The following is a 115,343-nucleotide window of genomic DNA, read 5'->3' as shown; positions in this document are numbered from 1 at the left end:
TCAGCGTAATGCTTTAGGGGGTAGCGACAATGATTGGCTTCGCTCAAACAACAGGATCTGAAACGTTAAAGCGATACTTCCAACGTGGGAAAGATATTGCGAATAAACATATCGAAGTGTTTGGTTCTATTTTGCGTGAAAATGATTTACCTGTCGTGATGACGTGGGATACGGAAGTAACGGATCAAACGTCATTTGTCTTTTCGGATAAACTAATGCTTTATCAAATGCTGGCGTTAAATCGATTAGGTTTGAGTTATTACGGTTTAAGTATGTCGAATAGTCCGAGACACGATTTAGGGGTTCATTATACATGGTTAATGGCTGAAATAGCGCAATTTACTGAGGATGGAATTGAGATCATGATTGATCATGGTTGGTTAGAGCAACCTCCGCAAGCAGCTGATCGTGGACAATTAATGAACGAGTAATAACGCGATGAAAAAGGATAAACGAATTGAAGCGATTGTATGGAGTATTGCTCTGCCAGGATTTGCTCAGTTACTTAACCATTATTATGTTAAAGGTATTTTATTTATTTTGTTAGAGATAGGGATTAATGTGCAGGCACGGTTTAACTATATTATTATTCCGAGTTTTCATGGGGATATTGAACAAGCGATTGAAACGACGAATTATCAATGGATTATGTTTTACCCGTGTTTATATATGTTTGCGATGTGGGATGCTTATAAATCAGCAGGTGGGGGTGATAAACCGTACGCCTATGTTCCGTTTGCATTAGCTGCATTTGTCGGGACAGTTGGCGTGATTGTATCACCCATTTTCCACATTGCTGGGGTTTATTTCGGCCCGATTTGGTTAGGGATTATATTTCACATCGTAGGGTTTATTGGCGGTGTCCTCATCATGAAATGGTTGAGACGACAATTACCGTTAACTGAGGAAACAGTCGAGTTATGATTCGCTCGACTGTTTCTTTTTACGTTGTCTTAACCAAATGATGACGCCGATGATGAGTAACGGGATTGAAATCGGTGACATGCCGGCAACAAACACGACAAGATAAGAGCCGAATTGCATGAGGGCATTAATCGTATTCATAAACAGTTGCTGTGTCCGCTCGATCGTGTTGAGCGATTCTTCATTTTCAATGTCGGGAATATTAATGCGACGTTCTTCGATGTTAACCGTAACCGTTGCATAAGCGCTGTGATTCTCTAAGTATTGCATGCGGCCTTTAATTTGTTCGATTTCTTCCTGGACTTGAGCCAGATCATTTGATACTTGAAGGGCCGCTTCTGTATCTTCCGCTTCATCTAGAAATGTTAACAACCGTTCTTCAACAGCTTCTTTTGATGTTAATCGCGATTCTAAGTCGACATATTCTTCGGTGACGTCTTCGCCTTGTGTTGATTTCTCAACAATCTTTACATTTTTGCTGTCTAGATGATTCATGAAATTGGTGAATTCAGCTTGTGGGATACGGGCACTTATATGACCTGAACGACGATTGTCTTCGATTTCACGTGTTGTTGATTCGACGATGTAGCCACCTGTGTTTTCGATTTTGTCGGTGATTTGATTTTGAGCTTCATCGTAATCTGGAACGTGAATGGCGAGTCTGCCGGTGTAAATGACCATTCGTTCACTTGAAGGTTCATTTGCACCATCAGTCGCTGTTTCGGATTCTTCATTCGCTGCGTCATCTGCTGCTGAGCTTGATTGTTCTGCTGTCGTGCCTGCTTCTTGATCGACGTTTTGCGCTTTATCGCCGCTAGATTCATAATTAGCGCTGCCCTCTTGGCTAGAACAAGCAGCGATGAACATTAATATTATCATTATGATAATTCCTGTTAATTTGTAGCGCATGATACGGCCTCCTAGAAAATAATGTTTTTAATTAGACGTTCAAGGTTTACAGATGTTACAACAAGTTTAATGATTGAGTTCATACGTTTCCGGGAATAAAATGATAACGATTATAATAAGGGTGAGAGCGTGTGAAACGAGTTTCGTTGTGGAAAATAACGATCGTCGCAATCGTTGTTGTGAGTTTGTTATGGTTAAATTATAACGTCATAAATGTGTCACCGCGCGAAATACGAGCCGTTATTTATGAGACAGGCTGGCTTGCGCCGGTTGTTTACCTTTTATTGTATAGCGTGAGATCACTCGTCTTATTTCCGGCCTCTGTTTTTTCGATTGTTGGCGGGCTAGCTTTCGGTGTCGTATTCGGTAGTGTTTTAGCATTAGCTGGTGCCACGCTAAGTGCCATCGTTGCATTTTTTGCCGCGAAAAAATTCGGTGAACGAGCGATTCAATTAAAACAGCGCGATAAAGTGGAGCAGTATAGACAACGTTTTGAAGAGCGAGGGTTTACGTATATCCTAATGTTAAGGCTTGTCCCTGTGATAAATTTTGATTTCATTAGTTATACAGCCGGGCTTGCGAAGGTTTATAGTTGGGATTTTGTGAAGGCGACAGTTATTGGTATCATTCCTGGTACGATTGTGTATAGCTTCGTTGGATCAAGTATTGTAGACGGTGAAGCGACAACATTATTTGTAGCTGGAACTGTCCTTGCGTTAATGATCGTCATTCCATTAGTTTGGAAGCAGCAGTTGACTCACATGATAGAACGTATGAAGACGAATGGATAACGAGAAGGAGGACTCATCATGAAACAATTAAAATCTTTAATTCAACAAATCGATCACAAAAGTTATAAAGCTTATAAAGATATACAAGGTCATTATTCATTTCAAGATTATCGTATAATGATTGACTATGTTCAAGGCGATCCGTTTGCAACGCCATCCAAAATTCGATTGTTGATAGATGGCGAAACTCAACCCGTACCAAAGACGTGGCTTGAAACGAAGCGACGTCGTATTTATGTCGAAGATTATATCGCACGAACTGTTCATCAAGCCATCATGAATCAACGGATGTCTATAAAGGGAACCGGTAAAAGCGGCATGATCGCGATTGATGCGCCTGATCAAGAAATTCTAGAACGGACGGCTGTTTCGGTTAGCGAGCAAGGGATAACGGTCTGTTTGTCGATTGGTTTACCTGCGAATGGGCGTAAAATTAACGGGAAGGAAGCAGATAAACTCTTTTTCCAAGCGTTACCGCAAATGATGTCATCATCCGTTTTAGCATTAGATTTCGCCCAAATTGATAAAAAACTAGAATTAGCCGACCAGCATGATGCGATCCGAACGAAAATGAAAGAAGAAGGCTGGATTGCGTTCGTTGCGAATGGATCGGTGTTACCACGAGCAAGTGGTATTAGTTCAAAACCGCTTAAGCAAGCTGTCCCATTCGAAAGTCCGAAAGAAAACGAAGTGTCATTTTCGATTCCCCATCGTGATGAGCCGATTTCAGGGATGGCCATTGATGAAGGCATCACCCTTATTGTTGGTGGTGGTTATCACGGTAAGAGTACGTTGCTGGAAGCGTTAGAACTTGGTGTCTATGATCACATAGCGGGTGACGGACGCGAATATGTGCTAACGAATCATGAAGCGGTCAAAATTCGCGCTGAAGACGGGCGAAGTGTAACGAATGTGTCGATCGCACCATTCATTAACAACTTACCGAACGGTGCTGATACGCATCAGTTTTCTAGTGACAATGCGAGTGGTAGTACGTCACAAGCTACGAATGTGATGGAAGCCTTAGAAGCGGGGGCATCAACGTTATTAATTGACGAAGATACGAGTGCGACGAATTTCATGATTCGTGATGAACGAATGCAGCAATTAGTTGCAAACGACCAAGAGCCGATCACGCCGTTTGTTCAAAAAGTGAAACAATTGCGCGATGAACGTAATGTCTCTACCGTACTCGTGATGGGTGGTTCAGGTGATTATTTTGACGTAGCTGATGATGTGATTATGATGGATCATTATCATCCTGTGAATGTAACGGAGCGTGCGCGAGAGATCGCAGCGAATGATCCGCGTGAATATGCTCAATATGACGAATTATTTGGCGTCTGGCACGATCGAACAGTGGACACGAAATCGATTGAAAAACCAATCGGTGGTAAAGGCAAAGTTCAAGCGAAAGGTCGAGATACCGTCATGCTCGGTAAGCAAGCGGTCGATTTAGCCTTAGTAGAACAATTAGTCGATGATTCCCAAACACGAATGATCGCAAATATGTTAAAATATATGGCGTTCAATCAAGATTATTCACAACCGATGACAGTGACAGCTTGGCTCGATACGTTAGAAAACGCTATGGACCGAGATGGGTTAAGCTTTACTCAAGGGAAACGACGCGGGCAGCACCCAGGTGATTTAGCCCGCCCACGCCGTTTTGAAATAGCGGCTGCGATCAACCGTATCCGCCAGCTGCGAACAAGATAAAAGCAAAGGAGGGGTTGTGATGGATATCGCTCAGTTAAAACAAGATTTGCTCGATTTTTGTGATGATATCAACGTCCAAAAAATCGGCTTCGCATCGGCTGATACCTTTGATACGTTAAAACAACGCTTAATCACGCAACAAACATTTGAATACCATTCCGGTTTTGAAAAAGGATCAGTCGAGGAGCGCACAACCCCAACGATGTTACAGCCGAAAGCGCAGTCAATTATTTCGATTGCGCTCGCCTATCCGTCTAAACTAAAAGACGCTCCGAAAAATCAAAAAGGCGAACGTCGCGGTCAATTCGCGCGTGCGTCTTGGGGGCGCGACTATCATGATGTTTTGCGCGATAAATTACGGCAAATCGGTGAGTTTTTAGAAAGTAAGTTAAGTGATGTACATTATACCTCAATGGTTGACACAGGTGAGTTGCACGACCGTGCTGTAGCTGAGCGTGCAGGGATTGGTTTTGTCGGAAAAAATTGCGCGCTTATTACAGAAGAATACGGGTCATATGTGTATTTGGGCGAAATGATTACGAATATACCATTTGAACCCGACGAACCAATTGAAGACGGCTGTGGTGACTGTAACATTTGTGTTGATACATGTCCGACTGGCGCGCTCGTCCAAGGCGGTCAATTAAACGCGAGTCAGTGTATTGCTTATCAAACATTGACGAAAGATTATTTAGGCGATGAATTCCGTAGTAAATTAGGCAATCGGTTGTATGGGTGCGACACGTGCCAAGTTGTTTGCCCGAAAAATAAAGGCGTTGACTTTCACGTGCATCCTGAATTTGAACCAGACCCTGAACGGGTTAAACCGAAATTAGAGCCGTTACTAACCATGTCGAACCGTGAATTTAAAGAGACATTCGGCGAGATGGCAGGGTCTTGGAGAGGTAAAAAACCGATTCAACGGAATGCGATTATTGCGTTAGCGAATTATAAAGAAACGTCAGCTGTCGATACACTTGCATCTGTCATGACGCAAGATCCACGCCCGATGATTCGCGGAACGGCAGGTTGGGCGATCGGTCAAATTGGTCGGTCTGACGGTCAGTCGTTAATCGAAGATGCAATGGAACGTGAAACAGATGAGCGCGCACGTGACGAAATGGAAAAAGGCTTATCAACGTTTTTAGAAAAGGTAGGCGAATAAGATGACGATTTATGTCGCGGAGTATGAATCGCCAGTCGGCCCGTTATATATGGGCGGAACTGAAACTGAATTATATTGGATTAAGTACGGCACGCGTGATCATGTTCACGCTCGCTTTGATCAGTGGCTTAACAAATATTTTGCTAACGTGACATTTTATCATCAGCCTGACCTTTTTTCAGATGTGTTCAGGCAATTCGACGCTTATTTTAATCAAGGCTTAGAGCAATTTGATATGAATTTAACATTGCATGGAACCGATTTTCAGCGAGACGTATGGCAGGCGTTATTGGATATTCCCTACGGTGACACATGGTCGTATTTAGATGTTGCAGAGGCAATCAATCGACCGAAAGCGGTTCGAGCTGTTGGCGGTGCTGTTAATCGTAATCCGTTTACGATTGTCGTACCATGCCATCGCGTCGTCGGCAAGAATGGCTCGCTCGTTGGCTACGGTGGTGGTCTAGATAAGAAGAAGTCGCTCTTGTCCCTTGAGACCGTCTTGCGCTAGAATATCGGTTGATCTATGCTATAATATGGAAGGTTTTGCAGTAAGATAATAGATGAGGTGGAAATAGTGGGTATACATGTTGTGTTATATCAGCCAGAGATCCCAGCTAATACAGGAAATATTGCTCGGACTGCCTTAGCAACACATTCAACGCTACATTTAATTCGTCCGTTAGGGTTTTCGACGGATGATAAAATGCTAAGACGCGCTGGGTTAGATTATTGGCATGATGTCGATATTCGTTATCACGATTCGTTAGATGAGTTGTATGAGGCATTTCCGGAAGGCACGTTTTATTACATAGAAAATTTTGGGACGAAGTATTATACGGATTTTGATTATCGTGACCAAGAGGAAGATATCTTTTTCGTGTTCGGTCGGGAAACAGACGGGATCCCGCTTGAGTTGTTAGAAGGGAAAGAGGACCAGTGTTTACGCGTGCACATGACAGAACACGTCAGGTCGCTCAACTTATCGAACACAGCAGCGATTATCGTTTATGAGGCTCTCAGACAACAAGGATTTCCGTATGTAAACTAAAAAAACACGCATTGGCGGCTTGTCCAATGCGTGTTTTCTCTGTGTAATGACGATTATTTGCGTGGTTCACCTGGTGTTGCATCGTATCCTGCTGCAAAGATCGATACGAGGAATGTCACACAAAGTGTCATAATGATTGCTGTATCCATAGAGATTCCTCCCTTATCAAAGTCACCTTCGTGCTTATTATTATAACTCAAAATACCATATATGTGAATGCCTAAAATCGTTGTTCAAAAATTGTTCGCAATCGTTGAACCGTTTGTATAAACAACCTACCTCGAAGAATATAGTGTATCAAAAACGGTTGGGAGAGATTGTGTGCAAACAGGAACATTAGAAGACTATGTTAAACATATTCAAAACGGCGACATTAAACCATTAACAGCCCATGAACGATTATATCAAGCGTTTCTTTGGGGAGAAAGTCGCGGCGCATTTGACCATTTAGTTGGAATGAATCATGTCCTGAAGCAATTCCATAATTATTTTTTGTTGCCTGCTGCTAAAGGTTATGATGCATCGAAACGGCTATGGTTATTCGTCGGACCTCCAGGTAGTGGTAAATCGTCTCTCGTGCAGGCGTTAAAAGACGTGCTCATCGCTTTTTCTAAAACAGGTCAGGGAGCATTATATCGTTTTAAAGACTGTCCCATGCAAGAAAATCCGTTATGGGCTTTGCCGGAAAATGTGCGTCACGAGTTGCAACAATCAACAGGTATTCATATCGAAGGATCATTATCACCGTACAATCAGTGGCGCTTAGAACACGATTACCATGGTGATTGGCGAGCGTTACCTGTTGAACGTTTTACCTTGTCTGAACAAAAACGCCGAGGTATCGGGTCATTTTTGCCAGGAGACCGTTATACGCAAGATTTATCTGATTTGATTGGCGATATTGATTACGCGGCTGTTACGACATTTGGCTCGTCATCTGATCCACGTGCGTACCGGTATGATGGTGATATTCAAGCATCTAATCAAGGGTTGTTGGAATTGCATGAAGTACTGAAATGTCGTGACGATTTACTTTTTCCATTTTTAACATTAGCAGAACAATCGATGTATAAAGTGTCGCGACAAGCGATGATTCATAGTGATCAAGTATTAATGGGCCATACGAATGAAACAGAATGGAAATCATTTGCGGCTAATTCCGCTAATCAAAGTATAGTGAAGCGGATGATGGTGTTACATGTTCCGTACAACATGGATGTGAATGAAGAAGTGACCCATTATCAATCGTATGTTCAAGCTGATATAGACAAAATATCTCCGAGAACATTAGAGACATTAGCGCAAGCCGTTATTATTTCGAGGCGAGCGGAAGATGATGATCGTCAACTATACCAAGAGGTCGAACAGCTGAAACAAGGTGTCGTTTCTGAACATCATGAACGAGACGGAATGGACGGCATAGATACGCGATCGGTTTATAGAGCGTTGGAACGGTCTGTTTCGACATTGGACCGAGTCACAGCATTTGATGTTTCAAAGGAGTTGGTACACGTCGTGGATCAAGATATGACGCTGACGGTTAAGCAACAAGAATGGTATCGTCATATTATTCATGTTGTGCTTGATGTGTTTGCAGCTGATTTGATGCAACTGATTGAAGAACGCGTTATGGATAGTGAGTCCGTACAAATGAAAGCATTTATCACTGATGTGATGGCATCAGCTGAACAATTGCACGAACAGTTCGGTTTTTCGACAAAAGTGTATGATGATTTATTATCTAGGTGGCATACGTCACAAGATTGGCGTGACTTTTTTTCAGGCCTTCCGTCAGAATATCAATCGGCTTTTCGGCAAAAACTAATGCAACACGTTTTGGAACAGGCTGTTGCAACTCATTCGTTAACAGAGTGGTTAGTGTCTCATTTAAATGACATTGAGGATGGAGGCTATTTGGACTATGTGTCTCAATTGAAATCGCTATTGCGTGAGCGTTATATTGTGAGTGGATAGAGATATTGCGAAAATTGTGTCGAAATCAACGACAATTTTATGCAATTTTTCGTGCACTAACCTTTTCTATTGACGAATTTTCATATATACTAATTGAAGGTATATGATGTTTTGACATTGAACACGACTGTTTAGTTTGTTTTGCCTTTAAATCGGGTATTATAAACGGTAGATGTTCGATAAAACGGCAATAAACTGGAACTAATTTTCTAGAAATCGATGGGGGTAGTAAATAGTGGCAATGCAAGGGTCTAACGACAATGTTTGGCATGCTTTTCACGGTCCCAATATGGGTTATATAGAAGAGCAGTATGAGTTATTTTTAGACGACCCTGATGCAGTTGATGAATCACTGCGTCAAATGTTTGAAGAGCACGGTGCACCAGATTGGATGGACTCAGGTAACGTCCAAACATCAGGTGGAGCTCAGACAAACATTGGTGACTTGAAAAAACTAACAGCAGCGATGAAGCTTGTGGACGCTATTCGACGTCACGGGCATTTAGAAGCGGATATTTTTCCGGTTGGGAAACAAGACGACCGCTCAACGCCGTTAGTTGATCCTCAAACATACGACTTAACAGAAGCGGACCTTAAGCAGATGGACGCCAAGGTGTTAGTCGCGAATGTACCAAGTCATGTGAAGACAGCTTGGGACTTAATCCAGCACTTAAGAACGCGTTATTCTGGTACAGCATCATTTGAGTTCAATCACATCCCAGATGATGATGAGCGTGAATGGTTGTACAATCAAGTCGAAAACGGCACGATTGATGTATCCTTGAGCCAGGATGAAAAGAAAGACTTATTAAAACGTTTGGCAGATGTTGAAGGGTTTGAAAATTTCCTTGGTAAAACATTTGTCGGACAAAAACGTTTCTCGATTGAAGGTTTAGACGTTATGGTACCAATGATTGAACGCATGGTTCGTAACGGGAATCAAGACTCAGTCGAGCATATTTTAATGGGCATGGCTCACCGCGGTCGTTTAAACGTGTTAGCACATGTTCTAGGAAAACCATATGAGTTAATCTTTTCTGAATTCGCGCATTCACCGGATAAAGAATTAGTGCCTTCAGAAGGGTCAACGGGCATTAATTACGGCTGGACAGGCGATGTGAAATATCACTTCGGCGCTGACCGTGAATACGGTGAAGACAACTCAACGAAAGTAACACTCGCTCACAACCCTTCCCACTTAGAGTTCGTCAATCCTGTGGTTGAAGGTTATACGCGTGCGGTTCAAGATAACCGTCATGTTGCGGGTTATGCCGAGCCTGATTTTGATAAAGCATTTACGATTCAAATTCATGGTGACGCAGCATTTATCGGTGAAGGTGTTGTCGCTGAAACGCTTAACATGTCGCAATTAGATGGTTACGAAACGGGTGGTTCGATTCATATTATTGCGAACAACTTGTTAGGGTTTACAACGAATCACAAAGACGGCCGTTCACCGAAGTATGCAAGTGATTTAGCGAAAGGGTTTGAAATGCCGATTGTGCACGTCAATGCGGATGACCCTGAAGCTTGTATGTCAGCGGTTGAATTAGCTTATCAATATCGTAAGAAGTTCCAAAAAGACGTCATTATTGATTTAGTCGGTTACCGTCGCTACGGCCATAACGAAATGGATGAGCCGCGCGGTACGCAACCGAACTTATATCGCGAAATCGATGATCATAAGACGGCTTATGAATTGTACGCTGATAAGTTAACGGCTGAACAAGTTGTCCCAGAAGATGAAGCGACGTCTTATAAAGATAACGTACTTAATAATTTACGTGAAACGTTCAATAGTATGAAAGAAAACGAAGACGTTGAGCATACGATTCCGGATTTACCGGAAGAAGTCGTTAACGGTCTCGATAAGATCGAAACGGCTGTAGATGAGGACACGCTTAAGAAATTAAATGCTGATATGCTTAAACGCCCAGATGATTTCAATGCGTTTAAGAAACTAGAAAAAATCTTACAACGTCGTGAGAAAGCATTTGAAGAAGGCGAAAAAGTCGATTGGGCGTTAGGTGAGGCGCTTGCGTATGCCTCGATTTTAAACGATGGTACACCGATCCGTATGACGGGGCAAGATACGCAACGTGGTACATTTGCGCACCGTCACGCTGTGTTACATGATACTGAAAAACTTGAGACATACAGTCCGTTCCACGGGCTAGAAGGTGTCGAGACAGCATTTAGTATTTATAACAGTCCATTAAACGAAACAGGCGTACTCGGGTTTGAATATGGTTACAGTGTTCAATCGGACGAAACGCTTGTGTTATGGGAAGCACAGTTTGGTGACTTCGCGAATGCGGCGCAAGTCATTTTTGATCAATTTATTGCATCTGGTCGCGCGAAGTGGGGTCAGATTGCTAGTCTTGTCATGCTTCTCCCACACGGGTATGAAGGACAAGGCCCTGAACACTCGAGTGCTCGTCTAGAGCGTTTCTTACAGTTGTCAGCTGAAAATAACTGGACGGTTGCCAACGTGACGTCAGCGTCGCAGTTCTTCCACTTGTTACGTCGTCAGGCAGCGATAGTCGGTACAGAAGCAGCACGTCCACTCGTTGTCATGTCACCGAAGAGTTTATTACGTAACCAACGTGTAGCCGTTGATCATGAAGAGCTGTCGAATGGCAAGTTTAAGCATATTTTAGAACAACATAATACAGGTGAAGACGCTGAAGCTGTTAAACGCCTTGTGTTAGGTAGCGGTAAAGTGATGGTTGAGCTTGAAGAAGAAATGGAAAAGCATGACCCATCTGATGCGATTCATTTCGCTCGTATTGAGCAAATTTATCCGTTCCCAGAAAAAGAATTGCAAGAACTGCTTAAGACGTATAAAAACGTTGAAGAAATCGTTTGGTTACAAGAAGAACCGAAAAACATGGGTAGTTGGGATTTCGTTAAAGAACGAATTCAAGATATTAAAAAAGTTAAACAGAAGCTTCATTATGTCGGACGTCCTCATCGTTCCTCTCCAGCTGTGGGTGATCCGAACATATCGAAAGCCGAGCAAAGCCGGATTTTAAATGAAGCATTGAAGCTAGATTAAAGGAGGAGAATGTCGTGAAGGAAATTATTGTACCAGAGCTAGCCGAGTCGATTACAGAAGGTGAAGTTAGTGAATGGTTAGTCCAAAAAGGTGACCAAGTTGAAAAAGGCGATGCCATCCTTGAATTAGAAACAGACAAAGTCAACGTCGAAGTGAACTCTGATTATGCAGGTGTGATTACAGAGTTACTTGTAGACGAAGGGGATGAAGTTCAAGTCGGTGACGCAATCGCGAAAGTCGATGAGAGCGGTGAAGCACAAGCAAGCTCTGATGACAGCTCTGATGCGGAAACGAAAGAAGAAAGTAAAGCTGAAGAGACGAAAGAAGCTCCGAAAGAGGACACGAAAGTAGAAGCAAGTGAACAGCAACAAGAAGAAACTTCACAACAAGATTCAGACCAACCTGTTGCATCACCTGCGACTCGCAAGCGTGCTCGTGAATTAGGCATTGATTTAAATGATATCAAGCCGAAAGATCCAGTTGGTCGTATTTCGAAAGAAGACGTTGAAGCGGCAGCTAAAGAAAAAGTAGAAGGCAGTAAGAAGCAAGACAGTAAGAAAGACGCGAAAAAAGACGACAAATCAGCTGAGAAGACTGAATTCGATAAACCAGTTGAACGCGTGAAAATGTCTCGTCGTCGTCAAACGATCGCGAAGCGTTTAGTTGAAGCGCAAGAACAATCGGCGATGTTAACGACGTTTAACGAAGTTGACATGACGAACATTATGAACGTCCGTAAAGATCGTAAAGACGACTTCGAACAGAAGCACGGCATCAAGCTTGGTTTCATGTCATTCTTCACAAAAGCGGTTATCGGTGCGCTTAAAGAATTCCCATTACTCAATGCGGAAATCCAAGGTGACGAAATCGTGATGAAGCAGTTCTACGACATCGGTATGGCTGTTTCGACTGAAGAAGGTCTCGTCGTACCTGTCGTCCGCGATGCTGATCGTTTAAGTTTCGCTGGTATCGAAGGTGAAATCATGAACGTCGCGAAGAAAGCGCGTGACGGTCAGCTATCTATGAAAGATTTACAAGGCGGTTCATTTACCATTACTAACGGTGGTATTTTCGGTTCATTACTATCAACACCGATCCTAAACACGCCACAGGTTGGTATTCTAGGTATGCACAAGATCGAAAAACGCCCGAAAGTCATGCCAGATGACAGCATCCAAGTACGCCCTATGATGTATATCGCGCTATCATACGATCACCGTATCGTTGACGGCCGCGAAGCTGTACAGTTCCTAGACCGTGTGAAACAAATGGTTGAAGATCCGTATGACTTATTACTAGAAGGCTAAGGTATATACTGGGAACCCCCTCGCATAATGATAGGCGAGGGGGTTTTTTGTTTTCAAACGAATTTATTTAATAAGTCCGCTTAGTTTTGAAATAATTGGATGAAGTTTTGAAATAAATCAACTGATTTATTTCAAAACTTCAATGATTTATCTAAAAAGTCATGAGGGAGGGGTCATGTGGGGTTTCAGAGTGGTTATTACGTTCATGGTTATGTGCCAAAAATTGAAGAGAAAACGCACGGTGTTAAGCGTAATCGAGGAAAAACGGAATCACGTCGTTTGAAGCTTTTAAGTGACGTCGATTTAAGGAAGTTAATCCAATCATTAACGATATCCGAATCCTGTCTCATTCCTCGAGTGAATCATCGTCAATCTTGGTTGAACCATTTTAGAACGGCTAGATCGCTTGTTGAAAGCCAGGTTAATCAAGTGATCACAGTTCATGAAGAGGAATCCTTGTCGGTGCTGCTTCTCGATTGTTCAACATCCATGCGATCGACACCTATTATCAAATGGTTGCAAACGGTCGATAAGTCACCTTATCATCTTATGTTATGCCATCGTGAACGACTATATCAATATCCTCAAAGATCGATTGAGCAAGCTGATTTAGACGGTGGAACATCTTTCACAACACCTATCTCAACCCTTTGTCGGGCCGCAGAAAAAGAAAAATGTACCATCAATATCACTCATGTGACAGATGGGGAAGGCTTTAGTGGCGAATTAGACCGAGCAAGACAAATCGTAAAAACTTATCGAGGTGTATATCAATCCATAGACCTCTGAGCCCGATGTCGCAATATGCAACGCTCTAGAAGACTAGAAATGATCGAAAAAACTGCCATGATGCAAAAAAACAAAAAATTTTACGAAATTCAGCTTCATATGATTGCGTTTTCATAAACTACTTGATAAAATGCAATAGCATAACTGTTAATCATTTATTTTTATAGGGGGAACAGAAATGGATATAATTTTAGGTTTGATAGCTATTTTAGCTGTCATCGGACTAGCTATGCTAATGTCCAACAATCGTGGTAAGATTCCATTCAAGGGAATCGGAATCATGATTCTATTGCAACTATTAGTTACATGGTTCATGTTCCAGACACAACTCGGTCAAGATATTATTACTCGTATTGCGTCAGTATTCAATAAGTTAATTGAATTTGGTACAGGCGGTGTGAACTTTGTACTTGGTGGTATTCAAGTAGGAGATAATGGCGTTTTCTTCTTTGATGTACTACTAATTATCGTTTTCTTTGCGACAATTTTGTCAGTATTAACGTATCTTAAAATACTACCTTTATTGATCAAATACTTAGGCGGTGCACTTTCATACTTAACAGGTCTACCGAAGATCGAATCATTTACAGCGGTAAACAGTATGTTCTTTGGACAGTCTGAAGCGTTAATCGCAGTTCAATCGCAGTTCCATCGTATTACAGAGAACCGTCTTTATATCGTATCGGCGTCTGCCATGGGCTCTGTATCAGCATCCATTATTGGTGCGTACATGGAAATGCTCCCACCAGAATATGTATTAGTAGCAATTCCGCTTAACATGTTCAGTGCACTGATCGTTGGTTCGATTATTGCACCTCCAGTTGTAGAGGACGAAGATGATGATGTTGATATTAATGATGTTAGTGAAGCTAAGAGCATATTTGAAGCCATGGCGAATGGTGCTTTAGATGGTGGTAAAATTGCCCTTATTGTTGCGACAATGTTAATCGCTTTCCTAGCATCGCTAGAATTAGTGAACTATATTGTTGGTGTAGTAATCCCTGTTGAAGGGGCATCACTAGAAGCAGGTTTAGGTTATCTATTACTACCACTAACATTCCTTATGGGTATTAATCCAAGTGAATTAGTTGATGCTGGTAGTATCATGGGTCTTAAGATTGTGACAAACGAATTCGTAGCAATGGATATGCTATCAGGAATGCAAGATCAGTTCACTGATAAGACAATGGGTATCGTATCTGTATTCCTTACAAGCTTTGCGAACTTCGGTTCAATTGGTATCATTGCCGGTACTGTTGCTGGTATTGATTCTGAAAAAGGTAAGACTGTCTCTCGTTTCGGTCTTAAACTATTAACAGGTGCGACTCTAGCATCAATCCTTTCAGCAACAATCGCTGGTTTATTCCTATAAACCTATCATTATTGAAAAGATCCATCTTCACGTAACGTGAAGATGGATCTTTTTTTGATTGAATTAAAATTGTTAGACATTCTCTCTGGATTGTCTAACAAATCTAAAGGACTATTTAACAGTCTCTGCAGAATGTTTAACAAACTCGAAGGAATGTTTAACAATTTTGATCAAATGTCTAACAATCTCAGAGGATTGTTAGACAATTAAGGTTTTGGAGCTATATTTGTTGTTTTTGGTCGTATCGTCTAATGATATAAAACAAGCGTCCAATTAAAATCATAGCACCGACTGCTAATCCAACAATCAGCCCGACCCAGTAGCCAAATGCATCGAGTGATGTCCATGCAGACATGGCAATTCCAGAAGGCAAACCAATAACCCAAAACGATATAAATGCGATGACTAACGTGACGTTTACATCTTTGTACCCGCGTAAGGCGCCTTGAATAGGTGTGCCAAAGCCATCAGATATTTGGAAAAACACCGCAAACACTAAAAACTGTTGCATTAACGTAATAACTTCAGGATGATCACTATAAAGCTGAGCGACTTCTTCTCGTAAGAAAAAGATAAAAGCACCACTGACAAGGGCAACCGTCAATCCAGAACTAATCCCGATTAAGCTATACTGTTTCGCATCTTGCATCCGTTTCCCGCCGACTTCGAAGCCGACTGCGATCGTTAAAGCCATTGCAATCGCTAATGGTAGCATATAAAAGATCGTCGCGTAATTCATTGCCGCTTGGTGGGCTGCGACGGTATACGTGTCATAACGACTAATCATCAAGGTGACAGCCGCAAAAATACTCGTTTCAAAAAAGATTGTCACGCCAATCGGAAGGCCGATTGTCAATTGTTCTCGCCACGCTTGAAGCGACGGCTTCCCCCACGTATGAAAAATGTAGTAGCGTCGAAAAGGCATGACGCGATGAATAATCATAACCGCGACAATGGACGAGATCATATAGGCTAGCGCTGAGGCGATTCCGGCGCCTATGCCACCTAACTCTGGTGCGCCGAGACGTCCGAATATGAACATGTAATTAAACAACGCATTGAGCGGTAGCGTCATTAATATAATAAGCATAGACGTTTTCGTTTGACCGAGTGCATCGATGAATGAGCGTAACAAATTGAATGAAAACAAGAAAATCATGCCATACCCTAAAGCTACTAAATAATATTTAGCGATATGACGAACATCTGGTTCTAAGGCAAGCAAATTAAGGATCGAATCTAAAAATAAGACACCAGCTATCAAAATCGTCACCGTAATCGCCGCCGCTAAATATAAGCCCTGTTTAACTTTATAAGGAATAAGGTCTTTCTCGCCTGCTCCTAACAATTGTGCTGTAATGGGTGAGATCGCAATGAGAATACCATTCGTCCCCGTTAAAACAGGCACCCATATTGACGAGCCAACAGCCACACCAGCTAAGTCTTCTGCTGATGCTTGACCGGCCATGACGGTATCAAACACATTCATAAAATAAATCCCGACTTGCGTGATTAAAATGGGAATCACAATGCGAATGAACAGTTTAATTTTGTCAGAAATTGATTGCGTCGGATACATTTTTGATCCCTTCCTATATTCGTTAGCGGTTATCTTTGCTAATATGTCATTATAGCGTAGATTGTCTGATATGAATAGAAAGGACGTTTGAACGATGAGTCAAAAGACGATTGTATTTACTGGAGGCGGAACAGCAGGGCATGTCGTCGTCAATTTAGCGATTATGCCTGAATTTATCCGCGAAGGGTTTGATGTTCATTATATTGGATCGTACGAAGGGATTGAACGTGATCTCGTTGATGGCATGGAAGGTGTTACGTATCACGGCATTGCCACAGGTAAATTACGCCGTTACATGTCCGTTGAAAATATGAAGGATCCATTTCGCGTGTTGAAAGGACTTGGCCAAGCGCGCCGTTTACTCAAACAGTTAAAACCTCGCGTCGTATTTTCGAAAGGTGGCTTTGTGTCAACGCCTGTCGTCATGGCGTCCCGTTTAACAGGTGTTCCATCCATTATTCACGAATCGGATTACACGCCAGGGTTAGCGAATAAAATTGCATCCAAATTCGCCCGCCATATTTTAACGACATTCCCAGAGACGAATCAGCATTTACCTGAGAAAAAAGTCGTGAATGTCGGTGCGATTGTACGGGAGGAATTGTTTGCGGGTGACTCAGAGCAAGCGTTAGCTATGACAGGGTTAAGCCGTGATAAACCGACTGTATTAGTGATGGGAGGCAGTGCAGGTGCTGCGAGTATTAATCAAGCCGTTCGTCAAGCACTTCCAGATTTGCTCAAACAGTATCACGTTATTCATTTATGCGGTAAGGAAAAACGCGACGACACCATCAATCAGCCGGGTTATGTCCAATATGAGTATGTTACCGATGAATTAAAAGATTTATTAGCGCTTGCTGATGTAGTCGTATCGCGTGCCGGTGCGAATGCGATCTTTGAATTTTTAGCGTTAAAAAAACCAATGCTCCTCATTCCATTGTCGAAACAAGCAAGTCGTGGTGATCAGTTATTGAATGCAGAATCGTTTAACAAACGCGGCTATGCGGATGTACTAGAAGATGAAGAAGTCGATGCCACATCTTTAACTGATGCGGTGAATCGTCTGTATGAGAATCGTGAAACATATCAGGAGTATATGGCATCCTATCAACCGCAGAAAACGAAAGATGACGTTATTGATATGATTAAACAAACGATGTTATAAACAGCTAGAGCGACCAAACACAAGACGTGATGGTCGCTCTAATGTTATTGCACAATGCCAAACCGTTTAATATCAATCGAAATATCGTAATTGACATCAATATTAGGATACAAGTCTTGCCATTTATCGCGTGTTAATTCTTCGCCACGTGTCTTGTTGTTATATTTCACCCCAAAGCCGAAGACGTCGCTACCTAGTTGCTTGGATTTACTAACAACTTCTATCAGTTCATTTTCCATTTTTTGAATTATTGCTTTCTCTAGTTGTTTTAATGGTTCTGGTTGGTCTAAGTTCATGCGGTGCGATTTTTCAATGATTCGCCCGTTTAATTTGACTGTTACATCATACGTCAACTTCTCAGGGTCACGTAGCTGAATGGATGTGTTACTTTCAAGTTTATCAATGACAACATACATGTTATCGCCACGATTGTCGCGATGATACTCTTGAATATAAGGTTCAAATGGTTCCAAATCAAATTCTAAATCGATACGCCCTGAATTGTACTTATCTCGCAGCAATCGAACGTAAAACACTTCGTCTAGTGAAAAACTACCAACATGCACATCCCCCTGCATAGCACCGATCTTGTCAACCGCTACCTTGTTGTTTTCAACAGACAGAACCGGAATGAGTGGTTCGCGACCAATATTAAAGTAAGACCGCATATATTCGTGAAAGGTACTACTCACTATTTCTTCATTTTGCACAGCTGTTTCGATTAAGCGGTTTAGGTAGACACCGACATTCGGCGCTTCTTCATAGTTCGAAGCAGACAAAATATCTTGGGCAGGAGTTTCTGACATTGTGACGTAAAGCATATCGGAGATCGCTGCGTTGCGTTCAATTGTGTCAAGATAAGGAAAAATCCCTTGTTCAGCAATGCTCGGTCCGAATAAAATCGTTTGTAGTTTTCCGTTTACGATTTTGTATCCTGATTTTTTATTGGCATTGGCTCGTACCATATCGAATGTCTTACCAGTGCTATGAATGATTTGTGATGCGTTTGTAATATCAGGGTTAAACTGATATAACACGGTTGTGCCTTCGAGTTCCTGTTGTTGGTTCAAATCAAACCCATACGCTGTCACAATTCCGAGTTTTTCAATGATGTTTTTGCTTTGTAAGCAACCTGTTAATAACGTTAGGACGATTAAGCACATAACCATCAAATGACGAGCACGTTTATTTTGCATGTTGTTTGGCTCCTTTCCGGCGATGATACATAGCAAACGGAACCATAAGGATTGGAAACACAAAACCGAAGAATAACCCGGCTTTGCCGACACAGTCTGTGAAGAAATTAACATAGTATCGATTATCAAAATGAAATTGACAAATAAATGCAATCAAACAGATGAGATAAAGGTAATATTTATTTTGCCCACCGAATATACGTTTCAAGCTAAAACTCGACATCCAAGCTAGTAAAATGAGGTTAGGTAAGACAATAACCATCCATAAAGCAACCGTAACGATATCGAAGCGTTCGAACATGGGATATGAAACGACTTTAATCATTGATAACAATGGCCAAATTTTTCCTTTTAACTGTTCACTACTATAAAAACCGATCGAAATCATCGTAATAAACATCATCATTAAGATTGTAAAAGCCATCGCCCATTGACTATAACGATGAACGTGTTGACGTCCACGAATAAATGGATATAATACCCAAATTAATTCAAAGCCAATAAGTGAGTACGAAGTCTTTAGTGCACCTTGTAACAGTTCTTGAGGTGATGATTCAAATACAGGAAAATAATTATCAAATTGAATCATCCCGATAGGTTGAATGAGAATGATGAGCATCCAAATGGCACCGAAAAAGAAAACGACACTAGCCCCAACAGCAACGCGTACACCACCTTGAACGGCATATAATACAAGAACAAGGAGGCAAGCCGCGATAAACCATGACGTCATATCAGGAAAAACAAAGACTTGCACAAACTCGACGTAATTAAGCATAATACTTAAAAACATCAACCAGATGTAGGCAATGAATAATAAGGTGAAAAGTTTTCCAAACCATTTTCCGAATGTTTGCGTTAAGATCCCGTGTAAGTCTTCGCTTTGAAAACTATTAAGCACATAAACGCTACAAGCAATAGCTATGTGTAGGGTAGCGGCTGCGATTAATATAGCTATCCAACTATCCCGTCCAACCTCGATAAATACAATACGAGGATATCCTGCGATACCGACGCCGATTTGCATCGTGTGTAAAACGATAACGAGATAGATCGCTTTAAGTTTTTGATGATTGGGCACATTAAGTTTTTCTTGCATAATAGCACCTTTAATCTGTCCTTAATCAATTTCTAACGTTTTGGTTTTGGAAAACGACGAATTTGTTTTGGACGGTTAGAGTAAGCACGTTTCGTACTCCATAAAAACGGAAGTCGAATAAATGAATTGTTGAAATCACGCGGTTGAAACGGGTATATCGGCACGAAATATGGGAAGTTGAGTGAACGTTGTTTCACAAGGTGAATCGCAATAAACGCAAAGCTAAATATGAGACCGATAAATCCCCAGAAACCCGCAAACAACATAAGCGGAAAACGTATAATACGAATCGCTGACCCCATCAAGTAGCTCGGTGTCGTAAAAGAAGCAAGAGCACTTAACGCGACAATGATGATGAGAATATTACTTGTGAACCCAGCTTGTACGACAGCTTGTCCAATGACTATACCGCCCACGATACCCATCGTTTGACCGACTTTCGTTGGCAAACGTGCTCCAGCCTCACGTATAAGTTCAATTAAAAATTCGAGTATGAGGGCTTCGAGTAATGGCGGAAACGGAACCCTCGTCCTCGAATGACCGAGTGATACGAGTAAGGCATCTGGTATAATCTCGTAATGATACGTTAATGCCGCAACATAAGTTGGTGTAAGTGTAATTGATAAGATCATGGCTATAATTCGCATTAAGCGGATAAATGCCCCCATATTCCAACGGGTATAAACATCTTCAGTCGTCTGAAAAAAACTAAAAAATGAAACGGGGGCGATAATCCCGGATGGGCTCTTGTCGACTAATAAGCCTACTCGTCCTTCTTTTAACGAATAACAAAACCGATCAGGTAACTCCGTCACAAGAAATTGCGGAAAAATAGAATACGAATTGTCTTCAATAAACTGTGTTAAAGCTGACGACTCCATGGCGTCATCGATCTTTAGTGAGTTTAAACGTGATCGCATTTCTTGAATCGCTTCATCATTGGCGATATCTGATAAATAGACGAGTCGCACTTCTGAAGGAATCGTATCACCGACAATAAATTTTTCGACTGCAAGCGTTGGCGTATCTAGCCGCTTGTGAATGAAATTCATATTCGTATCGATTGATTCAGAAAAAGAGATACGTGGACCGAATATGAGTGATTCTGTTTCGGCTTTTTCCGGTTTACGTTGATCGATTCTTGGTGCAGGTATTGCTAAACATGTTTGTGATTTTTCGGTATACAGGATAACGTAGCCTTCTAACATGGCAGATCCAATTTCGTTCAAAGTTTTTAGTTCAATAATATCGGTTACAGGGATCGAACTTTTGAGTGTGTCGTAGTCTAATTGTTTGGCTCCTTGTGCTTTCGAGATAATATTTGTTTGAACTTCTTTTTCAAGTACTAGATAATCCATATAAATTATAAGGAGCTTATCATGTTGTGTATTTACCGTTTTGGCAGCTACATCAGGTGACCCATTAAAGAATTGTTTTGTTACGTCTTGCTTTAAGTTGTCTAATTTGCACGGAAAATAAGTTGACTTACGAGTTCGACGTTTCATAATAGGCTCCCTTACGCAGAATTTGTCTTAGTATGTGATGGTTTGGTGAAAATATGTAAAGACTATCGATAAGACAAGTAAGGAGCGTGAATTAGATGGGGATGCAACTGATTGAAGTGTATATTCCGAAAACACAATACGACAATGTGACCCCAGCGTTAGAAGGGTTCAGCCAAGAAAGTGTGTGGAAAGCGTATGAATTAGAGGATCGTGTGTTAGTTCGAATCGTTGTAGAAGATGACGATGTGGAAGATATATTAGATTACTTAGAAGCGGTGTCGTCACTTGCGGATGGGTTTGAGACAATCTTGTTTCCAGTTAATACGTATTTGTCGAGACAAGCGATTCAAGAGCGTGATAATCCGAAAGAACAAGATGAACAGGAAGATGATGATCAAGGTAAATTGTTACGTGCGAGTCGACAAGAGTTGATGCACACGATTGAGAAAAAGAGCAAATTAACGCTCAATTACACGTTGTTGATTATTTTTTCGGCGATGGTGGCAACAGGTGGCTTTATTAATGATAGTGAAGCTGTTGTCATTGGTGCGATGGCGATTGCTCCGTTAATTGGCCCGGCTATTTCGGTGTCATTCGCAGCTGTACTAGGGGATGTGTTTAGGTTGTGGCGCGCTTTCTTAACGTTAGCCATAGGATTTGTCATGATTGTCTCGATTGCGGCGGCGTTTGGGTTTATGTTTGAGGAAGGGACAGAAACGACGCAGTATACGTCACGGACGATGGTGTCGTTTGCGGATATTGTAATTGCCTTAGCATCAGGTTCAGCGGGTGCTTTAGCGTTATTAAACCGCGTGTCGAGTGGGATGGTCGGTGTGATGGTTGCCGTTGCGCTACTGCCACCGACTGTCACGTTTGGTATTTCGATTGGACAGACGTTATGGATCGATACGTATTGGTCATTTCTACTCATCATGACGAATGTGACGTGTATTTTTTTGAGCGGTATTATTATTTTCTTTTTAAGCGGGATTCGTCCGATGAAATGGAAGGAAGAAGTGACGATTAATGTTTCACGGGTATTATCGTTTATTGTCGTTGCCGTTATATTCGTAACACTAGTCATTGTGCTATTATTAAGTATGTAATCATGTTGTAATCGGCTTGTTATACATGTTGTGTCGAATGTTTGGTATAATCCGAAACAGTTAGCCTTGCGTGCGGTCGGGTGACACGATATGCTAACAAGCAATACGCACGGTCAAACGAGGGATAGTATGCGAGACGATGATAAACGACTCGAAACAGAAGATGAAACGGATCTTTATGAAGATTTAGATGAGACAGATGTGAAAGATATTTTAGAAGACAATAAATATACGAAGCAACGTAAGGAGCCTGAAAAACGGAAACGACGTCCTTTTCCGAAGTGGTTGTTTTGGTTAATTGCGTTGTTCATGGTCATTAATGTTTTCGCGACGTTACCTGTTATGGTTTCAATACCTGCTATTGATTTTTTGAAAACGTCAGCGCAGTTGTTAACGGATGATGAAGTACAACAATACCGCGAATCCATTGCAACGATTGATGCAGGCAATAGTCGTGGAACAGGGTTTGCTTTTGCAAACGGCGAGAAAGTGTTAACGAATGATCATGTGATAGAAAACTATGAGCGACTTCATATTTATTTTAAAGAAGATGGGCCTTATGGTGCGACGGTCGATCGGCGTTATCCAGAGCTTGATTTAGCCGTGTTAGATCTACAGGATGAAACACGTCAAGACACACTTCCATTGGCGGATGAAACGACTTATTACGAAGGGGAGCCGTTTTATTTTATCGGTAGCCCACTCGGATTTAGCGGCATTGCCAATGAGGGAGAAATTATCGGCGAAACAACATCAAACAATGTGGAAACAGAAGTGCTAATGCTCGATGCGCCAATTTATAGCGGTAATAGTGGAAGCCCAGTCATCAATACGTCAGGAGAAGTCGTCGCGGTCATTTTTGCGACGAGAGATGATGATGAGCGTGGTCGGATTGGACTGGCGATTCCGATCGATGCGTTTCATGAGGAAAATCGCCAATAATACCCATAAATGAGTTAACTAAAACGAAAATATATAATAGTTGGGGGTGATGAGGGGTGTTACAACGTCTCAAAAAGACAGAAGACGTTCCCCTCGAAGAACAGGTGTTAGCCGTTCAGCAAGGGGATGATGAAACCCGTCATCATCTGTTATCGAGTTATCAACCGTTTATCGCAAAAGCTGTATCGAATGTTTGTAAACGTTATATTAATCCTGAACAAGACGATGAATTTAGTATTGGCCTTATGGCTTTTAACGATGCAATTGATTCGTATTCAAAGGATAAAGGTAGTAGTTTTTTAACATTTGCTAAACTCGTTATTTCGCGAAAAGTGATTGATTACATTCGAAAAGAAGCGGATGATGTAACAACGATGTCTTTGGACCAGTCGGAGGATGAGGACGAACCATCGACAACTGAATGGCGTGTATCGCAAGTGTCTAAAGACGAATACGCCAAAGCACAAGACAATTGGTATCGCCAAATTGAAATCGAGGAGTATAACGACCGATTAAAGGATTTTAAATTATCGTTTGCCGAATTAGCAACCATCTCACCGAAGCACGAAGATGCAAGGCAATCGGCTCAAGACGTCGCGCAATACGTGTATCAAGATGACGCGCTACGTGAATATGTTTTAGATAAGAAGCGTTTACCGATTAAACAGATTGAACCCCATGTCAATGTGAGCAAAAAAACGATCGAGCGAAATCGTAAATACATTTTGGCTGTCTTTGTGCTTTTGGTAGAGGATTTCGAATACTTAAAAGAATACGTTAAGGGGGTGAGTGAATGAAGGGGATTGTCGTAGAACATAAAAAACGTTACGCCGTTGTGATGACAGCTGATGGTGGTTTTTATAAAACGACGATTGACAGAACACATGATATTGGTGAAGAAGTTCAGTTTACACCGCTTGAAGAAAAAGTAGGTTTAATGTCGAAGTTGCGCTCGTTAACGTTATCCCCCCAATGGAAAGTGGCCGCCGCGATTATGCTAAGTTTAGCTATTATTTATCCGTTATTATCGTGGACCAATCAATCACCTGACACTTATGCTTACATCAATGTCGATATTAACCCGAGTGTATCGTTTGAAGTCGATGAATCGTATGACGTTATTAAGGCAAAACCGTTAAATGACGATGGTGAAGCGGTTCTAACTGAATTAGGTGATGTTGAAGGGCAATCACTACAAGAAATATCATCTCAGGTTATTACGACGAGTCGTGATTTAGGCTATTTGGAGTCTGAACGAGATATTTTGTTCGGTGTTAGTTATGCGAATGACATGAGTGGTGAAGACGATTCATATTTACAATCATTTTCCAACGATTTGCAAAATCAATTTCAAGACGAATATGAATTAACACTATTTGAAGTCCCACAAGATATTCGCGAACAGGCGGAAGAAGAGGGAACATCTATGAATGTTCTTTACGCGTCTAATCAAGTGCTTGATCAAAACGAAGCGAATGATCGAGATGATGATAATCGTGACGATGATCAAGAAACAGATAATACTGATTCGACTGACGTGTCTAATCAATCAGAAGACGGGTCGAACGATAGTGATGCGGGAACGAATGATTCAAGTGACGAATCAAACGAATCCAATCGTCAAATAGAACAAGTGTTGTCACGCTTCTTAGAACGAATGGACCGTGACGATTTACCACAGGGACTTCGTGATAAGTTAGATGAAGTTGATATAGAAGATGACCGAGATGAGGATGATGAACGTGAAACAGAACGAGATCGAGATGATCATCCTGTGTTCGGTGAAGACGGACCACCTGGACAGCGTGATGACGATAATGATCAAAGAGAAGACGATCGAGATGATCACCCTGTGTTTGGCGAAGATGGCCCGCCTGGACAGCAAAAAGATGAGAATGATGATGACCAAGATGAAGATGATACCCGTGACGACCGAGATGGTGAACAAGAAGACGATCGAGACGATCACCCTGTCTTTGGTGAAGACGGTCCACCGGGAAAGCAGGAAAACGATGAGCGAGAAGAAGAGGAAAGCGACCAGGATGATGAGCGAAACGACGATCGTGAGCAAGCTGATGAACGTGAACAACGCGAAGAAGACGACCGAGATGATGAAAAAGATGATCATCCGGTCTTTGGCGAAGATGGCCCACCTGGCAAGCAGAAACAAGAAGACAGTTCTGATGAGGACGATGAATCAAATCGAAATCGTCAAAACAATGACGAAGAAGATAGCGATGATCAACCCGAACGTGATGAACGCGATGAAAGAAACGAAGATGACGGAGAACGTGAGCGAGACAACGATTGGGACGAAGATGATGACTAAGCAGTACGCCAATTAGGTGTACTGCTTTTTTTAATGCAAGATATTAATCATCTTAATCTTTCTTATCTTAACGGGTGTCAGAAAACATAGTATAATAAAACCATTCTATTACGTAAGGACGGATGGTTGCCCTATGAAGCAGTGGTTCAATCGGTTAGTTTGGAATCGCGTTTGGAAACGAATCGTCTGGATAATTATCTTGCTTATCATTATATCAGTATCAGCCATAGTCATTTGGGTTAATCAGCATCCACTCACAGATTATATTCAAGCTGAACAAGAAACGATCGATCAAATGCGGGACCATTTGACGATAGAACAACCAGACAAAACATACATCCAAGATCAATTAATATCGGCGCCATCGATTTCTGATTTATCGATTAATGTTGTGGGTCGTAGCGATTCAGACGCATACGATCGGTTGACAAGCGTTTTAATGTCGACTCATTTAAATGCCGAACGGTCAATGAATCCTGAAAAAGCGCATGCATTATATGATTTTAATTTATCAACAGCAAACATTGGTTGGTTGAACGGTCGCTTGTATCAGAACGATGATGAAACGTTGGTCGCCATTCGTGATTGGATGAACGATACGGTTGGTTTTGATCATGAAGAACTGTCCTTTGTGCCGACATTTTATAGCCATAATCGCAGCCGGCAACTTGATCTTGGTGATAATGTATGGCAAACGGCTCAAACATTTTTGAACCATTTACGCGAATTGGACATTGACCGAGAGTCTTTGACTGACACAGAAGACAAGATCACGATTTTAGTTGACCGAGCGCAAGCAAATGAATGGTGGTTAAATATATTAGAGTATTTAAAAACAGAAGAGCTTTTGTCAAACGAACAGGTGATGCACTGGGAAAACATGCATGTTGCAAAAGCAATTAATTATGAAGCGACATATCAAGATTCAGAAGTTCACGAGAGAACGTGGTCAACGACTGTGAGCGATGAGATGTCGTCGTGGGATATTGAACTTAATATGAAGACAGGTGATCGTGAAGATGAACTAACCATGGAAAGTCGATTGTTAGTGACGTCTGATGCGGGTGATACGGTTCTAGATGCTCGTTTCGATAGCGTAGCTCAGAAGTCGCCGACTGAAGATATTGAGACAACACAATCGCTCATTGTGGAATATCCTGACTGGGATTTTGCTGACGGGGTTCGTGTGAATTGGGGAAGGCAAGCAACGGCAACGGAAGATGAGTTCGACTTCGATATCGCAATTGCGAATGAAGCAATCACAAGGCCGTTAAGCGGCACCATTCACGAACGATATAGTTCATCGGAAGGTGAAGCAGCGCATGATACGACCATTGTGTTAAACGTAGAAGATGAGTCGGTATTTGATCTTGATATACCATTAAACGAGTGGGAGGTAACGGTTGAACGTGAGCACGAATTTGATGCTGAAGCCTCAGTGCAACCGATTGAACGTTCAGATGTCGTATGGTATGATTCGTTGCTACTTGAAAAGTGGCAACAGCAACTAGAATCGATTGAGCAAAACCCGAATGACTGGCTTGAAGAGCAATTTGAATGGCCGTTTTAGAAAGGAGGAGGCGTGAATGATCGGACCGTACTATACGTTAGAGTTGAAACGTTTGCTAAGAGCGCCTTTTTTATTGCTTGCGGTTGTATTATTCCCCGTTCTTTTACTATCAATTGTTGGATTAGTCATCTTTCAATCGATGCAGTCTGAACTCGAACATGTGGAACTTGTCGTCATTGATGATGATCAAACGTTTGAAACGAATGCATTGATCGAACAATTAGCAGGCGATGAGACATTGAACGACGTGATCACATTCCAAAAGAAACAAGGGTCAGTCAATGATTATCGAGAACAAGAACAGATTGCAGGTATTATTCATATACCAGACGGTTTTACCGCACAATTGCGGCAAGGTCATAATGAACCCATTGGTGTGTACTTAAACGAATCACAACCATTTGCCTCTCAATTAGCGAGGCTTTTGCTACAAAGTGGACAAGGGTATATTACAGCAGCCCAAAGTGGTGTTAACACAGTCGTTCATTTTCAGGAGGACCAGCTAACAAATGACGAACGATCTCAATTAGTACAAGATATGACGCTTCACTTTACGTGGTTAGCATTAGGGCGTAACCAGTTGTTTGACCAACAATCTTTGACAGATGTCAAGTCGTTATCATGGTTTGAACAAGGTTATGTCGCAGGTGTGTCCTTGTTATTAGTGAGTACTTATTTTTTGTTTATACTATTATTTAAACCTGTTACGCCTCATGGGATAGAGGAACGATTACGGACATTAAAATTTACTCGCTTCAAACAAATTGTCGGAGAAGGTTTATTACATAGTACATTTTTGTTGAGCTACGTCTTCATGATAGCCATTTTATCGATCATTTGGTTAGACGTTCACGTTGTTTCGCTTTTCATTCAGTGGATGTTAGTCGCTGTCATGTTCATCGTGATTAACTTGCTGATGAACAATCTATTTAGGACATTCAGCCTTAAACTTATGTTTACAGCTGTCGTGACGCTTAATTGGCTGTTCGTAAGCGGTGCTCTACTCCCGGTTGCGTTTATTCCAGATTATCTGTCGGTGTCTTGGCTTCAAGCTGTGCAAAGCGGATTCTACGATATAATCCAAGCAAAATCTGTACCGCTTGTTTCGTGGTTGCAAGTGGTCGTTGCCATCATGTTATTAGTCGGCCTGCTTTCACTTATCATTCGGCAAAGGAGTGAATCGTCATGAGCGTGTGGAAGGCGATATTGACGCGGCGGTCGACGGTTATAACAATCCTCATCCTTCCGCTTTTATTAGCTATTATCGTTTTGTTAGCTAAGCAAACGACGGACGATATCGATGTTGCAATTGATATCGTCGACCCGTATGATCAGCCTGTCATAGCGGATTTAGTAGAACGATTAAACGAACGAGCTATTTTCGCTATAGAATTGCGCGATGAACGCGACTTAGAACGATTAGAACGCGGTGAAGTCGAAGCGGTCTTTGTCGCAGCTGATAATGTAAACGAACGGATAGAGCAAGGAGACATAAATAACATTTGGACGTGGTATCAACATGACAACAGTGTCGTGGATGGTTTATTTAAAGAATATATGGCATCAGACATGATGGAAAGGATCACGCGTGCTGAAGCGGCAAATATCGTAACACGTGACACGAATGATACGAATTGGGACGATGTTTACGATTACGGGGAACAATTTTTCGAACCAACACCATTGTTTCAAATGGATTTCGCACAATATACGTCGGGGATGATGAAGCGCGAATCTGCTAGTCAGTGGCCAGTTGTGCTGATGTGGGGATATAGTTGGTTTGTCATTATATTTATGGCGACATGGTTATATGAATGGCGCGACAATGACGTGACTAAACGTTTATCACTTTACCAGTTTGGACTATGGCGGTTGCATTCAGCTTGGTTATCATTAGTTGTCGCATTAGTAACGGTATATTTAATGGGATTTTTGACGATGCAAATAGCGATTGGTGAATCGTTCGAATGGCAAGGTATAAGCTTCATATCGTTAGTGTCTATCATGATTTTATGGCTCTTATCATTTGTCATTCGATCGCGTATGTCGTATGTCGCTGTTACGACGTTGTATGGCTTAACGGCGGTTATGGTGGTCTTGCTGGTTGAATGGCAATGGTTAAGTGATACAGTATGGCATTATATTTGGCTCCCATACTGGTTAATCAATTGAGGTGAAACGATGTTTGATTTAAACAATGTACACTATAAACAGAAGCGCAAGGTGGTTATCCAAAACGTATCTGCTCACGTGAGGCGCGGTGACAGTATTAGCTTGTTTGGACCGAATGGAGCCGGTAAATCAACGCTCATGCAAATCATGGCAGGGCTTAAACAACCGACATCGGGGACGTGCGAACAAAATGAAGCAACCGATCGTGCAGTTGGCTACGTTCCGCAACAGCTTGCCTTATTTGATAATATGACTGTTGGTGAGCATATCACGTTTTATCAAAAGATGACGAAACAACGTGACGATGCCTATATTAACGAGATGTTAGAGGTTTTAGCATTGTCTGACCAATGGCATGTTAAATCACAAGCGTTAAGCGGTGGTATGGCGCGGAAACTAAATTTAGCGATCGGTCTGGTTCACGAACCACATGTCGTTTTGTTAGACGAAGCATTTGTAGGGGTCGATTTAGCAACGAAGCATGATATGTTGCAATGGTTAAAACGACTGAATGACAATGGGACAACGATCGTGTTTATTACACATGATTGGCACGTTATTTATCACTTAGCGACGCAAATGTGGTTGCTTGATCGTGGTCAGCTCATCGATACGTTTTCCTTACGTGACCTTGACCAAAAAGAAGCTGAATGGGCGTCTCAGTCTGATTCTGCTTTAACGAAAATGTTTGCATTGCGCCATTAACAACAAATGGCAATGTCCTGTCGGCATAATATGGGTCTGTCTTTTCCATACTACGGTTGAACGAAATGGAAAGGAGGCTTATGTTATGCAACGATTATTAGTATTAAGTTTTGCGTTACTTGTGCTTGTGTTAGCAGCCTGCCAACCGAATGATGAGAGCGGTATGATGGGGGATAATCCACAAGGTGATTATCAAGAAACGCGACAGGATCAAAACATGAATCGAAATCAAGGTAATGATCCAATGAATGTGAATGACCGTGATAACAACATGACGCGTCAGGCGGAAAATTTGAACCAAAACAACCGTAATCAGGATCAAATGAATCGTCAAAATCAAGAGCAAAACCGTTATGATGTCGCTGGTGAAGCGGCGGATGAAGTCGCGAGACAAGTGGATGACATTGATGAGGCATATGTCATGACGGGTGATAATAATGCATATGTTGCGGTTGTCATGAATAATGATAGTAATACGAACGTAAGTGATGACGTGAAAAAGGAAGTATCACGTGTCGTTCAATCGACGAAGCCAGATTTAGATAATGTGTATGTATCAGCGAACCCTGATTTCTTTGATATGGTAAATTCTTATACTGAACGAGCGAGTGAAGGCGATCCAATTGATGGGTTTTTCGAAGAATTTAATGGCATGTTAGATCGTGTGTTTCCTGACTTAGAGCGTTAAAAGGACAACGAGATGGAGCGATATGTATTGCTCCATCTTTTTTGTGCCTAAAAAAGGAGAGGTGATGAAAACCATTTATCATGAGTTGGTGCAAGGTGCGAGGAATATAGGGTTAAAGCCAGAATCGTTCGGGGTTGAATTAGTATCATTAAAAGTGTTGAAGCAGTTGCAACAACATGGATATCGTAGGCGATTTGTCGAATTTAAGCCTCGAGACATAAATGGTACGGTACTAGAACTATTTGATGTGCTCGATCGAGTCGTCTATATTCGAAACGATGTGCCACGATCATTACAAACGTTTATGATGGCTCACTGTGTTGCTCATGCTGATTTTTTGGTAAGAAATCATGAATTAAAGAGAGCCGTTCACCGATTCCGCCGACAATTCACAGCACTACGATCACAGTACGAATGGGCTAAAAGACAGTCGACTAACCATTTTCAGACATATGTCAGTAAGTTAGAGGAATTATTTTCGAATGTGTTGTTTCGACGATGCGACATGGATTGGCTCATGGATCATGTCATTCGGTCACGGACAGACACTTTGCTTTGGCAAGTCATGCACAATGAGGCGCAATATTTTGAAGCGATAGGCAAGACGTCATTAATGAATGAAGGGTGGGCCATGTGGCAACAAAATCAAATATTAAACAAAAGTGGGCTTATCAGTCAGGCGTTTGGTCGCTGGTCGGAATTGTTATGTGAGCCTACCTCTGCAGGGATTAATGTTTATCGCTTAGGATTACGTTTGTGGACAGAAGCAACAGACCCTTTTTATATCTGTCAAATGTATGATGATCAAACATTTATCGGTAAACTATTTTCGAAGGAGATACATGATGAAGAAGTCATTAGTTTAGTGCATCATCAATCAAGTCAAGTGACTCGTGATTTTGAAACGGTTAAACAGCAGCTACAATACACCGCGGTGTATTCCGGGAAATTACCGATTTATCTAGATACTTCTTTAACGAAACAGACAGGAGACGTGACCTTTCGCTATCCATTTAATCGTTACGAACAAAACAGAGTTAAGAACGTACGGTCATTATTGGAATCGTGTTTAGGTCAACGAGTGATGATCAAGCCGAGTCATTCGCGATTATGAGACTAAAAACACGTATAAAAGGTCACATTTTTAATGAAATTTATGTTGATGATACGTTGCCAAGTCCTTTTGCCTATGCTAATCTAAAATAAGTGTCAAGATGTTTGAAAATTCATCAAACATTGAACTTTAGGACTTATCATATTAGAAAATCGACATAGACACACATAAGGGGGATTAGGCTTTGGGAAAGTGGCAACTATGGCGTTCAAAAATACCGAATCGTAAACGTAATAGTAGCAAGTTGTCTAATGAACGTGAAACAGTACATAACACAAAAGGGTTTAAAAACCTATCGATTGGTAAGAAATACGGAATTGTCTTTTTTATTACCTTATTACTTTTCACCATTGCATCAGGATTAGTGTTTATGCAAGCGTATTTTTCGGATCAAACGATTAACGAGCAAGTTGAATTGAGTGAAGAAGCAATCGAGGTAGGGGAAATGGCTTCGTTATTACGTGGTAAGGACATTCGAATTGGGGATTATGTTTTACTTAAAACGAATGGTTATCTGAACGAATATCGAACGATGAATGAAGAGTTTGTCAGTATCGCGAATGATATAAGAGGGAATTTAACGAGTGAGCAAACAAGCTTGTTAGATAATATCTTAGCGAATAATGAAGAGATTACGACGATTGTGGAAGAAGAAATTGTTTATGCGATCGGCGAGCGTGACGAACAAGACGCGATTTCAGGTCGTTCAAAAGTTGCATCCATTCGCGGTGAGACGACGGAAATGATGGAACAATTGCGCAGTATGGTTGTAGAAGATTTTAATGAATCAGCAGTGGATACGCGATCAGCTATGTTAGAGATCCAAACATATTTAGTCGTCAGTATCATTATTGCGATTGTGCTAGCATCCGCGATGTTATGGTTTATTAGTCGGAATGTTAATAAGAGTATTCATTCTGTTGTCGAAGTGGCAGATCAAATATCTGAAGGAGATTTATCCGTTGACGACGTTCAGTACCAAGGGAAAGATGAGTTAGGCCGATTAGCAACCTCTATTAACACGATGAAAGCGAATTTGCGTCGCATTATATCGAGCGTGTCGTCTGCTTCAGATTCTGTCACGAGTCAAGGTGAGTTAATGAGTGAATCAGCGCGTGAAGTGAATGATGGCAGTCAACAAATCGCCTCTACGATGCAGGAGCTATCATCAGGCACAGAAACACAAGCGCAAAGTGCCTCGTCTTTATCTGAAACGATGGAGCAACTTGTCAATAAAGTGCAAACATCATATGATGGCAGTCAAAATGCAGCACAATCATCTGTAGAAGTATTAGAAATGACGCAAGAAGGTCGCAGCTTAATGAATGATTCAGTAACGCAAATGAATCAAATTCATGCAATTGTCGAAGATGCGGTAGAAAAAGTAAAAGGGTTGGATCGTCAATCGAACGAAATTTCGAAACTTGTCCAAGTGATTCGAGATATTGCCGATCAAACGAACTTACTCGCTTTAAACGCAGCTATTGAAGCGGCTCGGGCGGGTGAGCACGGTAAAGGTTTCGCGGTCGTCGCAGATGAAGTACGGAAACTAGCTGAACAAGTTAGCAATTCCGTCGGCGATATTACAGGGATTGTCGGTTCCATTCAAACCGAATCGAAACAAGTAACACAATCGCTTGAAAATGGATACCATGAAGTTGAACAAGGGTCAGAGCAAATTAAGCATACGGAACAAACGTTTATTCAAATTAATGACGCGATTAACGACGTCGTTGGTAAAATTCAAGAAATAACATCAAACTTAAAAGATGTATTAAATGATAGTCAAGACATGAATAAATCGGTAGAAGAAATTGCGTCGATTTCTGAAGAGTCGGCAGCTGGTGTTGAAGAAGCAGCGTCGTCTGTTGAAGAAACGAACGCATCAATGGAAGAAATCTCACGTGCGGCCGAGGATTTAACGAAACTAGCAGAAGACTTAAATAGTCAAGTACAACAATTCAAGCTATAATAAAAGGAGGGGCTGTTAACAAGCAGCCTCTCCTTTATCACTATCAAAAGAACGATAGATTGGCGAGGTGCTAACATGCGTGTTGTCTCGATTTGTCCTAGCAATACAGAGATTCTAGCTTATTTAGACGCTGTAGATTTATTAGTAGGCGTCGATGATGATAGCGATTGGCCGAAAGAGGTTAATGATTTGCCACGAGTCGGTCGTGATTTGAATATTGACATTGAAGCCGTAGAAGCATTACAACCTGATCTCGTTTTAGCGTCATTAAGTGTTCCGGGAATGGAACGTAATATTGACGCGTTAAATCAGGCAAACATTCCGTATATTATTTTGGATCCTAATTCACTCGATGAAATTGCGCAAGATATCCTCACAGTCGGTGAGCATATCGGAAAAGAGACGAAAGCAGACGACGTTTACCGACAATTTCATGCGACATTAGAGGAATATCGGAACATTTCCCGGGAAATACCACAACCGAAAACCTTATATTGGGAATGGTGGCCTAAGCCCTTATTCACGCCTGGTGGCTGGAATTGGCTATCTTACATAAGTGAGCTTGCGGGTGGTCGTAACGTATTTGCTGACTATGACCAAGCTAGTGTGCAAGTCGAATGGGAAGATGTTTTAGCTAAAAATCCTGATATTATTTGTATGGTGTGGGTAGGGGTTCAAGAGAAAAAGATGAATCCTGAGATTATTAAAAAACGCGAACGGAGCGAATCAATAACAGCTATTGAACAAGATTTAATTTTTGTTTTGGAAGAGTATTTATATTGTAGACCTTCGCCTAGATTGATCGAAGGGTTGCAAAAAATAGCTTATTTACTTCATCCTGATTATTATCCAGAGCCAAAATCATGGCGTTAAGATAGAGAAAGAAGGGACTAATATGGGGGGAACATCAGTAGCAAATGAACAAAGTCAGGGCCAGACACGGTTATTAGCAGTGAAGAGAGGAGCGATGGCTGGCTTTCCGATTTTTCTCGGATATTTACCTATTGCGATTGCTTATGGTGTTTTAGCGCAACAATCGGGTCTGTCGACATTTGAAACGACGATGATGAGTGTATTAGTTTTTGCGGGGGCTGCCCAGTTTATGGCAGCGAATATGTTTGCACAAGGTGCGATTGCCATACAAATTATTGTGGCGACATTTGTCTTAAACTTCCGCCATTTTATTATGAGTATGTCATTTGTGAATAAAATTCGAGAATTTCCAATGCGTTGGAAGTTTGGTTTGACGCTCGGTTTAACAGATGAAACATTTGCTGTATCATCGCTTAATGGTGATGAAGCTAAAAATCAACACAGTAAGTTTTACTTTTTAGCATTAATCTTAGTCGCTTATGTGTCTTGGGTGTTTGGTAGTTTCTTGGGTGCAATATTAGGGGACGCGTTACCTCAGACGTTAAGCGATAGTATGGGCATTGCGTTATATGCAATGTTCATCGGATTACTCGTGCCATCAGTGAAAAAAGAATGGCGTGTCGGTGTGATTGCGATCTCAGCGATGGCTGTGAACTATGTGTTGATGAATGTGATGCAAATGGAAGTCGGCTGGGCTATTGTTGTATCAACGATTTTAGCAAGTTTGCTTGGAATTGTTATCATGAAGGAGGATGAGGCATGATTTTAGCAACGATTATTGGAATGGCGATTGTGACAATGGTGCCTCGTTTTATCCCGGCTTTTATCATGGAAAAAGTGCAGCTAAGACCATGGTTGAATAGGTGGCTTAATGCAATTCCATTTGCAGCATTGGGGGGCTTGATTTTCCCAAGTATATTAACAGTCATACCTGATGAGCCTTGGATCGGGTTGCTTGGCGGTGTCGTCGCTGTGATCATTGCGTTATTTAACGTGAACGTCATTTTTGCAGTGATTGGTGCTATTGCAACAGTGTTTTTATTAACCTTTTAATGAGTAGGTGATAGTGATGAATATAAGACGAGCGACGGTGGAGGATGCAGCGCAAATTGCACAAATCCACGAACAAACGTGGGTTGATACATATCAACCGATTATCGAGCATGATGATTTGCAACAAATTACGTCGTTTGAGCATCGACAAATTATGTGGGAAACGACGCTTCAGACGAACCACCATGTTTTTGTGTTAGAAACATCAGAAGGGAAAATTGTCGGGTTCATAGCTGGTGGTCAGGCACGTGCGGATTATTTAGATGTTGATGGTGAGATTTATAATATTTATGTCTCCCCGCATTACCAATCAGGTGGTCACGGTAGGCGCTTACTCCAGGCGTTTGTCGAAGAATGTGAACAGTTAGGTTTCGAATCACTTCTCGTCTGGATATTAACGGATAACCCGAATGGCGAATTTTACGTTAAATTAGGTGCTCGCCCGATTGAAGCAGAAAATGTCACAATCGGAAAAGGAACGTATGAAGAAACGGCTTATGGCTGGTCGAATATTGACGATTTAAAAGAGAAACTGATGTCGTCACATTCGAAGTCGTAACGGCTACCGTGTGGATATGATTATTGGAAGTACGGCCCTGTTGGTGAACGACCAGCAGGGCTTGATTTTTTAAAGCGGGTGCAACTATGAACGGCATGATCGGGTTTGTCACATTATTTGTACATCGTGAAGAATAATTATCCAAAAAATTTTTTCAAAAACCCCCAACTATTACCCTTTCTATCTCGTAGTGTATAAATAACAAAACATAGAAAGGATGATAACATGAAATTGAAATCACTCGTTTATTCCGTTCCAGCAGCGATGCTTACGGGTGCATTGTTCCTATCACCAATTGGAACGTTTGCGAACGAAAGTGCTGACGACACGGAGGAAACGAACCAAGATCAAGTGACTGAAGAAGATGAACAAAACGAAGAGCAAGTCGAGGAATCTGACGATCAAGAGGCGCAAGAGGAAGCGTCGATTGAAGAGCAATTATTTACTTATTATAAAGACGTGTCCGATCAATTAGCTGAAGCAATTGAAGATGAGGACACAGAGTTAGCCCAAGACATATTAGCTTGGTCTGTTGAAGAATTAGATTCAGCTTATGAAGCGTATCAAGCTGACGATTTAGAATCAGCACAAGCAACGTTAGATGAGGTATTAGCCGTTTTAGAAGAAGCGAAACAGGAAGATGCCTCTGAAGAAGAGGATTCTGAGGAAAGTGACGAAGGATCCGAAGAGTCTGAAGAAGATGAAGCGAAAGAGGAAGACGAAGAGAACGAAGAAGGCGAGAATGAATCAGATGATGAACGTGTCGTTGGACAAAACGTCTTATCTCTAGCAAAAGCAATGGAGGACAAAGGGAATCCTGTAGCGAAAGCAGCGTTAAAACGTAACATTGAACGTTCTTTAGACCGTTTAGAAGCAAAATATGATGAAGACAAGCTAGAGGCACTTCATGAATCATTAAATGACATCACAGATGAATTTAGTGAAGAAGAAAGTGAAGAAGGTTCTAAAGACGAAGAAGAAAGCGATGAAGAAGCAAATCGCGACGATGAAGACGACGATGACAACGAGCAAGACGAGCAAGAAGAAAATCGTGAAGAAGATGACGAACAAGAAGATGACGAGCTCGACGATGACGAACAAGAAGAAGCGCGCGAAGACGACGAACGCGATGAAACGGAAGACGATGTCACACAAAACCAAATGATGGAAGCGGACAATGAACGTGATGAAGAAGACGAAGAAGATGATGACCGTAAAGGACCACCTGAATTTGTGAAAGATAAATTTGACGGCAAAAAAGGCCCAGGTAAATCAAAAGGTAAAGGCAAAGGTGGCCCGAACGGTAAATAATAGTGGATTACTTTGCTAAGCAAAGTTCCTATATAACACCTCTCTCCCAATAAGTTGACCCTCATGCCGTCGTGTGTGAGGGTCTTCTTTTTTTATATAATTCGTCATTAAGTAAACACAAGACAAGAAATTTTGAATAAATTACAATAAAGGTTCAGAAAATTGTTGCAATTATCCTTGAAATTTAGGATAATATAAAAAAGGAGTAAGGGGGAAGGGGCTATGAAAAAACAGGTTACCTCTTATGTGCTCGTGAAGTATCAGTTTCCGAAAGATGTGGCCGTGAAAGCGCGTCGTGACATTCCGTACGAAGTGAAATTAGCATCGCGACTATTTTTGGATGAGTTAGTGTACACATTCAACAAACAGCGATTAGAAGAACAAATTAATCACGCGCTTGATCAAGGCGATGTTGAAACGTTTCTAGGTTTAAGTCAAGAATATGGTAAGTATGTTAAGTGAACTAAGGTGTTAAAGCTGCCTACTATTGAGGCAGCTTTTTTATGTTTATCATGATAAGCCATTGTCCCTAATATCGATGATACGTATTTGGTTTTATCTATTCGTATTATATAATAAAAGAAAAAGCGATAGGGGAATTGGAATTGAAACGACTTATAAGCATCTTAGGTATGGTATGCATCCTTGTAATCATTAGTGCATGTCAAAATGATACAGAAACAAAAATAGGACAAGAGGCATTAAACACAGAGGAATCGTTGGAAGAGAAGTCATCAATAGATGTTCAAGATGACAATGAAAATGAATCGACAGAAAATGATGGTACGGAACCTGATGACTCTAACTCGAATGAATCAGAATCAAATGATCAAGAATCTAATAATACGAGTGAATCAGATGAACAAGGGACGAATGATTCGAATAACTCTAACGAGACAACTAACGAGAATGACGCCGTGGTTGTTGACGACCCAACAGCGATGGACGTAGTCGTTAATAAAGATCGCAAATTGCCGGAAGGTTACGAACCACCTGATTTAACGGTGCCTGATGTCGAATTTCACGTCGTCGCAGAAGAACGTAAATATATGCGCGCGGAGTCAGCTAATGCGCTCGAATCGTTGTTCCAAGCAGCTAGTGAAGCGGGCCATCAGTTAGTCGGAATTTCTGGTTATCGTTCACAACAAACACAGGCGGCTGTCTTTGCCTCCAATGTCGAACGAAACGGCCGTGAACATGCCTTGCAATATTCGGCGCAACCAGGTCATAGTGAGCATCAGACAGGTTTGACGATGGATGTTTCGACAGCTAGCAATGATTATGCGTTAACAGAATCATTCGGGCAGACTCCAGCAGGTCAGTGGGTTGCTGATCATGCTCATGAACATGGCTTTGTCATTCGTTATCCAAAAGGGAAAAGTCATATTACAGGTTATGGCTATGAACCTTGGCATTTACGCTATTTCGGCGAATCGATTGCAACAGAAATTTATGAAGCAGGTTTAACTGTCGAAGAATATTACGGTTTAGTGGAATAAATCGTTTAAATTACACGAAAAAATGCTTATAATAAAAAGTGGTTATGATCGTTATTTAAAAAAAGGAGGATATCATCATGGAATATCGTATTGAACGCGATACATTAGGAGAAATGAAAGTACCTGCTGATAAGTATTGGGGCGCTCAGACGCAACGAAGCCTGCAAAACTTTCCAATCGGTAACGAAACGATGCCGACAGAAATTATTGAAGGGTTTGCCGTATTGAAAAAAAGTGCCGCGCGTGCCAATGAATCACTCGGCCTTTTAGAACAAGACAAAGCAGATGCGATCGCTCATGCTGCGGATCGTGTGTTGGCTGGTGAATTATTCGATCACTTTCCACTTGTCGTATGGCAAACAGGGAGTGGCACACAGTCCAATATGAACATGAACGAAGTACTTGCTTACGTCGGGAACGAATGGTTAGAACAACAAGGCAAAGAAGCACGCCTACATCCAAACGATGACGTTAATAAATCACAAAGTTCGAACGATACGTATCCGACAGCGTTACATATTGCAGCTGTAAAGAAAGTAGAAGATCACGTATTGCCAGCTTTAGAACAAATGAAGCAAACACTCAAAGAAAAATCCGATGCGTATTATGAAATTGTCAAAATCGGTCGTACGCACTTACAAGATGCGACGCCGTTAACACTGGGTCAAGAAATTAGTGGATGGCATCGCATGTTAGAGAAGACTGAGTCGATGATTAATGACTCGCTTAAATATGTCCGCGAAATTGCATTAGGCGGAACAGCAGTCGGAACGGGTATTAACGCCCATCCAGATTTTGCTGAAGTGGTCGCTGGCAAAATTAACGACGAGACTAACGGACAATTTATTTCAGCACCGAATAAATTCCATTCCCTAACGAGTCACGATGAACTTGTTCATGCGCACGGTGCACTAAAAGGGTTAGCAGCTGATGTCATGAAGATCGCGAATGACGTTCGTTGGTTAGCGAGTGGTCCGCGTTGTGGCATTGGTGAAATTGAAATTCCTGCGAATGAACCAGGTAGTTCGATTATGCCAGGCAAAGTGAATCCAACACAGAGTGAGGCGATCACAATGGTTGCGACACACGTCATGGGTAATGACGCTGCAATCGGTGTCGCAGCGAGTCAAGGTAACTTTGAATTGAACGTCTTTAAACCGATGATCGCCTATAACTTCTTGCAATCTTGCCAACTACTTGGTGACAGCATGAAGTCATTTGATGAGCGTTGTTTAGTTGGTTTAGAGCCGAATGAAAAAGAAATTAACGAAAACGTTAATGGATCGCTTATGCTCGTGACAGCGCTAAATCCGCATATCGGTTATGAAAATGCAGCGAAAATCGCGAAACACGCGCACGAAAACGACCAAACATTGCGCGAAGCAGCTGTCGATACAGGTATTCTTTCAGGTGAAGAATTCGATCGCCTCGTCGTACCGAAAGAGATGACGAAGCCAAACGCAAAATAACAAGAATTACCGTTATAATAAGCTCACTCCTGTTTACAATAAGGGTTACACAGGAGGTGAAGAACATGGCGCAAAACAACAATTCAAATCAACTTGTTGTACCTGGTGTTTCTCAAGCTTTAGACCAAATGAAAACGGAAATTTCACAAGAATTTGGTGTTCAGCTTGGACCAGATGCAACATCGCGTTCTAACGGGTCTGTCGGTGGTGAAATTACGAAACGCCTCGTTCAAATGGCTGAACAACAAATGAACGGCGGACAACCACCACAAGCCTAGCCATTGTTAACGGAATTATGTTTTTAGAAAGAGGGTCTTACATCGATAAGGCCCTCTTTCTTGTATGAGATACAGGTTTTTTGAGTGCGATTCGATTGATTTTGGGCTAGGATACGGCGAAAATGACCGCTCATACGGCGGAAATTGCTTGATTTACGGCGAAAATTTAAGATTATACGGCGATTTTTCCACATGATACGGCGATATCAGCTCAATTTACGGCGAAGTGACCGTAGGCTGCATCTTATATTCATTAAAATCGAGCTAGGCCTCAGCCTAGCTCTCATCATCTGCCTTCGAAAAAGGTTGATTATTTTTTCGGATATCGTGGGATTGTTCGATTTGTTGATGATCTTCAGTCGGGTTAACATAACCACCTGCAAGTCCTTCGTTAAGCATTCGTTCTACGTCTAAATCATACTCTTCACGTGGGTCGCGTTCATGTTTATCTCTTGATGTCATCAACACACCTCCTTTAGCGTGCTTATGATTAGTATAGACCAATTCAAAAAATCCATGCACAACGAGTCGCGTCGTATGGCAAAATGTGCTATGGTATGACACGTAGAATGTTGATAGGAAGAGGCGAGTCAAATGACAGGATTACTCATTATCATGATGGTCGCGATTGGCGCCTTAATTGGCGGGATGACGAATCATTTAGCGATCAAAATGTTATTCAAACCATATCGAGCCATTTATATAGGACGTTTCAAATTACCGTTCACTCCAGGGTTGATCCCGAAGCGTCAAGCGGAATTAGCCGAGCAACTCGGCCGTCTCGTGACATCCCATTTAGTAACAAATGATGCATTAAAACATAAAATTACCGACGAATCATTTCAACAATCTGTTATCGCGTCGATGCAAACGAAATATGATGAGCTTAAAGCGAATGATCATCGAACGATTGACGTGTTGCAAAAAGTTAAAACCGATTTAACCGTGGAACGTATCGATCACGATGTGAAGCATAAAATCACCGAACAATTGAAAAATATGTATGACCAAGAGCGAACGCGGACGATCAGCGATGTGTTACCAGAAAACGTCACGGCAACAATCGATGGGACATTACCGAAAGCGTCATCTTATATTCTCGAGCAAGTTGATCAATTTATTAATAGTCGTGAAGGGCAAAAGAAGCTGTCTGATGCTGCGACGCAATTTCTCGAAAACCAAGGCTTTCTCGGAAGCATGGTGTCTAATTACTTAGGAGAAGAAGGTTTGGTCGAAAAAATCACACCCGCGATTAATCAATTCATTCGATCTCATGACACTCATGAAACGGTCGAAACGATGTTGCGTGCGGAATGGCATAAATGGCAACACCTTGAACTCGCGAGTGTTCGTGATTATTTATTTGGCGATGATTTGGAACACAATGTCGCGACTTACATTGTTGATGAACTACGGGTCAAAGATTATTTAGAAGAGCCGGTTTCGACGTGGTTAACCCGCTTCGAAACTCCTGTAAAACAAGACGTGATCCCGAATGTTGCAACATTGTTACTAAACCAAATCGCCGATAACTTAGATTCAATTATGGAAACGCTCGATTTAAGTCAAATGGTCGAACAACAAGTGAGCCAATTTGATTTACACCGATTAGAAAAGATGGTGTTAGACATTTCTAGACGCGAGCTTAAAATGATCACCTATCTCGGAGCGTTGCTTGGTGGTATAATCGGTTTGGTGCAAGGAATTATTGTGATTTTTATTGGTTAAATGAGTTTTGACTATACAGACGTTCGAATCTCTGTTAAAGTAGGGTTCGAATATGTGCAAAGTTTCTAGGAGGTATATTGTGTCTAATATTTATGATTTAGCTAACGATTTAGAAAAAGGACTTCGCGAAAGCGAGGAATTCCAAGCGCTAAAAGATGCTTATGAAAAAGTGATGGAAGACCCTTCAACAAAGCAAATGTTTGATAATTTCCGCGATACACAACTTGAATTACAACAAAAGCAAATGCAAGGTGAAGAAATCACACAAGAAGAAGTTGAAAAAGCGCAACAAGTGGTTGAACTTGTTCAACAAAACGAAGATATTTCGAAACTAATGGAAGAAGAGCAGCGCCTTAACACATTAATCGGCGATGTGAGTAAGATCATTACGAAGCCATTAGAAGAATTATACGGTGAAGACGAGCAACAACAATAGCTCGTTAAACAAAGGCTGTCGCATAGTGCGGCAGCCTTTTACTATTTGATTAACGGTGAAATAATACGAGACGGCCATTTGGAGATACACAGCGGTGCGTCATTTCTTGATAATCGTGCTCTGCTAATTTTTCCTTTCCGATTGATGACGCTTGGTCATCGTTTTCAGCTTCAAATGTTTCATCTAATAAATTCTCACCTTTTTTTGAAAAGACGGTTAAAAAATATGTTTTCATGTTTGTCCTCCTCGATTTAATGTTACGCTACTTTAACTATATGGAAAGTCTTGAGTTTTGTAAATAGTCTGACGGCTCAAACAAAAAAATTTTTTATAACACCAATATCGAACGTGCATTCGTGTTTTGATTTTGGTAAAATAGTGGTGAGGAGGCGGAATATGAAAGAAACCATTCGATTTTTACATACAGCAGACCTCCATCTCGATAGTCCATTTAAAGGAATGCGAGATGTGCCAGGGGTCATTTTACAGGGTATACAATCCGCAACACTCAAGGCGTTTGACCGCATAATCGAGACTGCGATTCACGAGCAAGTCGATTTCGTTTTAATGGTCGGCGATGTGTTCGACGTTCAGTCTGCATCATTAAAGTCATTAGTGACGTTAAAACGTGGTTTGTCGCGCTTAGATGAAAGCGGCATTCATGTCTATATCAGCTTTGGTAATCATGATTACGACATGCTAAAAAAAGTGGATTTAACGTTGCCTGACAATACTTATATATTTCCGTCTGAAGAGGTGACAGTCACAACATTCGTTAAAGGCGATACAACCGTTTATATCTATGGCTTTAGTTATGAACATAGAGCCGTTACAGAACCGAAAGTCGTATCTTATGAACCCGTTCAAGCAGATGGTTATCATATCGCGACATTACATGGCAGCTTGCAGACGAATGCAGACCATGATGTGTATGCTCCATTTCAACTAGAAGAATTGAAAGCGAAACCGTTCGATTATTGGGCGCTCGGACATATCCATAAACGTGAACTATTAGCACAACGACCGTATATTGTTTACCCGGGAAATATTCAAGGACGTCATATGAAAGAAACAGGAGAAAAAGGGTGTTATGTTGTCGATATGTCGGGCGGACAAACACATCTACAGTTTCACCCGGTACATGAGATCGTTTTTTTAGATGAATCATATACAGCTTCAGCACAACAAGTCGATGAGTTAGTCCATGAATTAAAGGAGTATAAACAACGCTTACGCCAACAACATGGTAAAGTATGGTTGCGATTGCGTTTAATGGTGCATGATGCTCTCATGTCTTTCTCACATGAATTGTCACAATGGTTAAATGACCATGAGAAGGAAGAAGACGACTGGGTATGGGTAACGGAATTAAATGTAACACCGATTGTGCAGTATGACCGCAATCAATTAAAACAATCGAGTCAATTTGTTGGAGAAGTGCTGACGTTATTAGATGAGAAAGAAACGATCACACCTTATCTATCAGATTTATTACAACACCGGCAATTTAAACAAATAATAGGAACATTTTCAGATGACGATTTAAATGACATTCGCCATCAAGCTGAAGAAGTGGTGATCAATCAATTATTAAGTGATGGAAGGGATTAACGTGTGGATAAAACAGCTACAACTCGTGTCTTTTGGGAAATGGCGAAACCAAACGATCGATTTGCATCCTCAGTTTAATTATGTGTACGGACCGAATGAATCAGGGAAATCGTCATTACGTGCGTTTGTGACCTATGTTTTATTCGGTTTGTCTGCAACAGACCGTGACCATTACACATCCGTTGCAGACGGCCAACTCGGTGGACGATTGATTATAACAGATGATACATATGATTATACGATTGAGCGTCTGGCTCACCGAAATCGTGGTAAACGAACGGGCTATGTTCGTGGTGAAGTGATGACAGATGGACAAATTCAAGACGTGCTACACCATGTTGATTATGATTTGTTTCGGGCCATTTTTTCGTTTCAAGACCGTGATTTGAATGCGATTCGGCATCATCAATCAGAAGACATTGGCAAAATTTTATTCAACCTCGGTTTAACAGGGTCGGATGATATTGTCGATATCGAACAATCATTAACGAAACAAAGTGATAAACTGTTCAAAAAACAAGGTCGTAAACCGCCCGTTAACCAAGCGTTACAACAAGTGAAGACATTAAATGATGAAATTGAAAAAACGCAATCAAAAGAAGCTGACCATGCAACGCTTTATCAAGAAGCGAAACAACTCGAGTCGGATATTCAACACTTAAGAGATGAAGATGAACGACTAAAACACCGTATCGACGAGCTTCATCAATTGTTACAAGTGCAGGCGTCGATCGAACAGGTTCAGTCACTTGACCGCGAAATGGCATCACTGCTCGACCATACACATTTATCACAAGATATGATTGAACGGTATGAAACGGTGAAGGCAAAACGGCAAGAACGTGACGAGCGGGCTCAACTCTTAATGTCGAAAATGTCGGAAGTCAAAACGGAACGCAATCGGTTAATGGCGCAATCAAAGAAAGATCATTTTCCGTTCACGTTAGATGAAATTCAAGAATGGACAGTAGAGTGGGAACATAAACAGAAGCAATGCCATGATTTAACCGAACAAATTCGAGACAAAGACAAACAATTGTCGGATATGCGCTTACCTGTTGAAAATGATACGTTAAGAACGTTAGCTGTCAGTGATTACACACGTCAAACGTGGTCCCGTTTAGCCTATGACTTACAAGCCAATGCCGAAAAACTAGGTGACTTAGAACGACGTAAGCGGGTTAAATTAGATGAGTTAAAAGCATTAGAGACAAAACAACAAGCCATTAAAGCTCAACAATTAGAAGAATATAAACGACAGGAGATGGAACAACAACTCGAGCAAGTCCAACGCGATATTGCCTCAGAACAGGTGAAAGTATTTAGTCGATCAGCCAATCATGCCTCGTCTAACCAGCCGTTAATGAACGGGTCAAAATGGATTGTGCTATTGCTTGCGACGATTTTAGCTGGAGCGATGTGGTCTGGCTTATTCGGTGATATAAGTGTTTTTTGGCCGTTTGTTGTTATTGGAACAGGCGGGTTGTTATCATACGGATTACACCGACAATTTCAAACGAAAACAGTTCCACGTGAGCGGGAACTTGGGGAACACGATGATTTACAACAATCGAATGCCCTTTATGAGACAAAAAGAACACTTGAAGCGTCTTTGCGCGAGGATGACGAAATCCAAACTGAACGACGCCAAAGACAATCGACCATTGATTATGTCAATGGTGAGCTTCGCGATATTGAAGCAGAACGATTGCAAATTGAAGAACGTTTAGACGATTTGGAAGCGAAACAAACAGTGGAATTAGACCGGCATCCGTGGCTAGAACGATATGAACTTGAGCAGTGGGATGATTTAGCTCAACAGCTAATTAATGGTCAACGGCTACTCGAAGATATGGATCAACTACAACATTCAGCGCAATCAATAGAAGCGTCTTTATCTTATATTAGAGAGCAGTTGCAGCGATTTTTATCTTATTACATGGATCATTACAATTGGCAAGACGATGAGACGTCGATTCAATTAGTCCGAGAATATTTGAACCAAGAACGTGACATCAATGAGCACATTCGCCAACAGCATTACTGGTTAGAAGAACTTGAAAAACAACTTCAAGAGCTAAATGATGAGTTCCAACCGTATGATCAAGCGATGCAAGACATGTTATCAGAAGTAGATGCTGCTAATGAAACAGAACTAGATGATGTGATTCAAGCATTTGCAACTTATAAGGAATTGGATGAGAAAAGGCAAGCAGCTTATACACATGTTAAACGATTGTTTGGTGACATGACAGATGATCTTTTAACGGAAACGTTCCATTGGGGAATGCTGGAACGTGAACGGGATGAATTAAAACAAGAGCGTGACAAAAAACAAAACGAATTAGAACAAAAGCGTCAACGCTTAGCTGATTGCTCGGCACATATAAAACAAATGGAAGAAGATGGTCGTTTATCAGATTTAATTCACGAACGGTCTAAAGTAGAAGATGAAGTGAAGACGTTGGCGAAAGAATGGGCCGTTCTACAAACGGCAAAAGGACTCATTCAAGAAACAAAAGCGCGCTATCAGCATGACTATTTGCCGAATGTGTTAAAGCATACGGCTCATATGTTTAATACGTTAACAGGTGGGTCTTATCACGAAGTACAATTTTCGCGTGAAGAAACATTGATGGTGCACCATCGAAATGGGGTCTGGTTTGATGTGAAGCAATTATCTGATGGAACGGCAGATCAGTTGTATGTTTCGCTACGTTTAGCGTTGAATGCATCATTGCACGATTCCAAACGTTTTCCGTTTATTTTAGACGATGCGTTTGTTCATTTTGATGGTGAACGGTACGAACGTATGATGTCGATGTTAATCAATCAAGCAAAGGAACAACAAATGATTTATTTTGCTTGCGAACCATACGAAGACGATTCTTCTATTTATACCGTTCATATAAATGAAGGTCAAGCGGTGACAGGTTAGAATAGAACGTAAACTTAAGTAAAGGAGTGCGATTACATGACACAAGGTATAGCGAATCGAGAAGTAGGCGATCAGTTTGAAGGGTTTTTATTAATTAAATCAGTCGACAAAGGAGTCGCGAGTAACGGCAAACCGTTTCTCACCATTATATTCCGTGACCGAAGTGGAGAGATTGAAGCTAAATTGTGGGATGCCGCGAAAGAAGACGAGGAAACCTTTTTAGCTGAAGCGATTGTCCATGTGCAAGGTGACATTAAACAATTTCGTGGTAAACATCAGCTCAACGTTCGGCAAATCCGTTTAGCGAATGAAATGGACGGTGTCCGGATCGACGATTTCATCGAAAAAGCGCCAGTTGACCTTGATGAAATGAAAGACTATTTATCACAGATGATTTTCGCGTTAGAAAATCCAAATATTCAACGCATTGTTCGCCAAATTTTAAAGAAATATAATGATGACCTATTTACCTATCCAGCAGCAACGAAAAATCACCACGAATATGCGTCAGGCTTAATGCATCACATCGTCAGTATGCTCAAAATTGCGCAACAGATGAAAGGGTTATATCCTGAATTGAATACCGACTTATTGTATTCAGGAATTATTTTGCACGACATCGGTAAAATTAAAGAACTATCGTCGCCAGCTTCGCCAACATACACGTTGGAAGGAAAAATGTTGGGGCATATTTCGATGATGGTTGAAGAAATTAAACTAACGGCTCAAGAACTCGGTATTGATGGTGAGGAAGTGTTATTGTTACAACACTTAGTGTTAAGTCATCATGGTAAAAATGAATGGGGAAGTCCGAAAACGCCGATTTTACGTGAAGCGGAAATGCTACACCAAATTGATATGATTGATGCAAAAATGAACATGGTTAATCGCGCGTTAGAGAAAGTCAATCCAGGTGAGTTCACCGATCGAATCTTTCCTATGGAAAACAGACAATTTTATAAGCCGACGATTTAAGTGTATAAAAAGACCGCCCGATAAGCTTGGGCGGTTAATTTTATGATTCGCTGTTTTCACTGTCATCTTCTGTTTGAAATAAATGGTCGAGATCGTCGTCTTGAATCGTGACATCGGCATCATTAATGACACCATTAATAATGCTGCTCAGTTCATCTTGTGATACTTGGGAAGCGAGCAGGTTTTCACGTATTTGTGCTTCCATATCTTCAAATGAACCCAATTCTACGTCAGCTTCACGCTTGTCCTCTACTAAAATGACGTGCCAACCGTGGCGCGTTTCAACAGGTTCGCTTATCTCATCAACTTCGAGTGAAAACGCAGCTCGCTCAAATGGTAACACCATATCGCCACCTGTGAAATAGCCAAGGTCGCCGCCAGAATTAGCCGATCCGTCAATTGAATATTCTTCAGCTAAGCTTGCAAAATCATCTCCACTATTATAACGTTCTATCACTTCTTCTGCCGTACTCTTCTCCTCGACTAAAATGTGACGCGCTTTAATTTCTTGCTGCATATTGTCATAACGCATTCTCACATCGTCATCTGAGACATTCAAATCCTCCGTAGCCGCTTGAAATTCGAGCTGACTCATATAAAAAGCATTTCGAAATTCTTCTTCATTGTCGTAGCCTTGTTGATTAAGAAATTGTTCGAATTGAGGCCCGATTTGATCTTTAAAACTTGCAATTTCATCATCGATTTCTTCTTCAGAAACATCGTATTGCGATTCGAGGACCATTTTTTTCGTCATCTCGCGTAAAACATCTTCTCCGTAACGGTCTTTTAGTTCTTGATAAAACTCATCTTGCGTAATATTACCTGCTTCAGATTCAACGACCACTTCTTCGTCCGATTGACAGGCGGTCATGAACAGCATGGCAACAAACAATACAAACAATAGACTGATAATCTTTTTCACCGTGATTCCCCCTATAGTCTCTTTTTACACTGATAAATATACCATAAAAAAAGAAACGAGGCATCAATCAACTTGACGGTAGCCTAATCAAACAGTTCTGTTATGCCATATATTACACTAGTCATGTTATGGGAGGTGAGAATATGAGTCATGGTAGCAACTATAGCAGTGGCTTTGCGTTAATCGTCGTCTTGTTTATTCTTCTCATTATTGTGGGTGCTGCATGGTACTAAAATAAGACGAAAAAAAGGTTGATCCGCCACGTGTGCGGATCAACCTTTTTCATTCATTATGGCTTTGTTAAAATCCGTCGTTGATATTGTGATCCGCTGTCGGTGGACGCTTTCCGACGACCCGGATGGTCTAGTGTCGACGTTGGCCACAGGACGTGACCGCTTTTAGTCGACCAGGAGTCGCCACCTTCGCTTCTCACAATTCAACAACTCAGTGCTAAATCAATCAAAATCAACACTAAACTGTAACATAGCTTTCATTATAAATAATTCACTTCATAATAGGATGAGATGAGTAAGACAAGCATTGAAATATTGATCATACGATAAACTTTAACGCTTTTTTCGTTAGACATCTCTGATTTTGTACAAAACTTTTGGGTCATACGATTAAATGCGTAAAAAATAAATAACGCAAATGGTACATAAAACAGTAACAAAGTTTCCCCTCCTAATGACTCACCATCATACTACGTTTATGGAGAACGAACGAGAATATCATAGTTGTGTTTTGATTTTTCTACTATACATTTCTTAGGTGCTCTAATAAAGAATGATAACATTAACCAATCCGTAAGTGAAATGCCAATATGAATCGACGTAAACACAATTAAAATTGGATAATACGATGGAAATACATTCGCCAGAACTAAGAGCGGTAACGTCAAAACAACGGTAGGGGCTACCATCATAATAATTGACGTCCGTTTAGATAAACTTGAGCGCATTTTAATTTTAAGAAATGGCATGTAACGATATTTGAAATACCAGTTTAATTTAAATTCTTTACTTGTAAACGTAATTGGCAATGCATGGGCCAACTTGTGTAATATGGGTAAGGTTATAAGCCCTAACAACACTTGCCACAGTGCCGGGTCGTGTAATGGAACGCTATGATGTAATAGCGAAAACGGTATGAATAACACAATAAAGGACATAATACCGAGAAAAACCGACATGATTTTGAGTCGATTTTGGCCGAATTCTTTTGAAATGTTGATCGTTTTCCAACAAGTCATTGTAAGGGCCCCCTTTTTATTTGAAATTAGGCATGACAACAGACAATCAATGTCTATTACAAGGGAGATAATACGCCTTACAAAGAAAAAATTCAACCCTTTCAACTAAAAAATTATAAGAGTTTAATATTCGGCTTTAATGCTTGCGATGGAGCGGTCTAAAATGTCTAAATATTCGTCGCCATAAATCTCTTTAACGATCGCTTCTAAGTCTTGAAATTCTGGAAAGCGTCCATATAAATCTTTCAGTGGTAATGAAGCTTTCATAACCGTGTTTTTATCGGTACCCGCAGCGTGAGCTTCCATCGTCTCTTCGAATAACCGTTTACCTTCATCGGTTAGCTCCACATAGGTGTTTCGTTTGTCTTCTTCGCGTTTAGAGAAGGTAAGTAGTTGTCTAGCTTCTAATTTTTTCGAGAAATTGAAAGCTGTTGAGACGTGCATAATACCAAATTGAGAGATCTCAGAAATGCTCGCTCCATTTAAATGATAACAAATCCACAAAATATGATGTTCGTTGAGGTTTAAATCAAACGGTTTCACCCAATTTTGCCAATCTTTTTCGATTTGCTTCCAAATGGCTTTTGATAACTGAGCCATTTTGTGTGAATATAAAATAGCTTCTTGTAATGAATAAGATTTTTCGCTCACATCAACGACTCCTTTTAATGATTATAGTAGTTCTTATCATTATACCCTTCATTTGTCTGGATGTAACGTGTCAACGCTCATTCGACAAAAGTGTTATGACTTGAGTTTTTTTATATTTTAACATATGATAAAGAAAACGAGTTGTAGGAATTTTTTAACACCTAACAACTCGTTGACTAGTGGGGTCTATTCTTTATGTAGATCGTTAAATACGTCTTCAAGCGTATTGTGAAATTTAATCGCTTCTTGTAATTTCTCATTCGTTTGATGGTTGTGTTTAGATGGCTCGTTTGCAAATTGCTTTTCGATTTGTTGAAGGTTAGATTTTTGACGTTCAATCGCTTCGAGCCAACGATTAACATAAGCCCGCATGAATTTATCGTACAAATCTTTTTCTGCTTGGTACAGATCTTTGCGAACACCTTTTTTCCAAACACGTTCGACGAGATTGTAATCTAAAAGCGTCCGCACAGCATTGTTCATCGCTGTTTTGCTTTTGCCAAGCGCATGCTTCATGTCATCCAATGTCATCGGATCTTCACTGAGATAGAGGGTGACGAACAGCTGGGACTCGGTTGTATTTAATGAAAACATTTCAAGTGTTTTAGAAAATTCGCTAATCATATTGTAATGAAATGTTTCAAGTGAGTCGTTCCATTCTGTTGTTTGCATAAAATAAGCCTCCTTAAGACTGCTAATTTACAATTTACATTACTTTTCTACAAAAACAAACTGATATATTAGGAAGAATATGCAAGAATTAAGAAGTAAATCGTAGTATTTTGTCTGATAAGTTTGTTCAGTTCAAACTTTACGGACTAAACAGACATATGTCGCTTCATGTGGAATTTGAGTTTTTATTGTCTAAGTAATATAGTTATAAGAGTGATTGTTACAAAGTGATTACAACTAAGTTATATGATTAAAGTACAGTGATTGAGGAGAAAGAGGTGTAAACCAGTGCCGATTAAAGTCGAAAATTTATCGAAGATTTTCGGTAAGAGAACAAAAGAGGCAACAAAATTGTTAGACGAAGGTTACTCCAAAGATGAAATCCTCGAAAAAACGGGTTGTACGGTTGGTGTTAACCGTGCATCGTTTGAGGTAGAAGAAGGAGAAGTCTTCGTAATCATGGGTCTTTCAGGTAGTGGTAAATCTACATTAGTACGTTTACTTAACCGTCTGATCGAACCAACTGAAGGTAGCGTAGAAATCGACGACCAAAACTTAGCAACGATGAGTAAAGAGCAATTACGCGAAATTCGTCGTACGAAAATGAGTATGGTTTTCCAACGATTTGCGTTATTCCCATTTAGAACAGTCCTTCAGAATGCAGAATTCGGACTTGAGATCCAAGGTATGGAACAAGAAGAGCGTTCTAAAAAAGCAAAAGAAGCACTTGAATTAGTTGGTCTAGGTGGTTATGTGAATCAGTTACCAAGCCAATTATCAGGTGGTATGCAACAGCGTGTCGGTCTGGCGCGTGCATTAGCAAACGACCCTGAAGTTTTATTAATGGACGAAGCGTTCTCAGCATTAGACCCGCTTATCCGTAAAGACATGCAGGACGAGCTATTAGACTTGCAAGAAACGATGCAAAAAACGATTATCTTCATTACACACGATTTAGATGAAGCGTTACGTATTGGTGACCGCATTGCATTAATGAAAGACGGTTCAATCGTACAGGTCGGTTCACCTGAAGAAATTCTTGTGAATCCAGCGAACGATTATGTTGAGAAGTTCGTTGAAGACGTTGACCGTTCGAAAGTGTTAACAGCTGAACATATTATGAAACGACCTGAAACAGTTGATATTGATAAACATGGTCCACGTGTTGCATTAGAAAGAATGCGTGAGCAAGGTTTATCATCCATCTTTGTAACAGATCGTTCGCGTAACCTTAAGGGTTATGTAACAGCAGATGATGCGCGTCAGGCACGTGAAGATGGCGTTGAAAAACTTAGTGAGATTCTTAAGACTGAGATTCCAACGGTTGACAAAGATACACAAGTTCAAGAAACCTTTAATATTATTCACGATTCGCCTGTACCAGTGGCCGTTACAGAAGACGGAAAACTACGCGGTATCATTGTTCGTGGTGCCGTAATCGCAGCACTAGCCGACGGAAATGAGGTGAACATAGACGATGCTTGATAATATACCACATATACCAGTTGCTAAAGGAATAGACTGGACGGTTAAAAAAATAACAGATTGGTTTTCATTTATTTTTGACCCTGTACAAGAAGGGTTTGGGTGGTTACTTGATACATCTGCTGAATATTTAGAGATGGTACCACCGATTATTATCATTATTCTTGTTGCACTTATTGCCTTTTTCTTAACAGGTAAGAAGTTTGGATTAGCTACTTTTTCTATAGTAGGTTTAATCTTTATTCACAACCAAGAATTATGGGCACAACTCATGTCGACATTCACACTCGTCTTCTATGCCAGTTTAATATCTGTCATAGTTGGTATTCCAGTGGGTATCCTAATGTCGAAGAGTAACCTTGCACAAAATATTATTACACCTGTGCTTGACTTCATGCAGACGATGCCAGCATTCGTTTACTTAATTCCAGCCGTTGCATTCTTCGGTATCGGAATGGTGCCAGGTGTGTTCGCGTCATTCGTGTTCGCAACACCACCAGTCGTTCGTTTTACGAACTTAGGTATCCGTCAAGTTTCGGATGAGCTTGTAGAAGCATCAGACGCATTTGGTACAACAGGTAGTCAAAAGTTATTTAAAGTTGAATTACCTATGGCTAAAACAACCATTATGGCTGGTGTCAACCAGACGGTAATGCTTTCATTATCCATGGTTGTTATTGCATCGATGATCGGTGCTCCAGGTTTAGGTCGTGACGTATTATCCGCGTTACAACGTGCTGAAGCAGGTGCAGGATTCGTAGCAGGTTTCGGTATCGTTATTTTAGCGATTATCATCGACCGCTTCACACAGAGCTTAAACAAAGGATAACTATTAATTCGGGAATCTCTTCTCTCCTTTAGGGAGAGGAGTTCCAATACATTTACAATAAAGTAAAGGGGAGTTGTTTAAACATGTTAGAAGGAACATGGAAACGTTTAGGACTTGTCGCTGTTTTAGCGCTAGTGCTTGTTATTGCAGCATGTGGCAGTGGCGACGATAGTTCTGAAGAAGCAGAAGGAAACGGTGAAGATACTGAGCAATCAGAGAATGGATCAGATTCAGAAGGCTCTGACTCTGAAGAAGGTTCAAGTGACTCAGAAGGTTCAAGTGATTCTGAAATCACACACGAAGGTGAAATTGAACTTGTTTACGTTGAGTGGGCAACAGAGATTGCATCTACAAACGTAATTGGTAAAGTATTAGAAGACTTAGGTTATGACGTAACACTTACTCCACTAGACAACGCTGTTATGTGGCAATCAGTTGCTTCAGGTAATGCAGATGGTATGGTAGCTGCTTGGTTACCGAATACACATGGTGACCTTTATGAGCAACATAAAGATTCACTTGTTGATCTTGGTGCTAACTATGAAGGTGCTAAAGTAGGTGCTGTTGTACCTCAATACATGGACGTTGACTCACTAGAAAACTTAGGTGAGTATGGTGAAGAACTAGATGAAACAATTACTGGTATCGAACCAGGTGCTGGTGTTGTACAAGCAACAGAAACTGCAGTTGAAACGTACGAAGGCTTAGACGGCTGGACAGTACAAACATCTTCTTCTGGTGCGATGGCAACATCACTACAAGAAGCGTATGAAAACGAAGAACCAATCGTCGTAACTGGTTGGTCTCCACACTGGAAATTCGCTGAAATGGACCTTAAATATTTAGAGGATCCAGAAAACGTATATGGTGATGCAGAAACAATCGATACAATGGTTCGTGAAGGCCTAGAAGAAGATCTACCAGGTGCTTACCAAGTACTTGACAACTTCCAATGGGGCGAAGAGAAATTCAACTCAGTTATGGCTGAAATTCAAGCAGGAGCTAGCCCTGAAGAAGCGGCGGCTAACTTCGTTGAAAACAACCAAGACTTAGTTGAAGAATGGACGACAATGGAGTAATCCATTAAACAAAAGGAGACTCTAACATACATGAACTTTTAAAAAGGTTTAGTATTGTTAGTAGCATCCCTGGTCCACACGCTTGCTGCGTGTGGATCAGATGATGGTGCTAGCGATAATAGCAATGGTTCTAGTGACGACGTTAATTATAGTGAAGAAGTGGAACATACCATTATTGGGATTGAACCTGGTGCAGGTATTACAGTAACAACAGAAAAAGCAATCGAAGAGTACGACAGCTTATCGGGTTGGAATTTAGAAGCGTCATCAACAGCTACGATGATTACAGAATTACAAGAAGCTATTGAGGCAGAAGAGCCAATTGTCGTAACAGGTTGGAATCCACACTGGATGTTCGCACAATTTCCTGATATGGAGTATTTAGAAGATCCAAAAGGTATTTACGGTGAAGCAGAAAACATCGTAACATTAGCGCGTCAAGGATTAGAAAGTGATCACCCAGAAGCGTTTAAATTAATTGATTAATTTAATTGGTCCGTTGAAGATATGGAACAAATTATGTACGATGCGAATCAAAATGATGAAGATATTCGTACAGTAGCAGAACAATGGGTAGAAGATAACCAAGACAAAGTCTCCGAATGAACTGATGGTGTCGGTGAAGGTGATGGATCATCAATTACATTATCATCAACACCATGGGATTCAGAGCGTGCGTCTTCAAGTGTTTTATCTATTGTGTTAGAACAACAAGAGTTTGACGTTGACGTTACACCAGTTGACCCATCGATCGTATTTGAATCGATTGCGAATGGAGATGCTGATGCGACAGCGGCTGCATGGTTACCATTTACTCACGCTGATTTCTATGAAAGCGTGAAAGACGATGTAGTTGACCTAGGGCCGAACTTAGAAGGTGCTAAAATTGGTTTAGTCGTTCCAAGTTATGTGGACCTTGAATCAATTGAAGAACTAGAACCAGCTGAATAATGCTAAAAACTCTCCCTGACGATAACGTTAGGGAGAGTTTTATGAGCAAAATAAAAGCGAATCAGTCAATTAGGCTGATTCGCTTTATAATATCTTTAAGATTGTTGGGTGTTTTGTTCTTTCATTTTGTCTTCTAATTCTTTGATGCCTTCTTCGATTTGACGAAGATGTTCTTGTAAATTTTCTTGGTGTGGTTCGACTGTTGACTTCCAGCTTTCGACGGATGTTTTGATATCTTGTGATAAATCTTTAAGTAATTCAGCGCCTTCTTTAGACGTTTGAGTAAGTTGTTCTTTTAAATCGATGCCATTTTCCTTCATTTCTTGTGTAATGTCACGTAAGCGTTCGCTCTGTTCTTTCATACGTAGGCGCATATCAGCACCAGAGGATGGTGTTGTCAGTAGTGAGATGGATGCTCCGACAACGCCTCCCGTTAACACTCCTAAAAGTAATGATTTACCGCTTGGCATTTAACATTCTCCTTTCGTCGTCTACTGCTATATTATTCTATATTCCCTGTTCTCTTGCTAGTTAATCGTTGGTTTTACGTTAAATGTGGCTCGAAATCGAATCTGCAATACGATTTAATTGTTCTGGTGTATAATCATCACCATGTGTTTCCCATTTTGCTTTGAATCCGTCTGACTCATCGTAGCGCGGGATTAAATGGAGATGAATATGAAACACGCTTTGATCAGCGAATGAGCCATTATTATTAAGCATGTTTAAGCCCTCTGGTTTGAATGCTGCTTTAATCCCACGTGCGATTGTTGGTACCGCCTTAAATAATTTAGCGGCGGTATCGTCGTCTAAATCATAGACGTTTTCACAATGGTTTTTCGGAATGACGAGAGTATGGCCTTCCGTGACTTGACTAATATCTAAAAAGGCATAGACGTCATCATCTTCGTAAACTTTAGCTGATGGAATGTCGCCATCGAGAATTTTACAAAAAATGCAATCTGACATGATCATCCTCCTCGAAATACTGTTTCTTATATTGTAACGTAAACATGTGTCGAATGTAAGAAGAAACCGTCTAAACTAGTGAATTGTCTAAAAGATTTGGTATGATAGGGGAAGAGTGAGAGAAAAGAGGGATGGTATGACTGATTTATTAAATATTAATAATGTCGTAGGAGGCTACACGCAACAAAATGTGTTGCATGGTATATCGTTTTCCGTTAAACAAGGTGAAGTCGTCGGATTAATCGGCTTAAACGGTGCCGGTAAAAGTACGACGATTAAACATATAATTGGTTTAATGAATCCGAAGCAAGGTGACATTATGATTAATGGAAAACAAATGAATGAGGATTTGGAATCGTACCGGCAAGAATTTGCTTATATACCAGAGATGCCGATGTTGTATGAAGAGTTGACGTTAGAAGAGCATTTGAGGCTTACAGCAATGGCTTACGGTTTAGATGAGGAGACGTATGAGGGCCGAACGGAGTGGTTATTGAACGAGTTTCATCTCGATAAGAAGCGCAAATGGTTTCCAGTTCATTTTTCGAAAGGGATGCGCCAAAAGGTCATGATCATGTGTGCGTTTTTAGTCGAGCCATCGCTTTATATCGTGGACGAGCCGTTTGTTGGATTGGACCCGCTTGCGATTCAATCGTACTTAGACACCATGGAAGACATGAAAGCGCAAGGGGCAGGGGTTCTTATGTCGACGCATATTTTAGCGACGGCGGAAAAATATTGCGATCGATTTGTTATTATTCACCACGGGAAAATTCGTGCGTATGGAACGCTTGAGGCGTTGCGTGAGGAATTCAATATGCCGGGTTCAAGTTTAGATGATATTTATGTTCAACTGACAAAGGACGATGCTTAATATGGATACCAATCAGTTATGGAAGGATCGATTTCAATATCATATTCGTATGGTGAGTCGCTATATGCGCCTTATCTTTAATGATCATTTAGCGTTTGCGTTTATCTTTTTCGTAGCGGCGTTTGCCTATTTTTATCAGGCGTGGCTTGAGACGGTTCCGGATACTTTTCCAGTCGAGTGGTTAATGGCTGTTATTGTCGGATCGTTATTAACGTATAGCCCTGTGCGGACGTTTTTCAAAGAAGCGGACACGGTCTTCTTATTACCAGTTGAAAACAAATTGCGTCCGTACATACGAAATGCGCTTGTTTATAGTTTTGTGATGCAAAGTTATTGGATTGCGATTGCGTTATTTGCGCTTACGCCGCTTTATTTGCAAATTTATGATGAGGTGAGTGCGCGGTATATGTTGGTCATGATCGCGTTTTCGCTAGTGCTTAAAGTGGGAAATTTAATCTCGACATGGTTTATGCAGAAAACGCGTGATATGCGTTCGCATTATTTGGATGGTATCGTCCGATTTGTCATTAACGGTTTTATGGTCTATTTCTTAGCGATTGGCGCACCACTGTATGCATGTGCGGGTGCGGTGTTGCTCATCGGTTTAAATGGGTTTAACTACGCTTATTTATTCAAACGTTACACGCTGCCATGGGATCGTTTAATTGATCAAGAAGACGCGAAGTTGCAGATGTTTTATCGAATTGCCAATATGTCGACAGACGTCCCCGATTTAAAGCGGAAACCGAAGAAACGGCATGGTTTAGTCAGACTTGTGACGGGTCGTATGCCGATTAGACGTGAACAGACGTTTAAGTATTTATATGCGATTACGTTTATCCGAAGCGGTGATTATTTTGGGATGTATTTGAGATTGGTCGCTTTGGCGTTGTTTTTCGTGTTCTGGGTGCCGGCGTTTTGGGGCAAAGTGTTGTTTGCAGTATTATTCCTGTTTATGTCCGGTTTTCAATTTATCGCGATTTATAATCACCACCGAACGGTCGAATGGTTGAAGTTATATCCCGTTGCTGCGGACGTGCGGCGTAAAGCGGTGCACCAGCTCATTTTAGTCATCATGGTCGTACAAGTTGTTGTGACGACGATTGCGTTTGTATGGGCGAGTGATTGGCTGAACGCGCTTATTTACTTAAGCATCACTGCAGCATTTACGGTTTTATTCGAAGCGTTTTACGTGCGTGGACGAATTCAAGCGTTTAAGGGGTGATCGATGAAAGAGCATGTCCCGAGGGGGGGATGTGCTTTTTATTTTTGAAATAAATCGCGCTAGTTTTGAGATAAGTGCATGTATTTTTGAAATAATTGGCGGTATTTATTAAATAACTTGCGCGACGTGCTTAATTTTTGAGATAAATCGGCCTATTTATGAGATAAATGCACGGAGTTATGAAATAATTAAGCGCAATTATTTCATAACTGAAAGGGTAGGACTTTTGTCCATTAATGCGTTGTCATGCTGATGTTCACAAAGCATGGAATGAGTGTTAAAATCATTTCGGTCAAGCTAGAGAAAGAAGGGTCATCATTATGGTCGGACAAAAAAGAAAATCAGAACTATCCATTTTAGAACAATTGTTATATATCGTTGTTGGTTCCGTGATCGTCGCTGTTGCTTACAACGGCTTTTTACTTCCTAATTACGTCGCAGCTGGTGGCGTGAGTGGTATTAGTACCATTTTAGAAGCATTATTTAGTCTTGAACCGGCGTATGTTATTTGGGGGATTAATGTTCCGCTTCTTTTTGTCGCGTATTATTTACTCGGCAAAGGGTCAGCATTCAGGTCATTAACGGGTTCATTAGCGCTTCCGTTTTTCGTATATTTGACGCGAGATATGGCACCATTTGTGGATGATCCTTTGCTCGCGGCACTGTTTGGCGGCTTAGGTGTCGGTGTTGGTTTAGGAATCGTCTTTTTGGGTGACGCATCAACAGGTGGCACAGCACTCGTCGCCCAATTAATTAATAAATTTTCTAGTCTATCGCTCGGTGCAAGTATTGCCGTCATCGATGGTATGATCGTCTTAACAGCGATTATCGTCTTTGATATCGAGCTCGGTTTGTATGCGCTAATGGGCGTGTATGTGACAAGTAAGGCGATCGACCTCGTTCAAACTGGGTTCAATAAAACGAAAACGACCCTCATTATTTCGAGTCATTACAATGATGTACAGCACGCGATCTATACAAGAGTCGATCGGGGCGTGACACGACTCGCAGCTGAAGGTGGTTTTACGGAAGAGAAACGCCCTGTGCTCATGTGTGTGGTGAACCAGTCGGAGATCGGGACGTTAAAACGCGCGGTGAAAGACGTCGACCCTGAAGCGTTTGTTATCGTGACTGATTCCGCTGAAGTGTTAGGGCGAGGCTTTTACGATCCATCATAACGATTAGAAATATAATCCTGGATTTATTTTTCATGAAAGCCTATGGTATGATAAAGTGTGAATTCATTTATCTTATTTAAGGGAGCGTTTGATCATATGCAAAAAATGCAGGATTAGCTGCCGTTCTGTCGTTTCTATACGCTGGGTTAGGGCAGATTTATAATGGCGAAATCGGAAAGGGCGTCGTATTTATCGTCGCGTATTTCATTTCGGCTTTGTCCATGTTCATTTTAATTGGTTTCATCACAACACCAATTATTTGGATTTGGGGTATGATTGATGCACACAAATCGGCAGAACGCATTAATCGCAAATACGAATCAGAACGACGTATATCATAAATTAAAACTTAATCCGGCCATCTCTCGTATGAGGGTTGGTCGGAATTTTTTATGTTGAGATTAATAGAGCGACTTTTCAGGAAAATTGATCGTGTTTGTTCAGTATTGAGCGACTCAGTACTGTTATAGTGCGTCTCGTCATATTTGTGAGCGACTGCTCTCCATAATAGAGCGACTTATATGACAAAAATTCGCCCAGCTTCACGTCAGGAAGCTGGGCGTTAAAATTAGGATTGATGATCTTCTTGATAACGTTTCACGCCGTGTACAAGTGCTTTCGCGGCCGTTGGTAGTGCGCGTTCATCGAGGTCAAATTTCGGATGATGGTGAGGATAGTCGTGGCCTTCGATTTGGCATCCTGTGAAGAAAAAGGCCCCCGGACGTTCTTCTAAATAATAAGCAAAATCTTCACCGCCCATAATCGGGTCAACAGCTCCTGCGCCAGTGACACCTGGAATATCAAGCGCATCATCAATATAGTACGATGCTTCACGCTCGTGGTTGATTACTGGTGGATAGCCTTTCACATAATCAAAATCGTAACTAGCCCCGAAGCTCGTCGCAATCCCGTTTATAATATTGTCCATTTCGTCGATAATCTCATCTTGCACGCCTTTGTCTAAAATACGCACTGTGCCTGTTAAAGACGTCGTGTCGGAAATAACGTTAAACGCATTACCTCCTTCGATTTTACCAATACTTAAAACAGCTGGCTGAAGCGGGTTGATGCGTCGGCTAACGACTTGTTGTAATTCGACAATGGCTTGGCCGGCCATCGCAACAGGGTCTTTCGTTTGGTGTGGCATCGCGCCGTGTCCACCTTTTCCTTGGAACGTAATCGTGAAACGGTCAGCTCCAGCCATGAATGGTCCGACAGCGGTTTCGATTTTATTTAACTCTGTGCTCGCCCATAAATGCGTACCGAAAACAGCATCGACACCTTCAAGTGCGCCGTCGTCGATCATTGGCTTGGCCCCGCCTGGTGCGAATTCTTCAGCTGGTTGGTGTAAAAAGACGAGTGTACCTGGCAATTCATCTTGAAAATCAAGCGCTGCTTCTGCAACAGCTAATAATGTTGCCGTATGGCCGTCATGACCACATGCGTGCATCACACCGTCGACGGTTGATTTGTACGGCACATCGTTTTCTTCTTGGATCGGTAACGCATCGAAATCAGCACGGAGAGCGACCGTTTTCCCCGTTTTTCCACCTTCTAGCGTCGCAACTAATCCGTAGCCGCCGATATTGTCTTTGTAAGGAATCCCCAATTGATCGTATCGGTTTTTAATAAACTGAGCGGTTTCCTTTTCTTCAAAGGACAGCTCAGGGTGTTGGTGCAAATAGCGTCTGTCATCGACCATTTGATCGTATAGTTGATCAAGCTTGTCATAAAACTGTTCCCACATGAATTAATGTCCCCTTCCTCTAAAAACGTTAACGATATTATAACAGATTTTTCGTGACGCGTAATAAGTTTTGTAATTAAAAAAGCAACTCCCTTTTAAAAGGAAGTTGCTTCGGTTCATAACTCGTTATTTTTTAAAACTCGGATCATCTAAAAGACGCTGAATGTCTTCTTTGTGTTTCGTTTCGTCTGCGATCATGTCTTCTAGTTTCACAGCTAGTTCTGTGTAACCTAGTTCGTCAGCTAATTTTTTGCGTTCTTCATAGCGATTGATCGTGTCTTTTTCAGCTGCTAAAGCATCTTCTAACATTGGTTTCACGTCTTCGTGTTGTTCCACTTCAGCCGGTGTTGTCGTTGGATTGCCACCTAAAATCTTAATTTTTTCAGATAAGTATAATGCGTGACCGGCTTCGTCTTGTACTTCCGCTTCGAAAAATGGTTTTAATACTTCACGGTATAAACCTGATACAACGGCTGCGTTGTACGTGTAACGAATCATCGCACCGTATTCTTCTGCTAAGTCTTTGTTTAATCCATCAATTAATTTTTGTACATTTTGTTCCATTATTCAGTCACCCTTCCTTTTTTAAGTATCTATTCTAACAATACCCCCCAGGCTTATTCATTAAACATGATAACGCCTACCGTAAAGCGTAAATCTTTTGTCGAATGGTGTAGACTATAATATAATAGTGAATGGTTTTACGGAAAGTATGAAAGATTGATTGAGGTGGCGTTATGGCTTTATGGCATAGATGGAACGACGCGTTAGGACGATGGCGATATCCCGTTTACGGCTTAATAATCCTTGTGGTGTTAAGCTTTATCGGTTATATGATGATTGTGCTAGGGGGGCGGTTTGTGGTCGATGACGATCATTTTGTGTTTGATGAATCGACGGTGTTAAAGACAGAAAATGGAGATGAGATCGTTAAACTATATGAAGAAAATCGGACGTATGTGCCAATCGATGCAGTCCCGGAGCATGTGACGGATGCGTTTTTGGCGATAGAAGATCATCGATTTTATGATCATAACGGTGTTGATTTTTGGGCAGTTGGTCGCGCGGTATATCGTGATATTTTGACGATGAGTAAAACAGAAGGTGCGAGTACGATCACGCAACAACTAGTCAAAAATGTCTCGCTTACGGACGACAAGACGTGGATGCGAAAAACGAAAGAAGTCATGGGCTCGATTTACTTAGAGAGACAGCGGTCGAAAGAGGAGATTTTGGAGTATTATTTAAACGAAATCTATTTCGGTGCTGGTATACACGGAATCGAAGAAGCGGCGCAAGCGTTTTATTCGAAGCCCGTGTCGCAGTTGACGCTGTCTGAAGGGGCGGTATTAGCGGCGATGCCGAAAGCGCCAAATTTTTATGATCCGACTGAGCATCCTGAGCGTGCGAAGGAACGTCGGGATCTCGTCTTAAACCAAATGCACGAGCATGGCTTGATTGAAGCGGATAAGATGCGACAGGCACAAGGCAAAACATTAGCGCTTAAGCCGAATGAGTCGACGTCGAGTCCGTGGTTGAGTAGTTATGTTGATTTGGTGTTAGATGAATTAGAACGTGATTATCATTTATCGCGTGAGGCGATTTATACGAATGGTTACGAGGTGACAGTCGGGTTAGACCCTGACATGCAGGAGACTGTGTATCAACGAATGCAGCGCGATGAATATTTTCAAGGGTCATCAGCAGGTGTTGAGGGGGCGACTGTGATGCTCGATCAAGCGAATGGCGTTGTGCGGGCGGCCGTTGGCGGTCGTGATCATGAACGTGGCGACCTTAACCGAGTCAAAGTCAAACGTCAGCCCGGGTCTACGATGAAACCACTCGTAGTCTACGGTCCTGCGCTTGAAGAGAGCTTGTATCACCCTTATTCGTTAATTCCTGATGAACAACGCGATTATGATGGGTACAGCCCGTCTAATGTTGATGGCCAATATGATGGCGAGGTCACGATATATGATGCGTTAGTTGAATCGAAAAATGCCCCAGCTGTCGCATTGTTTGATGAAATAGGAATCGATTACGGCTTGTCATATTTAGCTGATGTCGGGGTGACACTTGATGACCCTGGCTTAGCAGTCGCTTTAGGCGGATTAAAAGAAGGCTTATCACCACTTCATATGGCTGGGTTATATCGAAGTTTTGCCAATGGTGGTCGATATATGGAACCGTATGCGATTTTGGAAGTGACGGATCGTGATGGGGAGATATTAGAAGCACCAGCCCGCGAAACGACACAACTATTTTCACCACAAACGTCGTGGTATTTAACACGGATACTTCAAGCTGTCGTTGATGATGGCACAGCGAGTGGCGGTGAGTTCAATCAGGCGTTAGCGGGTAAAACAGGCTCGACGCAACATCCGCATGTCGAGGGTGGTGTGAAAGATGCGTGGTTTGTCGGGTTTAATCCAGATTATGCGGTGGCGAGTTGGATTGGTTATGATGACAGCAGTGAGGATCACTATTTAACGGAAGGTAGTGCCCTTGCGACAGCGCTCGTCGATGGCATTATGACAGATTTAGATCAATCGCATGATTTAACAACTTCTTTCGCCGTGCCTGAAGAGGTGAACGATTTAGAAGAACCCATTCGGTTACCTAACATACACGATTTAAGCGCGAATGTATCGCTCGGCTTTTTAAGTGGCATTGATGTTGAGTTAACATGGTCGGCTGCGGATGAACGAATTCGTTATGATATTTATCGTGACACGGGCGGAGAGGTTGAAAAGATCGGCTCTGTGACAGGTGAAACGTCTTATCAAGTCAATGATTCGCAAATGATTAATAACCCATCGTATTATGTCGTTCCCGTCAATCCACTGAATGGCCTAGAAGGTGAACCATCGAATCGTGATGAAGCGTTTTAAGTAAGAGTGAGGCAAATTCATGACAATTCAAGGCTCTCACTATACACGTGTGACAAATTCATTTATATTGGTAAACAGATGGAATAATGAAAGGTGAGTCGAATGGCGGAGTTTAATGATACAATTTTAAGAGCTTATCGTGGTGAGAAAACAGACTACACCCCGTTATGGTTTATGCGCCAAGCGGGACGATCGCAACCTGAGTACCGAAAATTAAAGGAAAAGTACTCGTTATTTGAAATTACACATCAACCGGAATTGTGTGCGTATGTTACAGAATTACCTGTCGTGAATTACAATACGGATGCAGCGATTTTGTACAAAGATATTATGTCGCCGCTTCCGCCGATGGGTGTCGACGTTGAGATTAAAAAAGGCGTCGGCCCGGTCATTTACAATCCGATTCAAACGAAAGCAGACGTCGATCGTCTAGACGACTTAAATCCAGAAGAAGACGTCTCGTACGTGCTTGAGACGATTCGGATTTTGACAGAAGAGAAGTTGAATGTACCGCTTATCGGCTTTAGTGGGGCGCCGTTTACGCTCGCGAGCTATATGATTGAAGGTGGCCCGTCGAAACAGTACAATAAAACAAAAGCGATGATGTACGGGGATCCTGAGACGTGGTTTGCGTTAATGGACAAGCTCGGCGACATGATTATTACGTACACGAAAGCGCAAATTCGATCTGGTGCTAAAGCGATTCAGATTTTTGATTCGTGGGTTGGCGCTGTGAGTGCGCAAGATTATCGCGTCTTTATTAAACCTGTTATGGAAAAGATATTTAACGCGTTAAAAGAAGAAGAAGTGCCGACGATTTTATTCGGCATAGGCGCGAATCACTTGTTACTTGAGTTCAATAGCTTGCCGTGTACAACAGTCGGCTTAGATTGGCGCACGTCGATTACAGACGCGCGTGAGATGGGTATGACGAGTTCGCTTCAAGGAAACCTAGATCCAGCTGTACTATTAGCCGATTGGGATGTGATTGAATCGCGGACGAAAGCCATTTTAGATCAAGGTAAAGATATTCCAGGTTATGTGTTTAATCTAGGACATGGTGTTTTCCCAGAGGTACAGCCGGAAACACTGCAGCGCTTAGCGGCGTTTGTCCATGACTATACTTCAAAGTAAGAGGAGTTGAATGAATAATGGCAGAGAAAACAGTAGGACTACTCGTAATGGCGTATGGCACGCCTTACAAAGAAGACGATTTAGAAGCGTATTACACACACATTCGTAAGGGTAAACGCCCGACAGACGAAATGATTGAAGATTTGCGTAGCCGTTATGAAGAAATCGGCGGTATTTCGCCGCTTGCTCGAATTACACGCGAACAAGCAGAAGCGTTAGAATCGAAGTTAAACGAAGAGCAGGATGAAGTTGAGTTTAAACTGTATCTAGGTTTAAAACATATTCATCCGTTTATTGAAGATGCGGTCCAACAAATGGCGGACGACGGCGTGGATGAAGCGGTTAGTATCGTGTTAGCGCCGCACTATTCAACGTTTAGTATTAAATCATACAACGGCCGTGCACAAGAAGAAGCGGACAAATATGGCATTACATTAACATCTGTTGTCGATTGGTATGACGAGCCAGGTTATATCGAATTCTGGGTCGAGCAAATTAATAAAGTATACGGTCAAATGACGGAAGAAGAACGTAATAATGCGTGTTTAATTGTGTCAGCGCACAGTTTACCGACGAAGATCATCCAAGAAGGCGACCCATATCCAGATCAACTTCAGCGCACAGCGGATTTAATCGCTGAAGGGGCTGGTATCCAAGATTACGAGATTGGTTGGCAAAGTGAAGGGAACACGCCAGATCCATGGTTAGGCCCTGACGTGCAAGATTTGACAAAAGATTTATATGAGACAAAAGGATATACAACATTTGTTTACGCGCCTGTTGGTTTCGTAGCCGATCACTTAGAAGTGTTATATGACAACGACATCGAATGTAAAGATGTGTGCGATGAGGTTGGAGCGTCTTATTATCGCCCAGAAATGCCGAATGCGCATCCGAAGTTCATTAATACACTGTCTAAAGTCGTACTCGATACGATGAAAGGGTAAGTCATGATGGCAGAGCGCAAACAAATTGCGATAATAGGCGGCGGGATAACGGGGTTAACCGCCGCTTACTATATGCAAAAACAAAACGTCAATGCCGATGTCACGTTATTTGAAGCATCAAACCAACTAGGTGGAAAAATCTCGACTGTAGAGCGAGACGGGTTTACGATCGAGCGCGGACCTGATTCGTTTTTGGAACGAAAGAAAACAGCGAAAGAGCTTGTGCACGATTTAGGATTAGGTAATCACTTAATTCGTAGTGCAACGGGGAAAGCGTTTATTTTATCTCAGGATCAATTGCACCCGATGCCAGCTGGGGCTGTGATGGGTGTGCCGACAGACTTAAAGCCATTTGTCCGCTCGGCGCTTTTTACTACATCAGGTAAATTGAATGCGCTAAAAGATTTCGTCACGAGTCGGACGGATGTGGATGGTGATATTTCAGTCGGCCACTTTTTCCGGCGTCGGTTAGGCGATCAAGTCGTTGATCGGTTAATTCATCCACTTATTTCCGGGATTTATGCCGGGAATATTGACGATTTGAGTTTGAAAGCGACGTTTCCTCACTTTTTACAGATGGAAAATAAATATGGCAGTTTGATTCGTGGTTTGCAGAAAACGACGCCGAAACAACAGACGTCAGGCAATAAGCAAGGCATGTTTTTGACGTTAGAAGGTGGTTTGAAGACACTTGTGAATGGGCTGACAGATGCACTTGAGTGTGACATGCATACGGGGACGCAGGTTGAGCAAGTGTCGAAGCAAGATGGTCGCTACGTGTTAGATGTGGCTGGCTGGGATGAGCCGTTTGAAGCGGATTATGTCATCGCAACGACACCACATCAAGTCACAGCGCAGATGTTTTCGGATTATGCGTTTATGCGCGATTTTCAACAGACGAAGAGTACGTCCGTTGCCAATGTGGCGATGGCGTTTGATGAAGACTCGGTGAAAAATTTGCCGGACGGAACAGGCTTTGTTGTATCGCGAAAAGAAGGCTACCGCATTACCGCGTGTACGTGGACGCACAAGAAATGGCCGCACACGACGCCGGACGGTTCAGTTTTATTGCGCGCGTACGTTGGCAAACCGGGCGACGAAGACGTTCTCGATTTGTCAGACGATGAGATTGCCGATTTAGTCATTGGTGATTTGAAGAAGATTATGACGGTTGAAGGCGAGCCTAAGTTTTATGTCGTCACACGCTGGTACGACGCGATGCCGCAATATACAGTCGGACATTTGGACCGGGTTGAAGCGTTGGAAAAACAGCTTGAAGCGGAATTACCAGGTGTTTATTTGATTGGCAATGCATACCGCGGAGTCGGTTTGCCGGACTGCATGGACCAAGCGATCCGCACCGTAAAAACGATCGAATCCCTCGAATCCTAGCTTAACCGCTTTTGATTTATTAAATAAGTCCTGGCAATTATGAGATAAATGCCGTGACTTATGAGATAACTAGCGGTATTTTTGAAATAACTTCAGGTGACTGCGTTACTTTTTAAATAAGTTCTTGAATTTATTAAATAATTCCTATGATTTATTTAATAACTCATGAGATTTATTAAATAACTTCAGATGACTGCGTCACTTTTGAAATAAGTTAGCGAATTTATTGAATAACTGAAGCGATTTTTGAAATAAGTCATGTGTTTTCTTTCAAAAATGACGGGAATAGACCATAAAAAAGTGCTCTAACGTGGAATTAGAGCACTTTTTTATAACCGCTTAGCTAATTGGGTCGCATTTTTCGCATTTGTTCGTGTAGCAATCAGCCTGTTCGTTCATGTCCCGTTTGCAGACAGCACATTGCTTTTTAGGTAGGTTGCGGAAAAATTGGACAGGTGACATTAACATGACATGACCTCCTCAAGATTTTGAGTTTTTAGATAATTTATGCGTGTACTTATACTATACTGTATTAATACAGATTTGTGAACAGAAAAACTGTTATATAACTAAAATTAGGAGGAAATACCTATATGAAGTGGACAGTCATCGGATCGTGGGGAGCTTATCCTGAAGCGGAAGGTGCGACGTCATGCTATTTAGTGGAGCAAGATGGGTTCACGCTTGTGATCGACTTGGGCAGTGGGGCGTTATCACGATTACAACAGTATATCGATTTGAGCGACATTGACGCTGTTGTTATATCACACTTTCATCACGATCATGTGGCAGATATCGGGGCATTTCAATACAGTTGCCTTGTGAAAGAACAGCTAGGTGAGATCGAAGGGCCTGTCTCGATCTATGCTGCAGCAGATGGGGTGACCGATTTTGACGAGCTCGACCATATCGCAACAGCCGGTCGTCTGTATCGAATCGAAAAACCGCTCGAACTAGGCCCGTTCACCTTATCATTCATTCAAACAAAACACCCAAAATCATGCCATGCGATTCGCGTCGAAAATGGCGAGAGCGCGGTTGTTTATACAGCAGATACCGCCTTTTTCCCTGAATTAGCTGGTTTCGCTAAAGGATCGGATTTGCTTATTGCCGAAAGTAGCTTTTATGACGGGATGGACGGAAGTGGACCAGGTCATATGACAAGCACGGAATGTGGCCAGTTAGCACGTGATGCAAGTGTCAGTCAGTTATGGCTCACACACTTGCCTCATTTCGGTGAACACGCTCAATTAGTACAAGAAGCGAAAGCAGTGTTTGACGGCCCTGTTGAATTGGCTCGAGAAGGGTTAGTATTTGATTTGCGAAGATAGGCGAATTTGCTTATACTTTGAATAGATACAAAATGAAGGGAGCTTCACCATGTTATATTTTATCGATAACGAAGGGAATAACGATCCGTATTTAAATTTAGCCATGGAAGAGTACGCGCTGAAGCATTTAAACATTGATGATGACCAACAATATTTACTGTTTTACACGAATAGTCCGTCGATTATTATCGGCAAAAACCAAAATACGATCGAAGAAATTAATACCGATTTCGTCGACGAACATGATATCAAAGTCGTTCGTCGCCTATCTGGCGGTGGCGCCGTTTATCATGATTTAGGTAACTTAAGTTTTAGCTTTTTGGCGAAAGATGAAGGCGATAATTTTACCAACTTCAAAAAATTCACCCAGCCGGTTGTCGACGCGCTGCAACGTCTTGGCGTAAATGCAGAATTATCAGGTCGTAACGATATTACCGTTGATGGTCGTAAAATTTCCGGTAACGCGCAGTTTACGACGAAAGGTCGTATGTTTAGCCACGGCACGCTTTTATTTGATTCAGAAATTGAAAAAGTCGTTCGGTCATTGCGAGTGAAATCTGAAAAAATTCGGTCGAAAGGGATTAAGTCAATTCGCAGTCGTGTAGCGAATATTTCGGAATTTCTTGAAGAAGATATTAGTTTAGAGGACTTCAGACAATTGCTTCTGAAATATATCTTTGATGTGAAAGATATCAATGATGTACCACAATATAAATTAACAGAAGATGACTGGGCGAAGATTCGCGAAATCGCTGAATCGCGTTATCAACGATGGGACTGGAATTACGGCAAATCGCCTGCGTTTAACATCCAGCATACGAAACGTGTTGAAGGTGTCGGGTCATACGATGTGCGCCTAGACGTGAAAAAAGGCGTCATTCAAGATGTGAATATTTTCGGCGATTTCTTCGGCATTGGCGAAGTGAGTGACGTAGAAGAAGCGCTAAAAGGTGTGCGTTATGACCGAGAAGCGATTGAAGAAGCACTACGCGATATCAATATCCAGCATTACTTAGGTAAACTGTCGCATGAAGATTTCATGTCATTAGTGTATTAATAGCTAAATGGAAAACCCCCGCCAGCGCACTGGCGGGGGTTTCTTTACATGGATGTAGGCTAATTTTTGAAATAACTTAGATGATATATTTCAAAAGTTGAGTAATTTATTTAATAAATTAGCAAACTTATTTCAAAACCAAACTGATTTATTTCAAAATTAGTGATCGTTCATCGCATCTTGCTTTGTTTCATGAACAGTTCCGCGCGGGTGTTCTGGTGGGGCGTAAATCGAGTATAATTTTAGCGGCATGAGACCAATATTCGTTAAGTTATGCCACTTGCCTGCCGGGATAAAAATCGCATCGTTGTCTTGCACTTCGCGTTCGAAATTCGGTCGGTCTTCACGGTCACCCATTTGAACTAATCCGCGACCGCCTTCGATCCGAATAAATTGATCGTGATTTCGGTGGCGTTCTAAACCAATATCGTCACCCGGTGCAATGCTCATAAGTGTTAATTGCAAATATTCACCCGTCCAAAGCGCTCGCCGGTAATAAGGGTTCATCATCGTTGCGCGTTCAATGTTCACGACGTACGGATTCGGGCCGTGATCGACACGGTCGTGTGGCGGTTGCCATCCGTCTCCCGGTTGATTTGGCCATCCGTTCCCCCAATCAGGTTGATTCGGGCCGCCCCATCCTGGTTGGTTAAAACGCGGATCGTAATAATTCGGGTCAAAATACATACCTAATCTCCTCTCTAGAAGTCATTCCTTTGTAACGTATGCGAATAGACATCAGTTGGGTACCTGTAAGCATCACAATAGGCAATTGTCATCTATTTACGCATAAGATAAAATGTATGATATTGGAGGGAGTGCATGTGAGATTATTAGGTTGGACCGCGTTAATTATGATAGTATTAGTGAGTATCGTCTTTTGGTGGACGCGAACAGTTGAAGTCGTTGATGAAACCTATTCAGGTGTAGAGGTTCAGTTAGGTCCTAACGACACGACTCATGCCAAACAAGTCGATATTCATATAGACGGCGAATTTAAGCATGATATGTTTTCAAAAGAATCGTTTACTGGCTCCATCACGATCGATGGTGAAAAACACCCGAGCGATGCGTCAAATACAGATGAACTAACGGTGACTTTTGAAAAAGAAGGTTTCACCGACGGCAATATTGAGTATATCAATCGAGAACAGGACCGTATTACGACGGTTGGATATTTAAATATGAGTGATGACTTATCCGAATTAACGATTCAAATAATGCAGGATCGTTCGTCAAAGGATGGCCCTAGGGTAACATCTTGGACGAGTGATGATGGAATTATCATTTCAGCACCAGCGAACAATGGAGACGAAGCTATTTCAATCGCGAATCGCGTCATGCAACCAGTTCTACACGATATAGAACTCAAATAAAAAATAAAGGACGTGACTTATGTCAGGCCAACAACGAAATCAAATTCAAATCGGCGCTACCGTCGATATCGTTTTAAAACAAGATCAACGTTCAGGAAAATTAACCCGTGGAGTCGTGAAAGATTTACTGACTAAATCGGCATCACACCCGCACGGCATTAAAGTCCGTTTAGAAGACGGGCAAGTCGGTCGAGTAAAAAACATCCTCACAGATTAGTTTTAACTTGCTTAGATTAGCGAAATAATTTATAATAAATTCAGACAATTTAATGAATGATTATTCACTCAATTTCGCACTCGACACTGAAAGGGCTTACATATCTAAGGGAGGTTGCAAGATGAATTTAAGTGATCAACTATCATTAACGGCGAAAGATCATCTATCGAAACCGGCTTACATTTTTAACGGGGAAGCAACGGACTACAAGACACTCGAGGGCTCGGTAACGAAATTCGCATCAAGCCTCGAATCATTAGGTTATCAAAAAGGCGACCACGTTGCTCTTGTTGTCGGCAACACGCCACATTTCGTGATCGGTTTGTACGGTGCATTGCGCCTTGGACTTACGGTCGTCCCGGTGAACCCACTTTATACTGGCGATGAGCTATCTTATATTTTGAATAATGGCGATGTTAAAGGGGTCATTACCCTTGATGTGTTACTCGAAAAATTCGAAGCGATCGACGACCAACTTGAGGTCAAAGACTATATCGTCGGTGAAACAGATCCACAACTAAGAGACCGCACATCACCACTACAAGACAAGCTGCATGATTTCACAAGCCTTGTTCAAGCAGGCAGTTTAGAGTTCAGCCGTCCGACATTAGACGATGATGATACCGCTGTCATCCTTTACACGTCAGGCACAACGGGTAAACCAAAAGGTGCGATGTTGACGCACAAAAACTTATATTCCAACGCAAAAGATACAGCTGACTATCTCAAAATTGACGAAAACGACCGCGTCATTGCGGCATTACCAATGTTCCACGTGTTCTGTTTAACAGTCGCATTGAACGCGCCACTCGTGAGCGGCTCGACGGTCTTAATCGTGCCACAGTTCTCACCAGAAGCTGTGTTCAATATCACTCGTGAAAACAGTGCAACCGTGTTCGCTGGCGTGCCGACGATGTACAACTACTTACTTCAGTACCCGAACGAAGATGAAAAAGATTTCTCATCAATTCGTCTATGTATTTCAGGTGGTGCGTCGATGCCTGTTGCTTTACTGGAAAAATTCGAACAATACTTCGACGTGCAAGTATCAGAAGGGTATGGTTTATCTGAAGCGTCACCAGTTACCGCATTCAACCCGCTTGACCGCCCGCGTAAAGCTGGCTCAATCGGCACGGACATTACAAACGTCACGAACAAAGTCGTCGATGCAAACGGTGAAGAGGTGCCACGCGGAGAAGTCGGCGAGCTGATCGTGAAAGGCCCGAACGTCATGAAAGGCTATTACAAAATGCCTGAAGAAACGCAAGCGTCGATCAAAGACGGCTGGCTTTACACAGGTGACATGGCGCAACAAGACGAAGAAGGCTATTACTACATCGTCGACCGTAAAAAAGATCTCATCTTAGTCGGTGGTTACAACGTCTATCCGCGTGAAGTCGAAGAAGTGCTTTATAGTCACGACAATATTACAGAGGTCGCGGTGATTGGCGTGCCTGATGAAAACTTAGGTGAAGCAGTCATTGCCTTTGTCGTGTCGAACAACCCAGAGTTAACAGACGCAGACTTACGCGAACTCACTCAGTCGAAACTGGCGAAATATAAACAACCGAAACAAATTAACTTCTTAGACGAATTACCAAAAAATACAACCGGGAAAATTTTAAGACGAAGCCTGCGTGATCACGTGGCAACACAATAACAAAGGAAGCGTTTACACAGATTCTCTAGCGAAATAGCTAGAGAATCTTTTTTTGATTTAAGGGTTGATTTTGCTGTGTGCCTCTCATATAATTATAAACAATATTCCGAAATTCTTTAACACATCAAAGCGTGTATGCGAGAAAGTAAAAAAAGGGGAGTTTAGTGATGAAACGTTTATTATTGATGGTAGTTATGATCAGCGCGTTAGTTTTAATTGTGGCATGTGGTGACAGTGACTCAAGCAGCGACTCAAATGATAACGAGTCGAATGGTGGTAACTCTGAGGAAAGTTCCAGTAACAGTGATGCATCAGAAGAAGAGGCCGATTACGTCGTCGGTGTTTCGCAAATTGTCGAGCACCCTTCACTCGACCGGGCGACAGAAGGCTTCCAAGATGCGCTTGATGAAGCAGGTTTGAATGTATCGTACGATGTATCATTAGCACAAGGTGATAACCAAAACGCGCAACTTATCGCAGAACAATTCGTTAGTGATAAGGTTGATTTGATCTTCGGTAACTCTACACCGAGTGCTCAATCAGCTGTTAACGAAACGAGCGATATTCCGATTGTGTTTACATCAGTGACAGACCCAGTTGGTTCCGAATTAGTTGAATCGATGGAGAATCCAGGCGGTAATGTGACAGGAACAGCCGATTCGCATCCAGAATCCGTGCCCAAAACAGTCCAGTTAATTAAAGACATGGGACATGAATCGATCGGCCTCATTTATAACTCAGGCGAGCAGAACTCAGTGACTCAAGTTGAAAACGTGAAAAGTGTTGCAAGTGAGCATGATCTCTCGACAGAAGAAGCAACCGTGTCATCGTCATCAGAAGTTATGCAAGCCGCCCAATCGTTAGCTGGTAGTGTCGATACGTTCTTAATTGTGACGGACAATACGGTCGTCAGCGCACTCGAATCGGTTTTATCTGTAGCACAAGAGAATGATGTTCCAGTCTTTGCGAGTGAGTTAGATTCCGTTTCACGTGGCGCATTTGCTGGGTATGGTTTTGATTATTACGATATCGGTTATGAAGCGGGCGAAAAAGCCGTTCAAATTTTAGAAGATGGCACCAATCCTGGTGACATCGAAGCCAATTACCCACAAAATCTCAAACTCCACATTAATGAAGACGCAGCTAGTGAAATGGGCGTTGAGTTAACAGATGACTTAGAAGAACGAGCTTCGGAGATTGTGTCGATGGAAGAAGGTGAGTAAGCATGTTACAAGCATTATACGGTGCAGTTGAATCAGGGTTAATATACTCGTTAATGGCGTTAGGTGTTTATATTTCCTTTCGACTGCTTGATTTTCCAGACTTAACGGTGGATGGCTCCTTCGTCACAGGAGGAGCCGTCACCTCTGTGATGGTTGTAAGTGGTGTCGATCCATTTACCGCGACATTAGCTGGCGCAGCAGTAGGCTTTATTGTCGGTTGTATTACGGGGATTTTGCATACAAAAGGCCATATCAATCCATTGTTAGCGGGTATTTTAATGATGGTTGCGCTTTACTCGATTAACTTGCGCATTATGGGAAGACCCAATATTCCTCTATTAAATGAAACAACCGTGTTTACCATGGTGGAAAATTGGTGGCAAACCTTGAACTTGCAAGGAATCGTGATGGCACCGTTTGAAGCGCTTGGCATTGCTGCTTATGTCCCGAATTCGTTAGATGTACTCGTCGCCGCAACAATACTCATGATTATCGTGAAAAAACTGCTCGACTTCTTCTTGCGGACAGAAGCGGGTACGACATTGCGCGCGACAGGCGACAATCAGACAATGGTACGTAGTTTCTCGGCGAATACGAACGTCTATATTGTTGTCGGTATGGGGGTTTCCAACATGCTCGTCGCGTTTAGCGGGTCGATGGTGGTTCAGCATAACGGATTCGCAGACGTGAACTTAGGTGTTGGCATGATCATTATTGGTCTTGCTTCTGTGATCATTGGTGAAGTCCTCTTCAGCTTTGGCTCGGATAAAATTGTTCGTACCACGCTTGCAGTGATTTTAGGTGCGATTGTGTACCGCATGATTTACGCGGTTGCGCTACAAGTTGATTTTTTAGAGGCGAGTGATATGAAGCTGATCACAGCACTCATTGTCGTCGCAGCGCTCGTCGTCCCGAATTGGCTTGGCCAAACAAGCGCGAAACAGCAATATAAGAAGTCGAAAGCAAACGCAGCGAAACAAGAAGCACGTCAAGGTGCTGCGGAAGGGGAGAGAAGTCATGCTACAGCTCAATCACATTCATAAAACGTTCTACCCGAATACGCCTGATGAACGCCAAGCACTCGTCGACTTACATCAAGAGCTCTCAGGCGGTGATGTCGTCACGATTATCGGTAGTAACGGCGCCGGTAAATCAACACTTCTTAATACGGTCGCTGGCTCAATTATCCCCGATGAAGGCGATGTCGTCATTGACGAAAACGACGTCACGAGGCTCTCAGAACAGAAACGCGCTGCTTATATCGGCCGCGTCTTCCAAGATCCGAAAGCCGGCACAGCACCAGGCATGACGATTGAGGAAAACATGATGATCTCGCTCGGTCGCACGAAACGACGCAGTCTTTTCCGCGGCGTGACAAAACAACTACGTCAACAATTTCGCGAGCACCTAGCAACACTCGAGATCGGCCTCGAAAACCGTTTGAACACGAAAGTGGGTTTATTATCCGGCGGTGAGCGGCAAGCGTTGTCACTCTTAATGGCAACCTTTACCGAACCGAAAATTCTACTCCTCGACGAGCATACCGCAGCGCTTGATCCGTCGAAAGAAGAATTGATTTTACGCTTAACCCGCGATTTAGTCGAACGCCATCAACTGACGACCGTCATGGTCACTCACCAAATGGAGCAAGCGATCGCATTTGGCAATCGCCTCTGGATGATGGATGAAGGCAAAGTCATTTTCGAGGCTAATGACGAAACAAAACAAGACCTAACAGTAGGAGACCTGCTCGATCAGTTCCAAGCCATTCGAGGTAAGAAAATGGCCAATGATCGTGCATTGTTAACGAAATAAGAGATAGGAACGTCCGGCTAGGGTTAGTCGGGCGTTTTTGATTGTGTGGTTTTTCTTTCAATCGATGTGTTAATGAAGAGAAGGGGGCTCGAGACTCTTATCATAGGAAATGCTGAAGAAGTATCGCTAAGTATAAATTCCACTTTCGATGCGATTGGGGTATAGAATTAAATTGATTCCAAAAAGTTTAAGAAAAATTGGGTTTTATGTTAGCCCTATTTTAAGTTTAATTGCTATTCTGGTCGGTTTTGCTGTCATAATTGTTTTTGTCGATTTGTATAACACAGGGCCTAATATAGATGTTGAGTGGTATGTGGCATTAATCATTATAGAATTTATGACTATCAATCTGTCATTAAAACACGGTAGTGATGGATTTAAAAAGTTAAAAAGATATAAAAGACATGCAAGGCGGGTGAAAGCAGCAAGGGAGCATGGACGTTAAGGTTTGATTAACGTATTGATGAACAGTCACGCTCCATGTCTTAGAAAACCCTCACATAGGTTATACATCTTTCTCGTTATTTTGCCATTTTACATAATTGTAAACTAAGCCTACTATCACTGCACAAAAGTAAATAATACTAAATTCATACGATTCACCTTCCATTATAATCATTCGGGTCAAATATTAATTAAACAGGAGGTATTAAACAATGGGAAAAACTGAAGGAATATAGAGCCGGCGTGATTTCTTGGTTTTGTCTGTTTTTATTTATTTTATATATGTTTCAGAACTACTGGGTCATTTTTTGTTACTTCTTATAAGTGGGATAATAGCCATTTATTTAATTGGATATGTTTGGAACCCATTTAATGAAGAAGAAAATACCCATGATACTACTACTGGGTTGATTTCATTGTTCTTATTAATGGCTTCTTCTATTCAAAGCAAATCTTTTTTATTTATTTCAAGTCTGATTATAACAGTTTTTATGCTTAATTTTGTGTGGAGTATATCAAGAAAAGGAAATAAATCTTATAAAATATCATTGAACGGATTGCTAACGGTCCTTTTTATAACTGTTGTTGCAACTATATATAGAGCTTTGGTTTAATAACGAAGACGTTGAAAAGAATTAATGAGCCTGTTCATGTTTAGGTTATGCTATCATGGTTGATCGTTGTAAAAACATCCCCCTCGTTTTATAATAGATTTAGAACAAAATGTCGAGGAGTGACCGATTATGACTGATGAACAAATGAACACCATCATGCAAGCGATTAAAGAGCTATCTGATAACCAAAAAGAATTATTTAAGGGCCAAAAGGAAATCAATGATCGCTTAACACGAATAGAAGAAAGAATGGAATTTGTTCAGCATAAGTTAATTGAACATGATGAACAGATTTATACGCTACGAAAGAAAGCATAATTCTTCTCAATATTGAATGTATAAAATAATCCTTACCAGTTTATCAACATGTCCTTCGTTAAGTAATAGATTTAAAATAAAACGTAGAGGAGTGTCCGGATATGACCGATGAACAAATGAACACCATTATGCAAGCAATTAAAGAGTTATCGGACAACCAAAAGCAAACCAATGATCGCCTAACACGCATAGAAGAAAAATTGGAATTTGTTCAGTATAAGTTAATTGAACATGATGAACAGATTTATACGCTACGAAAGAAAGCATAATTCTTCTCAATAATGAATCTATAAAATAATCTTTACTAATTTATCAACATGCTCTTTGTTAAGTAATAGATTTGAAATAATTTCGAGGAGTGTCCGATTATGACTGATGAACAAATGAATACTATTATGCAAGCACTTAAAGAGTTATCTAATGACCAAAAAGAATTATTTGACAACCAAAGGAATATGAGCAATCAACTAAAGGGTATGAACGATCAATTAAAAGAAACTAATGATCGGTTAAAACGCATGGAAGAAAAAATGGATTATGTTCAGTCTAAACTAATTGAGCATGATGAGCACATTTATACGTTACGGAAGAAGGCATAATTCTACCCATATTAAATGCTTTATATCTTCCAATATTTTGTGAAAGCCATCATAAAATATATAGTATAGCAGTTGTTACATCTACCCACACTCTATGCCCCTTCTTTTAACAACCTTATGTCACCAAATTCTCTTCATTCTCCCGTTGATTCTGTGTCTTTTTAATTTTGATGAAGATCAAGATTAAAATGATAATCTGAATAAAATTAATAAATATGCTGATATTTTCAAACGAAAATAGCGAGTATGGGTTATTAACAAATCTGTAAATGTTGCTAATCAGACTAATAGGGGCCAGGATCAGTGCTATAATGGTTGGTATTTCAATGTAATCTAAGAAACTCATTAAAAATTTCTCCTTTCCATTTGGAGCGTTAATAATCAATCCAATCTTCGTATAATTCCACTGAAAACGTTATACTCTTCGTGTTAAAAGTACCATCATATCCAATAATCTATGAGGGATTTTTATCTTTTTTATAATCCGAAATAGCTGAATATAGTATATAAGGTATTAAACCGAACAAAACAATAGCTCGTAAGGGGCCCAGGAAGGATAATCCCTCATTCCAAAATCCAACTATAAACCAACCAATACCCCATAAAGAAAAAATAAGTGACGCAAATAAATCATAGTGGAGATTTTTGTCCGTTTTTTTATTGACGATTACGATAGCTATTAAAAGAATGAGCGTTATAAGTAATAACCAAGAATATATATCCATTCATTACAACCCCCCATATTAAATTCTTCCAACATTACTTTTACATTTTTTTCCTTAATGTCAAGTCATTACTCAAAAAACAAGCCATACCCTATAGCACCTATTATGAGTATTAATAGAATAACGAGTGTTACTTTCCAGTTTAGACCACCCACCAGATCAACAAGACTACCGTATTTAGCTCTTTCCGATGAATCTTTCAAATTACCAAGAGGATTTTCTTGCCGTTCTTTTTGTCTTATTCGTTCTCTTCTTGCCTCGGGCGTTTCGTTGTCTTCATTCATTTTGCACACTCCAATCAGTGATAAATAACTTTATAAATTGGAACCTTTATCTTGTTGATTCAATCAACACTCTTGCCCCGAAATGATCTGCTGATGATGATCGTGCCGAGTATGAGGGCATATACTAATAACATATAATCCAGGTATTTAGGTAATGAAAAGAATTGAAGGGTGGCGATAATGGCGAGCGTCATCCAGAATAGATTCTTTAATGTGTTAAGTTTCATTGTGTCACACACCTCTGCTAAACATTACCGTCATTTTAACATAAAATAACAATTTGCAGTGGGTGATTTTTACAATCAGTCTAAAGCAGTTTCGTTTACATACCTATAGGGGGTATGATAATCTTAGTTTAGATAAGGTGGTGACGATATGAGTCAAACTGAAACATTGCAGTCAATAGAAGAGGTTAGAGCGTTTGTCGCGGAGAACGACCATGCGTTGTTATTTATATCGAGCCAAGGGTGTAGCGTGTGTTCAGCGTTATGGCCACGCATTCAAGACGAATTAGAAACGTATGACAATATTGCTCTCGGGTATGTCGACGTGGATGAGGTAAAAGAAGTATCAGGTGAATATCTCGTCTTTACGGCTCCGATTACGTTGGTGTTCCAAAATCAAAAAGAAGTGATGCGTGAAGATCGCTTTATTCGCATAGAAGCGTTTAGCGAAAAGATGGACTTGATGTTAACGTAAAAATTTTTAACGATATAAATACTGTACGGGGGTATAGTAAAAAGAAAGGATGTTGATCACATGAGTGAGTATTTACATGACGAACCTGTTGTGCCGCGAACGGATGATGAGAAAGAAAAACTGATGAACCGGTTAAAACGAATCGAAGGGCAAGTACGCGGCATTCAAAATATGGTTGAAGAAGATCGTTATTGTGTCGATATATTAGTTCAGATCAGCGCGATTCAATCTGCGCTTAAAAACGTCGGTTTCTCTGTCACCGAACGTCATATTAACCATTGTGTGACTGATGCGATTCAAAAAGGTGAAGGTGACGAGACGATTCAAGAGTTAATGGACGTCTTAAAACAGTTTTCGAAGTAAGGAGGGACCAATATGAGTGAGAAAGAACATGCAGATTTAACCGTGACAGGGATGACGTGTGCGGCTTGTTCGACGCGTGTTGAGAAAGTGCTCAATAAAATGGACGGCGTCGATGCACAAGTGAACTTAACGACGGAAAAAGCAGCGGTCGATTATGACCCTGAGCAGACGTCGATGGATGATATTACGAATAAGATTGAAAAAGTCGGCTATGGCGTGCTAAAAGAAGAAGCGGACCTCGATGTGTATGGTATGACGTGTGCCGCGTGCTCGAGCAGGATTGAAAAAGTGTTAAATAAACAAAACGGTGTTGAGACAGCGAGTGTGAATTTAACGACAGAATCTGCGTCGATCCAATACAATCCAGGTATCATTGATCCAGATACATTAATCGAAAAGATCCAAAAGCTCGGCTATGACGCTGCACCAAAAGCGGAAGCTGAGGAGAAAGAGTCGTATAAAGAACAAGAACTCAACAAACAGAAAACGAAGTTAATCGTCTCAGCGGCGTTGTCAGCGCCATTACTCCTGACAATGTTTGTCCATTTATTTAACATGTCGATTCCAGCTATTTTCATGAATCCGTGGTTCCAGTTCGCTTTAGCAACACCCGTTCAATTTGTGATCGGCTGGCAGTTTTACGTCGGTGCGTATAAAAACTTGCGTAACGGTGGGGCGAACATGGATGTGCTCGTTGCATTAGGTACGAGTGCGGCATATTTTTACAGTTTATCAGAAGGGATTCGCACGATTGGTAATCCTGGTTATGATCCGCATTTGTATTATGAAGCGAGCGCCGTCATTATTACACTCATTTTATTCGGTAAATATTTAGAAACACGAGCGAAAACACAAACGACAAACGCGTTGTCGTCGTTATTGAGCTTGCAGGCAAAAGAAGCACGTGTTTTACGTAACGGTGAAGAAGTGATGACGCCTGTTGAAGACGTTGTCGTCGGCGATCATCTGATTGTAAAACCAGGTGAGAAGATACCCGTAGACGGTACGGTCATCAGCGGCTCGACGTCGATTGACGAGTCGATGATTACAGGTGAATCGATGCCAGTTGAAAAAGAGACGGATGCATCCGTAATCGGTTCGACGATCAACCAAAACGGTGTGATTGAAATGGAAGCAACTAAAGTCGGTAAAGATACGGCTCTTGCGTCGATCGTCAAAGTCGTTGAAGATGCACAAGGGTCAAAAGCGCCGATTCAACGTTTAGCTGACGTTATTTCCGGATATTTCGTACCGATTGTCGTCGGGATTGCCGTGGTCACATTTATTACGTGGATCACACTTGTTCAACCTGGCCAGCTCGAACCAGCCCTCGTGGCGGCGATTGCGGTGTTAGTCATTGCGTGTCCATGTGCGCTTGGTCTAGCGACTCCAACTTCCATCATGGTTGGTACTGGGAAAGCTGCTGAAAATGGTATTTTATTTAAAGGTGGCGAACATTTAGAGCGCACACATGAACTGGATGCGATTGTACTTGATAAAACAGGGACGATTACGAAAGGGAAGCCTGAAGTAACAACATTTACAGCTGACCGAGAGACATTACAGTTACTCGCAAGCGCTGAGAAAGGTTCAGAACATCCTCTCGCCCAAGCGATTGTGGCCTATGCGACAGAAGAAGAGGTCGCGTTAAGTGACGCTGAACAATTTCAAGCTGTGCCTGGGCATGGGATTGAAGCAACAGTGTCAGCCCAAACCATTCTTGTCGGTAATCGTAAACTGATGCAAGATCATGGCGTCGCAATTGGCGATGCTGAACAAACGTTAATCGAAATGGAAGAAGCGGGAGAGACCGCGATGTTGATTGCTGTGGACGGCGAATACCGTGGCATCGTCTCTGTCGCGGACACGATTAAAGAAACGGCACCTGATGCGATTAAAGCCTTACAAGACCAAGGCTTAACGGTGATGATGCTGACAGGAGATAACGAACGGACGGCTCAAGCGATTGCGAAACAAGTTGGCATTGACGACACGATTTCAGAAGTGTTACCAGAAGATAAAGCAGAAAAAGTGAAAGAACTCCAACTTCAAGGTCACAAAGTCGCGATGGTCGGCGATGGCGTGAACGACGCACCAGCCCTCGCGATTGCAGATATCGGCATTGCGATCGGTACTGGAACTGAGGTTGCGATTGAAGCGGCTGACATTACGATTTTAGGCGGCGAATTGCAGCTGATTCCGAAAGCGATCAAAGTCAGTCATGCAACGATTCGTAACATCCGCCAAAACCTATTCTGGGCATTCGGCTACAACACGGCAGGTATTCCTGTCGCAGCGATCGGCCTTCTTGCTCCATGGGTTGCAGGCGCTGCGATGGCATTAAGTTCAGTCAGTGTTGTCACGAATTCCCTACGACTAAAACGCGCTAAGATTTAATGGATAGTGGATCCCGTTCAGCTGAAGCTGAACGGGTTTCTTTTAGTGGTTTGAATTTATGAGATAAGCCACTCGACTTATGAAATAAGTGGATGAACTTATTTCATAAGTTCATGGATTTATTTAAAAAATAACAAGACTTATCTAAAAATTGAGCGAGTGCTGCGCCTAGAATAAAAAACAATTGAAATTAACTGAAAAGTATGTCATTTTATAATAACAAAACACACGCACAGGAGGGGATAAGGATGGACCATGCGAAAACGATCGCGTCCTATATCGATGCGAAACAAGATCAGTTCATTCAAATGAGTGATGATTTATGGTCATTCGCGGAAACGGCTTTTGAAGAAGTCGAGTCTGCCCATTATATTGCAAGTAGTCTTGAACAAGAAGGCTTCACGGTGACGCGAGGGATTGCAGACATGTCGACTGCGTTTGTCGCAGAATACGGATCAGGTGAACCTGTTGTCTCGTTTCTAGGCGAATATGACGCGTTAGAAGGGTTAAGTCAAGAACGCGGGGCGACAGAACACCAGCCCATCGTCCAAGGTGGCAGTGGCCATGGCTGTGGTCATAATTTACTCGGAACAGGCTCTTATGCGGCGGCGATTGCGGTTAAAACGTATATGGAAGAACACGGTTTAGAAGGAACCGTCCGTTATTACGGCTGTCCTGCAGAAGAAAGCGGGGACGGGAAAGCTTTTATGGTAAAAGCAGGCGTGTTCGATGATGTTGACTTTGCGCTCTGTTGGCATCCCGCCCCCATGAATTCAGTGTTACGCCTTAATGTGCTAGCCGTCCAACAAGTGTTTTTCCGGTTTAAAGGACAATCCGCGCACGCGGCGGCGAGTCCACACTTAGGACGGAGCGCGCTCGATGCCGTTGAACTCATGAACGTCGGCGTCAATTACCTACGCGAACATATCGTCCAGAACGCTCGCCTGCATTACGCGGTAACCAATACAGGCGGAAATGCACCGAATGTGGTCCAGTCTGAAGCGGAAGTGCTTTATCTCGTTCGCGCCAGTAACGTCAAAGAAGCACACGAGATTTTCGAACGCGTGAAAAATGTCGCAGAAGGTGCCGCACAAATGACCGAAACCGAAGTCGAAGTCCATTTCGACAGCGGATCGAGTGATCTTGTTCGAAACGATACACTTGATGATGCGATTCAAGCAAGTTTAGATGCGATCGAACCACCAACTTACTCAGAAGACGAACGCGCCTTTGCCGAAACGATTCGCAGCACCCTATCAGAAGCGGAACAAAACACATACTGGGCAGACGGCTTAGACGGCCTCACCTTAACCGATTTCGTCGTTGACCGCGACCAAATTATTGAACAAACCGGGTCAACCGATGTTGCCGACGTTAGCTGGGTCACCCCAACCACCCAATGCCTAACAACCTGCTTCGTCAACGGCACATCACTCCACTCCTGGCAAGCCGTTTCTCAAGGAGGCACATCGATCGGCCACAAGGGCATGTTGTATGCAGGTAAAGTCATGGCCGCAGCTGCCATTGATGTGATGCAAGATAAAACAAAGCTAGAGAAAGCGAAACAAGAACTACAAAAACGGAAGGCCAAACAAGGCTACATTTCGCCGATTGGTGATGGTGCTAAGCCTGGGCCAGTGATCTGAAATTTGAAAACCGACTTGGCAGTAGTTAGGTCGGTTTCATTATTTGGTATAAGAGAAGATCATATTTCGTCAATGGGACTCACTACACTCCTGGCAACTCGTATTCCAAGAAGGCACGTCAGTCGGCCACAAAGGCATGCTTTATGCCGGCAAAGTCATGGCCGCCTCTGCCATTGATGTGATGCGAGAACAAGAGAAACTCGAGAAAGCGAAACAAGGCTACATCTCGCCAATTGGTGATGGTGCTGAACTTGGGACTGTGATTTACAAGCTAACGACCTGATAAAAATGGGGTCGTTTTTTTAATTCTATGAATAGTAAAACAAAAAGTTACCTTTATTTCAAAAGACTTAAAGATGAAGTCGAATATAATTGAAACATAAAATTTATAAGGAGTGTTGATAATGGAAGAGAAAAATTATTCAGATGAATTTAAAGAGTATACAGAATATATTGTAAATCATTCTAATTATTCCGGTATACCTTTTAAAAGAAAGTCTGATGGGAGTATCGCATGGGTTGCTTCAAATGTATCTAAAATGGGACAAAGAAGAATTGAATGGGCTAAGGATAAAGCTAAAAGTTTAGGTATAGATACAGATAGTAATGGTTGGAAATCGAAAACAATGTATTCATTGCACCCTACTAAGATGACAGTATGTCAAGTTTGTGGCAGAAGACATTCAATTGAATACATTTATTTAAGTAAAAACTTAGCGAAAACCTTGAACAATCATTTCAATAAGCATTTCACAATAATTGATGATTTGTTTCACGTAAAGAAAGAGCTTAACAATAGTGGCTATTCTGAAACTGAAATAATAGAAGTTATTTGGAATAAATTAAAGTTAGATAAGTCCCCTGATAAATTAAGTCTTGTTAGCAATGAGTTTGGAGTTGTATCTAAAAAAGATATCACAAATTACGATGAACTAGTTAAAATCGTTGAATCATTATCACGTAATGGGTTTATAAATTTGACTGGGCCAGGTGCGATGTCAAATTTCCCAGACCGTTTAGATGGATATCATTCTTATAACAGGTGTTGTCGAACTAAAGAGGATACCGGTAGGTCACCAGAGAACCTTAAAACATATAACAAAGATAGAAGAGCGTATGAAAATTGGGTAGATGGAAATATCTATGCTGCTAATAAATTTATGTACAGCAAAACTTTTAATAACACATCTGCAGATCATATTGGACCAATATCCTTAGGTTTTAAGCATGATTCTTTATTGTTGCAAAAAATGAGCAGAGGCGAAAATTCCTCTAAAAGAGATAGGATTAGCAAGAAAGATATAGAGTTGCTGATGTATTTAGAACATAAATATGATATTTCAGTAATTTCTTGGTACTCTAAAAAACTATGGGGTTTCATAAAAGAAAACTATAAAAATATCGATTTGGAACTGATTAGAGTAGCACTTAAAAAAAACGCACATTATTATTTAGAAACACTTCATTTGTTGAAACAGAATGGAATTCAAGATTATTTATATAAAAATTTGTTAAAACCTAAAGAAAAATATTTTAACTATAATTATAAATTTAATGATGATGGTGAAATAATTTTTTGTGAAAATCGGAAGGAGTCAGTGACTTATTATAAAGAAATTAAACGATTCATTGATGTTTCCTTTAAATCCTTAGATGATTATCACGAGAAAAGTAATAGAAATTTAAAATTCGTTATAGGTGAGGAAGAGGAAGCCATTTTAAGTTCATTGATTAGAAGTGCCAAACAGAATGATTACAGCACTGCTGATAATTATTTTGTTAATTTAATGGAATATTTCCAAGAAAAAATTATTGAGGATTTAAGATCAAATGAAAAATAAAATCCAAAATAAGATTCTTTTAAATCTGAAGGATTTGATTGATTCATTCAATAATGATGCGTATAACTCATCTCAAAATGAACTGATAAATAGTTTCCAAAGAAATATTATTGTATATAATGATAATGGAAGTACTGTTAATCCAAGAACTATTTATGATATATATAATGAAACAAGAACAAATTTAAGATTAGATACTTTATTTAAAATCGCATATTCGTATAACTATAACTTAAGTGAATTTTTATATGAAAACTTTAATCATGATAAAATTTTTATTACTAGACCCTCATTATGTATGAATGAAAGTAACAAATTTAAAATGGTACAGATACTAAAGGCATTATTAGAAAGCTCACTGTGTGACAGCTTAATAAATATAGGCAATGAATTAGAAATGAGTAATGTAAAAAATTTCGCCTCGAAAAATAATTTATTGACACTAAACTCAGTGGTGACTTTACTTGTTGAAAAAAATTTACCTGAACTTGAGATTCAATCTTTTTTTCGTAGCCTTCATAATGAATGGGAGAAAGTTATTGAAGAATGCTAAGACGATACATTCTAATTCGTCTTAGCATCCATACTTTTTAAGTTTATTAAATCTTCAAAGCTAATAATTTTTTTCATATACAGTTGGTAGAGCGATAAGTATTGTTTGTCATATAAATCTCCAATTGCTTCCCACGAAGTAATTGGATTCAGGTGGTTTTCTTTTAATAAGTCAAAATTATCTCCTACATTTGTTGTATTAAATACCCCACTAGGAATATAATTTGCACCTGTATAAATATCTTCTCTAATTCCTATTATTAAGACCCTTTTTCTCTTTTGTGGGGCTCCATAATTTGCTGCATTTACCTTTGCACCTTCTGTTTTATAACCCATTTCGTTAAAAAGATCTATTATACTATTGTAAGTTTTTCCGTTATTTATTGTTAATAATCCTTCTACATTTTCCATTAAGATAACTTTTGGTTTAAAGTAATTAACGAATGTGATAAATTCTCTGAAAAGTAAGTTTCTAGGATCATCTATAATTCTTTTACCAGCATGTGAATAACCTTGACATGGAGGTCCTCCACAAATCAAATCGATTTTTTTATTAGTATCAAATATTTTTTGTTTTGTGCTTTCTTCAGATATATCTCCAGTAATAACTTTAGTATTTGGATGATTTACTTTATAAGTTTTACAAGCCATTTCTGAGTTGTCATTGGCTACAGAAATGTTTATTCCTGATTGCTGTAGTCCCAAACTTAGCCCACCTGCGCCTGCAAATAAATCAATGGCGTTATTAATGTCAAACTGTTCCTTAAGATGTTTACCTATATTGTAGGCTAATACAGGGGGGACAGCATTGCCAACTTGCTTCAATATTGAGGTTTTTGAACCTAGAAATATAAAATCATCAGGAAAAGATTGTAAGCGAGCGGCTTCTCTTATTGTAATTACTCTATCTTCATATGGATGAACATAAGTACCGTTTCCTGGTCTATTAAAATAAGTTGATATAGTATAACTTGGTTTATCAGGGTCAATCCTTCCATATAAAGTTGTCCGACCGCCACTATTATAAATATTCATCAAACGTTTAGATTTCTTCATAGTATTGTACGGAATAAATTTCCAATTACCACCCGGAGGAACATTTTTAATCATTTCTAGGTCCAGTTCGCTTAATTTAAAGTGTGTATGGTTAAGAACAGATTTATTATATAGTTCATGAAATAGGGTTAATATATTCAATATAAATTCAGTATTATCTGCAGTTTCTGCTAATTGATTTGCTTCATTTTCATTCACAGCTTGACTGGATCCAATAATAGCTTTTATTTTATTCTTTTGTTCATGGTTTAGAACACTGTTATTTGTTGTTTGAATTCTACTTATAGCTTCATTAATAATTAATTCACTTTCAAAATGTGATAATACTCTTTTTATATAATCAATAGGTTCATTTTCATCTACCAGGATTTTCATTACTTCTTGGATTTCTAAGTTGAATAATCTAAAAACAACATAATCTAAATAAGACCAATCATCTTCTTCATTATTTACAACTTTTTGTACTAACTTATCAATTTCATAAAACTTAGCTTTTTCGATCTCATTCAAATTAATCATTAGGTCATCTAATTCATAATTATTAATATGATTGTTTGTACTAGTTGACTTAAATCTCCAATTCATAATGCTGGAGTTTAGAATGCCTAAAAGAGTATAAAGGGTTATATAATCTGGTTTATTTTCTTTTAATGAAATATAATTACAAGAATTTGCTAAAGAATGATTTTTGGGTACATAACTAAATTTTAATCTATGTTTGGTATTTGAATTTACAATTTGTTGACATGCAATTCTATCCTGATTATCTGCATATAGTTTCCTTGAATTATAATTTTGTTTTATATCTAATATATCAACACTTTCTGTGATTTTCTTTTCATTTAATTTAAAACTGTTTATAGCATTTCCTCTTACCAGAGGAGTTTCATTGTCATTATATGGTTTGAAATAATCTTTAAATTTACTTACATCAAGTTCGCCTCTATAGTTAAGTATATAATCTATATCTTTGATCTTTGTATATTTAGACATTTTCTTCAATATGTTCCATGATTTTCTATCTAATGAAAAAATAAATTGATGTTCTGATAATTCTCTTATGGTGTTTATATCAATTTCAATGGCTTTGTTAGATTTTAATTTATGATTATCGCTGATATCTCGATATAATTTTATTTTATCTGTTTGGCCTTCTTTACTAATAGAAATAATCATAAAACTCTGAGAAACATCTACAAAGAAATTATTATTCTCAGGAATTAGGTATATATGATTTATTTTAAAATTATTTAGAAGCCATTTCCGTAATCTAGTGCATGTTTTGTCTGATAGAGGATTTGAGGGTACTAATAAACCTATTTCAGAATCTTTCTTTGTGTAATTTTTAACTATTTCCTCCATAAATATTTTGTATAAATTCAAGGTGCCTTCTAATGAATAATGTAAATTCTCAAACTTCTTCATTCTGCTTACTATTTTTGTATTTATTTCCTTATGTTTATTATACATATGTTCATTTTCTAAATACTTATCTTTTTCGATTTTAAATAATTTATATGGTGGGTTGGTAAAGACTATATCGAATTTTTCTTTTATATTAAAAGCTTGTTCTATTTTTATTGGTTTTATATCCTCATCTAAATTTCTATATACCAATCCTGTATTACATATGTTGTTTATTCCCCAAATACTATATAAGTTTATTGAATGGAAGTAATAAGTGTATATGCTAAACATAAACTCAAACAATTCCAGTGCTTCATTGTCATTATCTGCAACATAGATATTACTAATAATTTGTTTAAAATCTTCTTTGCTTAAATCTCTTAATTCATTGATACTTTGTAAATAAGCAAATATGAATACACCTGTTCCAACACATGGCTCCAATACTTTCTTGTCATAAATATCTTTGTAATTATTGGTCTTATTAATAATATCTCCGGTTATTTTTTTTGCAATATTGAAGTCAGTATAGTATATCCCATTAAATTTTCTTTCATTAAACTTAACACTTTTATTAGTCAAATAATTACTAATGTTAGAATATTCTTTTTGTATTTCATAAATCTGTCCTATTAGCAATATAATCAATATAACTTCATCATCTTTGTTTAAATTATGATCCTTAATATATTGTCGAATTAGCGGTGTGTTAGAATCATGATTGGATTGCTGATTAGTAGTTGAATATACTTTTAAAAGTTCTTTTAATTCATTTATAATTACACTAAATTCATTGGTCTTTCTTGAATAATCGTTTATTAATAGTTTAGAAAGTTCATGTGTGTTATTCATTCACTACTCACCTCGGGCTGGATATTTCAACTCGTATATTATTCGAACGTCTGTTCCATTATATTATAAAAAATTCATAAATTCAATAAATGTACTTATACATTAATAATATAAGGATATTGCATCGGGTATAAAGGTCTAAATTTATTACTAAATAAATAACTTCATATTTATAAACGTGTAACAGAATTTATTAATTGCTTGCTTTTATATGACGAATTGTAATATTAAGTGCAACATCTAAAATAAGCAGCTCATAACAGTTTCGTGTAAAATGTAGATAACCACATCAAACATATACACGGAGGTCCTGTTATGAGCTACCAACATCTTACCACATTTGAGCGAGCACGGATAGAAACAATGATTGATCAAGGGTTATCATTAAGGCAAATTGGCAAGAAATTAAAGAGAGCAGCTTCGACAATTTCACGTGTCTTAAACGTAATGCCATCGGTGATATGTATTACCTTGAACAAGTACGAGATCACTATCAAAAGCGTCGTTTAAACTGTGGTGGACCGGTTAAATGGTCACAAAACCTTGCCGACCGCATTCATGCCAAACTTAGTCGCCCGAACAAGTCGTTTATGGTGAATTAAAAGGCGACATCAGTTTCAAAACGATCTATCGTTGGTTGTATCAAGGGTGGTTACACCTCAAATGCTTCGTCAAAAAGGCAAAAGACAAAAAACTCGCGAAACAAGAGGACGATTTAATATCGGAACATCCATTAAACATCGCCCTAAAGAGGTCCGAAAACGAAAAACATTTGGTCACTGGGAATTAGATAGTGTTGTTTCTAGCCGGGGTCACAGTAAAAGGTGCCTAGCTACCTTTGTCGAACGATAGACAAGGTGGTATATCGCGATTAAAACACCTTATCGGTCCGCGCATTCCATGGAATGCGCCATCCATCAGCCTTATAACCAGTTGCCATACGGTGTTAAAACAGCTACAGTCGCTCACGGGTAAGGAATTTGCGTGTTACCACAATATCGAACGAGAAACGGCTATTCGAGTCTATTTCGCAGACCCCTATGCATCTTGGCAGCGTGGTAGTAATGAAAATGCCAATGGCTTGATAAGTGAGTTTTCCCTAAGAAAACGGATTTAGCTAAGATTGATGATTCAGATTTAGCAAAAGCTCTAGACTTAATCAATCTTAGACCAAGAAAGTGTTTGAACTGGAAATCGACACACGAAGCTTTTCAAGAAGAACTGTTGCACTTAAATTGACAAACTGTCATCATAAGAGCGAAGGTTTAATAAACCTTCGCTCTTTAAATGTGCCCAGCATGGGTGCAATCTATAGGGTGAAAGTCCCGAATCACGAAGGCAGTAGTAGTGATTAGCTTAACGCAAGGGTGTCTGGGGTGACCCAGAATCTGAAGGAAGCGAGCGGCAAACCTCCGATCTGAGGAACACGAATTTCATATAAGGCTAGGTATCATTGGATGAACTTGCATAACAAAGCGAAGTCCTTACTGCCGAAGGTGATACAGAGTAAATGAAGCAGATACCTGGAGGTAAAGATTGTACTCTTACCTGGGGAGGTCTGACGAACACGTTAAGTACACTTGACAACCCATTCTGTGAAGGATGGCTGAATCGTCAGAAGTCAGCATAGGTCATAGTACTACACTAGCTTAAGATAGTGTAGGAAGGACTGAATCTTTAAGAAAGAGCGACACTTATGGAGGCTTGTCTCACCATGATACAGATAACCGTTAAGGCACAGCTGAAGGAGGAAACGGTGAATCCCGTGGGGGACTTCAGAGTGGTGGAGTGAGCAAGGAAGAAATAAGACGTACGCAGGCTCGCGTAGGAAAGGAAGATACCTTTGATTGAAGCGATTCTATCCCGTGACAACTTACTAACCGCACTAAAGCGAGTAGAAAGCAATAAAGGAAGCCATGGTGTAGAAAAAAATGCCCGTACAAACCCTACGGCAACAGATTTACAGCTACTGGCCTATCATCAAAGAAGAACTGAGACAGGGAACCTATAACCCGAACCTTGTCCGTCGAGTCGAAATCCCGAAATCCCGAAATCCGACGGCGGGAAACGGTTATAAGGCATACCAACGGTGATGGATCGCTTCATTCAACAAGCTATTGCCCAAGAGTTAACCAGGGTTTTCGACCCAGGTTTCTCAACATTCAGCTACGGATTCCGTCCAAATAAACAAGGCCATGAAGCCGTTAGACAAGCACAAGCATATATAAAAGATGGGCATAGATGGGTTGTCGATGTTGATTTAGAGAAATTCTTTGACACGGTTAACCATGATAAACTCATGGGAGTTCTAGCGAAGAAAGTTAAAGACAAGACCGTCTTAAAACTCATCAATAAATACCTGAAAGCAGGCGTTATGATTCACGGTGTCTCCACTAAGAGTCAAGTAGGGACACCACAAGGTGGTCCTCTAAGCCCAATTCTAGCCAACATCCTTTTGGATGAATTGGATAAAGAACTTGAAACAAGAGGACACAAATTTGTCCGATATGCGGATGATTTCCAAATCTATGTGAAATCCCGTAAAGCTGGACAAAGAGTGATGACTAACATAACGACTTTCCTTGAAAAGACGATGAAGTTGAAAGTGAATAGAGAGAAATCAGCGGTCGATAGACCATGGAAACGTAAATTTCTAGGATTTAGTTTTACTCTAGAAAAGCAAACACGTACTCGAATTCATAAGGACAGTATCAAACGTTTTAAGTCAAAAGTGAGAGAATTAACTTCGCGGAAATCCTCCATTCCAATGGACAGAAGGATTGAACGACTGAATAAATTTCTCAATGGATGGCTTGGATACTACGCCTTGGCAGATACCAAGAGTATATTTAAAGAACTTGATGAATGGATACGCAGAAGGCTTCGAATGTGCAGGTGGAAAGAATGGAAATTGTCGAAGACAAGAGTGAAGAACCTTAAAGGACTAGGAGTCAATCCGTCAAAAGCATATGAATGGGGCAACACGAGAAAAGGCTATTGGCGAATAGCCCATAGTCCAATCTTACACAAAAGCCTAGGCAACTCATACTGGAGTAACCTAGGCTTAACAAGCTTGTATGGTAGATACCAAACAATACGTCAATCTTAAAGAAACCGCCGTATACGGAACCGTACGTACGGTGGTGTGAGAGGTCGGAGGTTAATCACCTCCTCCTACTCGATTATTGATTAAATAGTAATAGTAATAAACAAATATGGAGTCCTAATAGAGGATTCAATTTTAAGTTTTGATGAGCTGTTGTATTTTACCACCATCAATCTTTGATACTTTTGTTTGTAAACTATTCATTTGCATTACACATCACATCACAAGGTTTTAAGAAATTACAATTAAAGCATTATGTAATAATACTAATTAATGAATCGAAGTGGACTCTATCATTTCTTAACATATTAATTAATTCATCAACTGTATCTGGTAAAATCATTAGTAATTCATCATGCTTAGTCAAATTATCAACTGAAGTGAAATGTGATAGATGATGCAAAATTTTAAGTTGGTTCTGCTCGATACCTAATTGCTTTAACCTTTCGTCTACTCCACCTTCAGCTCCGGGCAGCTTTATAAGTGTATATATTTCTAAAAATCGTCTTATAGCATTTGGTAGAAGAATCAGATTTTCATCGTTTGCATCAAAATCATTATTATAATATTTGTAAATAATGCTGAAAAGGTAAACATACTCCGATCTGTTTCTCTGTAGATGTTTGGGCATATCTTGAATGGTTGAATTATTGTCGTCTATTTTTTTAATAAAAAAATGGTTACTTTTGTTTTTGCCAATTCTTTTTGAATCTTTTAAAAATGAGTAGAAATCAAAATTATGAGTAGAAATAAAAAGTTGTTTAAAACAATTAACATATTCATTAGGATCTTCTGGATTTTCTCCTTGTCGAAAGAAAAATCCATTGATAATAGAGTACACTTGGGCGATATGGTTACTATCTAGACTGGAAATTGGGTCATCTATAAATATGATAGTTTCTTTTAATCTATCCTCTTTGTGAAGACTTTCTAACGAAACTAAAAAATAAGCGAAAGAAATAGCTGTTTTCTCACCTTCACTTAAATTGATGGCAACACTCTCATTTCGTTTAAGTTGGAATTTATCATTAGCGGTTACTTCTATATTAATTTTATTATCATTTAAAAAAAGTGCTATATATTTGTTTAAAATATCTTTTCCTGCCACAACACTCTTTAATTTTCGTTCAAGAACAGCATTCCTCTCAATTAATTTATTTTTTAAACAATTGTACTTTTGGATATATCTACTAGCTCGTTTTTTTTCTTTTTCTTTATTAAAGAAGTCCTCATTAAGCAAGAATTCTTGAACAAAATGTTTTTTTAACCTTTCTTGAGCATAGTGCTGTTCACTGGAAAAGTTACTAACAAAATTATTATGCTCTTTTATAATATTGTTAGTATTAGTTATCCATTCTTCCAACTGTTCTTTATTGGTAAAGTCATATTCTGTGGTTTCAATTGGCTTGAATAATTTTTCTTTTTCTTTTCTATCAAGATCTTCAATAAAAAGCTTGAGTAAGTTTATATAGTTCTGTTTAATATTTTCAAACTGAATTAATTGTTGTTCAAATTGATTTTGAAATTCTTCTGCGAAATCATTTTTACTTTTAGGAATATTTAAATTACTAATTTGTTTAATTTCCTCATTTATATCTTTTCTGCATTTTTCAATACTTTCTCTTAACAATCCAGATTCATTGGAAAAATAGTTGTTCAGCTCATCAAGTCTGGCAGATGTAATCTCATTTCCACAATAAGCACATTCAGTAAGTTCTTCTGCTTCATGAATTTTTTGTCCATGTTTAGCCCATTCATACAATTCTTTATTTTTTTCCAAAATGTCAATGATCTGGTTTTTATTAGGCTCGCGCCTTAACAATTCTTTAACTGATAAATATATTTGGTTTATTTTGTTTGTATCTAGATAAATTTCATCTAATAAGGATTTATTATTTATTGCAATTGAAGTGTCTTTCAATTTATTTACTTTTTCATCTGGTAGTTTATAACATTTACCATTTTCTTTTATTTGATTAATTGTTTGCTTAAAATGTCTTTTATTAAATTCTATTTGATTGTTTAAAATATCTTTTCTTATTCGTTTAGCCTCATAACTGAATTTTGTGTTTTCAAACTCGAAAAATGCGTCAACTATTGGTTGAAAATTTTTTATTCTTTCATCAATTTCATAAATTTTATTAGTATTACTTTTCATTTCATCTCTAACTTTAACATTTTCGCCAACATCAAATTCAATTCCGTTTGCATCTTCGTTAGTATCCCATTTAAGATTTTCTTTTATATATTCTGTATTGAAGACTTGTACTTGTATATGCGACTGGTCAATATTTGAATTTGATATTATGTCATTCTCATTAATTAATACTTTAAATTCTCCATCAGTGTGATTTTCATGTAATTCTTTATTCTTTAATGATGAAAAGATCCTTGATAATGTTGTTTTACCACTATAATTCCAACCATATATAATATTTTTTTCATTGAAATCATTTGCGTTGGTCCAATTAAAGTCTTTGAAAATCCCGAAATTTTTAATTGCATTTATCTTTTTAATCATATATTCAATCACTCCTAATGTTTCAAGTTTATCAAATTGGTTGAAACAATAAGTTTTATTATTAACACTTTCTTATTTTGTGAATAATTTTAGATATCTTAGAATTTCAGTATTAATTCCTACTTCATCATCCAACTCATCATACATCACCGTTTCAAATACTAACCCATGGATAAAGATCGTTAATGTGTTTGCGGCTTCATCGATTGATTCGTCCTCACTTAAGTACCCATTTTCACTCAGCATGGTCACAATCTCTTTCGCAAAGCTGTAGTTGACTTCGCGGGATTTGTTTTTGGCTTCATGGTAGTCGGGGTTCATGGTGGCCATGATGGAGAATTTCATCCAGATATCGTTTTCCATGCGTTCTTCTTCGGTGCTGGCTTGGACGATTTGTTTAATCATGCGGACGGCGTTGTCGAAGACGCTTTCGTCGTTATGGTGTTCGATTTCGTCCATGCGGGCTTTGAACCGACTGTAAATCTCCTCGATTGCATCAATATAAATATCGCCTTGTTTCGGGAAGAAGTGCTGGACAGATCCAAGTGATAGGCCAGCTTCTTTGGCTATTTCTCGTAGTGTTGCTTTCTCGAAGCCAGAGCGGTGTACGATGCGGAACATCGCTTCAATAATATGGTCTTTACGTTCGGTGTGGTCGATTTTTTTCGGCATTGAAAAAACGCTCCTTGCTTTTATAAGTCAGTTGTATTATAATGAATTTAGGTCAGTTGACTTAAATAAAAGGCGGTGATGATATGGAAAATGTAATCCTTCAAGTGTTGTTTGTGTTCTTTGTCAGTATGGTGCCGTTTTTGGAAGTGGCTTTAACCGTCCCAATGGGGATTATCGTTTTTGATTTTTCGCCACTTGTCACGCTCACAATTGCCGTACTCGGGAACGCGGTCAGTGTGCTAATATTCATCTTGTTCGGATCAACCATTAAAGCTGGTTTCCACAAACTGAAACAAAAATGGCGGAAACGTGAAACGACTTCGGCTGCAGTTAATCCTAAGATAAAAGCAACTTTCGAACGTTACGGTGCACTCGGCGTTTGTTTCGTTTCATCACTCTTGTTCAGCAGCCAAGTTGGCGCAAGTACCGTTGCAACATTTGGCATATCTAAACGCAAAATATTCGTCTGGACGAATCTCGGCATGATGACCTTAGCCGTCACTATGGCAACATTATCCGTCTTTGCTGAAGAATTCGTCGTAACCATCGTCAACTTATCATAAATTATAGAAGAAAAGTGGATGGAAAACAATGTTCGCCCATGCGAAAAACGCTCAGAGCGAGTTAATGAGACTCATTTTCTTAGAGAAAATGGCAAAACACGTAAATAAAAAACTAATATCAGTGACCTGATAGGGGGCTATACCTTCTCAGGTCTTTTTTTGTTGAATTTTTTAATTTTCATTGCATTTTTTTAGCAATCTTCATTACAATTATGATGAGATAGAAATCGAGAATGGAAAAATTGGAAAATAAAGTTGTGCAAAAGATTTTTAAAAGGGGGGATTGTAGATGATGGGATTAATGCAAATGGTCGCCGTTTATTTGATGCCAATACTTTGTTTCGCATTCGTTCTAAATACTGTGTTTCTAGCGGAGAAAATCAAAAACGGTGATGAAGATAAGGATAAAAATACATTTTGGGTTGCCATTACATTTACGCTCATTGTGTATTCTTTCGTGAGTCTATTGATCATGTAACACATTAAGCTAACCTAGGGGTATTAGTTGAAGAAACATCGTCATGACTATCATTTAAATCATATTACAAACGAGATACAAAATGCGCCCCATTTGTAATATGATTTTTGGATTGTTCTATGCAAAGATTCAACATGAAATAATCGTTGTAATATAAACTTCTCTCCAAAGTAACGGAACTCTTTAAGAGTGAGGTTTGAGCATTTTTATATTATAAAGTTTTGTCGTCAGGCAGTAAGACGACTTTGCCAAGCTTGCCTGATTCTTTAAAATACTGCTGGGCTTCTTGCGCTTTCTCTAATGGAAACGTTCGATCGATCACGGGTTTGATTTGTCCGTCTGAAATCGCATGAAGCATCCGCTGGTATTCGTCTCTTGTCCCTAAGACAGAACCGTACATCGTGATATGGTTTAAATATAACGTCCGAAAATCGAGGTTCGTCGTCTGACCGCCAGCTGATCCTGATATACAGAACTTTCCGCCTTTCTTAAGCGCTCCGAGCGACGCCGAAAACAGCGGATCCCCCACGACATCTAATACCGAATCAATCGGCCCGCCATTGATATCTATGATGTCATCGACCAGTTGATCGGATTGATAAGACAGGACGTGTGTTGCCCCCAATCGCTTCATCTCATCGGCTAAATCTAAATCTCGTACGATCGCTATCACGTTAGCTGAGAAGACGTTTGCGGCAATTTGGACGTTTAGAGAGCCAACGCCACCATTAGCACCTGTCACCATAATCGTTTCCCCAGGTTGAATGTCGAGTTGTTCGTTCATATGCCACGCCGTTAAACCACTGACTGTAAAGACCGCGTTTTCCGTATAGTCAGGGAGTGGCATGTCAAAACATAACTCAGCTGGCCAGACGACGTATTCTGCATACCCACCATCATACTCTGAGCCGATGAATGCCATATCGTCGGCGATATGTTCAGTTCCATCACTCCCACTTGATGTAAACGGGAAGAGGACGACATCGTTACCCATCATGGACGGGTCGACTGAATTGCCCACATCGACGATGGTTCCCGCAATATCAGACCCTGGAACTCGAGGGAATTGCACGCCTTCTGGTCACCACCCCGATGCTGAACCAGTCCCGTAAGCCCCTTCACGCATCCAAATTTCTGTATTATTGATCGCACAGGCCTTCACTTGCACTAACACCTCATGTGCTTTCGGTGACGGCACATCTTTCGTGACGGTTTGTAATTGATCGATGCCGCCATATCCTGTCACTTGTACTGCTCGCATCCCTTAACGCCTCCTTACACACTTATGTCACGTTTATTATTAATGACTAGAAGCGAATTATGTGTGAAAGGGAGAGGTTATTCTGAATTGAACCATTTGCTAAGGATTTCTTTTTTTATTTTACTCATATATTTTTTATCCAAAAATATGGTAAACTGTAGTTAATTGACTGAATTTTGGAATATAAATGAAATATATAGAGAAAAAAGGTGGTAAAAGATGGTCATATTATGGATTCAATATGCCTTACTGCTGGCAGGGATCATCGTTAGTTGCGTTAGGGCTATGGGAATTCCGAGAAGGCAGTAGTAAAAAACGCTTCTTAACGTATACGATTCTCGGTGCGTTCATAATGATATTGAGTCAGTCATTGGTTAGTTTCATTGGGGTACTGGGGATATTCCGTTAATTGATGTAGGTGAGGAGGATTACTATGACACGTCTGATGACAAACCGATTTAAAAATTACACACTTATTATTTTAGCCGTATTAGTTGTTATTGGTGGGATTATCATTTATCAAGATGCAAGTGAAGACCAGAGGCAATATGAGTTGTTTTTGAATCATTTTTATCATGATTTGGATATGACAATCGCGTCGATTGAGTCGCTTTTGGACAGATATGATGAATCAGAAGGTGAAATCGATAGATTGGATGACCGCTTGTCTGTTATAAATACACGCTTAGAGAAAGCTGGAACGAGGCTCGATTCTGGAGATCTATTTCTTGATTCGAGCATTCGGGATGCGCCTCGTTTTTTTTACCACCGCGAGGTCTATCGTATGGGGGCAGATGGGGAGTTACGACGTGATGAGGTCGATCAACTGCAAGCACTTCTCGATGAATTGAAAACCCTCGCTGATGGAATGTATTCCGAAGAAAGAGGCCAAGAGGATCCGGATTTAGCCGTCGATCAATTCAATGAGTTGATTCGGCAATTGACGAGAAATGATGAAGCCGGCTGATGTCATGTAGTCGTTTCCTAGTCTAAACATGAAATTGAGCTAAAACTTTGTGTGATGTTTAACTAAATGAGGTATTTCATGAAGAAATATTGGAAAGCAATTGAAAACTATTTCGAAGATGTTGATAAAAGGATGGATAATAACTTAACGCTTGCCGGAGCACTTTTGGTGTTTGCCGGTCCAGCTATATTTGATCAATCATTTTATGACGCAATGATTCTCGTGACATTAGTTCTTTTAATAAGGTTAGGTTGGGACCTAATTAACCCAAATTCAAGAGAACAAAAGCGGTATAGACAAACGATAAGTATCGCGGTGGACTTGGGGTCTTACATATTTATTTTATGGATAATTTTTAAAATATTGTTTCCTTATCCATGATAGACAGAAGGAGTGGTTATGCATAATGGATATTTATTCTTGGCTATTACTCATACCGCTAATTCTTATAATAACCTTAGTGTTCGTTAAAAAAACAACGAACAAAAACATCCCTTATGATTTATTAGCTTATATTGTTCTTTCTTCAATGGGAATTGGTTGGTTTATAATTGGCTTTTGGAATGAGGGGTTATCTTTCCTGGGCCCCATACGAGCTATTGTATTGTTTGGTTTAATACCTTATATTCTATATTCAGCTATTTCGGATTATAAAAAAGATAAAAAGACTTCCTGAACGATATTGCTGTGCTTTTTAGTCATCAATTGAGTCACTCACTTATACGAGGAGGATCAAATGTCTATAAAAACTATTTCAAATGTTTATAACCTATTATTGTCGTTAGGTGCTTTTTATTTAGGTGTAACAATGCTTTCAGGAGAAGGCGTTTTTGAGACATTTCCACCAGAATGGGTTGGAAGAATGCCATTTAATAGTTGGGAAAGTTTAGCTTTCTCGGGCATGATTATTTTTGGGATTGGAAATGCAGTGATAGCTTTTTATGGCTTTATAAAGAAAGATCATAAACTTTTCATATTAACATTCATTTGGGGACTATTACTTTTCTTATCTGCCATCATGCCCATTATGTTAATAGGAGAATGGTATTTACCAGCTCTCCAAATATGGTTATTAAGTTTAATGCAACTCATCCTTGGTTTTATTGGCATAGTGTCTAAGAAATTTAATAAAAAGAAACAGTTGAAATACTAGCCCACTAGAACAACACTTAATCGAATTAAAAGGGAGACCAGCCAATGAAACAGGGGATTATTTTTGATATGGACGGGACATTGTTTCAAACAGATCAGATTCTAGAAGGGGCGCTTGAGGATACCTTTGACCACTTACGTTCACTGGGCAAATGGGAAGGTGTAACACCTCTTGAGGAATACCGAAAGATTATGGGCGTGCCTCTGCCAGTGGTGTGGGAAACATTATTACCCGAGCACTCAGAAACCGACAGAGCAATAGTTGATACGTATTTTTTAGAAAGATTGATTGAGCAAATTAATCAAGGAAAAGGCGCTTTATATCCTCACGTCAAAGCAACTTTTCAAAATTTGAAGGCTAAAGGTTACGACCTATTCATTGCGAGTAATGGTTTAGTCGATTATTTAAATGCGATTGTGCGATATTATCAATTAGATCGATGGGTGACAGAAACCTTTAGTATTCAACAAATCGATTCGGATGATAAAGCGGATTTAGTTCGAACTATTTTAGATCAATACGCTATCACAGATGGTGCTGTTGTGGGTGATCGTTCATCGGACATTCGCGCTGCGGAAGAAAATGGGCTAACTGCGATTGGCTGCCAGTTTGACTTTATATACCTCATATTTTAAGTCTAGGCGAGGTCAATATATCTGACGTTGAGGTTATAAAGTGGAGTGAATAGCCGTGAATGCGTGTGATAAATTTTATAGAACATTTCATAAGTAATGGAGGCAAACGTTGTGTTAAGTAAAAATAGTTTTGATTTATGGGCAGATGATTATGACAAAACGGTCCAAGTGAGCGAAGAAAATAATCAGTACCCTTTTGCAGGATATAAACAAATATTAAATACCATTTTTAATGTAGTCATGAAAAAGCAAGAATCGAATGTTTTAGATATAGGGTTTGGAACAGGGGTGTTAACTCACAAATTATATGATCATGGGCACCAAATCGATGGGGTGGATTTTTCAACGAAAATGCAGGAGATCGCACAATCTAAGATGCCCAATGCTAATTTAATTGAGTGGGATATCACGAATGGTTTGCCTCCTGAGGTCGTGGAGAAAACATATGATTTCATTGTAAGCACGTATACATTACATCATTTAACGGATGAAGAGAAAATCCCTTTTATCGAACAGCTCGTATCCCTTCTTGAAGAAGATGGCCAACTGCTCATAGGTGATATTGCTTTTGAAACGCGACAGGAACTGAATGCTTGTCGTTTGGAAAACCTAGATGTCTGGGACGAGGATGAGTTTTATCTGGTTTATGATGAAATTAAGTCATCATTATCCAACGCGCTTAATTGTGAATTCTACCCGATTTCACATTGTGGCGGTGTAATCGTTATTTCGAAGTAGCGTTAATCTGCATCAGAAACGAGGAGGGTATAAGTTTGAAGATAAGACTCGCAGAACCCATGGATATCAAACAACTAATTAAGATGCGCTGGGATTTTACGATAGAGGATGACGAAAGAAAAAGCAGCGAATCATTCGACGAGTTCGCAGTTGAATGTGAGTCATTTCTAGAGCAGGCGATGATGAGTAGCCGGTGGTTTATTTGGGTGGCTGAGGATGGGGGTAACATCGTGTCGCATAGTTACTTAGAGTTAGTACACAAGGTGCCACGTCCTGGTAGAGTGACTAAACCATTTGCATTTATGACGAATGTCTATACGCGTCCAGACTATCGCAATCAAGGTGTTGGGAGTCAATTACTCAAAACCATTAATCAGTGGGTTGAAGATAATCAATATGAGTTTGTCATTGTGTGGCCAAGTGATGAGTCGATTAATTATTACAAGAAGAACGGCTATGTTCATTGTAACGAGCCTATGGAGTTTGTATATAAGAATAACTAGAAAAATGGGGAATCGTAAAAACTCCTAGTGCAATAACAAGGTGTTACTTTTTATCACTATCTTAATGAGTAATGATTGATTAGATTGGCAGCGTAAACGTATGAATAAGGAACGTTAAAATCGATAGGCAAATCGATCGTCGACCTATATATAACCTTATTAATGGGGCCTGCTCTGATTTATTCAGGTTATTTATTAATTGAAAAACACGGATGGGATTTTTGGTTTATTGCATCAATTATTATGGGCATAGTTGCGATTTGTTTTGGTATAAACCAAATAAGAAAAGATATTAAGAAGTTAAAAGAAGGAGAGATAACATGAAAGCACTATTAGTCATCGACGTACAAAATGGCATTGTTAACGCTGGAGATTTTGAAGAAGAAATATCGCTGATGGAACAGGTGATTAAGGATTTTAAAATCAAAGAATTGCCAGTTATTTTCATGAAGCACTTGGATGAAGCTGAAGAAAACCCGTTACACAAAGATTCAGAAGGCTCTGACTTGCATCCATCATTAAAGGATTATGCTGATATTGTCATTGAAAAGAAAACGCCTAATTCTTTCTATGAAACAGACCTGCAAAGTCAATTAGACAGTTTAGAAGTGGACCACTTGTTCATTACTGGTTTTAATACGGAGTTCTGTTGCATGTTCACGGCTATAACAGGTTTTGATCGAGGCTATAAGGTGACGTTTATTGAAGACGCAACTGGAACTGTCAATACAGATGAAACGTATGAAATGCCAGAGTTAGATATAAGAGATTTTGTCGGAACTGTCTTGCATTGGTCTAACGTCATTGAAGTAGTCGACGTTGATGAATATGGTGAGTACTACGATTCCGAAGTAAACGAATAATAGGTGGGATCATATGTCACGTTCTATGAGTCGTAATTGTGAAGAATCGAACCTCCTCATTAAAAAGGAGAGATAACAGTGGATGAAGGACTTACTCGCGGCGAAAAAGTCATTCAAGTGACCTATGGTGTGACGGTGACGGTCATGATGTTGTTGGGTGTGGGGTATTTGCTTGGTGATGACAGTCATGGATCTGATATTTATGGTATCTTTTGGATTACAGGTGCAGTATTGGTTATGAGTGCTTATGATTTTTATAAAGATCTTAAAGCAGGTAAGAAAGGCTGGCTGGCAATTGACATATTAATTATGGTTTTAGCTATTATTTTAATAGTAAGGATTGTTAATTCGATGTAGTTTATAGCTACGATCATTTAAAGTGGTAAGTTTCTGGTGGTAGGGGGGAGAAGTCGTGAAAATCAGAGAAGCGGAAACTTTCACATCAATTGGCCACTTCTTATACCAACTGTTGTCGTTACTGTTTTGGTCTTCATACCAAATTTTTATTGGCTAGGATGGTTTGGACAAACGCAAGACTTCTTCCCAAATGTATTTTTTATTATGGAATTGAATATTGTTTTATCTGTTTTCGCAGGGACTATGTTAGTTCGTTCGATTGTGAAGAAATAAATGGAAATATTAGCGGGGAATTTGTGAAAGAGAAGTCTATTAATCTGGCATAGTGTTGAGTTCTAAAAGGAGGGTTAACAATGGATGAAGGACTTACCCGTAGTGAAAAAAAGATTCAGGTAAGCTATGGTGTGACGGTGACGGTCATGATGTTGTTGGCTGTGGGGTATTTGTTTGGTGATGACACTGCTGAATCAAATACGTATGGTTTTTTATGGTTGGTTGGTGCATTGCTAGTGAGAAGCGGCTATGATTTACGTAAGAATGTGAAGGAAGGCCAAAAGGGTTGGATGGTATTTGACATACTATTTATGATCCTTGCGATAAGTGTGATGGGGTGGATTGTGTTTACCTTGAATTAATTCAGTGATTTCATAGCAGCTTTGATCATAGGAGGATTGGATGAATGGGATTGATTTATATGACTATTTTTTGCAAGTAATCGTCATGACGTTTGCTATTGGACTTGTTTTAATGAGCGTATTTAGTGCACTCGTTAGTAAATGGTTCGGTGTGGAAAGAAAAAGTATATTTTCTATCAACTATGTGACTGATCAACATAAAAAGATCGATCGAGTGATAAGAGGGATTGTGTTAATCGGTTTAGTCACCGGCTACACCATAAATGTTAACGCAGCGACTTGGTATTGGTTTTTACAACCTTGGTTTCTACTGATGTTTTATATTTTTCCTTCTTTCATCGTGACAATCGTTATGGAACGAAAATATGCAACGAACCCTAATGCCTATAAAGTGACACTCAGTGAGATGGGGTTTTTGATTGCCTTAATGCTGTCGTTATATTTGATTTACATATGGGTGATTGGGTAGTTTTGAGTTCAGATATTGAAGGAGAGAGGTCACATGATGAAATTTTTGTTGAAGATGTTCTTATTGATTGGTGTATTGTACCTGATTAGTTTTGGTGTTGATACTTTATTAAACTTCGGTTTTGTGAATAGCGTTTTTGTCATTGGCTTTCTTGCCTGTTTCTTCACTTATGGGGGCAGAGCCTCATCATTAGGGGATGGGGCTGCATCAGTTGCTAGTATGGGGCAACATGTTCCGAAGTCAAAAGTGAATCAATACGTTAGTTCACTAAGCCCATATTTTGTTGGATCTGTTTTAACATTTTTGTCTGCGTTTGGGCTTTTATTTGTATAAATAGAGGTGTTTCGACATGAAAGAATTCGAACTGAGCTTTAATAACAAATATGTTAAAGCGTTTATCATCTGGTTAGTGCCACTATTATTGTTATCAGCTGTCCTTATTATTTTGTTACCAACAACCATTCAAGTTGGTTCTAACGCATTTTTTTGGAGCTGGGTGATGTTTGATAGGCGGAAATAGAGGCTTTGGGTGTAAGGGTGACGTATGTTAGCAAAATACAATTTTTCTGTTGGCGTTGTGAAGGGGGGCATGATTGTAGACAATGGTTTTCACATACAAATTAAGAATATTCAAAGCTACTACAAAACCACTTGAAGTTTATTCAGGTCAGAAAATGTTTTGTGAATTTCATGGTTTTTATCATAATAAATGGTCGAGATTATTAGATTACATCTTAAGAAAAACATCTTATATTAATTACAAATTAAAAGATCTTGATGGAAATGATCAAATGATAATAGAAGATAAAACGGGTTTAGGTAAGAGGAAACTAGAAGTAACATGTTACGAAAATGGCGTGAAGCAAAATTCATTTTGGATGGAAGATGCTAGTCCAACTAAGCTGGGTGAGGACGTTGAATTCAACTATAATGGCGATACATATTATATCAAAAGAGAACCTTTCAACCCCGCGTACTTAATTCTCAATGGGAGTAGTATAGCTGAGTATAAACTTAATTATAAAAGACAAATTACTATCACAATATTGGATCCGAAATATTATGCAAAAAGTTTTTTTGTGATAGGTGTGTTTCATGCTTATTTTTATGGAATTGATTAGCAGTTTTAGGTCGTAAGTTCTCTTAATGAAGAAAGGGGCAATAAGGTGCAAGAAAAAGTTAACGTTTGGTCATTTATTTTATCAGTTAGTTGTCTGTTACTGTATTTAGCCGTTGCATTCTCAGGTTGGTTCAGTAAATCGGTATTTGGTGTTCATCCTTTAGCGATCGTGTTATGTCTAACGTTATTCACTTTTTGGTTTGGCCTGTTAGGTTTCTCGGGTGTTAGGAACTGGAAAGCCATGGTGAGAAGTGTATCGACTCTCGCGATTACATTGGGTTTATCAGCTTTTCTGATTTATGTTTTACTATTTGGAAGCTTACTTGATTAACGAAATGGATTAAGTTTGATAAAGGGGATACGATGTTGTTTAATCAAAAAAATTCTTTAATTTTGAGTGTTATTTTATTTATTGTTGGTATCTTGAACTTTTTGCTGAGCCCTAATGTGATTGGCCCAGGATTACTTTGGATCATCATAACAGGAACACTAATGGTTGGTGCCATTGTGCTATTCTTGCGTTTTTTAAAGTTGACTTATGGCTTTAGTACAGCCTACTTGATAGCCTTTTTCTTCTTAATGGCCGTTTCATTATTTTTATTATTACTCTTTATTCTATGGCTATTACTGATGACGAATATGAACTAGAAAGTGCTGGTTTTTCGTTTGTGCTATTAGGTGGTGTAACGAGGATGTTCGGTGGTGTTAAAAAAAGTAATTATTTACAATGATATCGCCGTAAATAGTCAGTTTTTCGCCGTAAATCGAATGAATTTCGCCGAATGTTTGCGAAAAAACGCCGTATAATGGAAAAATATCGCCGTATCAGAAGGGAAATTCGCCGTATCTAAGTTAGGAAGAGAGGGATTTTAAGAGATATAGATACTGAACTATCAGGTATTAAACATAAGTTGTTTGAATTAGAGCATAAGAAATAGACTATATAGCTAATATTGCAAACGGAGGCGTACATATGATCCAATATCCATTTTTAGAAAAAGGTATGACGGTTGGCGTGACGGCACCATCTTCAGGAGTGCCGAGTGAATTGCAAGGGTTGCTTCACTCAGCTTTCAAGCGTATGGAAGAAAAGGGGTATAGCATTCAATCGGGTGAGACGCCTTGGACTCAAGATAAGGCAAAATCTGCCCCTGCTAAGAAACGGGCGGAAGAATTTAATGCGATGATGCTTGATGACGATGTCGACCTTATTATTCCGCCGTGGGGTGGGGAATTGCTTGCTGAGACGTTAGAGTATATCGATTTTAACCGTATCCAGAACAAATGGATCTTAGGCTATTCTGATATTAGTCTGTTATTGTTAGCTATAACGCTAAACACAGGTATCGCAACGGCTCACGGAACAAATCTAGTTGATTTACGAGGGGATTATTCTGACGAGACGACGGCTATGTGGGAATCTGTTTTGTCTACCAAAAAAGGTGATTCTGTTCTCCAGCATTCATCGGAAAAATATCAACAAGAATGGGATTTTGAAAATCCGACGCCACATATTTTCAATTTGTCAGAGGACACTTACTGGAAAACAACGACTAACGACGATGTCAACGTTCAAGGGCGACTGCTAGGTGGATGCGTTGATACGATTAGACATTTAATCGGGACGCCATATGGAGATGTGAAGCAGTTTAAAGATCAACATATTCCGGGAGACCCAGTTATTTGGTTCTTCGAAAATTGTGAGTTATCGACCCCGGACCTGCGTCGGACGTTGGTACAGATGAAATTAGCTGGCTGGTTTGATGATTGTCAGGCTATCATGTTTGGCAGAAGTGCAGCGAATACACCTGTCACCAATTATACCGTTGAAGATATTTACCAAGAGCTTGCTGATGAGCTGCAAATTCCGATTATTTACGATATTGATTGTGGCCATCTACCACCACAAATCACATTGGTTAATGGGGCATATGCTGAAATCGATGTTCGTGATGGGGAAGGTCGAGTGTTACAGACGTTTAAATCATGATAAATGTTTAGATTTACGGAAAAGGGCGGTTTGATAGATTGGCCAGGATGTATAAGATAATCATATTAATTGTCATTGCAGTCATACTGTTAATTTTATGTACTTGGTACTTATTCACGTACAGACCAATACCGAATATTGAGATCAATCAAATTAATAGTGGTTCTGTTTATAATTATGAAAAGGAAACCTCAAAGAAGATAACGAAAGCGCAGTCGCGACGAATTGCAGAACAGATTTCAAAAGAGATTCCTAAAAGACCATCTACTTCTTATTGGAATTACTTTGAATATCGGACCTCGAATAACTATACCCATCAGTTAGAACTACTTGATCAAGATGGGGACTTAATTTATCGTTACCAAATTAATTTAGAAGAGGAAGCGCGGTTTGCTGTTTTGGAAGAAGGGGATGTTAATTTTTGGGAAGAGAACCCTTTTCCGTTAACTGATTTTAGATTTAAAGAGATTTTAGACACAAACTGATCTTATTATGTGTTTCTTAAAAATGAATTGAACATGACTGTGCCTCGAGAGAGAAAGGAGTTATCCCTATGAATGGTAAAATGGCTTACCTTATATTCTATTGGCTTTTGTATATCGGCGGATTGGCTTCCTATTATTACGTTTTTATTGATTATGGATTTGGGGTTACTGTGATGGTAACGTTTGTTTGCGGTCTGGGAACAATTTTGATTGCCAATGCCCTTGAGAATCGGCTGTTAATTGTATTGGGTGTTTTGTTGAGTTTGAGTTCGCTTATTTTTATTGGAGTATATACATTGATATAAATAATTTAACAGCATTATCAATGTATCGAGTTAACTTTGAAGGTCTCATAAGTACGGTAATACTTGATATGAGACTGATTGCCGTATGAATTGACGGTACAAACTAACAAACATTTTAAAACAGTATTAAGCAAATATAGCTATAAATATGATTCCTGCAAACCCTTTTCAGATTATACTCATCTCCTTATTCATCGCTGAATGTCTATTTTCAAATTTAAAACTATTAAAAGATGGCTACATACAGCATTTATACCATTTCAAAAAGTAACAATGCATTATGACCTCAATCTATATGTTTATTCAAAAGTAACTGTAAAGCTAGTATAATAGAGATAGGCAACCGAAAACGGAGCAAGGTAGTGGGTTGAACCTCTAAGCGCTTTTCTAAGGCGCAGGAAGGGGGGTACCTATGGGAGTTTATATGTTAGTGGGATTAGTCTTTGTGCTAATCACCATAAACATTGATGCTCACATTATCATTTTTCCTTTGATGATCATCAAAGGGGATGGTAAAGAAAAACTACCTTGCTCGGCCAAGCAAGGTAGTCAGAACGAAAACACCAAAGATTAATCACAACCTACGCCTTGTGACGTTTCGGTTGCTCAGCAGGATGTTCGCAGCATCCTGCTTTTTTAGTTTATGCATATCTAAATTGTTGTATGCATGTTTACTTATCTAATTAAAATATACTGTTTCTATGGTTCATTGTCAATATATAAGGAAAGAACACTTTGATAATGAGTCGATGATGATATTCGGCTTGCTGTGCTGAGGAATAGCATTTAAGTAGGGAATTTTTATAACTAGTACTTTAAGAAGTGAAATGTTTTAAAAAACTGTTTAAAGCAAGTCGCTATTAGAGGTAAAAAACATTAAACAGCTATGTAAAATTACTTCTAGTGATCTCAGTCACTCCAAAGGATTAGATGGGCTTAGTATGTCATTCGCGACATTTAAAGCTTGCGCCTTGTTACTGGCTGGTGCTGCGATTATCATACCATCTTCCCCGTTCCAACCATTATCTTCAGAGAATTTCTTAATGACTATCTCCTCGAATTCACCATTTTGATGTAACTCTCCGTACTGAATAATATTATAACTCCGCCCTTGTTGTTCACTATAAACAAGTAGACCTCCCAATGATTCTTCTAACTCTAGCGTCACTGTATCTTCTACCGCATTATGAGATGGGATTTGCTTACCATCAATAGTTAATGAACCTGCAAATTGTTTGTTAGTAAAAATGGACCCCTGTAACTCCCCTTTTATCTCAATCGTCACTTTTTCACCATTTGCTTCGTTGCTTCCTAATTGATAAACATAGCCTTCATATTGAGTGTCGATCGCTGTAGGTGTCAATATAACAAACATGAAATATATAATCCCGACTATAAGTAAAAATAAAAACATATTTTTGACAAGTCTCATTCTGTTTACACCTTCTTTTAATGCTTATGTACGTCTTTTGAAACAATTGACATGTTGCAAACGATGCTGAATTCAACAGTTTTCTACAAATAATAATCAACAGATTTCCACAAATAAGATTCAACAGGTCACTTAAAATAAATGTGCTAGTGTTTAGTTGTTTCTTTTGATGAGTGTTTCAATCTCATCTTTATAAATATTAGCGAATTCATCATTTATTTCTATTTGATCTAGGATAGGCGTTTCGTTGTTAGTCCATTTATAAAGAACAGTATACGTACGATGTTGCTCAATTAAGTTCCACATATTCTCTGATTTCACTTGTACCTTTACTGGATTTGGTTCATCCACTAAACCAATAAATATATAATAATTGTTATTATCTTCGTCTTTTTCCTTATCTAACACAACTGCTCCAGCTAATCCTCTTGAGTTCAATTGATCGTTGCTTAAATTTGTTAAGCCAACGTATTCAGCAAAGATAATTGATGAGACTATCAGAATTAAAGAAAGATATATTAATTTTCTTTTAGTAGACATTTAAAACGACTTCCTTTCAAAATATATTCATCTTAAGAACGTTTAAACGGTTTGACGGGGCGGTTATTTGTTTCATAATGAGTTGCATTGAAAGATCGGGTTTGAATACTTTAATGCCTCCATGTCAATTTAAACAGTGCTGCTTCACATCACATAAGTATACCCACAACTAGAAAAAACACAGAAATGCCAATCATGGAGTAGCCATAGAAACGATGATTGTCTTTTAGAAAGCTGAATCCAAAACCTAAGACCATTGCCCCCAAGGCGAAGTACATAAATTCTTCTGATAAATGTTCTGAACTGTTCCATGCAATGAGTGCTAATATAGCTATAATAATGATTCCACCTAGTGCTTTCCACATATTATTCACGTCCTTATTCCGTATTGGATGTTCGTTTGTTCGGTTTTGATGAAATACGGGTGATTTTATCTTGGCTTTTCAAACTCTTATCGATTATGTAATGTATTGTTTCATTCGGCTGTGAGCATTGATATAACGTGATGTAAACTAGAATGTAAGTTGTTTAGATTAACGAGTTAAAGGATAATGTATATTAAAGAGTCTCATCAAAAAGGTTGGTGTATTAAAATGGAAATTAATAAGTCTGAGCAACGTAAAGACGAATTTAATGAGATCAAAACAATCATAGACTGGGGTGATGGTCTAGTGGTATGCATTCCCCATGACATTGCATATCAACACGGTCTAATAAATGGTTCAAAGGTATCGATAAAATCCACTAATACAGGGATTGTCATAGAGCCAGTGAACCAGGATTTGTCACTGAATGATATGTTAAATCAGATTAATGATTTTAATCGCCACAACGAAATTGAACTTGGTAATGAAGGAAAAGAAATATTATAAACACGGGAACTCCATGTGAAGGAGACCTCAAAAAAGTTAAAACTCACAGATTATTGCCCTATGATTCTATTGGAGTTCATCGATAATAACTTTAATTTGATTTACTGTTTCTTTGGAGCTTTTACCCGCAGTAATTTCATTGTAATCAAGCTCTTCTGTGAATTGATCCATGGTATTTGATAATTCGGTTAGGTCACTTATATCTCGTGAGTTAAAATCATCTTGGTATAATTTATACAAAGTTTGGTTCACGACAGATAGTCCATCTTCGTTAAATTGAAATATAGAATGATGAGGGGTTAGACTTTCGCCTATACTACCATTGGCGACTAAATGAGAAGCTAAATGGTATTGTTCACTCGCTTGTTTTAAGCTTGAATAAAATGCATCAGTATCGCCAGAATCATAATAGCTCTTAGCCTTTGTTAAGTTATGACTAATACTATGTTGACTTTGGATATACTCGCGTAAAACTGAATTTTGAATTTCCTTATTCTCTTGGTATTCCAAAAAGAAAAAGATTCCGACGATCAAGTTTGTGACGAGTAAGATTAATGTGGCTTTTTTATACATTTGAATGATGTAACACCTCTACTAGTTGTATAGCAAATTTAATCAACTGTATTGTTGGAATTATAATGAATATATTTCCAAAACATTTATCACCAATATAAAAACCAAGAATTATTGGTGTCAAACAGTAACTTGATTTGGGCCTGGTGTAACGATTAAATAGAAGTCATTTTAATGTATTATTGATAATTACTTTTGAATTTAGTTGCTAGGAAAGAAATGCCAGAACCTAGCATGATGCACAAAATGACTGTCAGTAAAAAGGTGTAATGGTTAAAGTATATACTATTGGTGAATTGGTTTAATCCTTGGATATATGCTTCGTTGCTAGACTTCTCTAGTGCATTGATTACAGCACTTGCTTTTGTTCGAATAAGGAAATACAGTATCCCTCCAGCGAGCAAACTACATACTAAGATTGCTGCATTTAAGATATTGCTTTTCTTTTGTAAAAGGAATCTTGCTGTGATATCTGTTGTTAAATAATAAAAGATAAATATGACTGGCCACAACATAAATAATAATATTAAAAAGGGATTTCGATTCCCGTGTGAGCTGGATGGATCGGCAGTACCTATCTCCATTATCATAAAAATCACGTATGATATTAACAAACTGATAATCCAAACACCATATTTCCACTTCTTAATCATACTTTTTTCCTTTCCGCTCGTTAACTAAATTATTCCAAAATCATTTAGACATTTAGCCTTTTGACAATATATCTATCACTTCTACATATTTACTATACTTTTTCTTAGAAAAGATTAATTGTGGTTCCTGTTGAATATTCTGCAATTCCTCTTTATTGATATCGTTTGGATGAATCATGACTTTAAGAGTCATACCACCATAATTATCATTACTATCTAAATCAATTTTTTCGTAAATTTCTTTATTAGATAATCGATAGACTCTTTTATTATTTTCTATATTATAGCGTGATACATAAAATTCATTTTCGAAGGTAAGATCTATGTAGTATTGATTGTTTTCAGTAAACTTATCGTTAATCGTTAAATCGGCTATGGAAATGTTCGCAGTAAATGTTTGATTCGTCTTGTTTAAAGGGTTTCCTGTAAATAAAATAACCGAAAGAAAACATAATGCCACTAAACAATAGAATAAAACTAATCTTTTTTGCATCATCATTCACCCTCTCACTCTAATCGTATCACTAGAAATTTATAAAAACATCATTTGAACAGATTGAAGAATTCCATAGTTTGATGGACAGACAGTCGGATATTCCATGGAATGATAAACCTAATAACGTTGAACATTGGATGACTGAGTTAAAGGAGATTAATACACGATTAGGAGAGCTACAGGAACAACGATGATATAAATTCAGCTCGTTTTTATAGATGCTTGATCTGCTCGTTTTTATAGATGCTTGATAGGTTGTAAGCGTCAAGTAAAAATGAACACTTTTTGCTAATTAATTCTGAACACTTTCTTCCTGAAATATGGAAGTTCGATTCTTCATTCGATGACTAT

At 39.9% G+C, this 115,343-nt stretch carries 119 protein-coding genes and 4 pseudogenes (1 of these 123 running past the window's edge); 94 read left to right on the top strand and 29 right to left on the bottom strand.

All coding sequences use genetic code 11. The features are described 5' to 3' along the window. The 3 genes in view from ABID56_RS08165 to ABID56_RS08155 are tightly spaced (at most 7 nt apart) and all read left to right on the top strand, a layout consistent with a single transcriptional unit that may run on beyond the window. A protein-coding gene (locus ABID56_RS08165) for a DUF3231 family protein (RefSeq protein ID WP_354220134.1) crosses the window boundary here: on the top strand, window positions 1-61 show its final stretch. The gene continues 575 nt to the left of window position 1, outside the view; only the last 61 of its 636 coding nucleotides appear in the window; the start codon falls outside the window, past its left edge; the stop codon is at window positions 59-61. Next, a complete protein-coding gene (locus ABID56_RS08160) occupies window positions 30-431 on the top strand; it encodes a DUF3231 family protein (protein WP_354220133.1) in 402 nt (133 codons plus the stop codon). The genes ABID56_RS08165 and ABID56_RS08160 overlap by 32 nt, the downstream gene beginning before the upstream one ends. A gap of 7 nt (window positions 432-438) precedes the next feature. Beyond that, window positions 439-924 carry a hypothetical protein gene (locus ABID56_RS08155; protein ID WP_354220132.1) on the top strand — a complete coding sequence of 162 codons (486 nt, stop codon included), beginning with the start codon at window positions 439-441 and terminating at the stop codon, window positions 922-924. Here ABID56_RS08155 and ABID56_RS08150 read toward each other — a convergent pair. Beyond that, a complete protein-coding gene (locus ABID56_RS08150; protein ID WP_354220131.1) occupies window positions 919-1,833 on the bottom strand; it encodes a DUF4349 domain-containing protein in 915 nt (304 codons plus the stop codon). The two genes, ABID56_RS08155 and ABID56_RS08150, sit on opposite strands and share 6 nt — an antisense overlap. Before the next feature lie 131 nt (window positions 1,834-1,964). Between ABID56_RS08150 and ABID56_RS08145 the strand changes: the two genes are divergently transcribed. The 10 genes and pseudogenes from ABID56_RS08145 to ABID56_RS08100 all read left to right on the top strand — a co-directional run bounded on the left by ABID56_RS08145 (window position 1,965) and on the right by ABID56_RS08100 (window position 15,059). Continuing rightward, a complete protein-coding gene (locus ABID56_RS08145; protein WP_354220130.1) occupies window positions 1,965-2,624 on the top strand; it encodes a TVP38/TMEM64 family protein in 660 nt (219 codons plus the stop codon). Between the two features lie 18 nt (window positions 2,625-2,642). Further along, complete coding sequence (locus ABID56_RS08140) at window positions 2,643-4,343, top strand: ABC-ATPase domain-containing protein (RefSeq protein ID WP_354220129.1); 1,701 nt, start codon at window positions 2,643-2,645, stop codon at window positions 4,341-4,343. A gap of 19 nt (window positions 4,344-4,362) precedes the next feature. Beyond that, the gene (gene queG / locus ABID56_RS08135; RefSeq protein ID WP_354220128.1) at window positions 4,363-5,508 is read left to right on the top strand and encodes a tRNA epoxyqueuosine(34) reductase QueG; all 1,146 of its coding nucleotides are present in this window, start codon (window positions 4,363-4,365) and stop codon (window positions 5,506-5,508) included. Window position 5,509: 1 nt separating this feature from the next. Continuing rightward, complete coding sequence (locus ABID56_RS08130) at window positions 5,510-6,019, top strand: methylated-DNA--[protein]-cysteine S-methyltransferase (RefSeq protein WP_354220127.1); 510 nt, start codon at window positions 5,510-5,512, stop codon at window positions 6,017-6,019. A gap of 66 nt (window positions 6,020-6,085) precedes the next feature. After that, window positions 6,086-6,559: a tRNA (uridine(34)/cytosine(34)/5-carboxymethylaminomethyluridine(34)-2'-O)-methyltransferase TrmL gene (gene trmL / locus ABID56_RS08125; RefSeq protein WP_354220126.1), complete on the top strand. Its 474-nt coding sequence runs from the start codon at window positions 6,086-6,088 to the stop codon at window positions 6,557-6,559. 321 nt (window positions 6,560-6,880) lie between these two features. Further along, on the top strand, window positions 6,881-8,533 hold the full coding sequence (locus ABID56_RS08120; protein ID WP_354220125.1) for a hypothetical protein: 1,653 nt from the start codon (window positions 6,881-6,883) through the stop codon (window positions 8,531-8,533). Window positions 8,534-8,774: 241 nt separating this feature from the next. Then, window positions 8,775-11,655 (top strand): annotated as a pseudogene (locus ABID56_RS08115) (2-oxoglutarate dehydrogenase E1 component). Then, the gene (gene odhB / locus ABID56_RS08110; protein ID WP_354220124.1) at window positions 11,606-12,898 is read left to right on the top strand and encodes a 2-oxoglutarate dehydrogenase complex dihydrolipoyllysine-residue succinyltransferase; all 1,293 of its coding nucleotides are present in this window, start codon (window positions 11,606-11,608) and stop codon (window positions 12,896-12,898) included. The pseudogene ABID56_RS08115 and the gene odhB overlap by 50 nt, the downstream one beginning before the upstream one ends. Before the next feature lie 177 nt (window positions 12,899-13,075). Further along, window positions 13,076-13,687, top strand: coding sequence for a hypothetical protein (locus ABID56_RS08105; protein WP_354220123.1), 612 nt, complete (start codon window positions 13,076-13,078; stop codon window positions 13,685-13,687). Between the two features lie 178 nt (window positions 13,688-13,865). After that, window positions 13,866-15,059 (top strand): NupC/NupG family nucleoside CNT transporter, encoded by a 1,194-nt coding sequence (locus ABID56_RS08100; protein ID WP_354220122.1) that lies wholly within the window; start codon window positions 13,866-13,868, stop codon window positions 15,057-15,059. A 220-nt stretch (window positions 15,060-15,279) separates the two neighbouring features. Here the strand turns inward: ABID56_RS08100 and ABID56_RS08095 are convergent, their stop codons facing one another. Continuing rightward, complete coding sequence (locus ABID56_RS08095) at window positions 15,280-16,638, bottom strand: MATE family efflux transporter (protein WP_354220121.1); 1,359 nt, start codon at window positions 16,636-16,638, stop codon at window positions 15,280-15,282. A gap of 94 nt (window positions 16,639-16,732) precedes the next feature. Between ABID56_RS08095 and murG the strand changes: the two genes are divergently transcribed. Next, on the top strand, window positions 16,733-17,803 hold the full coding sequence (murG, locus tag ABID56_RS08090; RefSeq protein WP_354220120.1) for an undecaprenyldiphospho-muramoylpentapeptide beta-N-acetylglucosaminyltransferase: 1,071 nt from the start codon (window positions 16,733-16,735) through the stop codon (window positions 17,801-17,803). A gap of 44 nt (window positions 17,804-17,847) precedes the next feature. Here murG and ABID56_RS08085 read toward each other — a convergent pair whose 3' ends face one another. Genes ABID56_RS08085 through ABID56_RS08075 form a run of 3 tightly spaced genes read right to left on the bottom strand, consistent with a single transcriptional unit; the run spans window position 17,848 to window position 21,603 of the window. Then, a complete protein-coding gene (locus ABID56_RS08085; RefSeq protein ID WP_354220119.1) occupies window positions 17,848-18,999 on the bottom strand; it encodes a Ger(x)C family spore germination protein in 1,152 nt (383 codons plus the stop codon). Further along, the gene (locus ABID56_RS08080) at window positions 18,989-20,098 is read right to left on the bottom strand and encodes a GerAB/ArcD/ProY family transporter (protein WP_354220118.1); all 1,110 of its coding nucleotides are present in this window, start codon (window positions 20,096-20,098) and stop codon (window positions 18,989-18,991) included. The genes ABID56_RS08085 and ABID56_RS08080 overlap by 11 nt, the downstream gene beginning before the upstream one ends. Before the next feature lie 32 nt (window positions 20,099-20,130). After that, window positions 20,131-21,603, bottom strand: coding sequence for a spore germination protein (locus tag ABID56_RS08075; RefSeq protein WP_354220117.1), 1,473 nt, complete (start codon window positions 21,601-21,603; stop codon window positions 20,131-20,133). A 95-nt stretch (window positions 21,604-21,698) separates the two neighbouring features. On the opposite strand from ABID56_RS08075, the gene ABID56_RS08070 reads away from it, so the two are divergent. From ABID56_RS08070 to ABID56_RS07975, 20 genes are all read left to right on the top strand, one after another. Then, window positions 21,699-22,709, top strand: coding sequence for a TIGR00341 family protein (locus ABID56_RS08070; protein WP_354220116.1), 1,011 nt, complete (start codon window positions 21,699-21,701; stop codon window positions 22,707-22,709). Between the two features lie 90 nt (window positions 22,710-22,799). Beyond that, on the top strand, window positions 22,800-23,651 hold the full coding sequence (locus ABID56_RS08065; protein ID WP_354220115.1) for a S1 family peptidase: 852 nt from the start codon (window positions 22,800-22,802) through the stop codon (window positions 23,649-23,651). A gap of 56 nt (window positions 23,652-23,707) precedes the next feature. Next, window positions 23,708-24,448 carry an RNA polymerase sigma-I factor gene (sigI, locus tag ABID56_RS08060; protein WP_354220114.1) on the top strand — a complete coding sequence of 247 codons (741 nt, stop codon included), beginning with the start codon at window positions 23,708-23,710 and terminating at the stop codon, window positions 24,446-24,448. Next, the gene (locus ABID56_RS08055) at window positions 24,445-25,980 is read left to right on the top strand and encodes an anti-sigma factor domain-containing protein (protein ID WP_354220113.1); all 1,536 of its coding nucleotides are present in this window, start codon (window positions 24,445-24,447) and stop codon (window positions 25,978-25,980) included. The genes sigI and ABID56_RS08055 overlap by 4 nt, the downstream gene beginning before the upstream one ends. Before the next feature lie 133 nt (window positions 25,981-26,113). Then, window positions 26,114-27,550 (top strand): hypothetical protein, encoded by a 1,437-nt coding sequence (locus ABID56_RS08050; RefSeq protein WP_354220112.1) that lies wholly within the window; start codon window positions 26,114-26,116, stop codon window positions 27,548-27,550. A gap of 16 nt (window positions 27,551-27,566) precedes the next feature. Further along, a complete protein-coding gene (locus tag ABID56_RS08045; protein WP_354220111.1) occupies window positions 27,567-28,739 on the top strand; it encodes an ABC transporter permease in 1,173 nt (390 codons plus the stop codon). Beyond that, window positions 28,736-29,722, top strand: coding sequence for an ABC transporter permease (locus ABID56_RS08040; RefSeq protein ID WP_354220110.1), 987 nt, complete (start codon window positions 28,736-28,738; stop codon window positions 29,720-29,722). Before ABID56_RS08045 ends, ABID56_RS08040 begins: the two co-directional genes overlap by 4 nt. A 9-nt stretch (window positions 29,723-29,731) precedes the next feature. After that, window positions 29,732-30,427, top strand: coding sequence for an ABC transporter ATP-binding protein (locus ABID56_RS08035; protein WP_354220109.1), 696 nt, complete (start codon window positions 29,732-29,734; stop codon window positions 30,425-30,427). Between the two features lie 85 nt (window positions 30,428-30,512). After that, a complete protein-coding gene (locus tag ABID56_RS08030; RefSeq protein ID WP_354220108.1) occupies window positions 30,513-31,115 on the top strand; it encodes a YhcN/YlaJ family sporulation lipoprotein in 603 nt (200 codons plus the stop codon). Between the two features lie 64 nt (window positions 31,116-31,179). After that, window positions 31,180-32,229 carry a SpoVR family protein gene (locus ABID56_RS08025; protein WP_354220107.1) on the top strand — a complete coding sequence of 350 codons (1,050 nt, stop codon included), beginning with the start codon at window positions 31,180-31,182 and terminating at the stop codon, window positions 32,227-32,229. Between the two features lie 184 nt (window positions 32,230-32,413). Continuing rightward, window positions 32,414-34,201 carry a methyl-accepting chemotaxis protein gene (locus ABID56_RS08020; RefSeq protein WP_354220106.1) on the top strand — a complete coding sequence of 596 codons (1,788 nt, stop codon included), beginning with the start codon at window positions 32,414-32,416 and terminating at the stop codon, window positions 34,199-34,201. 75 nt (window positions 34,202-34,276) lie between these two features. Then, window positions 34,277-35,074 carry a cobalamin-binding protein gene (locus tag ABID56_RS08015; protein WP_354220105.1) on the top strand — a complete coding sequence of 266 codons (798 nt, stop codon included), beginning with the start codon at window positions 34,277-34,279 and terminating at the stop codon, window positions 35,072-35,074. 22 nt (window positions 35,075-35,096) lie between these two features. Beyond that, window positions 35,097-35,837, top strand: a complete 741-nt coding sequence (locus ABID56_RS08010; protein WP_354220104.1) for an AzlC family ABC transporter permease — start codon at window positions 35,097-35,099, stop codon at window positions 35,835-35,837. Next, the gene (locus ABID56_RS08005; protein ID WP_354220103.1) at window positions 35,834-36,127 is read left to right on the top strand and encodes an AzlD domain-containing protein; all 294 of its coding nucleotides are present in this window, start codon (window positions 35,834-35,836) and stop codon (window positions 36,125-36,127) included. The genes ABID56_RS08010 and ABID56_RS08005 overlap by 4 nt, the downstream gene beginning before the upstream one ends. A gap of 16 nt (window positions 36,128-36,143) precedes the next feature. After that, window positions 36,144-36,686 carry a GNAT family N-acetyltransferase gene (locus ABID56_RS08000; protein ID WP_354220102.1) on the top strand — a complete coding sequence of 181 codons (543 nt, stop codon included), beginning with the start codon at window positions 36,144-36,146 and terminating at the stop codon, window positions 36,684-36,686. 225 nt (window positions 36,687-36,911) lie between these two features. After that, window positions 36,912-37,997 carry a hypothetical protein gene (locus ABID56_RS07995; protein ID WP_354220101.1) on the top strand — a complete coding sequence of 362 codons (1,086 nt, stop codon included), beginning with the start codon at window positions 36,912-36,914 and terminating at the stop codon, window positions 37,995-37,997. A 222-nt stretch (window positions 37,998-38,219) separates the two neighbouring features. Then, window positions 38,220-38,459, top strand: coding sequence for an IDEAL domain-containing protein (locus ABID56_RS07990; RefSeq protein WP_354220100.1), 240 nt, complete (start codon window positions 38,220-38,222; stop codon window positions 38,457-38,459). 143 nt (window positions 38,460-38,602) lie between these two features. After that, a complete protein-coding gene (locus ABID56_RS07985) occupies window positions 38,603-39,496 on the top strand; it encodes a M15 family metallopeptidase (RefSeq protein WP_354220099.1) in 894 nt (297 codons plus the stop codon). Between the two features lie 77 nt (window positions 39,497-39,573). After that, window positions 39,574-40,965 (top strand): class II fumarate hydratase, encoded by a 1,392-nt coding sequence (gene fumC / locus ABID56_RS07980; protein WP_354220098.1) that lies wholly within the window; start codon window positions 39,574-39,576, stop codon window positions 40,963-40,965. A gap of 65 nt (window positions 40,966-41,030) precedes the next feature. Continuing rightward, a complete protein-coding gene (locus ABID56_RS07975; RefSeq protein ID WP_354220097.1) occupies window positions 41,031-41,243 on the top strand; it encodes an alpha/beta-type small acid-soluble spore protein in 213 nt (70 codons plus the stop codon). Window positions 41,244-41,519: 276 nt separating this feature from the next. On the opposite strand, the gene ABID56_RS07970 is transcribed toward ABID56_RS07975, so the two are convergent. Then, on the bottom strand, window positions 41,520-41,705 hold the full coding sequence (locus ABID56_RS07970) for a hypothetical protein (RefSeq protein WP_354220096.1): 186 nt from the start codon (window positions 41,703-41,705) through the stop codon (window positions 41,520-41,522). A 132-nt stretch (window positions 41,706-41,837) separates the two neighbouring features. Here ABID56_RS07970 and ABID56_RS07965 point away from each other — a divergent pair, with 132 nt between their 5' ends. Further along, the gene (locus ABID56_RS07965; protein WP_354220095.1) at window positions 41,838-42,971 is read left to right on the top strand and encodes a DUF445 domain-containing protein; all 1,134 of its coding nucleotides are present in this window, start codon (window positions 41,838-41,840) and stop codon (window positions 42,969-42,971) included. Window positions 42,972-43,050: 79 nt separating this feature from the next. Continuing rightward, a complete protein-coding gene (locus ABID56_RS07960; protein WP_354220094.1) occupies window positions 43,051-43,407 on the top strand; it encodes a YlbF/YmcA family competence regulator in 357 nt (118 codons plus the stop codon). A gap of 49 nt (window positions 43,408-43,456) precedes the next feature. Here the strand turns inward: ABID56_RS07960 and ABID56_RS07955 are convergent, their stop codons facing one another. Beyond that, entirely contained in the window at window positions 43,457-43,642 is a 186-nt protein-coding gene (locus ABID56_RS07955) for a YhzD family protein (RefSeq protein WP_354220093.1), read from the bottom strand. A 161-nt stretch (window positions 43,643-43,803) separates the two neighbouring features. On the opposite strand from ABID56_RS07955, the gene ABID56_RS07950 reads away from it, so the two are divergent. The 3 genes from ABID56_RS07950 to yhaM are packed head-to-tail and all read left to right on the top strand — an operon-like array spanning window position 43,804 to window position 48,931. Then, window positions 43,804-45,018, top strand: coding sequence for a metallophosphoesterase family protein (locus tag ABID56_RS07950; RefSeq protein WP_354220092.1), 1,215 nt, complete (start codon window positions 43,804-43,806; stop codon window positions 45,016-45,018). 1 nt (window position 45,019) lies between these two features. After that, complete coding sequence (locus ABID56_RS07945; protein ID WP_354220091.1) at window positions 45,020-47,956, top strand: ATP-binding protein; 2,937 nt, start codon at window positions 45,020-45,022, stop codon at window positions 47,954-47,956. A gap of 36 nt (window positions 47,957-47,992) precedes the next feature. Then, a complete protein-coding gene (gene yhaM / locus ABID56_RS07940; protein WP_354220090.1) occupies window positions 47,993-48,931 on the top strand; it encodes a 3'-5' exoribonuclease YhaM in 939 nt (312 codons plus the stop codon). A 40-nt stretch (window positions 48,932-48,971) separates the two neighbouring features. Here yhaM and ABID56_RS07935 read toward each other — a convergent pair whose 3' ends face one another. Further along, window positions 48,972-49,853, bottom strand: coding sequence for a peptidylprolyl isomerase (locus tag ABID56_RS07935; RefSeq protein WP_354220089.1), 882 nt, complete (start codon window positions 49,851-49,853; stop codon window positions 48,972-48,974). A gap of 143 nt (window positions 49,854-49,996) precedes the next feature. Here ABID56_RS07935 and ABID56_RS07930 point away from each other — a divergent pair, with 143 nt between their 5' ends. After that, window positions 49,997-50,086 (top strand): YjcZ family sporulation protein, encoded by a 90-nt coding sequence (locus tag ABID56_RS07930; RefSeq protein ID WP_354220088.1) that lies wholly within the window; start codon window positions 49,997-49,999, stop codon window positions 50,084-50,086. Window positions 50,087-50,346: 260 nt separating this feature from the next. On the opposite strand, the gene ABID56_RS07925 is transcribed toward ABID56_RS07930, so the two are convergent. From ABID56_RS07925 to ABID56_RS07910, 4 genes are all read right to left on the bottom strand, one after another. Further along, window positions 50,347-50,526 carry a hypothetical protein gene (locus tag ABID56_RS07925; protein WP_354220087.1) on the bottom strand — a complete coding sequence of 60 codons (180 nt, stop codon included), beginning with the start codon at window positions 50,524-50,526 and terminating at the stop codon, window positions 50,347-50,349. A 36-nt stretch (window positions 50,527-50,562) separates the two neighbouring features. After that, entirely contained in the window at window positions 50,563-51,105 is a 543-nt protein-coding gene (locus ABID56_RS07920) for a DUF3267 domain-containing protein (RefSeq protein WP_354220086.1), read from the bottom strand. Between the two features lie 123 nt (window positions 51,106-51,228). Next, window positions 51,229-51,756, bottom strand: coding sequence for an HTH-type transcriptional regulator Hpr (locus ABID56_RS07915; protein WP_354220085.1), 528 nt, complete (start codon window positions 51,754-51,756; stop codon window positions 51,229-51,231). Between the two features lie 186 nt (window positions 51,757-51,942). Further along, window positions 51,943-52,428 carry a GbsR/MarR family transcriptional regulator gene (locus ABID56_RS07910; RefSeq protein WP_354220084.1) on the bottom strand — a complete coding sequence of 162 codons (486 nt, stop codon included), beginning with the start codon at window positions 52,426-52,428 and terminating at the stop codon, window positions 51,943-51,945. Between the two features lie 288 nt (window positions 52,429-52,716). Between ABID56_RS07910 and ABID56_RS07905 the strand changes: the two genes are divergently transcribed. The 5 genes from ABID56_RS07905 to ABID56_RS07885 all read left to right on the top strand — a co-directional run bounded on the left by ABID56_RS07905 (window position 52,717) and on the right by ABID56_RS07885 (window position 56,772). Further along, window positions 52,717-53,913 (top strand): quaternary amine ABC transporter ATP-binding protein, encoded by a 1,197-nt coding sequence (locus tag ABID56_RS07905; RefSeq protein ID WP_354220083.1) that lies wholly within the window; start codon window positions 52,717-52,719, stop codon window positions 53,911-53,913. Continuing rightward, the gene (locus ABID56_RS07900; RefSeq protein WP_354220082.1) at window positions 53,906-54,742 is read left to right on the top strand and encodes an ABC transporter permease; all 837 of its coding nucleotides are present in this window, start codon (window positions 53,906-53,908) and stop codon (window positions 54,740-54,742) included. The genes ABID56_RS07905 and ABID56_RS07900 overlap by 8 nt, the downstream gene beginning before the upstream one ends. An 83-nt stretch (window positions 54,743-54,825) precedes the next feature. Then, a complete protein-coding gene (locus ABID56_RS07895; protein ID WP_354220081.1) occupies window positions 54,826-55,821 on the top strand; it encodes a glycine betaine ABC transporter substrate-binding protein in 996 nt (331 codons plus the stop codon). 54 nt (window positions 55,822-55,875) lie between these two features. Further along, window positions 55,876-56,307 carry a glycine betaine ABC transporter substrate-binding protein gene (locus ABID56_RS07890; protein WP_354220080.1) on the top strand — a complete coding sequence of 144 codons (432 nt, stop codon included), beginning with the start codon at window positions 55,876-55,878 and terminating at the stop codon, window positions 56,305-56,307. A gap of 153 nt (window positions 56,308-56,460) precedes the next feature. Further along, window positions 56,461-56,772, top strand: coding sequence for a glycine betaine ABC transporter substrate-binding protein (locus ABID56_RS07885; protein ID WP_354220166.1), 312 nt, complete (start codon window positions 56,461-56,463; stop codon window positions 56,770-56,772). A gap of 95 nt (window positions 56,773-56,867) precedes the next feature. On the opposite strand, the gene ABID56_RS07880 is transcribed toward ABID56_RS07885, so the two are convergent. Beyond that, window positions 56,868-57,242, bottom strand: a complete 375-nt coding sequence (locus ABID56_RS07880) for a YtxH domain-containing protein (RefSeq protein WP_354220079.1) — start codon at window positions 57,240-57,242, stop codon at window positions 56,868-56,870. Window positions 57,243-57,321: 79 nt separating this feature from the next. Then, the gene (locus ABID56_RS07875; RefSeq protein WP_354220078.1) at window positions 57,322-57,741 is read right to left on the bottom strand and encodes an HIT family protein; all 420 of its coding nucleotides are present in this window, start codon (window positions 57,739-57,741) and stop codon (window positions 57,322-57,324) included. Window positions 57,742-57,877: 136 nt separating this feature from the next. Here ABID56_RS07875 and ABID56_RS07870 point away from each other — a divergent pair, with 136 nt between their 5' ends. From ABID56_RS07870 to ABID56_RS07860, 3 genes are all read left to right on the top strand, one after another. Continuing rightward, complete coding sequence (locus tag ABID56_RS07870) at window positions 57,878-58,615, top strand: ABC transporter ATP-binding protein (protein WP_354220077.1); 738 nt, start codon at window positions 57,878-57,880, stop codon at window positions 58,613-58,615. Between the two features lies 1 nt (window position 58,616). Beyond that, window positions 58,617-59,840, top strand: a complete 1,224-nt coding sequence (locus tag ABID56_RS07865) for an ABC transporter permease (RefSeq protein ID WP_354220076.1) — start codon at window positions 58,617-58,619, stop codon at window positions 59,838-59,840. Window positions 59,841-60,160: 320 nt separating this feature from the next. Further along, entirely contained in the window at window positions 60,161-61,018 is an 858-nt protein-coding gene (locus ABID56_RS07860) for a YitT family protein (protein WP_354220075.1), read from the top strand. Between the two features lie 568 nt (window positions 61,019-61,586). Here ABID56_RS07860 and ABID56_RS07855 read toward each other — a convergent pair. Continuing rightward, window positions 61,587-62,765, bottom strand: a complete 1,179-nt coding sequence (locus ABID56_RS07855; protein WP_354220074.1) for a M20 metallopeptidase family protein — start codon at window positions 62,763-62,765, stop codon at window positions 61,587-61,589. Between the two features lie 126 nt (window positions 62,766-62,891). Next, window positions 62,892-63,329, bottom strand: a complete 438-nt coding sequence (locus ABID56_RS07850) for a ferritin-like domain-containing protein (RefSeq protein WP_354220073.1) — start codon at window positions 63,327-63,329, stop codon at window positions 62,892-62,894. Window positions 63,330-63,502: 173 nt separating this feature from the next. Between ABID56_RS07850 and ABID56_RS07845 the strand changes: the two genes are divergently transcribed. From ABID56_RS07845 to hemY, 4 genes are all read left to right on the top strand, one after another. Continuing rightward, entirely contained in the window at window positions 63,503-65,656 is a 2,154-nt protein-coding gene (locus tag ABID56_RS07845) for a transglycosylase domain-containing protein (protein ID WP_354220072.1), read from the top strand. A gap of 102 nt (window positions 65,657-65,758) precedes the next feature. Next, complete coding sequence (gene hemE, locus ABID56_RS07840; protein ID WP_354220071.1) at window positions 65,759-66,790, top strand: uroporphyrinogen decarboxylase; 1,032 nt, start codon at window positions 65,759-65,761, stop codon at window positions 66,788-66,790. Window positions 66,791-66,807: 17 nt separating this feature from the next. Then, complete coding sequence (hemH, locus tag ABID56_RS07835; protein WP_354220070.1) at window positions 66,808-67,737, top strand: ferrochelatase; 930 nt, start codon at window positions 66,808-66,810, stop codon at window positions 67,735-67,737. Window positions 67,738-67,743: 6 nt separating this feature from the next. Continuing rightward, complete coding sequence (hemY, locus tag ABID56_RS07830; protein ID WP_354220069.1) at window positions 67,744-69,129, top strand: protoporphyrinogen oxidase; 1,386 nt, start codon at window positions 67,744-67,746, stop codon at window positions 69,127-69,129. Window positions 69,130-69,468: 339 nt separating this feature from the next. Here hemY and yhfH read toward each other — a convergent pair whose 3' ends face one another. Beyond that, on the bottom strand, window positions 69,469-69,591 hold the full coding sequence (gene yhfH, locus ABID56_RS07825) for a protein YhfH (RefSeq protein WP_354220165.1): 123 nt from the start codon (window positions 69,589-69,591) through the stop codon (window positions 69,469-69,471). A gap of 131 nt (window positions 69,592-69,722) precedes the next feature. Between yhfH and ABID56_RS07820 the strand changes: the two genes are divergently transcribed. Together ABID56_RS07820 and lplA are read left to right on the top strand one after the other, a co-directional pair. After that, the gene (locus ABID56_RS07820) at window positions 69,723-70,460 is read left to right on the top strand and encodes an MBL fold metallo-hydrolase (protein ID WP_354220068.1); all 738 of its coding nucleotides are present in this window, start codon (window positions 69,723-69,725) and stop codon (window positions 70,458-70,460) included. 49 nt (window positions 70,461-70,509) lie between these two features. Continuing rightward, window positions 70,510-71,517, top strand: a complete 1,008-nt coding sequence (gene lplA / locus ABID56_RS07815; RefSeq protein WP_354220067.1) for a lipoate--protein ligase — start codon at window positions 70,510-70,512, stop codon at window positions 71,515-71,517. A 159-nt stretch (window positions 71,518-71,676) separates the two neighbouring features. Here lplA and ABID56_RS07810 read toward each other — a convergent pair whose 3' ends face one another. Continuing rightward, the gene (locus ABID56_RS07810) at window positions 71,677-72,204 is read right to left on the bottom strand and encodes a cupin domain-containing protein (RefSeq protein ID WP_354220066.1); all 528 of its coding nucleotides are present in this window, start codon (window positions 72,202-72,204) and stop codon (window positions 71,677-71,679) included. Window positions 72,205-72,341: 137 nt separating this feature from the next. Between ABID56_RS07810 and ABID56_RS07805 the strand changes: the two genes are divergently transcribed. The 10 genes from ABID56_RS07805 (at window position 72,342) to ABID56_RS07760 (ending at window position 79,783) form a co-directional block, all read left to right on the top strand. After that, window positions 72,342-72,893: a hypothetical protein gene (locus ABID56_RS07805; protein ID WP_354220065.1), complete on the top strand. Its 552-nt coding sequence runs from the start codon at window positions 72,342-72,344 to the stop codon at window positions 72,891-72,893. Window positions 72,894-72,912: 19 nt separating this feature from the next. Then, window positions 72,913-73,110 carry a YwbE family protein gene (locus ABID56_RS07800; RefSeq protein ID WP_354220064.1) on the top strand — a complete coding sequence of 66 codons (198 nt, stop codon included), beginning with the start codon at window positions 72,913-72,915 and terminating at the stop codon, window positions 73,108-73,110. A gap of 121 nt (window positions 73,111-73,231) precedes the next feature. Next, window positions 73,232-74,770, top strand: a complete 1,539-nt coding sequence (locus ABID56_RS07795) for a fatty acid--CoA ligase family protein (protein WP_354220063.1) — start codon at window positions 73,232-73,234, stop codon at window positions 74,768-74,770. Between the two features lie 164 nt (window positions 74,771-74,934). Then, window positions 74,935-75,993, top strand: a complete 1,059-nt coding sequence (locus tag ABID56_RS07790; protein ID WP_377946619.1) for an ABC transporter substrate-binding protein — start codon at window positions 74,935-74,937, stop codon at window positions 75,991-75,993. A 2-nt stretch (window positions 75,994-75,995) separates the two neighbouring features. Continuing rightward, entirely contained in the window at window positions 75,996-77,036 is a 1,041-nt protein-coding gene (locus ABID56_RS07785; RefSeq protein WP_354220061.1) for an ABC transporter permease, read from the top strand. Beyond that, the gene (locus tag ABID56_RS07780) at window positions 77,011-77,808 is read left to right on the top strand and encodes an ABC transporter ATP-binding protein (protein ID WP_354220060.1); all 798 of its coding nucleotides are present in this window, start codon (window positions 77,011-77,013) and stop codon (window positions 77,806-77,808) included. Before ABID56_RS07785 ends, ABID56_RS07780 begins: the two co-directional genes overlap by 26 nt. Before the next feature lie 172 nt (window positions 77,809-77,980). After that, the gene (locus tag ABID56_RS07775) at window positions 77,981-78,253 is read left to right on the top strand and encodes a hypothetical protein (RefSeq protein ID WP_354220059.1); all 273 of its coding nucleotides are present in this window, start codon (window positions 77,981-77,983) and stop codon (window positions 78,251-78,253) included. 742 nt (window positions 78,254-78,995) lie between these two features. Beyond that, complete coding sequence (locus ABID56_RS07770; RefSeq protein ID WP_354220058.1) at window positions 78,996-79,184, top strand: hypothetical protein; 189 nt, start codon at window positions 78,996-78,998, stop codon at window positions 79,182-79,184. A gap of 101 nt (window positions 79,185-79,285) precedes the next feature. After that, complete coding sequence (locus ABID56_RS07765; RefSeq protein ID WP_354220057.1) at window positions 79,286-79,453, top strand: hypothetical protein; 168 nt, start codon at window positions 79,286-79,288, stop codon at window positions 79,451-79,453. A 99-nt stretch (window positions 79,454-79,552) separates the two neighbouring features. Then, on the top strand, window positions 79,553-79,783 hold the full coding sequence (locus ABID56_RS07760) for a hypothetical protein (RefSeq protein ID WP_354220056.1): 231 nt from the start codon (window positions 79,553-79,555) through the stop codon (window positions 79,781-79,783). 455 nt (window positions 79,784-80,238) lie between these two features. On the opposite strand, the gene ABID56_RS07755 is transcribed toward ABID56_RS07760, so the two are convergent. Continuing rightward, a complete protein-coding gene (locus ABID56_RS07755; RefSeq protein WP_354220055.1) occupies window positions 80,239-80,508 on the bottom strand; it encodes a hypothetical protein in 270 nt (89 codons plus the stop codon). 68 nt (window positions 80,509-80,576) lie between these two features. Beyond that, complete coding sequence (locus ABID56_RS07750; RefSeq protein WP_354220054.1) at window positions 80,577-80,792, bottom strand: DUF6366 family protein; 216 nt, start codon at window positions 80,790-80,792, stop codon at window positions 80,577-80,579. A gap of 375 nt (window positions 80,793-81,167) precedes the next feature. Between ABID56_RS07750 and ABID56_RS07745 the strand changes: the two genes are divergently transcribed. The 7 genes from ABID56_RS07745 (at window position 81,168) to ABID56_RS07715 (ending at window position 88,291) form a co-directional block, all read left to right on the top strand. Continuing rightward, entirely contained in the window at window positions 81,168-81,491 is a 324-nt protein-coding gene (locus ABID56_RS07745; protein WP_354220053.1) for a thioredoxin family protein, read from the top strand. A gap of 60 nt (window positions 81,492-81,551) precedes the next feature. Continuing rightward, window positions 81,552-81,854, top strand: a complete 303-nt coding sequence (locus ABID56_RS07740) for a metal-sensing transcriptional repressor (RefSeq protein WP_167262711.1) — start codon at window positions 81,552-81,554, stop codon at window positions 81,852-81,854. A 12-nt stretch (window positions 81,855-81,866) separates the two neighbouring features. Then, window positions 81,867-84,251: a heavy metal translocating P-type ATPase gene (locus tag ABID56_RS07735; RefSeq protein ID WP_354220052.1), complete on the top strand. Its 2,385-nt coding sequence runs from the start codon at window positions 81,867-81,869 to the stop codon at window positions 84,249-84,251. 248 nt (window positions 84,252-84,499) lie between these two features. Continuing rightward, a complete protein-coding gene (locus ABID56_RS07730) occupies window positions 84,500-85,897 on the top strand; it encodes a M20 family metallopeptidase (protein ID WP_354220051.1) in 1,398 nt (465 codons plus the stop codon). 136 nt (window positions 85,898-86,033) lie between these two features. After that, a complete protein-coding gene (locus ABID56_RS07725; protein WP_354220050.1) occupies window positions 86,034-86,180 on the top strand; it encodes a hypothetical protein in 147 nt (48 codons plus the stop codon). A gap of 121 nt (window positions 86,181-86,301) precedes the next feature. Then, window positions 86,302-87,738 carry a hypothetical protein gene (locus tag ABID56_RS07720; protein ID WP_354220049.1) on the top strand — a complete coding sequence of 479 codons (1,437 nt, stop codon included), beginning with the start codon at window positions 86,302-86,304 and terminating at the stop codon, window positions 87,736-87,738. Further along, complete coding sequence (locus ABID56_RS07715; RefSeq protein ID WP_354220048.1) at window positions 87,728-88,291, top strand: hypothetical protein; 564 nt, start codon at window positions 87,728-87,730, stop codon at window positions 88,289-88,291. Before ABID56_RS07720 ends, ABID56_RS07715 begins: the two co-directional genes overlap by 11 nt. Window positions 88,292-88,302: 11 nt before the next feature. Here the strand turns inward: ABID56_RS07715 and dcm are convergent, their stop codons facing one another. Beyond that, the gene (gene dcm / locus ABID56_RS07710; RefSeq protein ID WP_354220047.1) at window positions 88,303-91,605 is read right to left on the bottom strand and encodes a DNA (cytosine-5-)-methyltransferase; all 3,303 of its coding nucleotides are present in this window, start codon (window positions 91,603-91,605) and stop codon (window positions 88,303-88,305) included. Between the two features lie 315 nt (window positions 91,606-91,920). On the opposite strand from dcm, the pseudogene ABID56_RS07705 reads away from it, so the two are divergent. Beyond that, a pseudogene (locus ABID56_RS07705) lies at window positions 91,921-92,844 on the top strand (IS30 family transposase). Window positions 92,845-93,448: 604 nt separating this feature from the next. Continuing rightward, window positions 93,449-94,714, top strand: a pseudogene (ltrA, locus tag ABID56_RS07700) (group II intron reverse transcriptase/maturase). Window positions 94,715-94,964: 250 nt separating this feature from the next. On the opposite strand, the gene ABID56_RS07695 reads toward ltrA, so the two are convergent. Together ABID56_RS07695 and ABID56_RS07690 are read right to left on the bottom strand one after the other, a co-directional pair. Then, window positions 94,965-97,232 (bottom strand): AAA family ATPase, encoded by a 2,268-nt coding sequence (locus ABID56_RS07695; RefSeq protein ID WP_354220046.1) that lies wholly within the window; start codon window positions 97,230-97,232, stop codon window positions 94,965-94,967. A gap of 72 nt (window positions 97,233-97,304) precedes the next feature. Continuing rightward, window positions 97,305-97,904 carry a TetR/AcrR family transcriptional regulator gene (locus ABID56_RS07690; protein ID WP_354220045.1) on the bottom strand — a complete coding sequence of 200 codons (600 nt, stop codon included), beginning with the start codon at window positions 97,902-97,904 and terminating at the stop codon, window positions 97,305-97,307. Window positions 97,905-97,987: 83 nt separating this feature from the next. Here ABID56_RS07690 and ABID56_RS07685 point away from each other — a divergent pair, with 83 nt between their 5' ends. Together ABID56_RS07685 and ABID56_RS07680 are read left to right on the top strand one after the other, a co-directional pair. Next, window positions 97,988-98,467, top strand: a complete 480-nt coding sequence (locus ABID56_RS07685; RefSeq protein WP_354220044.1) for a small multi-drug export protein — start codon at window positions 97,988-97,990, stop codon at window positions 98,465-98,467. A gap of 289 nt (window positions 98,468-98,756) precedes the next feature. Further along, complete coding sequence (locus ABID56_RS07680) at window positions 98,757-98,945, top strand: hypothetical protein (RefSeq protein ID WP_354220043.1); 189 nt, start codon at window positions 98,757-98,759, stop codon at window positions 98,943-98,945. A 211-nt stretch (window positions 98,946-99,156) separates the two neighbouring features. Here ABID56_RS07680 and ABID56_RS07675 read toward each other — a convergent pair. Then, window positions 99,157-100,206: pseudogene (locus ABID56_RS07675) on the bottom strand (zinc-binding dehydrogenase). A 433-nt stretch (window positions 100,207-100,639) separates the two neighbouring features. On the opposite strand from ABID56_RS07675, the gene ABID56_RS07670 reads away from it, so the two are divergent. The 18 genes from ABID56_RS07670 to ABID56_RS07585 all read left to right on the top strand — a co-directional run bounded on the left by ABID56_RS07670 (window position 100,640) and on the right by ABID56_RS07585 (window position 111,000). Beyond that, a complete protein-coding gene (locus tag ABID56_RS07670) occupies window positions 100,640-101,173 on the top strand; it encodes a hypothetical protein (RefSeq protein WP_354220042.1) in 534 nt (177 codons plus the stop codon). 78 nt (window positions 101,174-101,251) lie between these two features. Next, window positions 101,252-101,554 carry a hypothetical protein gene (locus ABID56_RS07665; protein WP_354220041.1) on the top strand — a complete coding sequence of 101 codons (303 nt, stop codon included), beginning with the start codon at window positions 101,252-101,254 and terminating at the stop codon, window positions 101,552-101,554. Between the two features lie 355 nt (window positions 101,555-101,909). Next, window positions 101,910-102,326, top strand: coding sequence for a hypothetical protein (locus ABID56_RS07660; protein ID WP_354220040.1), 417 nt, complete (start codon window positions 101,910-101,912; stop codon window positions 102,324-102,326). A gap of 44 nt (window positions 102,327-102,370) precedes the next feature. Then, complete coding sequence (locus ABID56_RS07655) at window positions 102,371-102,961, top strand: HAD hydrolase-like protein (RefSeq protein WP_354220039.1); 591 nt, start codon at window positions 102,371-102,373, stop codon at window positions 102,959-102,961. Between the two features lie 111 nt (window positions 102,962-103,072). After that, complete coding sequence (locus tag ABID56_RS07650) at window positions 103,073-103,699, top strand: class I SAM-dependent methyltransferase (protein WP_354220038.1); 627 nt, start codon at window positions 103,073-103,075, stop codon at window positions 103,697-103,699. Window positions 103,700-103,734: 35 nt separating this feature from the next. After that, a complete protein-coding gene (locus ABID56_RS07645; RefSeq protein WP_354220037.1) occupies window positions 103,735-104,202 on the top strand; it encodes a GNAT family N-acetyltransferase in 468 nt (155 codons plus the stop codon). A 320-nt stretch (window positions 104,203-104,522) separates the two neighbouring features. Then, complete coding sequence (locus ABID56_RS07640) at window positions 104,523-105,065, top strand: cysteine hydrolase family protein (protein WP_354220036.1); 543 nt, start codon at window positions 104,523-104,525, stop codon at window positions 105,063-105,065. Between the two features lie 78 nt (window positions 105,066-105,143). After that, the gene (locus tag ABID56_RS07635; protein WP_354220035.1) at window positions 105,144-105,422 is read left to right on the top strand and encodes a hypothetical protein; all 279 of its coding nucleotides are present in this window, start codon (window positions 105,144-105,146) and stop codon (window positions 105,420-105,422) included. Between the two features lie 353 nt (window positions 105,423-105,775). Beyond that, window positions 105,776-106,057 (top strand): hypothetical protein, encoded by a 282-nt coding sequence (locus ABID56_RS07630; RefSeq protein ID WP_354220034.1) that lies wholly within the window; start codon window positions 105,776-105,778, stop codon window positions 106,055-106,057. A 40-nt stretch (window positions 106,058-106,097) separates the two neighbouring features. After that, on the top strand, window positions 106,098-106,526 hold the full coding sequence (locus ABID56_RS07625) for a DUF4181 domain-containing protein (protein ID WP_354220033.1): 429 nt from the start codon (window positions 106,098-106,100) through the stop codon (window positions 106,524-106,526). A gap of 33 nt (window positions 106,527-106,559) precedes the next feature. Continuing rightward, complete coding sequence (locus ABID56_RS07620) at window positions 106,560-106,859, top strand: hypothetical protein (protein ID WP_354220032.1); 300 nt, start codon at window positions 106,560-106,562, stop codon at window positions 106,857-106,859. 16 nt (window positions 106,860-106,875) lie between these two features. Further along, the gene (locus ABID56_RS07615; protein WP_354220031.1) at window positions 106,876-107,046 is read left to right on the top strand and encodes a hypothetical protein; all 171 of its coding nucleotides are present in this window, start codon (window positions 106,876-106,878) and stop codon (window positions 107,044-107,046) included. A gap of 82 nt (window positions 107,047-107,128) precedes the next feature. After that, window positions 107,129-107,647, top strand: coding sequence for a tubby C-terminal domain-like protein (locus tag ABID56_RS07610; protein ID WP_354220030.1), 519 nt, complete (start codon window positions 107,129-107,131; stop codon window positions 107,645-107,647). A 365-nt stretch (window positions 107,648-108,012) separates the two neighbouring features. Next, window positions 108,013-108,294, top strand: a complete 282-nt coding sequence (locus tag ABID56_RS07605) for a hypothetical protein (RefSeq protein WP_354220029.1) — start codon at window positions 108,013-108,015, stop codon at window positions 108,292-108,294. Window positions 108,295-108,619: 325 nt separating this feature from the next. Beyond that, a complete protein-coding gene (locus tag ABID56_RS07600; protein WP_354220028.1) occupies window positions 108,620-109,636 on the top strand; it encodes a S66 family peptidase in 1,017 nt (338 codons plus the stop codon). Between the two features lie 47 nt (window positions 109,637-109,683). Continuing rightward, entirely contained in the window at window positions 109,684-110,121 is a 438-nt protein-coding gene (locus ABID56_RS07595; protein ID WP_354220027.1) for a hypothetical protein, read from the top strand. Between the two features lie 68 nt (window positions 110,122-110,189). Then, window positions 110,190-110,426: a hypothetical protein gene (locus tag ABID56_RS07590; RefSeq protein ID WP_354220026.1), complete on the top strand. Its 237-nt coding sequence runs from the start codon at window positions 110,190-110,192 to the stop codon at window positions 110,424-110,426. 412 nt (window positions 110,427-110,838) lie between these two features. After that, window positions 110,839-111,000, top strand: coding sequence for a hypothetical protein (locus ABID56_RS07585; protein ID WP_354220025.1), 162 nt, complete (start codon window positions 110,839-110,841; stop codon window positions 110,998-111,000). Window positions 111,001-111,339: 339 nt separating this feature from the next. Here the strand turns inward: ABID56_RS07585 and ABID56_RS07580 are convergent, their stop codons facing one another. The 3 genes from ABID56_RS07580 to ABID56_RS07570 form a co-directional block, all read right to left on the bottom strand. Further along, window positions 111,340-111,858 (bottom strand): hypothetical protein, encoded by a 519-nt coding sequence (locus ABID56_RS07580; protein WP_354220024.1) that lies wholly within the window; start codon window positions 111,856-111,858, stop codon window positions 111,340-111,342. Window positions 111,859-112,011: 153 nt separating this feature from the next. Beyond that, window positions 112,012-112,398, bottom strand: a complete 387-nt coding sequence (locus tag ABID56_RS07575) for a hypothetical protein (RefSeq protein WP_354220023.1) — start codon at window positions 112,396-112,398, stop codon at window positions 112,012-112,014. Window positions 112,399-112,547: 149 nt separating this feature from the next. Further along, window positions 112,548-112,763: a hypothetical protein gene (locus ABID56_RS07570; RefSeq protein WP_354220022.1), complete on the bottom strand. Its 216-nt coding sequence runs from the start codon at window positions 112,761-112,763 to the stop codon at window positions 112,548-112,550. A 186-nt stretch (window positions 112,764-112,949) separates the two neighbouring features. Between ABID56_RS07570 and ABID56_RS07565 the strand changes: the two genes are divergently transcribed. Next, window positions 112,950-113,270 (top strand): AbrB/MazE/SpoVT family DNA-binding domain-containing protein, encoded by a 321-nt coding sequence (locus ABID56_RS07565; protein ID WP_354220021.1) that lies wholly within the window; start codon window positions 112,950-112,952, stop codon window positions 113,268-113,270. Between the two features lie 66 nt (window positions 113,271-113,336). Here ABID56_RS07565 and ABID56_RS07560 read toward each other — a convergent pair whose 3' ends face one another. Beyond that, complete coding sequence (locus tag ABID56_RS07560) at window positions 113,337-113,843, bottom strand: hypothetical protein (protein ID WP_354220020.1); 507 nt, start codon at window positions 113,841-113,843, stop codon at window positions 113,337-113,339. A gap of 705 nt (window positions 113,844-114,548) precedes the next feature. Next, window positions 114,549-114,989, bottom strand: a complete 441-nt coding sequence (locus ABID56_RS07555; protein WP_354220019.1) for a hypothetical protein — start codon at window positions 114,987-114,989, stop codon at window positions 114,549-114,551. Window positions 114,990-115,343 lie beyond the last annotated feature (354 nt).

It is taken from the genome of Alkalibacillus flavidus (genome assembly GCF_040545925.1).
In the GTDB taxonomy this organism is placed as follows: domain Bacteria; phylum Bacillota; class Bacilli; order Bacillales; family Alkalibacillaceae; genus Alkalibacillus; species Alkalibacillus flavidus.
The sequence above is the reverse complement of the archived record's forward strand: the minus strand, read 5'-3'. Positions and strand labels throughout refer to the sequence as shown.

Bases quoted from the DNA above. Each gene is read 5' to 3' on its own strand.
- ABID56_RS08160 (WP_354220133.1), top strand. From the start codon at position 30: ATGATTGGCTTCGCTCAAACAACAGGATCTGAAACGTTAAAGCGATAC.
- ABID56_RS08155 (WP_354220132.1), top strand. From the start codon at position 439: ATGAAAAAGGATAAACGAATTGAAGCGATTGTATGGAGTATTGCTCTG.
- ABID56_RS08150 (WP_354220131.1), bottom strand. From the start codon at position 1,833: ATGCGCTACAAATTAACAGGAATTATCATAATGATAATATTAATGTTC.
- ABID56_RS08140 (WP_354220129.1), top strand. From the start codon at position 2,643: ATGAAACAATTAAAATCTTTAATTCAACAAATCGATCACAAAAGTTAT.
- queG (WP_354220128.1), top strand. From the start codon at position 4,363: ATGGATATCGCTCAGTTAAAACAAGATTTGCTCGATTTTTGTGATGAT.
- ABID56_RS08130 (WP_354220127.1), top strand. From the start codon at position 5,510: ATGACGATTTATGTCGCGGAGTATGAATCGCCAGTCGGCCCGTTATAT.
- ABID56_RS08100 (WP_354220122.1), top strand. From the start codon at position 13,866: ATGGATATAATTTTAGGTTTGATAGCTATTTTAGCTGTCATCGGACTA.
- ABID56_RS08095 (WP_354220121.1), bottom strand. From the start codon at position 16,638: ATGTATCCGACGCAATCAATTTCTGACAAAATTAAACTGTTCATTCGC.
- murG (WP_354220120.1), top strand. From the start codon at position 16,733: ATGAGTCAAAAGACGATTGTATTTACTGGAGGCGGAACAGCAGGGCAT.
- ABID56_RS08085 (WP_354220119.1), bottom strand. From the start codon at position 18,999: ATGCAAAATAAACGTGCTCGTCATTTGATGGTTATGTGCTTAATCGTC.
- ABID56_RS08080 (WP_354220118.1), bottom strand. From the start codon at position 20,098: ATGCAAGAAAAACTTAATGTGCCCAATCATCAAAAACTTAAAGCGATC.
- ABID56_RS08075 (WP_354220117.1), bottom strand. From the start codon at position 21,603: ATGAAACGTCGAACTCGTAAGTCAACTTATTTTCCGTGCAAATTAGAC.
- ABID56_RS08070 (WP_354220116.1), top strand. From the start codon at position 21,699: ATGGGGATGCAACTGATTGAAGTGTATATTCCGAAAACACAATACGAC.
- ABID56_RS08065 (WP_354220115.1), top strand. From the start codon at position 22,800: ATGCTAACAAGCAATACGCACGGTCAAACGAGGGATAGTATGCGAGAC.
- ABID56_RS08055 (WP_354220113.1), top strand. From the start codon at position 24,445: ATGAAGGGGATTGTCGTAGAACATAAAAAACGTTACGCCGTTGTGATG.
- ABID56_RS08050 (WP_354220112.1), top strand. From the start codon at position 26,114: ATGAAGCAGTGGTTCAATCGGTTAGTTTGGAATCGCGTTTGGAAACGA.
- ABID56_RS08045 (WP_354220111.1), top strand. From the start codon at position 27,567: ATGATCGGACCGTACTATACGTTAGAGTTGAAACGTTTGCTAAGAGCG.
- ABID56_RS08040 (WP_354220110.1), top strand. From the start codon at position 28,736: ATGAGCGTGTGGAAGGCGATATTGACGCGGCGGTCGACGGTTATAACA.
- ABID56_RS08035 (WP_354220109.1), top strand. From the start codon at position 29,732: ATGTTTGATTTAAACAATGTACACTATAAACAGAAGCGCAAGGTGGTT.
- ABID56_RS08030 (WP_354220108.1), top strand. From the start codon at position 30,513: ATGCAACGATTATTAGTATTAAGTTTTGCGTTACTTGTGCTTGTGTTA.
- ABID56_RS08025 (WP_354220107.1), top strand. From the start codon at position 31,180: ATGAAAACCATTTATCATGAGTTGGTGCAAGGTGCGAGGAATATAGGG.
- ABID56_RS08015 (WP_354220105.1), top strand. From the start codon at position 34,277: ATGCGTGTTGTCTCGATTTGTCCTAGCAATACAGAGATTCTAGCTTAT.
- ABID56_RS08010 (WP_354220104.1), top strand. From the start codon at position 35,097: ATGGGGGGAACATCAGTAGCAAATGAACAAAGTCAGGGCCAGACACGG.
- ABID56_RS08005 (WP_354220103.1), top strand. From the start codon at position 35,834: ATGATTTTAGCAACGATTATTGGAATGGCGATTGTGACAATGGTGCCT.
- ABID56_RS08000 (WP_354220102.1), top strand. From the start codon at position 36,144: ATGAATATAAGACGAGCGACGGTGGAGGATGCAGCGCAAATTGCACAA.
- ABID56_RS07995 (WP_354220101.1), top strand. From the start codon at position 36,912: ATGAAATTGAAATCACTCGTTTATTCCGTTCCAGCAGCGATGCTTACG.
- ABID56_RS07990 (WP_354220100.1), top strand. From the start codon at position 38,220: ATGAAAAAACAGGTTACCTCTTATGTGCTCGTGAAGTATCAGTTTCCG.
- fumC (WP_354220098.1), top strand. From the start codon at position 39,574: ATGGAATATCGTATTGAACGCGATACATTAGGAGAAATGAAAGTACCT.
- ABID56_RS07975 (WP_354220097.1), top strand. From the start codon at position 41,031: ATGGCGCAAAACAACAATTCAAATCAACTTGTTGTACCTGGTGTTTCT.
- ABID56_RS07970 (WP_354220096.1), bottom strand. From the start codon at position 41,705: ATGACATCAAGAGATAAACATGAACGCGACCCACGTGAAGAGTATGAT.
- ABID56_RS07965 (WP_354220095.1), top strand. From the start codon at position 41,838: ATGACAGGATTACTCATTATCATGATGGTCGCGATTGGCGCCTTAATT.
- ABID56_RS07955 (WP_354220093.1), bottom strand. From the start codon at position 43,642: ATGAAAACATATTTTTTAACCGTCTTTTCAAAAAAAGGTGAGAATTTA.
- ABID56_RS07950 (WP_354220092.1), top strand. From the start codon at position 43,804: ATGAAAGAAACCATTCGATTTTTACATACAGCAGACCTCCATCTCGAT.
- yhaM (WP_354220090.1), top strand. From the start codon at position 47,993: ATGACACAAGGTATAGCGAATCGAGAAGTAGGCGATCAGTTTGAAGGG.
- ABID56_RS07930 (WP_354220088.1), top strand. From the start codon at position 49,997: ATGAGTCATGGTAGCAACTATAGCAGTGGCTTTGCGTTAATCGTCGTC.
- ABID56_RS07920 (WP_354220086.1), bottom strand. From the start codon at position 51,105: ATGACTTGTTGGAAAACGATCAACATTTCAAAAGAATTCGGCCAAAAT.
- ABID56_RS07910 (WP_354220084.1), bottom strand. From the start codon at position 52,428: ATGCAAACAACAGAATGGAACGACTCACTTGAAACATTTCATTACAAT.
- ABID56_RS07900 (WP_354220082.1), top strand. From the start codon at position 53,906: ATGCTTGATAATATACCACATATACCAGTTGCTAAAGGAATAGACTGG.
- ABID56_RS07895 (WP_354220081.1), top strand. From the start codon at position 54,826: ATGTTAGAAGGAACATGGAAACGTTTAGGACTTGTCGCTGTTTTAGCG.
- ABID56_RS07880 (WP_354220079.1), bottom strand. From the start codon at position 57,242: ATGCCAAGCGGTAAATCATTACTTTTAGGAGTGTTAACGGGAGGCGTT.
- ABID56_RS07875 (WP_354220078.1), bottom strand. From the start codon at position 57,741: ATGTCAGATTGCATTTTTTGTAAAATTCTCGATGGCGACATTCCATCA.
- ABID56_RS07870 (WP_354220077.1), top strand. From the start codon at position 57,878: ATGACTGATTTATTAAATATTAATAATGTCGTAGGAGGCTACACGCAA.
- ABID56_RS07865 (WP_354220076.1), top strand. From the start codon at position 58,617: ATGGATACCAATCAGTTATGGAAGGATCGATTTCAATATCATATTCGT.
- ABID56_RS07860 (WP_354220075.1), top strand. From the start codon at position 60,161: ATGGTCGGACAAAAAAGAAAATCAGAACTATCCATTTTAGAACAATTG.
- ABID56_RS07855 (WP_354220074.1), bottom strand. From the start codon at position 62,765: ATGTGGGAACAGTTTTATGACAAGCTTGATCAACTATACGATCAAATG.
- ABID56_RS07850 (WP_354220073.1), bottom strand. From the start codon at position 63,329: ATGGAACAAAATGTACAAAAATTAATTGATGGATTAAACAAAGACTTA.
- ABID56_RS07845 (WP_354220072.1), top strand. From the start codon at position 63,503: ATGGCTTTATGGCATAGATGGAACGACGCGTTAGGACGATGGCGATAT.
- hemE (WP_354220071.1), top strand. From the start codon at position 65,759: ATGGCGGAGTTTAATGATACAATTTTAAGAGCTTATCGTGGTGAGAAA.
- hemH (WP_354220070.1), top strand. From the start codon at position 66,808: ATGGCAGAGAAAACAGTAGGACTACTCGTAATGGCGTATGGCACGCCT.
- hemY (WP_354220069.1), top strand. From the start codon at position 67,744: ATGGCAGAGCGCAAACAAATTGCGATAATAGGCGGCGGGATAACGGGG.
- yhfH (WP_354220165.1), bottom strand. From the start codon at position 69,591: ATGTCACCTGTCCAATTTTTCCGCAACCTACCTAAAAAGCAATGTGCT.
- ABID56_RS07820 (WP_354220068.1), top strand. From the start codon at position 69,723: ATGAAGTGGACAGTCATCGGATCGTGGGGAGCTTATCCTGAAGCGGAA.
- lplA (WP_354220067.1), top strand. From the start codon at position 70,510: ATGTTATATTTTATCGATAACGAAGGGAATAACGATCCGTATTTAAAT.
- ABID56_RS07810 (WP_354220066.1), bottom strand. From the start codon at position 72,204: ATGTATTTTGACCCGAATTATTACGATCCGCGTTTTAACCAACCAGGA.
- ABID56_RS07800 (WP_354220064.1), top strand. From the start codon at position 72,913: ATGTCAGGCCAACAACGAAATCAAATTCAAATCGGCGCTACCGTCGAT.
- ABID56_RS07795 (WP_354220063.1), top strand. From the start codon at position 73,232: ATGAATTTAAGTGATCAACTATCATTAACGGCGAAAGATCATCTATCG.
- ABID56_RS07785 (WP_354220061.1), top strand. From the start codon at position 75,996: ATGTTACAAGCATTATACGGTGCAGTTGAATCAGGGTTAATATACTCG.
- ABID56_RS07780 (WP_354220060.1), top strand. From the start codon at position 77,011: ATGCTACAGCTCAATCACATTCATAAAACGTTCTACCCGAATACGCCT.
- ABID56_RS07770 (WP_354220058.1), top strand. From the start codon at position 78,996: ATGACTGATGAACAAATGAACACCATCATGCAAGCGATTAAAGAGCTA.
- ABID56_RS07765 (WP_354220057.1), top strand. From the start codon at position 79,286: ATGACCGATGAACAAATGAACACCATTATGCAAGCAATTAAAGAGTTA.
- ABID56_RS07760 (WP_354220056.1), top strand. From the start codon at position 79,553: ATGACTGATGAACAAATGAATACTATTATGCAAGCACTTAAAGAGTTA.
- ABID56_RS07755 (WP_354220055.1), bottom strand. From the start codon at position 80,508: ATGGATATATATTCTTGGTTATTACTTATAACGCTCATTCTTTTAATA.
- ABID56_RS07750 (WP_354220054.1), bottom strand. From the start codon at position 80,792: ATGAATGAAGACAACGAAACGCCCGAGGCAAGAAGAGAACGAATAAGA.
- ABID56_RS07745 (WP_354220053.1), top strand. From the start codon at position 81,168: ATGAGTCAAACTGAAACATTGCAGTCAATAGAAGAGGTTAGAGCGTTT.
- ABID56_RS07740 (WP_167262711.1), top strand. From the start codon at position 81,552: ATGAGTGAGTATTTACATGACGAACCTGTTGTGCCGCGAACGGATGAT.
- ABID56_RS07735 (WP_354220052.1), top strand. From the start codon at position 81,867: ATGAGTGAGAAAGAACATGCAGATTTAACCGTGACAGGGATGACGTGT.
- ABID56_RS07730 (WP_354220051.1), top strand. From the start codon at position 84,500: ATGGACCATGCGAAAACGATCGCGTCCTATATCGATGCGAAACAAGAT.
- ABID56_RS07725 (WP_354220050.1), top strand. From the start codon at position 86,034: ATGCTTTATGCCGGCAAAGTCATGGCCGCCTCTGCCATTGATGTGATG.
- ABID56_RS07720 (WP_354220049.1), top strand. From the start codon at position 86,302: ATGGAAGAGAAAAATTATTCAGATGAATTTAAAGAGTATACAGAATAT.
- ABID56_RS07715 (WP_354220048.1), top strand. From the start codon at position 87,728: ATGAAAAATAAAATCCAAAATAAGATTCTTTTAAATCTGAAGGATTTG.
- dcm (WP_354220047.1), bottom strand. From the start codon at position 91,605: ATGAATAACACACATGAACTTTCTAAACTATTAATAAACGATTATTCA.
- ABID56_RS07695 (WP_354220046.1), bottom strand. From the start codon at position 97,232: ATGATTAAAAAGATAAATGCAATTAAAAATTTCGGGATTTTCAAAGAC.
- ABID56_RS07690 (WP_354220045.1), bottom strand. From the start codon at position 97,904: ATGCCGAAAAAAATCGACCACACCGAACGTAAAGACCATATTATTGAA.
- ABID56_RS07685 (WP_354220044.1), top strand. From the start codon at position 97,988: ATGGAAAATGTAATCCTTCAAGTGTTGTTTGTGTTCTTTGTCAGTATG.
- ABID56_RS07680 (WP_354220043.1), top strand. From the start codon at position 98,757: ATGATGGGATTAATGCAAATGGTCGCCGTTTATTTGATGCCAATACTT.
- ABID56_RS07670 (WP_354220042.1), top strand. From the start codon at position 100,640: ATGACACGTCTGATGACAAACCGATTTAAAAATTACACACTTATTATT.
- ABID56_RS07665 (WP_354220041.1), top strand. From the start codon at position 101,252: ATGAAGAAATATTGGAAAGCAATTGAAAACTATTTCGAAGATGTTGAT.
- ABID56_RS07660 (WP_354220040.1), top strand. From the start codon at position 101,910: ATGTCTATAAAAACTATTTCAAATGTTTATAACCTATTATTGTCGTTA.
- ABID56_RS07655 (WP_354220039.1), top strand. From the start codon at position 102,371: ATGAAACAGGGGATTATTTTTGATATGGACGGGACATTGTTTCAAACA.
- ABID56_RS07640 (WP_354220036.1), top strand. From the start codon at position 104,523: ATGAAAGCACTATTAGTCATCGACGTACAAAATGGCATTGTTAACGCT.
- ABID56_RS07630 (WP_354220034.1), top strand. From the start codon at position 105,776: ATGGATGAAGGACTTACCCGTAGTGAAAAAAAGATTCAGGTAAGCTAT.
- ABID56_RS07625 (WP_354220033.1), top strand. From the start codon at position 106,098: ATGAATGGGATTGATTTATATGACTATTTTTTGCAAGTAATCGTCATG.
- ABID56_RS07620 (WP_354220032.1), top strand. From the start codon at position 106,560: ATGATGAAATTTTTGTTGAAGATGTTCTTATTGATTGGTGTATTGTAC.
- ABID56_RS07615 (WP_354220031.1), top strand. From the start codon at position 106,876: ATGAAAGAATTCGAACTGAGCTTTAATAACAAATATGTTAAAGCGTTT.
- ABID56_RS07610 (WP_354220030.1), top strand. From the start codon at position 107,129: ATGGTTTTCACATACAAATTAAGAATATTCAAAGCTACTACAAAACCA.
- ABID56_RS07600 (WP_354220028.1), top strand. From the start codon at position 108,620: ATGATCCAATATCCATTTTTAGAAAAAGGTATGACGGTTGGCGTGACG.
- ABID56_RS07595 (WP_354220027.1), top strand. From the start codon at position 109,684: ATGTATAAGATAATCATATTAATTGTCATTGCAGTCATACTGTTAATT.
- ABID56_RS07590 (WP_354220026.1), top strand. From the start codon at position 110,190: ATGAATGGTAAAATGGCTTACCTTATATTCTATTGGCTTTTGTATATC.
- ABID56_RS07585 (WP_354220025.1), top strand. From the start codon at position 110,839: ATGGGAGTTTATATGTTAGTGGGATTAGTCTTTGTGCTAATCACCATA.
- ABID56_RS07580 (WP_354220024.1), bottom strand. From the start codon at position 111,858: ATGAGACTTGTCAAAAATATGTTTTTATTTTTACTTATAGTCGGGATT.
- ABID56_RS07575 (WP_354220023.1), bottom strand. From the start codon at position 112,398: ATGTCTACTAAAAGAAAATTAATATATCTTTCTTTAATTCTGATAGTC.
- ABID56_RS07570 (WP_354220022.1), bottom strand. From the start codon at position 112,763: ATGTGGAAAGCACTAGGTGGAATCATTATTATAGCTATATTAGCACTC.
- ABID56_RS07565 (WP_354220021.1), top strand. From the start codon at position 112,950: ATGTATATTAAAGAGTCTCATCAAAAAGGTTGGTGTATTAAAATGGAA.
- ABID56_RS07560 (WP_354220020.1), bottom strand. From the start codon at position 113,843: ATGTATAAAAAAGCCACATTAATCTTACTCGTCACAAACTTGATCGTC.
- ABID56_RS07555 (WP_354220019.1), bottom strand. From the start codon at position 114,989: ATGCAAAAAAGATTAGTTTTATTCTATTGTTTAGTGGCATTATGTTTT.